Consider the following 115343-nt stretch of genomic DNA (forward strand, 5'->3'; position numbering starts at 1 on the left):
ATGGCACAGATGGCCCGGCCGGGCGGGACTTTTGCCACATTTACCGCCGCAGGCTTTGTCCGCCGAGGCTTACAGCAGGCTGGATTTAACGTCGCTAAAGTCAAAGGTTTTGGTCAAAAACGCGAAATGCTGACCGGCACCTTACCCACAGATAATCCTGTGTCACCGCGTGTCACCGCACAGTCTGCGCCTTGGTATCACCGCCCATCAGCAAGCCGCTGCGATGATATCGCCATTGTCGGCGGTGGTATTGTCAGTGCGTTGACAGCACTGGCATTGCAGCGTCGTGGTGCTCAAATCACGCTCTACTGCGCCGACACACTGCCAGCACAGGGAGCATCAGGTAATCGTCAGGGCGCGCTCTACCCGCTGCTGAACGGCAAGAATGATGCATTGGAGATTTTTTTCACCCACGCCTTTACCTTTGCTCGCCGCCAGTATGACTATCTGCTCGCGCAGGATATCGCCTTTGACCATCAATGGTGTGGTGTCAGCCAATTAGCCTTTGATGAAAAAAGCCGCAATAAGATTGCCAAAATGCTGCAAATCCAATGGCCGGAACAACTTGCTCAAGCAATGAGCCGTGAGCAACTTAGTGCGCTGGCCGGGCTAGATTGCGCCCACGATGGCATCCATTATCCGGCAGGTGGCTGGCTCTGCCCTTCAGACCTCACCACGGCATTGATAGCACTGGCGCAACGCAATGGCATGATTTGCCATTATCAGCATGAACTGCATCAGCTAGACCGGGTTAACGAGCGGTGGCAGCTCTGTTTCCAGCAGCCCGTGGGGGACAAACACCATGCTACGGTCATACTTGCCACCGGTCATCGTTTGCCTGAATGGGAACAAACTCAGCATCTGCCGCTGTCAGCGGTGCGCGGGCAAGTCTCACATATTCCTACCACGCCACAACTTAGCCCGTTACGGCAAGTGCTGTGTTATGACGGTTATCTAACACCGGTGAACCCCGCCAATCAACATCACTGCATCGGTGCCAGCTATCAACGTGGCGATACCGCTACTGATTTCCGAGCCGCCGAACAGCAGGAGAACAAACAGCGGCTACTACGCTGCCTGCCACAGGTCAGTTGGCCGCAACAAGTGGATATCAGCGATAACCAGGCCCGTTGTGGGGTGCGCTGTGCGATCCGCGATCATTTGCCGATGGTCGGTGCGGTGCCAGATTATGCTAAGACGCTGACGCAATATCAGGATTTACCCGGTAAAATTCAGCGTAGTGATGAAATAATGCCAGCTCCGGTGTGGCCGGAATTGTTTATGGTTGGAGCATTAGGATCACGAGGCTTGTGCAGTGCGCCGTTAGTCGCAGAGATTTTGGCGGCGCAAATGTTTGGCGAACCGCTACCATTGGATGCAAAAACGCTGGCTGCATTGAACCCAAACCGATTTTGGGTTAGAAAATTACTGAAAGGCAGGCCGGTGCAACAGCGCTCCGGTATATCCTTATCCGGAGACTAACGGAGCGACTGCGCACTATTTTTTCTGCGGCTCAATGACGAAGTCAATGCCCAAAGTCGTTGGAGCCGCAGCGAGTATCTCTGTGGCTTCAAGGACAAAGGGGATTTTGGGCTTGCTCAAGTAAACGATCCCACAACCCCAAAACCAAAATCTGATCCGGAGGGGAAAGCTCACCGGCTTTGATGGCTTTATCCAGGCTGGTCTGCACTCTGGCATGTAGCTGCTCGGCGGTGTGTTCACCAAACTCTTCAGACTCAGCAACCGCCAGAGTCAGATGCCCGCGCAGGTAGCCACCGGCAAACAAATCATCATCACTGGCGTGCTCTACCATGTCGTCTATCTGCGCTAAAATATGCGTTTCGAACTCTGCGATCATCATTTCCTCAATATATTCATTTTCTATCCGAAGTCATTGGCGTTGCAGGTAGGCTGCAAGAACCCCCTGCGGCTTCAAGTACCAAGGATAGTTTTAAAGCAGGTCTTCCGGGTAAGGGAAAAGCGCGGGTGCCAACGGTGGCGTATTGTAAAACGATTGCAGTGCCTGAATAAAGCCTGCGGGTCGTGGGGATATGCCATTTTCCAGATACCAAAGCACCTGTTCGCGTACTTTCCGCTGGAATGTTATGCGGTCTGGCTCGCAATCGCCTTCAAGGTTGTCACAACTGACATTGAAGGGAAAACCGGCAGCGACACAAAACATCCACTCCAATGCTTGTGGCTTGATTTCTACCGCTTCAAATTGGCTCTGGGTTAAAGCATCACGCCCGTCCGGGCAATACCAGTAGCCAAAATCCACCAACTTGCGCCGTTCTTCACCGGCAATACACCAATGGGATATTTCATGCATTCCACTGGCATAGTAGCCATGAGCAAAAATCACGCGATGATAAGGAAATTCAGCATCGGCGGGGAGATAGATGGGTTCATCGTCGCCTTTCACCAATTGCGTATTATATTTATCGCTGAAACAGGTATTAAAAATATCGATTAATTGCTGATAGTCGTGAGTCATGCTCTGATCCGTAAGAGGTGGCATCAGCAGTGGTACTCAAACGTACCGCTATAGCTGATGCCTTAAGTTATGCGAAAACGTGTAGTCCCAGCCAGGAGGAGATCTCGCTACCGTGGCTGTCGTATAACAGCTTGCAGCTCATTACAAATGAAACCACGACGATCATTGGGCGGATCAATTTTTGCCCCTTGGTCAATACCATATGTGCGCCAAGGCGTGCGCCCAGCACCTGACCAACCAGCATCACCAGCCCGATACTCCACACCACTTTGCCGCCAACAATAAAAAATATCAGGCTACCGACATTGGAGGTAAAATTGAGCACTTTGGCATGAGCGGTGGATTTCGCCAGATTAAAACCGCACAAGGTAACAAATGCCAGCGCGTAGAAGGAACCGGCTCCGGGGCCAAAAAAGCCATCATAAAACCCGACGCCACCACCGGCAATTAAGGCGAAGGGTAATGCAGATAAACGGCGCTGTTGGTCAGCTTCACCCAACTTTGGCGTAACCAGAAAATAGACACCAATCCCTATCACCAGCAGCGGCAATATTTGCCGCAGAATATCAGCCCGCATATGCTGAACTAAAATCGCGCCCAACATTGAGCCAACCACGGTCAGCGCTATAGTCAGCTTTTGCTCTTTTAAATTAACCGCTCCACGGCGAATAAAATAGAGGCTGGCAGAGAAAGACCCGCCGACGGATTGTAATTTGTTGGTCGCCAATACCTGAGCAGGCGGTAACCCTATCGCCAGCAATGCCGGGACGGTAAGCAAGCCGCCGCCACCCGCAATTGAATCAATAAACCCGGCCAATATAGCGACTAAAAATAATATTCCCAGAACTGCCGGGCCCAGCGCAAACCAATCCATGATTTATTCCGCAGCGAAATGGTTATCCAACAAAGCCTGACATGAAGGCGGCAATGGAGGGGGTAAGGTTTTACCCGGTTTAGCACTTGATTGATGTGGCTGGAACCAGCTTTCTAGTTCCGCACCGCAACCATCACCCGGTGGTGGGGTGTCTTGATCCAGGCACTCCAGGCTATCTGCCGGGCAGCGTAATCTTACATGCATATGAGCACGATGACCGAACCAAGGCCGCACTTTGTGTAACCAATTGCGATCAGTTCCAGCATCCAGACACAACTGTTTTTTAATCGCCGGATTGACAAAAATCCGTGTCACTTCATTATCTTTAGCCGCCAGCTTAATCAGACTCTCAACTTGCGGTTGCCATAGCGCAGGCACGACTCGTTTACCGTCGCTGGCAACCAAATCAATCGGTTGAGGTTTCAGCAATTGTTGCTGACTCCAGCGTTGTTGTGGCAGTTGCAGCCAGATATCAACATCCAGACCAGACTGATGGCTGGCATGACCACTGCTAAAACGCCCACCAGCGGGCATTGCCATATCACCAATCAGCACAGTACCCAACTGATGTTTATCCGCTTGCGCACTCAAACGATGGATAAAATTCAGTAAATCGGGATGGCCGAAATAGCGACGTTGATCTGGCCGCATGACCTGATAATCTGCCGACTCAAGCGGTAACGGCAATGCACCTATTACACATCCATTGGCAAAACCACCAATCGACTGCGCAGCACCTGCCACCGGGTGCGTAATCTGTTGCCAGGGCGTCGCTGCTATTGCCGTGCCAGTAAGCACAACGGCACCTACCAGCGCCAACCACGGCACTGCAATCCATTTTTTCATTGCGCCTACCAGCGAGGAACGTCTGAAATCACATCACCGCATTGCGCACGCTGGCGTAGCAGATGATCCATTAACACGATAGCCATCATCGCCTCAGCGATAGGCACGGCACGGATGCCAACACAAGGATCATGGCGACCACGGGTGACCATCTCGACGGCTTCACCCTGCCGGTTAATGGTTTGCCCCGGCACCATAATACTGGATGTCGGCTTCAACGCGATGTGAGCAACGACCGGTTGCCCGCTGCTGATCCCGCCTAAAATCCCCCCCGCATGGTTACTCTGGAAGCCTTGCGGCGTAATTTCATCACGGTTTTCACTGCCACGTTTGGTCACCACAGCAAAACCATCACCAATTTCAACGCCTTTCACCGCATTGATACTCATCAGCGCATGAGCCAAGTCCGCATCCAGACGATCGAACACCGGCTCACCCAAACCAACTGGCACGTTTTCCGCAACCACCGTAATCTTGGCTCCGATAGAGTCACCGGCCTTTTTCAGCTCGCGCATTAAGGCATCGAGCGGCTCCAGCTTGCTCTGATCCGGGCAGAAGAATGGGTTCTGTTCGACCAAATCCCAGTCAAGTAAATCACAGCTAATATCGCCGATTTGTGCCAGATAACCGCGTACCTGCACGCCAAACTTCTGTGCCAGATACTTTTTAGCAATTGCCCCCGCCGCGACGCGCATCGCCGTTTCACGGGCGGAAGAACGGCCACCACCACGGTAATCGCGCATACCGTATTTTTGCTCATAGGTATAATCAGCGTGGCCCGGACGGAACACATCTTTAATGGCGCTGTAATCTTGCGAACGTTGATCCGTATTTTCAATCATCAAGCCGATACTGGTACCGGTGGTAACTCCGTCAAACACACCGGATAGAATACGCACCTGATCCGGTTCGCGGCGTTGCGTGGTATAGCGTGATGTGCCCGGACGACGTCGATCGAGATCCAACTGGATATCGGCTTCAGTGATCGGAATACCCGGTGGTACACCATCAATAATACACCCCAAGGCGATGCCGTGAGATTCACCAAAAGTGGTGACGCGGAAAAACTGCCCAATACTGTTCCCAGCCATCACAGCTCCTTTAAGTCAAAAATTGTGGTTAATATACCCCAACGACGTCGAGCGAGGGCAGCCTCTCCTGCGCCTTGAAGACGATGGGGGTATTAACACATTCAGTTAGTCGCGATACATAGTGAAATGTGGCGCACAATCAATTAGTTGCTGTTTAGTTAGCATAAATACGCCATCACCGCCATTGTCAAACTCCAGCCAGGTGAACGGCACATCTGGATATTGATCCATCAAATGCACCATGCTGTTGCCCACTTCACAAATCAGCACGCCATCATCTTGCAAAAAGTCCGGCGCACAAGCCAGAATACGACGCGCCAGTTTTAAGCCGTCGCTGCCCGCCGCCAGCCCGAGTTCAGGTTCGAAACGGAACTCTTGCGGTAAATCGGCCATATCTTCAGCATCGACGTACGGGGGGTTGGTGACAATCAAATCATATTTAATCGGCGGTAAATCGCGGAACAAGTCAGAGCGAATCGGCGTGACTTGATGCTCCATCGCGTGCTGCTGGATGTTGTGTTCGGTTACTGCCAACACGTCATTGGAGATATCCACGGCATCCACTTCCGCGTCAGGGAAAGCATAGGCGCAAGCAATGGCAATGCATCCGCTGCCGGTGCACATATCCAGAATATGTTTAGGTTGATGGCGAATCAGCCCATCAAAGCGGTTATTGATCAGTTCACTGATCGGTGAGCGCGGCACCAGAACGCGCTCATCAACATAATATTCCATGCCACAGAACCAGGCTTTGTTAGTCAGGTAAGCTACCGGAATGCGCTCGTTGACTCGGCGAATAACTCGCTCAACAATGCGGTGACGCTCACTGGAGGTCAGGCGCGCACTGCGTATTTCCTCTGGAATATCTATCGGCAAAAACAGACTTGGGAAAACCAGTTGTACGGCTTCGTCCCACGGATTATCCGTGCCGTGACCATAGAAAATGTTGGCGGCATTAAAACGACTCACTGTCCAGCGCAGCATATCCTGAATGGTGTGCAGCTCATTGACTGCTTCATCGACGAAAATTTTGTCCAAGGTATTCTCCAGCTACTGTATGTAACATCATTACGAGCGTAAATTCACTATTTATGCCCTAGTTTGCCATGAAGCCCGCGACAAATCAGCAGCAATAGATCAGTTGAATGATAACCGAATAATAAAATACGCCTTGAAGCCGCCAACTCTATATCCACATTTATTTAGACAGATGACTCTCAACAGGTAAACTGAGGTAATTGCATAAGTACAATGAATCGATAATGAAAAATAAATATCACCTGACGACTGATGAGTTACAGCTATTTAAAGAATCAATAGCCGGGACAAAAAAGCTCAAACAAGACACCATTCTGCACCGGGAGCCCCCCAAATTAGGGAAGAGAATTGCCCCTGAACGATTGCTGCAAGAACAGGTTGATGCCAGCTATTATTTTTCTGATGAATTTCAACCGCAACTCGATAACGAAGGCCCGACGCGCTATGTACGACCTGGCGTTGACCATTTTGAAGTAAAAAAATTACGCCGTGGCGACTACCCACCTGATATGTTTTTGGATTTACACGGATTAACACAAAAACAGGCCAAGCAAGAGCTGGGCGCATTAATTGCGGCATGCAAACGTGAACATGTGCATTGTGCCTGCGTCATGCATGGTCATGGCAAGCATGTTCTGAAACAGCAAACACCGCTGTGGCTGGCGCAACATCCCGATGTACTGGCATTCCATCAGGCGCCTAAAGAGTGGGGTGGAACGGCGGCACTCTTGGTATTAATTGAGTTGGCGCAGTAGTCAATATCAGCAGGTTACACAAAATAGCGTTTGGCGGAAAACCAAAAGCGCGACAGAGATGCCGCGCCATTTGAACATTGATTAATACCATGTTAGCCGTGACATGCCTTGGCCATCAATTGTGACGGGCTGACTTGCCAATCGAACGTACCTCTTCCGGTATCACCATTCAGGTCAACACAGGCGATAGCCGAGGTAGCAAACATCGGCGGACACTGATCTGGGCAAAGTTCTGAAACCAGATACCCAACCAGCGGCAAGTGCGAGATTATCAACACTGAAGCGCAATCTTCTTTTGCCAACACCTGCAAATAGGAACAAATAAAAGCCGCATCCCCACCCGGCGTTAACTCTGGCATGACTTCCTGCTCTTGTGGCAGAACCATCACTTCACGCACCACATCCAATGTCTGCCCTGCGCGCAAATAAGGGCTGACCAGAATCTGTTCTACATCCACAGACTGATCGTTTAGCCAGCAGGCTATCTGACGTGATTCATCCTGACCACACAGAGTTAGAGGCCGTTGAGCGTCACTTGCTGCATCAAGGGCCGCGTCACCGTGACGCATAATGAAAACTTGCATATTGCACCGTTTTTGTTAACAAAATAACGCTATACAGAAACGCTTCGCGTGCTGTATCGCCGAAACCTTTGCCCAAGAGCAAAGAAACTTCATAACGATATCGCGCCGTCTCTCTATGGCGGCCGGGCATTTTGCCTGAAACTTAACGTAAAGAAAATGGCTGTTTTTTACTCCGGTAAACCAGCAGCCAACCCTAACTGGTTACATAATAACCTTGTCAACAGCTTAATCTAAACTCTATAACCTTAACAATAAATGGCTTTTAATTCATTTTCACACAAATGGTTACTTCGCGTTATTCAGGCTAAGGTAGCGCGGGTTGCCCCGTGTGTACAGCCACCTTAGCGCTAAGAATTACAGGTGGTGATCCTGCTCACACTCTTAATTATAGACGTTCGGCCACTTAACGTTAGTCATCAAATTACTCAATAAGTGACCTAAATTGTCTATTCTGCTGGTGCCGTTTCCTGTGGATAAAATAGCTGCTGCTGCTGCGCCATTGTCACCAACCGCTGGCAAGGCTCAAAACGCTCGCCATACTGCTGCGTCAATAACTGAAGCGTTTTTACCACCTTCTCCGCCCCCAGGCTATCCAGATAACGGAAAGGGCCGCCGAGGAACGGCGGGAAGCCAATACCGAACACCGCGCCGATATCCCCATCTCGCGGGTTACGAATAATAGACTCATCCAGACAGCGCACAGCTTCGTTCAACATCATCATGGTACAACGCTGTGCAATCACCGTGGCTTCGAGATGAGCCTTCGGGGTGATGCCCAGAAGAGTGTAAACACTTACATCCACCTGTTTTGGCGGGCGTCTCTTCCACGTAAAGCCTTTGGTTTGCGTAGTTGGATATACCGCTTTTGGATATAAATAAAAACCACGGCCATTTTTCCGCCCTTTGCGCCCATCCTTCAAGATCACCTCAAAAGAGGGCGGAGCTGCAAAACGTGGCCCTAATTGCTCAACCAAGATAGGCATAATTTTGGTCCCGACATCAATTCCCACTTCATCAAGCAGCGTAAGCGGGCCAACCGGGAAACCAAAGTCCACCAACGCTTTATCGATGGAATCGATAGGCTCGCCGTCTAGCAAACAGCGCGCGGCTTCATTGATATAAGGAGCCAAAATACGGTTTACATAGAACCCGGCACGATCAGCTACCACAATGGCTGTTTTACCCTGTTTTCGAGCCAAAGCGACTGTAGTAGCAATAGTTTCTTCACTGGTTTTCTCATGAGGAATAACCTCTACCAGTGGCATCTTATCTACCGGGCTAAAGTAGTGCAGACCAATGACCTGCTCTGGCCGCTGCGCTTGTGCGGCTATCTGGCTGATGGGTAACGAGGACGTATTGGAGGCAAAAATAGTGTGTGGTGCACCGACACGCTCGATATCGGCAACCATTTGCTGCTTCAATGCTAAATCTTCAAATACCGCTTCAACAACAATATCCACATTATCAAAACCACAATAATCGGTAGTACCGGAAATCAGCATCATCTGGCGCTGCCGCTCTGCCGGGCGCATTCTCTTACTGCGCACCCGTTTACCCAGCGCATCCCAGGTATATTTCAACGCCAGATTGATCCCCTGTGGGTTGATATCTTTAATTCGCACCGGCAAACCCGCACGGGTAGCGGTTACATTGGCAATACCGCCACCCATCAGACCGCCGCCTAAGACGCCAACACGATGGATAACACGAGGTTGTGCCGCCCCCCCCGTCTCTTTTTTCAGCGAGGTGGTGGCAAAGAACAAACTGCGCAATGCGGCAGATTGAGGGGACATCGCCAAATCACCAAATGCTCTGGCCTCAGCTTCATAACCGCTCGGGCCGCCATGATCCAGGCCTTTGCGTATCACATCAATAATGTATTCAGTTGCAGGATAATGACCTTTGGTCTTCGCCCGTGTCTTCTTACGCACCACGTTAAATAATATTGCCTTACCCAGCGGGCCACTGAGCAAACGCTCTTGCCACGGCAGTGTTGGGCGGTCAAGCCAGCCAGCCTTGGCGCGTGCGATAGCGACATCCAATAAGATATCCAGTGGCACGATATCATCCACCAGCCCCATTTTAAGTGCCTGACGCGCGCGAACCTGCCTGCCGGTCAGTATCATATCCAGCGCCTTGCTGACGCCAATCAAACGTGGCAAACGTTGCGTTCCCCCCGAACCGGGAAGTAAGCCAAGCTGCACTTCCGGCAATCCAAGCACCGTTTTATCATCCAGAGAACAAATTCGGCTATGACAAGCCAGAGCCAATTCCAGCCCCCCGCCCAAACAAGCACCGTGGATAGCAGCAACCACCGGCACCGGAAAGGCCGCGATTTGTGCCAGCGTTGCTTGCCCTTTTTGTGCCAATACCCGAGCATCCTGTGCCGTATGGCAAGCGGCGATCATGGCGATATCCGCACCAGCAACAAATGAGTCTGGTTTGCCGGATATAATTACCAGCCCCTGCAATCCGGATAAAGCCTGCGCTTGTTGCAATATCTCGGTGATTTGTTCAGCAAATTCAGCCTTTAAGGTATTTACCTTTTCGCCCACAACATCAATGGTGATAATACCAATATTGTCTGGCCGCACACTGAGGGTAAATACTGACGTCGCTGGCGCTATCGCCTTTGGCATAAGCACATCATCACTGTTATGGATAATATCTTCCTGGCTCATTACTCCACCTCCAGAATCATCGCTGCACCTAAGCCACCGGCAGCGCAGGCGGTGGTTAGCCCTAATCCACCACCACGACGGCGCAATTCATTTAATGTTTGGGTAATCATCCGCGCCCCCGTTGCGGCGAAAGGATGCCCATAAGCGATTGAGCCACCCAAGACGTTGAATTTACTCATATCAACTTCACCAATCGCATGATTGCGGCCCAATTTTTCACGGGCAAAAGTATCACTGGCAAACATTTTCAAGTTTGCCAGTGTTTGTGCCGCGAATGCTTCATGCATATCAATCAGGGTCAAGTCCGCCAGCGTAATACCGGCACGATCCAGCGCCAACGGCGTGGCATAAGATGGCCCTAACAGCATATCCTGCCAGACATCAATGGCGGAAAACGCAAAACTGCGCAGATATCCCAGCGGCTGTAGCCCCAACGCTTTGGCTTTCGACTCACTCATCATCATGACCGCAGCGGCCCCATCCGTCAGCGGGGTGCTGTTCGCCGCAGTGACACTGCCGTGTTGGCGATCAAACGCTGGGCGCAATTTGGCGTATTGCGCCAATGTAGAATCGTTGCGGATATTATTATCTTCAGAAATAGCATCTCGGTACGGCGGAATGTAGGCGGTCATCACTTCATCATGTAATAACCCTTGCTGCCAAGCTTGTGCCGCCATTTGGTGGGAGCGCAGAGCTAAAGCATCTTGATCTTCACGGCTTATCCCATAGGTTTTTGCCATCTGCTCGGCGGTGTCTCCCATCCGTAAACCGGTGGAATATTCTGCTACTGCTGGAGCGACCGGCAGCAGATCACGCAGCTTCAGCCGGCTGAATAATGTCAGCCGTTGGGATAAAGTTCGGGCTTTATTTACATCGACCAAGGTTCGCGCCAGCGCTTTACTCACGCCGATAGGCAACACCGATGAAGAATCTGCGCCACCGGCTATCGCGACGGTCACTGAACCGGCAATAATACTTTCAGCTACATTGGCTACCGCCTGAAAGCTGGTCGCACAGGCACGCGAGACGCTGTATGCGTCAGTGTGAACACTCATACCGGTACCTAACACAATTTCGCGGGCAATATTAGGCGCTTCAGGCATTTGTACCACCTGGCCAAACACCAGTTGATCGATTAACTCAGGAGCAACCCCACTTCTGGCCATCAATTCGCTTACGACCATTTTGCCTAAGTCTACAGCCGGTACGCCATGATAAGCAGTTGCCTGTTTGGCAAAAGGAGTGCGCAGGCCGCTGACTATTGCAATGCGATCGCCCTGGCGCGTCACTAGCGGTAATGGCTTACTCATAAACGCTCCTGATAAATAAAAGTGGCTTTCACTAAAGAGTAATAAATAACAGGTCTGACCTGATCCCATCATTGTTAACCAAACATTTACATTTGGCAAACCGACAGAACAGGAAAGTGGGAGCAGGAGCAACTTTTCAGAACAAAAAAACCGGCGGGGAATTCTGTGAGGCAAAATAACATCACGTTAAGATGATAAAGCTAGCTAAATAAATTCACGCGAGGAATGATTAAAAAAAACGCAAAGCAATTAGCTTCGCGCTTGGTATTATTTGTCTCACTTTTTTGCTTAAAGTGGTTGCTTAGACCTTAACGCAGCCCAAGCTGGAAAATCATCGTTTCTGCCTGGCAAGCAAAAGTGAAATCAATGGTTAAACGAACACCGCCGTCCGTCTCTTCCAACGTATGCTCAATCAGACAAGGATCGGATTCAACCGCACGCGCTTTTTCGCTCAACGATTTCAGCATGGTTTCAGCTTCAGCACGGTTATCAAACACGCAACTGTAAGCGGCAGTGCAGTCAGTATTGTCCATTATCGTGCCGACATCGACGCAGCAGCAAGCGGCAGTTTCTTCAGCGCTACAGCGATTGTTTGTTGATCGAATACTTGCATCTGACATCTTCAATTCTCCTCAACGGACATTTCAAAATAAGTCCTATTGCCGATTAACTCGCACAAAACAGACATGGCGCAAAAAATATTTTCTCTTTCTCTATTTTACTACTGCAATGCCTAAGGCACTAGGACTTACTGTTTATAAGCCTATTAAGTGACGGAAATCACACTAAAATTGTTTGTTCGCTCATCAATAATGTAATAATTGCTGCTAAATTGTGAGATTTTTGTTAACTACGTCTATTTTTTGCAATTGAAATTGAACAAATCACAAAACATACTTGCAACACGCACACAGGTCAGACCTATACTTCAGCCACTGGTCTGCTTTGTCTGACCGAAAACGGACCCTACAATCCCGCATTCTCTTGTTACGGTATGTAACATTAATTAAAATAATGAGGTTTTGGTCATGAACCAGAAAAACCTGTTTACCCGATCAGCTCTGGCAGCTGCAGTGGCAATCATCTCTTCGAACGTTTCTGCGGCCGGCTTTCAGTTGAATGAATATTCAGCCGCTGCCTTGGGGCGCTCTTTCTCTGGTGAAGGCGCTGTTGCCGACAACGCATCTGTTGGTAGCCGCAACCCCGCCGCAATGACTTTGTTCGATCGCCCTTCTTTCTCTGGCGGCTTCGTTTATGTTGATCCAAGCGTTGACATCAGCGGGACGTCACCAAGCGGCAGAAGCACTAATGCCAACAATATCGCACCATCAGAGTGGATACCGAATATCCACTTTATTATGCCATTAAATGAACAATGGGCGATTGGTGCGTCCGGTACCTCAAACTACGGCCTGGCGACCAAATTCAATGATGACTATGTCGCCGGCTCATTGGGTGGCGAGACTGACCTGAAAACCGCCAACCTGAATCTAAGCGCGGCTTACCGTCTGAATGAAAACTTCAGCTTCGGTTTAGGCTTTGATGCGGTTTATGCCGATGCCAAGATTGTGCGTCATCTCGGTGAAGCCGGTGGCGGTCGTTTACCGTACAGTACTGAAGTCACCCGTATGGAAGGGACAAAATGGGGCTATGGTTGGAATGCGGGGGTTCTGTATGAAGTTGATAAAGAAAACCGTTATAGCTTCACCTATCGTTCCAAAGTGAAAATTGATTTTGATGGCGATTACAGTAACCAATTACCTCGCCAAGCCGGTGGATTGGGCGGTCAAACAGTCCCTGGCGCTCTAACCCTGAATCTACCTGAAGTCTGGGAAGTGTCCGGCTATAACAAAGTAGCACCACAATGGGCGATTCACTACAGCATGGCGTACACCAGTTGGAGCCAGTTCCAAGAACTGAAAGCAACCGGCACGAATGGCCAGACACTGTTTGAAAAGCATGAAGGCTTTAGAGACGCCTACCGTATTGCGCTGGGTACCACCTATTATTACGATGACAGTTGGACCTTCCGTACCGGTATCGCCTTTGATGATAGCCCGGTTCCCGCAGATAACCGTACCATCTCGATTCCAGACCAAGATCGTTTCTGGATCAGTGCCGGTACGACCTACGCTTTCAACAAAGATGCCTCTGTTGACGTGGGTATTTCCTATATGCACGGCCAGAACGTGCACATCAAGGAAAAAACCCCTACAGCATTGGGCGCAACAACCTATGAGTTTGACTCTAAAGGTACTGCACTGCTGTACGGCGTGAACTTTAACTACACATTCTAATAACCGATTATTTCTCGGATTATGTCGATAAAAAAGCGCCGCAAGGCGCTTTTTTATCGACTAGTGTCAGAAGCGATATCAGTTGGCTGAATCGATACTGTCCAGATCGTTCTGAATAGCTTGAGCATTCGAGTTAACTTCTACTTTCAATTGGCCACCGCTCGCCAGGAAGTCATTACGTTGGAAGTAAGCTTCGCGCATCATCAAATAAGGGTCTGATGAGTTACGCAGCAAACCATCCGAATCCAACAACTGCGCCCGGGTTTCAATGCCTTCAACCATCCATTTGCCCGCCGACATCCAGAACGTCAGATAACTCAGCACCGGATAGACGTAATCAACCGCGTTACCGCCATCCTCACGGATCGTAAAGCTACCATAACCCGGTAGTACCACGTAAGGGCCGTAACCGACATTATAATGACCTAACGTACTCCCAAAGCGATGAGGAACTTGTTTAGCCAGTTTTGGGTTAGCCATACTGGCAACATCGATAAGCCCCCCCATCCCCAGTATGGTATTTAGGAAGAAGCGGTTGAAGTGCTTCATGGCGTTATACGGATCACCGACCAGGAAGCTATTCACCATACTGGCTGGTTCTTCCAGATTGCTGAGGAAGTTACTCGTGCCATTACGTGCTGGCTGTGGCACGTAATCCCGCCAAACAACCGCCACCGGGCGGACAATATAAGGATCAAGAACCTCATAGTTAAAATTGAACATTGCCCGGTTAAAACCTTCGAGTGGATCCGAGCGCCCCTGCTCCATGTGATCCGGCGAGCTACTGGCGCACCCTACTAATAGCACGGTTGCAAAAGCCAGCCCAGTCAGGCGGTAGTTCATATTCTTCTCCATGAAATCTTGCTAGCCCCTTTCACTTAAGGGGTTTGTCTGTTTATCTGAACACTAATAGGTTGAATACCTACTTTTTGATTGCCTGACTGCCCCGCCCCATTAAAGTCCTGCACCATACTCTCACCGAACCAGTCGCCAGATTGCGGATTGGCAGTGCCATCCAGTGAGATACGTGCACGCACTTTCACCTGATGCAAGGATGAGAGCAAACGCTCAGGCATCATTGCATTGCTATCATCCAGCGTAATTGATAGCGGGAAACGGTTCAGCGGCAGTCGCTTTACAGCAACCGGTATCGGATTTGTACCGTCGGTTACCGATATAATCAGTGTTCCCCGTCGAGGTAAATTTTGGGCGGCATCTGAAGATAATGATACCTCTATTCCCAGTGTAGCTGTTTCCTGCCCTGCCTGCGATTTGGCTTGCGCAATACTGCGTTTTATCACTTCGACGCGAGAATCACCAGCAGGCAACAATTTTAGCATAACTTCCCACGCACCAATGGCTTGTTTGAAATCACCCTGTTCAAAAGCATTAAAAGCCAATAAGCTCATCGCACGCAGATTGGTATGATTTTGCCCAACCATTGTGCGCAACATCTGGGTAGCTAACTGATTATCCTGCGGATCATTGGAGCGAGTCAGCACTTCGGCATAGCCGAGTCTGACCTCTTCATTATCGGGTGCTAACTGATAGGCTTTCGCAAAAGCTTGCGTTGCGGTTGTCGCATTGTTGAGCGCCATCCCCACGCGCCCCAGCATCATCCAGTCGTTGACGTTACCTGTATCCTGCTGCAATGAGGTGCGCAGCCCCAGCCCTAAACGTGCCACCTCTTCCATTGTCAAAGGTTCAGCCCGTTCGTTAGCGACTCTGGCTCGCAACTCAGGCATTTGCGCCTCAACCTGATGCCATGCCAGCACCTGAGCCAACCCACCGGTTTTCAGATATAACCCCACAGCAACAACCACCATAACCACCACACCGGGTAATAATGCCCAACGGTTGATTGGGCCTATTTCGCCAGCCGATGGCAGTTGAGTGATGCTGCTTTGAGCACCCTCTGGTTGTGGGATGTCGGTCAGCAAGTTTTGTTGCAGCTCTTTAATCAGCTCAGGCCGTTGTGCTACCACGCCCTGCGCTTCATCTTCTGCCAGTTCAGATAACCGGTCCTGATAAATCGCCTTATTTAGCTCATCACGGGTGGTTACTGGGGCATTCGCATTTTGTCGCATGGCCGGAATGACGAATAAGGCACCCGCGACCGCCAGCAAAATGATCACTATTAGCCAAAATGCCATTATGGTTGTTTCCTGTCAGTGGGGTTTTGTCGGACCGGCCCATTTTTTCCAGCCTGTACGTTTTTTTCAGACAACAAATCTTGTAGCCGCTGCTGCTCTTGCGCTGAAAGTGGGGCTTCTTTTTCCACCCGACGCCGAGCGCGCAATATCACTATCGTCGTCCCCATCAACACAAACAGTATCGGGCCGACCCAGAGAATCAAGGTCGCGGCAGTCACGGGGGGTTCATAAGTTACGAAATTACCGTAGCGGGCCACCATATAATCAATAACTTGCTGTTTGGAATTTCCCTGCTGCTGCAGTTCATACACTTTGGCGCGCATATCCGCAGCAATAATGGCATTAGAATCAGCAATGCTATTGTTCTGACACTTAGGGCAGCGCAACTGCTCGGTCAGTTCACGATACTGCTGCTCCTGCGCCTCTGATTTGAAAGTATACGTATCGATCGCTGCGAACACACTGCAACTCAGCATCAAGCCAAACATCAGGCTAAGTAACCTCATGCGCCCCCCTGATACTTGTTATACAGCGGCAAAATTTCCTGCAACCAAACGCGATCGTTGAGATCACCGGCATGGCGATAACGGATAATACCCTGACCGTCGATCAAGAAAGTCTCCGGTGCGCCATAGACACCAAGATCTAATCCCAACATGCCATCACCATCATACAAACTCAGCGCATATGGGTTACCGAGCGAATTGAGCCACTGCACCGCTTTGCCGCGATCATCTTTATAATTCAGCCCAACCACGCGGATGCCCTGCGCGGCCAGTTTATTCAGATATTGATGCTCCGCCCGGCAAGTTGGGCACCAGGTCGCCCAGACGTTGAGCAACATCGGCTTGCCGTCATGCAATACCGCTTGATCAAAGATTTTACCCGGTTTATCAAGGGATTCCAGTTTAAACGCGGGCACGGGTTTACCAATCAGTGCAGACTCCAGCATCGTCGGATCATCACCATTGGCATTACGGGTCAGTTGCACTAAAAACGCCACCACCAGCAGCAAAAACAGCACCAGCGGAATAAACATCAGCTTATTAAATGAAGTCGGTGATTTCATTATTTTGCCTCCGATGCGGCCGCGCGTTTTAGCTTTTTACTCATCCGATAACGTGGATCGAACATACAGAAGAGGCCGCCGAGGGCCATAAATACCCCGCCAAACCATATCCAGCGCACAAATGGCTTGTAATACAAGCGTACCGCCCATGAGCCATCATCCAGCTCTTCATCTAGCGCGGCGTAAAGGTCACGGGTAAAACCGCCGTCAATGGCAGCTTCTGTCATCATTGAACGGGAGACACTGTAATAGCGTTTTTCCGCATGTAAGGTGGCTTCCACCTTGCCATGACGGGTGACATCAATAATACCAACACCACCGGTATAGTTCGGCCCTTTAATATCGTGAACATCGCGGAAAACGAAGTGATAATCATGGATATCAATGCTATCACCGGCCTTCATGCGCACATCTCGCTCAACACTGTAGTTCTGGCTAAAAGCAATGCCTATCACCGTGACGGCAACCCCAAGATGGCCCAGCACCATTCCCCAGTGGCTGCGGGAAAGGTGAGTCAGGCCACGCCAGAAGCTATATCGATGTGTTGCTCGCTCATGCAGTTCCATCAATGTCAGGATAATGACCCAAATAGCCATCATCAGCCCGACCACCGTCATACCGGCAATGGTGTCCTGCATCAGCCACGGTACCAATATCGATAACAACAGCGTGACAACCAGCGCCACGCCCAAACGCGTCCATAACTTACTGGGTTCGTCTCTGCGCCAGCGCACCAATGGCCCAATCCCCATCAGCAGCGCCATCGGTGCCATCAACCAGGTGAACATGGTATTAAAAAACGGCTCTCCGATTGAAATACTGCCCAGCCCAAGCTGCTTGTGAACCAGCGGCAACAAGGTACCCAGTAACACCACCAGCATCGCGGCAATTAGCAACACATTGTTACTGAGCAGGAAAGTCTCACGCGAGAACACCTCATGTTGTGTACGGCTGCGTACTTGTGCGCCTTTTACCGCATACAACAGAAGCGAACCACCGATGACAATCACCAGATAGGCGAGGATAAACATGCCGCGCGCCGGATCAGAGGCAAAGGAGTGTACTGAAACCAGCACGCCGGAACGCACCAGGAAGGTGCCCATTAAGCACAATGAGAATGCGGTAATCGCCAGCAATACCGTCCACGCTTTGAAGGTGCCACGCTTCTCGGTAACTGCCAGTGAGTGAATCAGCGCAGTACCGGCCAACCACGGCATAAAGGAGGCATTTTCCACCGGATCCCAGAACCACCAGCCACCCCAGCCTAATTCATAGTAAGCCCACGCCGATCCCAGTACGATCCCCATGGTCAGGAACACCCATGCCGCTTGTGTCCAGGGCCGCGACCAGCGCGCCCAGGCACTGTCCAAGCGGCCGGCCATTAATGAGGCAATGGCAAAAGCGAAAGCGACCGAGAAACCGACATATCCCATATAAAGGAGAGGAGGATGGAAGATCAACCCAACATCCTGCAACAGTGGGTTCAAATCGCCACCATCAATCGGGAACCCCGGCAAGGTGCGGCTAAACGGATTTGAGGTCAGAATAATGAACAGTAAGAAACCGCCGGTAATCATCCCCAGCACTGACAACACGCGAGCCACCGCATCTTCAGGCATCGAACGGCTAAACAGCGCAACGGCCAGTGACCAGCAACTCAGCAGTAATACCCACAGCAATAGCGAGCCTTCATGTGCTCCCCAGGTGGCAGCAATACGGTAATAGACCGGTAATTGCGAGTTTGAGTTCGCCGCCACATAGGAGACGGTAAAATCATTCACTACAAATGCATATACCAGACATATAAATGACAGAGTGATGGTGGCAAACATGCCGTAGGTGAGCGGCCGGCCCACGGCCATCATGCGAGCATCCTGGCGCGCGGCTCCCCACTGCGGATACAAACTCAGCAATAGCGAAATTGCCAGCGCCAAACATAATAAGAAACTGCCAATTTCAGGCATCATGAGGCATTGCCCTCACCATAGGCCGCAGCCGGGCGGGTATGATTCTCTTTCATCGCTTCTTCAACCTCTGGCGGCGTATACTTTTCATCATGCTTGGCTAAGACTTCTTTAGCATTGATAGTGTTACCTTCAGCGAATACCCCTTGTGCTACCACCCCCTGCCCCTCACGGAACAAGTCCGGTAAAATGCCGGTATAAGTGACGGTGACCGCACCACGGGCATCATAGACCTTAAAACTCACCTCCAACGTCTTGGCATCACGTTTCACCGTACCAGGCATCACCATGCCGCCAATCCGCAGGCGCTGGCCAATCTCTGGCTTCTCATGGCGTTCACCTTTCCCTTGCAGAATTTCGCCTGGCGTATAAAACAGGTCAATATTTGAACGCAACGCATACAGCACCAAAGTGACGGTCAGACCGACACCGATCAGCACCACAATGGCCAAATAGAGTCGGCTTTTCCTACGTGGATTCACGGTTGTTTCTCCTGCAAACTGATGTCGCTGTTTGTCTGGTTTAATTGTGCCTGACGAATACGTTGTTCTCTGGCCTGGCGGCGCTGAATATCGGCTAATAGCTGTTTATGCTGCCAGCAAGTGTGTACCCACAAACCGAGCAGAGATAAGACGGTGACCGCTACTGCCAGCCAGACATAAAAGGCATAACCGCCCATCATAAAAAAAGCCATCCACGAGTCAAAGGCTGGGGTCATATACGTGGCTCCTTACGTAACAGGGCGGCAACCCAAGGACGATGGCGCTCTTGCTGCAAAATCAGATTGCGCAAACGCATTAATGTCAGCGTGGCAAAAAACAGCAAATAACCGAAAATCGCCCAACGCAACGGTGAGCGCATACTGGGATCAATGCTTTGCTGCATATTGGTTGAACCTTGGTGTAGGGTGTTCCACCACACCACGGAGAAATGAATGATAGGTATATTGACCACGCCCACCAGCACCAGAATGCCGGCAGCCCGCCCCGCCAGCTTGCGGTCTTCGAAGGCGTTATACAGCGCAATTACGCCAAGATAGAGAAATAACAGCACCAACTCTGAGGTCAAGCGGGCATCCCAAATCCACCAGGTTCCCCACATCGGTTTGCCCCACGCAGAGCCAGTGACCAGCGCAATAAAGGTGAATACCGCTCCGACCGGAGCCATCGCCGCAACAACGTTATCAGACATTTTCATTTGCCACACCAATCCGACAAACGCAGCGATTGCCATCGACATATATATGCCCATCGACCATATCGCCGCCGGAACATGCAAATAAATGATGCGGAAACTGTTACCTTGCTGATAATCCGAAGGGGCGAAACCGAATCCCCACACCCAGCCGACGATCAGGCAAACACATGCCCCAATGCCAAGCCACGGAATAAACCGGCCACATAGCTGATAAAGTCGCTCGGGTTTAGCGAATTGATGAAACCATTTCCACATTTTTCATTGCTCACTGTAAAAATTGGACTGACATTGCCGCAGCGGTAATACCGATGCAAGGTACGGCGCACAATCTGCTCTGACTGCGTTGGCTACCGCATTTAACCTTTTGAAAAAACTTATTTTTTACGACTTCTTTTTATGACATCAAATATAAATAGTTAGTGCACACTGACTCTCAACGCCGCCGCTGTAGCAAAAGGCGCAAGCGTTGCACTCCCTGCCAGCATCGCCCCCAGAATGGCCAGATAACCATCAATCGGCATCGACATCGACGCTGCATCAATGGCAGCGGTAGCAAATATCAACACCGGGATATACAGCGGCAGAACTAATAAACTCAACAACACACCACCTTTGCGTAACCCAACCGTCAGAGCTACTCCAATAGCCCCGATAAAACTCAATGTTGGCGTGCCCAGCAGTAGCGTCAGCGCCATTGCGATGGCGGTATTGCTATCCAGAGAAAGGAGCAATGCCACCAGCGGCGATAAAATAAGTAACGGCAGCCCAGTCACCACCCAGTGAGCACACACTTTGCCTAATACCGTGAGTGGCAGCGGCGAGGGCAACAGCAGCAGTTGTTCAAGCGAGCCGTCGTAAAAATCATCACGAAACAGCCGCTCTAGCGAGAGCAGCGACGCTAACAACGCAGCCACCCAGACAATCCCCGGCGCAATACGCGCCAGTAATTGCGGCTCAGGGCCAATCCCCAGCGGGAATAACGTGATGACGATCAGGAAAAACCAGAGCGGGTTAACAATTTCCGCGCCTTTTCTGAACGCTATCTTTAATTCACGGCGCAACACGCTGATAAACATTAGTTCTCCTGCGCGTTGGTTAAACGGATCTTACGCACATTCTGGCTAACGCCATGTAAATCCTGATGGGTAGTCAGCAACACCATGCCCCCGTTAGCAGCATGAAGCACAAACAGATCCAGTAATGTGCTAACACCTTGTTTATCAATCGCCGTCAGCGGTTCATCCAAGATCCACAGCGGTGCCTGACTCAGCCATAAACGGGCCAATGCGACCCGACGTTGCTGCCCAGCGGAGAGTTGCGACACAGGCAGGTCTTCGTAACCCACTAGCCCAACTTGCGACAACGCCTGCCAAATAGCGGCGCTGTCCACTGGCTGAAATACCGACTGATAAAATGCCAAATTCTCAAACGGGGTCAGTACCGATTTAATCCCCGGCTGATGGCCCAAAAACAATAAATCCTGATGGTATTTGGCACGGTCACGGCGGATGTTCGCCCCTTGCCAGTACACCTGCCCTTCATCGGCATCGGCCAACCCGGCTAAAATCCGCAATAAGCTGGTTTTCCCCGCGCCATTCTGCCCTTCAACCTGCACTATCTCTCCCGCCGCCACACAGAAACTTAACTGTTGAAATAAGCTTCGTTCATCTCGGACACAGGTCAGATTTTTAGCTTCCAGCATGAAGGATTTCTTTCCATTCGTCAGGGTTATAATTATGGGAAAACCGAATGATAACATAAGGCCGAATCCTTACGTAGCGTGGGCCTAACACTCCCACTACCCATATAGGGGTAATATTCGGCATAAGATCAATTTTCTGTAGAAAAAAACAACAAAGTTAAAGTTTTGTTACTTTTTATGTTACATCACGTAGATATTTTATCCACTGATTGCCTCCCTGGTTTCCTTCCGTAAACAATAATTAGGACTACGCTTATTACTTTAGTATCTCCTTATTTTATTGTGATTAACCCATATCAATTATTTTCGCTGTCAATTGGGAGAGCCTGATGGATGATGAGAAACCGTCTCAGAATAAGGGTGAACTGAAAGTAGAAAGTGATGAACAAAAACAGGGAAAAGAGATTGAAGTTAATGAAAAGAAGCTGCCCTCCAAAGCGGCAGCAATTCATGAACTCATCCGCCTTGATGGTGAAAAAGAATTAGAACGTGATAGCTTTGCGCTGCTGTGGTCAGCCATCGCTGCCGGGCTTTCGATGGGGGCTTCCCTGATAGCAAAAGGTATTTTCCATGCCAGGTTACCAGACAATCCAGCCAGTTTTTTACTGGAAAATGTCGGTTATACCTTCGGTTTTATCATTGTTATCATGGCGCGTCAGCAGCTATTTACTGAGAATACTGTCACCCCTGTGCTGCCCATCATGCAAAAACCCAGTTTAAGAAATTTTATTCTATTATTCCGACTATGGGGGTTGGTGTTATTAGGCAACCTGATAGGTACTGGGCTGGCGGCCTACTCCTTTATTCATATGCCGGTATTCGACGAGGACACTCGCGCCGCGTTTGTTACACTCGCACAAGGGGTCATGGAAAACTCACCGACAGAGATGTTCGCCAATGGGATATTCTCTGGCTGGATAATTGCCACGATGGTATGGATGATGCCCTCGGCTGGGGGAGCCAAGATTTGGTTGATCTTCCTGATGACCTATTTAGTTGCATTATGCGACCTGACACATATCGTTGTCGGTTCGGTAGAAATCTTCTATCTGGTGTTTAACGGTTCTTTGCCGTGGCAACAATTTGTTTATCCATTCGCTCTGCCAACACTGGCGGGTAACATCATTGGTGGCACTTTTATTTTTGCGTTGATAAGCCACGCGCAGATCCGAAGCGACATGACACATCAGCCTAAAAAGGTGACGAAATAGCCAAAAAGCCATCATCGTCACAGGAATAACCGCAGGTAAACGTGATAAAAAGTCTAAAATATGTGATCATAGCTATAGTAGTTTACTATTTATCACTTTTTAATATTTATTCAATTTAATTTCAAGAGGTTACCGTGCAGGATTTACCAAACTGTCCAAAATGTAGTTCTGAATTTACATGGCAAGAAGGGGAACAACTGAATTGCCCGGAGTGTGGTCATGAGTGGTCGGAAAGCATCCCGTCTGCAACGTCGCAAGACGACCTGGTGGTACGCGATGCCAATGGTAATTTGTTGGCTGATGGTGACTCAGTGACAGTGGTTAAGGATCTGAAAGTAAAAGGCAGCTCTTCAACGCTGAAAATCGGTACTAAAGTGAAAGGCATCCGTTTGGTTGAAGGGGATCATAATATCGATTGTAAAATTGATGGGTTTGGCCCAATGAAGTTAAAATCAGAGTTTGTTAAGAAAAGCTGATGCCGTAACCTGCCATTTGCTCCGAAGCCATACTATTTTTATCTTTTTTCAATCTGTTATGGCCTCGGGGCAGTTCAGCCCTTCCTTTCCCAAACACCCAACAGAACGTAAGATATCGTCATAAATTATTGTCTTTTTGTAGTAACCACTACTTTTTCACCCTAAGTTGGTGACAGAGTAACCAAACAGGCAGTCGACTGCTTATTATCTGGCTCAAAATGCGTATAATACCCCGGCAGCACACTTCACCGGCAACCACTCAGCCGATGACCGGGTCCCCGTAGTTAAACGGATATAACAAGCCCCTCCTAAGGGCTAGTTACTGGTTCGATTCCAGTCGGGGACACCATTAGCATTTCTCAAGATGTTCAATAAAGTCTAAAAAACCTTTAAAAACAATTGCATTATAAAAAACCACGTCCAAAGAAATCCCAAAAATACCCGTAACAGCTACACAAAACTTGTATAGAATGTTGTATAACGCTAGGTTCGATCTTATGGTTATACAAAAATGCTGCTAAATGACTTCAAAATCCGCTCCGCCAAGCCGACAGACAAGGCTTATACACTCAATGATGGCAAAGGCTTATCACTCATCATTTCCCCTAATGGAGTGAAAGGTTGGCGTTTCCGTTATCAATTTGGCGGCAAGGCTCATATGATTTCATTTGGTGTCTATGGCCCCGTATCACTGGCTGATGCTCGCCGCCAACGTGAGGAAGCAAAATCAGCTTTAGCCAATGGCACCAATCCCAGTGATGCCCGTAAAGCGGAAAAGATTGCCTTAAAGTATCCAGCTAAAAATACCTTTGAAGATATTGCCCGCGAATGGCACACCTCCAAACTTGCGACATGGACACCAGAATATGCGGATACGGTTATGCGTGGCTTCGATAACAACGTATTTCCTTATATCGGCAAGCGCCAAATTGACCAAATAGCGCCGTTGGAACTGTTAGCCGTTCTGCAAAGAATCGAAAAACGTGGCGCACTGGAACTCACCGGGAAAATCAGGCGGCGCTGTGGTGAAGTCTTCCGCTATGCCGTAGTGACCGGGCGGGCCACTTATAACCCAGCCCCGGATCTGGCCAGCGCACTAAACCGCCCTAAGAATGGCCATTACCCTTTCCTGAATGAAAGTGAATTACCCGAATTTATTCAGGCATTGGATAACTATAAAGGTAGCAAACTGACCAAATACGCCACCCAGTTGTTAATGCTCACTGGGGTAAGAACTATCGAGCTACGGGCCGCTGAATGGTCTGAATTTGATCTGGATAATGCCTTGTGGGAGGTTCCCAAAGAAAGGATGAAGAAGCGCCGCCCTCACCTTGTGCCGCTATCCACACAAGCCTTAGCGATACTTGAAAAGCTCAAGGTGCTGACAGGGAATTATAAATTGGTGTTCCCCGGCCGCAATGATGCCGGTAAGCCAATTGTAAGTATCCCCTCAAAACGGCCCATTCACTTTTAGAGATCTTCCGACATACTGATTATGTCACCTGAGGAGATCGCTATGCGTAAGATCCGATTCACAGAGCACCAGATCATCGCCGTACTGAAATCAGTCGAAGCGGGCAGGACCGTCAAAGATGTGTGCCGTGAGGCTGCTATTTCCGAAGCCAGCTATTACAACTGGAAGGCGAAATATGGCGGGATGGAAGCCGCTGACATCAAAAAAATCAAAGATCTTGAGGACGAGAATCGTCGTCTGAAGCAGATGTTTGCCGATCTGAGTCTGGAATGCCGGGCACTGAAAGACGTCATCGAAAAAAAGCTTTAAAACCAGCGATAAAGCGTGAGCTCGTCAACTATCTGACCACGCAGTTTACGATGAGCATACGCCAGACATGCAGGACGTTATCGCTGAGCAGGACGGTGTTTCGTTATCAACCGGATACACGACGTGATGAACCGGTGATCCAAATGCTGACAGAGGTGGCCGAGCGCTATCCCCGCTACGGCTTTAAGAAGCTTTTTCAGGTACTTCGCAGGCAGGGACACGTCTGGAACCACAAGCGCGTACACCGGATTTACTGTCTGCTGAAACTGAATTTTCGTCGTAAGGGTAAACAACGTCTGCCGATACGCAATCCGGCTCCGCTGGCAACGCCGGAAGCCCTGAACCAAAGTTGGTCGATTGATTTTATGCACGACGCGCTGACATGTGGCCGACGTTTTCGGACTTTCAATGTTGTCGATGATTTTAACCGTGAAGCTCTGGCTATCGAAATTGACCTAAATATCCCGGCGCAACGGGTCGTGCGGGTGCTAGACAGAATAGTAGCAAACCGTGGATATCCGCTGAAGATGCGGATGGATAATGGGCCGGAACTGATATCACTGGCTCTGGCGCAATGGGCCGAAGAGCATGGCGTGATGCTGGAATTTATCAAGCCGGGCAAACCGACGCAAAACGCATTTATCGAACGGTTTAACAGGACGTACCGGACAGAAATACTGGATTTTTACCTGTTTAGAACGTTGAACGAAGCACGGGAAATTACGGAACGTTGGCTGAATGAATATAACAGTGAGCGGCCCCATGAATCCCTGAATAACCTGACACCGGAAGAATACCGGCTGATGGCTGAAAACCCGGAAATCTCAAAAAGTGCGTGGAACTAAAGCTGGGATACTTACAAGTTGTTGGCCAGACGTCGGCTGGAGTTCAAAACAGAGCGATGGTTGCGACAGGGAATGGGGCTATGAACAGTCTACTCCCGTGGCCAATTTTAGTTGACCACTACAGTTTGGCTATGGCTCTCTGAGAGAGCCCCTGTTTAAGAGAAAGCCTTCTGACTTTAAGTATGGTTTCCATGCACAGCATCCAAGGAAATCTCCGTAAAAACGGAGAGTTTATCAATAATCAGGGTGGTGCACTTTTACACCATAATTCCCCGAACCCTTGGTCTACTTTTGTACAATATTTAACAGCCAGTGCTCAAAGAAGTTGTATTCGTAGGTAAAGCGATCGCCGATATCAAAACTAAAATCATCAATCACGGTCCGGAACGGATTATCCGGAAAGCCAATGCCACCGTCGTAAGATATACCGTAATCTTTGCCGTGAATATGAAACTGATGGAGGTAGTCATCGCCCCAGCCCTGCACGACCTGGAAAATGAAGTGAAGTACGGCCAGCGACGTATCAGCAGCGATTATTAGCCGGCGCCAGACCATGGGACTTACGCCACGAACAGCGATTTTGATGACGTAGATCTTCATAGCCAGGTAACAGGTATTGTTATGAAATGATGTTGGTTATTCTAGCCGCAGCAGGCGATACATTCGGTGACTGCCCCACGGTTTTTCATGCTCTCATGTAAATTGGCCAGTCAATTATTGGCTATTTAAAATGACCGCTTAACCGTGTTTCCGGTTCCGTTACTCCCTAAGCCCCACTTCAAACTGACGTCAGAGAAAAGCTTTAATGCTGTCAGTTTAGGATTGGATTTTGAATTTATAGACACTTGTAATTGTATATCTTTGAAGCTAACCTGACATGGTTGCTTAAAAAACGAGCGCATAGTACGGTTGGGCTTCAAAAGCCTAGTATAATACTGGCAATTTTCCAGTATTATACGATAATCATTATCCATACAGCGTTGATGGTTGGTGGATAAAAAATAAATGTATAATTATTTACTTCGTGAAGTTTTTCAAAAAACAAAATGTCAGGCATTATCGATAAATAGTACGGCAACACGAAAAATAAGAGTGGTTACCTGGGTCACTATCCTTATTCAATTATTATTTCCTTTAAGTTTATCATTTACTCCGGTAATTGCTGCTACTGGTTTATTACCCGAAAAATCCACGGTAATTCACGTCGATACAGAACCGTACCGGCTGGGTACCCATGAAACTGTTGAGTCAGTGGCAAAGAAATACGCTATATCCGTTGATGAACTTAAACGAATTAATATTTACCGCACGTTCGCCAAACCCTTCACGGCATTAACTGTTGGTGATGAAATTGACGTGCCGCGTAAAAAATCTCCGTTCACGGTGGATAATAACGCCAGTGTTCCGGTAGAGAACTCGTTGGCAAGTAATGCCGCAACGGGTGCTGCCCTCTTGTCCCACGGTGATACAGCCAAATCGGCAGAAAATATGGCTCGATCTGCCGTCAACAATGAAATCAGCAGTTCAGCACAACAATGGCTGGGCCAGTTTGGTACCGCCCGCGTGCAGTTCAACACCAATGATGACTTTGAATTTGACAGCAGTGCCATTGATGTACTGATCCCTCTTTATGATAACCAAAAGTCTTTACTTTTTACTCAATTGGGGGGGCGGAATAAAGATAGCCGCAATACAATTAATATCGGCGCCGGGGTTCGCGCTTTTTTGAATGACTGGATGTACGGCGCCAATACCTTTTTTGATAATGATATTACCGGTAATAACCGACGGGTCGGTATTGGTGCGGAAGCCTGGACTGATTACCTGAAGTTATCTGCAAACGGTTATTTTGGCACGACCGACTGGCATCAGTCTCGCGATTTTGCGGATTATAATGAACGCCCTGCTAATGGTTATGATCTGCGTGCCGAGGCTTATTTACCGGTTTACCCGCAATTAGGCGGTAAGCTAATGTATGAGCAGTATCATGGTGATGAAGTGGCATTATTCGGCAAGGATAAACGCCAGAAAGATCCACATGCCATCACTGCAGGGATCAGTTATACCCCAGTCTCTTTGGTTACGGTTGGAATAGATCACCGCGCGGGTAAAAGCAGTAAATCCGACAGCAGTATTAATATCCAGTTCAATTACCGCCTGAGCAATTCCTGGCAGTCGCATATCGACCCCTCTGCGGTGGCAGCCACCCGCACCCTGGCGGGGAGCCGTCATGATCTGGTTGAGCGTAACAACAATATTGTGCTGGATTATCAGAAACAGGAACTGATCCGGCTGGCGCTGACGCCAGCGCAGGTGACTGCTGAAGCGAGTTCAACCGTGGTGGTCAGTGCGCAGGTCACCAGCAAATATGCCTTTGAACGAATCGAATGGGACAGCGCCGCGCTGATAGCCGCAGGCGGGACTCTCACGCAGATCTCACCCCAATCGGCAGAGGTAAAATTACCTCCTTATCAGCTAACGCGCAGCAGCAGTAATATTCATCTGTTGAGTGCGGTGGCGTATGATAATCAGGGTAATGCTTCTAATCGCGATACTGTGCAAGTGACGGTCATACCCAGTGCGGCAACCATTACGTCAGAAAACCTGACAGTCACGACTGACGGTGCGATAGCCAACGGCAGCGCCACCAATGCGGTGCAGGCGCTGGTCACCGATGTGGACAATAATCCGGTATCAGAGCAGGTGGTGACGTTTAGTGCCGATAACGGTGCGACCGTGACCACGGTAATTGGCACCACGGGGGCGGACGGGATTGCCACGGCGACCCTGACCAACACCACGGCGGGTGTCAGTAACGTCACAGCGACGGTCAATGGCAGCGGCCAGACAAAGCCAACTACCTTTATTGCGGATGACGCTACGGCTCAAATCATGGCGGGCAACCTGACGTTGACGGTTGACGATGCGATAGCCAACGGCAGCGCCACCAATGCAGTACAGGCAATTGTTACTGATGCAAACAGTAACCCGTTGTCAGTACAGGTGGTGACGTTCAGTGCCGGTAACGGTGCGACCGTGACCACGGTGATTGGCACCACGGGGGCGGACGGGATTGCCACGGCATCACTGACCAATACCGCGGCGGGTATCAGTGCGGTGACAGCCACCCTGAGTAACAATGCGAACCAGACGGTGGACACCACCTTTGTTTCGGACGGTGGCACGGCGGTGATTAACGATGCGGACTTTACGGTGGGCACCGGTGCGTTGGCGGATAATACGGCCACCAATGCCCTGAGTGCGACAGTGAAAGATGCGGGCGGGAACCCGCTGGAAGGGCAAACCGTGACCTTTGCGGTGACTGTGGGCAGTGCAACACTGAGCTCAGCCACGGCCACCACGGATGTAAACGGTGTGGCGACAGCCACCCTGAAAAGTACGGTTGCAGAAACCAATCAGGTGACGGCGTCGGTGCGTGGCACTGCCACCGCCGCGAAGCCGAGTGCGTTTGTGGCGAATGGCAGCACGGCGGTGATTAACGATGCGGACTTTACGGTGGACACCGGTGCGTTGGCGGATAATACGGCCACCAATGCCCTGAGTGCGACAGTGAAAGATGCGGGCGGGAACCCGCTGGAAGGGCAAACCGTGACCTTTGCGGTGACTGTGGGCAGTGCAACACTGAGCTCAGCCACGGCCACCACGGATGTAAACGGTGTGGCGACAGCCACCCTGAAAAGTACGGTTGCAGAAACCAATCAGGTGACGGCGTCGGTGCGTGGCACTGCCACCGCCGCGAAGCCGAGTGCGTTTGTGGCGAATGGCAGCACGGCGGTGATTAACGATGCGGACTTTACGGTGGACACCGGTGCGTTGGCGGATAATACGGCCACCAATGCCCTGAGTGCGACAGTGAAAGATGCGGGCGGGAACCCGCTGGAAGGGCAAACCGTGACCTTTGCGGTGACTGTGGGCAGTGCAACACTGAGCTCAGCCACGGCCACCACGGATGTAAACGGTGTGGCGACAGCCACCCTGAAAAGTACGGTTGCAGAAACCAATCAGGTGACGGCGTCGGTGCGTGGCACTGCCACCGCCGCGAAGCCGAGTGCGTTTGTGGCGAATGGCAGCACGGCGGTGATTAACGATGCGGACTTTACGGTGGACACCGGTGCGTTGGCGGATAATACGGCCACCAATGCCCTGAGTGCGATAGTGAAGGACGTTAATGGCAATGTGGTACCGAATGTGGTGGTGACCTTTGCGGTGACTGTGGGCAGTGCAACACTGAGCTCAGCCACGGCCACCACGGATGTAAACGGTGTGGCGACAGCCACCCTGAAAAGTACGGTTGCAGAAACCAATCAGGTGACGGCGTCGGTGCGTGGCACTGCCACCGCCGCGAAGCCGAGTGCGTTTGTGGCGAATGGCAGCACGGCGGTGATTAACGATGCGGACTTTACGGTGGACACCGGTGCGTTGGCGGATAATACGGCCACCAATGCCCTGAGTGCGATAGTGAAGGACGTTAATGGCAATGTGGTACCGAATGTGGTGGTGACCTTTGCGGTGACTGTGGGCAGTGCAACACTGAGCTCAGCCACGGCCACCACGGATGTAAACGGTGTGGCGACAGCCACCCTGAAAAGTACGGTTGCAGAAACCAATCAGGTGACGGCGTCGGTGCGTGGCACTGCCACCGCCGCGAAGCCGAGTGCGTTTGTGGCGAATGGCAGCACGGCGGTGATTAACGATGCGGACTTTACGGTGGACACCGGTGCGTTGGCGGATAATACGGCCACCAATGCCCTGAGTGCGATAGTGAAGGACGTTAATGGCAATGTGGTACCGAATGTGGTGGTGACCTTTGCGGTGACTGTGGGCAGTGCAACACTGAGCTCAGCCACGGCCACCACGGATGTAAACGGTGTGGCGACAGCCACCCTGAAAAGTACGGTTGCAGAAACCAATCAGGTGACGGCGTCGGTGCGTGGCACTGCCACCGCCGCGAAGCCGAGTGCGTTTGTGGCGAATGGCAGCACGGCGGTGATTAACGATGCGGACTTTACGGTGGACACCGGTGCGTTGGCGGATAATACGGCCACCAATGCCCTGAGTGCGATAGTGAAGGACGTTAATGGCAATGTGGTACCGAATGTGGTGGTGACCTTTGCGGTGACTGTGGGCAGTGCAACACTGAGCTCAGCCACGGCCACCACGGATGTAAACGGTGTGGCGACAGCCACCCTGAAAAGTACGGTTGCAGAAACCAATCAGGTGACGGCGTCGGTGCGTGGCACTGCCACCGCCGCGAAGCCGAGTGCGTTTGTGGCGAATGGCAGCACGGCGGTGATTAACGATGCGGACTTTACGGTGGGCACCGGTGCGTTGGCGGATAATACGGCCACCAATGCCCTGAGTGCGATAGTGAAGGACGTTAATGGCAATGTGGTACCGAATGTGGTGGTGACCTTTGCGGTGACTGTGGGCAGTGCAACACTGAGCTCAGCCACGGCCACCACGGATGTAAACGGTGTGGCGACAGCCACCCTGAAAAGTACGGTTGCAGAAACCAATCAGGTGACGGCGTCGGTGCGTGGCACTGCCACCGCCGCGAAGCCGAGTGCGTTTGTGGCGAATGGCAGCACGGCGGTGATTAACGATGCGGACTTTACGGTGGACACCGGTGCGTTGGCGGATAATACGGCCACCAATGCCCTGAGTGCGATAGTGAAGGACGTTAATGGCAATGTGGTACCGAATGTGGTGGTGACCTTTGCGGTGACTGTGGGCAGTGCAACACTGAGCTCAGCCACGGCCACCACGGATGTAAACGGTGTGGCGACAGCCACCCTGAAAAGTACGGTTGCAGAAACCAATCAGGTGACGGCGTCGGTGCGTGGCACTGCCACCGCCGCGAAGCCGAGTGCGTTTGTGGCGAATGGCAGCACGGCGGTGATTAACGATGCGGACTTTACGGTGGACACCGGTGCGTTGGCGGATAATACGGCCACCAATGCCCTGAGTGCGATAGTGAAGGACGTTAATGGCAATGTGGTACCGAATGTGGTGGTGACCTTTGCGGTGACTGTGGGCAGTGCAACACTGAGCTCAGCCACGGCCACCACGGATGTAAACGGTGTGGCGACAGCCACCCTGAAAAGTACGGTTGCAGAAACCAATCAGGTGACGGCGTCGGTGCGTGGCACTGCCACCGCCGCGAAGCCGAGTGCGTTTGTGGCGAATGGCAGCACGGCGGTGATTAACGATGCGGACTTTACGGTGGACACCGGTGCGTTGGCGGATAATACGGCCACCAATGCCCTGAGTGCGATAGTGAAGGACGTTAATGGCAATGTGGTACCGAATGTGGTGGTGACCTTTGCGGTGACTGTGGGCAGTGCAACACTGAGCTCAGCCACGGCCACCACGGATGTAAACGGTGTGGCGACAGCCACCCTGAAAAGTACGGTTGCAGAAACCAATCAGGTGACGGCGTCGGTGCGTGGCACTGCCACCGCCGCGAAGCCGAGTGCGTTTGTGGCGAATGGCAGCACGGCGGTGATTAACGATGCGGACTTTACGGTGGACACCGGTGCGTTGGCGGATAATACGGCCACCAATGCCCTGAGTGCGATAGTGAAGGACGTTAATGGCAATGTGGTACCGAATGTGGTGGTGACCTTTGCGGTGACTGTGGGCAGTGCAACACTGAGCTCAGCCACGGCCACCACGGATGTAAACGGTGTGGCGACAGCCACCCTGAAAAGTACGGTTGCAGAAACCAATCAGGTGACGGCGTCGGTGCGTGGCACTGCCACCGCCGCGAAGCCGAGTGCGTTTGTGGCGAATGGCAGCACGGCGGTGATTAACGATGCGGACTTTACGGTGGACACCGGTGCGTTGGCGGATAATACGGCCACCAATGCCCTGAGTGCGATAGTGAAGGACGTTAATGGCAATGTGGTACCGAATGTGGTGGTGACCTTTGCGGTGACTGTGGGCAGTGCAACACTGAGCTCAGCCACGGCCACCACGGATGTAAACGGTGTGGCGACAGCCACCCTGAAAAGTACGGTTGCAGAAACCAATCAGGTGACGGCGTCGGTGCGTGGCACTGCCACCGCCGCGAAGCCGAGTGCGTTTGTGGCGCCTCCAGCGTTTACGGGTATAACCGTCAATGGACATGATTTCGCTATAACTGACGGATTCCCGACTACCGGATTTATCGGGGCAGAATTTACCCTGAATGTGACCGGTTCGCCGACTGACTATAACTGGACTAGCAGCGACACTTCATGGGTTAGTGTGGATAGTAACGGCAAAGTGAGCTTTACAGCCGAAGGAAATTCAACACCTGTCACCATCACAGCCACCCCGAATGGGGGGGAGGTAGCACAAACTTACACCTTCGCGCCGTCGCTTTGGTTTAGTTATGCTTCTGGCCCGGTGAGCTGGCCAAGTGCAGCATCAATATGCACCGGTTCGTTACGTGTACCATCGATAGCGGATTTGAAGTCTGATGCACCCCGCATGGTCGGGGGGCTATGGACCGAGTGGGGAGATCTACAACAATTCTCAACCGCAAGTTTTACCCCTGGTATACAGTACTGGATGAAAGAAGAAGTTAGGCCGGGTGTAAACTACTTCTTCAACGTGATCAATGGATTTAGTGGTAGCACCGAGCCCGTCTCACCAAAATATGTGTTTTGTGCAAAGTCTGTTTAGGCATTAGTTTTTAACCTTTAGTTCCTTTGTTTTGCCCTTCCCCCGCGTTTTAGTGCGGGGGATTTTAACGGTGTTAGGGTAGATACAGAAAAGAAACCAGAGTTAAGTGCCCCATTCCCAGTCGAAATGCAACAAAACGGTAGGGCATTATGCCGCCTGTAAGTGCGTTAAAAATACCTCATTCGGAGAGCGATAGCCCAGACATTTTCTCCCTCGCGTATTGAGCCGGTGTTCGAGTGCTGCGACCTTGTGATGGGTGACCTGATTGAAGTCTGTTCCCTTGGGGTAAAACCGTCGTATCAGCCCATTGGTGTGCTCATTCAATCCGCGCTCCCAGGAATGATAAGGGCGGGCAAAGTAGACCGGTGCTCCCGTTATTTTCGTTATTTCCTCTTGCTGGGAAAACTCAGGGCCGTTATCGGCGGTCAGGGTTTTAAACTCGCAGAAAGTATTGGCGACAATGTCCCTGAAGGGCTTGTTGCAAAAAATGGAGTTGTCATGAAAACTGAGGCTATTCATCCCTTCTTCAATGAACCCACATGACCCCTAGCGATTTCAAATGGAAACATTTTGCACCCGAGATCATCCTGTGGTGCTTACGTTGGTACGGTTCAACCCCGATGAGTTATGCCAATGTCAGCGATATGCTGGCAGAGCGTGGGATTTCCGTTCATCGCTCTACCATTTACCGTTGGTTTATTGAATATGCACCCATACTTCGTCAGAAATTGAAACGATATCAATTTACGCATGCCGACTCCTCATGGCAACTCGATGAAACCTATATCAAAGTCAACGGAAAATGGTTTTATCTCTATCGCGCCATCAATAAGCACGGTACTACATTAGATTTTTACTTTTCGGCTAAACGAAATAAAAATGCGGCCTATCAATTCCTTAAACGGGTGTTAAAACCCTATCCGGTTGAAAGACAGCCGAAAATACTCAATACCGATAAACATTCGTCATACGGTTACGCTATTACTCGTTTGATGAAAGAAGGAAAGCTACGGGATGATGCGAAGCAGCGGCAAGTCAAATACCTGAATAATCGTATCGAGTCTGACCATGCACCCATCAAAAAATTGGTAAAAGCGGCCGGGGGGTTCAAACGGCCAAATCGAGCGTGGTCAACGCTTCAGGGATTTGAAACATTGCGACGACTGAATAAAGGTCAATTTGATATTTGGCTACGCCGTGACGAACCTGAATGTCGCGTGCGGGAAAGATCCGCCTTTATGAATCGGCTCTTTAACATTGAGACGGTTTTAGCCTAATTATTTCCCCCATCAATGAGTAAAATCACCGACTCTCATTATTTGCAACAAGCCCGTTTACCTCGTGACGCGTTCTACGTAGATTCACTTATGTTCACCGTGCTGACTACCTTGCACTTACCCGACTGTGGTTGTCAGGAAGACACGCCTCTCACGATTTGTATCCCACGCATCAGAGTGCGTTTTGTTACGTTGTCAGATCCGCTACTTTATTCAGGATCCTAGGCTCACCTGGTGATACAGGCGGTTCTCTCGAATCGGAGAACAACGATTTATACAGCCTCATGTCGCACTGGGGTTTGAGGACCAATGGAGCGAAAGCGTACGATAGTGACGTAACCACATGATATATTGAAATAATATAAATAGAAAAACGTCATCAGTCGGAATAGCCCTGAGAAAAGAAAAAACAATATATAAACATTAAGCTATCGATCTTGTATTTTCCTTTCGTCTTCGACCATCAACCTACATCACCGCTGACAGATCAGCGGCTTCGCTAAAAACCCGCTTAGCAGGGCGGAGGGGGGTATAGTGCCCTATAACAGTCCTGTGCCGCTTTCAGCGGCGCTACGGCGAGAATTAGTACCAACGTTCCATGTAACAATCTTTCTCGCCTTTACATGCGCTACGCGCACTAAATAACAGGATAGAAGTATTTGATAACGTTTTAATGCGAATTAACTAATCTTCAAAGAATCCCATAACCGGAATAATCTCTTGATTAACTCGCCCAGTTCTAACTAAAAAGTTACGCCATAATCCATATGGTATCGGTTGTTCTCCATGCCTGAAGGCTCTGATTCGACGATTAGATTCTGAACCGGTTAAACCAAGTAAAATGGCTATTTTTTCGTCTGTTTTATATTCAGGAAATGTTTGCTTAAATTGTGTAAACCATGCGTTCACTAGATCTGGGTGGGGAGGCTTCCAACCATCTTTATACAATTTTAAGTGTTCTATTCCGTATTTGCTGGAATCGAAATTATTTACCTTGGGGTAATACGGTGCGTTCAAATTATCAAGTAATAGTTGATAACTTTCTTTTAACTGATTTTCATAAATGACCATTTTTTGGTCTTTCAGGCTGGGAATATTTATTTCCATGTTATTACCTCAATAATTAAACCTGCCCAGGAACAGACAGGTTCATATTTTATTTATACTGCGTAACCATGAGCTCTTTCTAATGCTCGTAATAATACGTTTAGTTTTTGCCCTGTCATTGCTGGTATGCGTACTTTACAGCGTTTTTTTGGCTCTGTCGCATTAGTGATATGAAGTTGGCAAAAGTTGCGTTGTCGGTTATTTAGGTGGCCAACAGATAAAATTGTTCCGCCGGTGACAATCTGTCACCAGTTGGATGTTGAAGCTGTTCTTTGCGTATCATGTGCACTAACTCAATGCCCGCCAATATCGTCTGCGCACGTCTAAATGATTTGAAGCCCAGCATCGATCGTATCCGCCGTTTGATATTTCGGTGATCCTGCTCCACAAGGTTATTCAGGTACTTATTCTGCCTGACGGTAATGCTTTCTTCCGCCGGTTTGCTGGCATTGAGTGTAGCCAGAGCCGCTGTATTGGCACCACTTTTATCAATGGTGACCACCTCAGGTTCGCCGTGTTGGCGAATAGCCTTGCGGAAAAAACGCAGTGCCGCCCCAGCGTCCCGTTTGGCGGTGAGCAGGAAGTCGATGGTCTGGTCTGCAGTATCGACCGCCCGGTACAGATATTTCCACTGACCTTTGACTTTGATGTAGGTCTCGTCCATTCGCCACCGCCGACCTACGGTACGTTTATGCCGACGAAACGCCTTATCCAGCAAGGGCACCAAGCGGATAACCCAACGATGTAACGTGGAATGGTCAACGGCAATACCGCGTTCAGCCATCATCTCTTCCAAATTGCGCAGGCTCAGGGTATAAGCCAGATACCAGCGAACACATTGTACGATGATATCAACGGGATAATGCCGGCGTTTAAAGGCGTTTCGGATCAGAGACATGGTTAGGCAACATCTTAAAAAAAAACAGCATGTTACCTGACGATGTCTTAATGCGACAGAACCTTGGCTTTACCCCAATAGGGCCAAACATATAATCAGACGCGCAGTGCTTTCTTTAAATGTGAGACATCTTCAGTAGACGAACGCTTAGCGTAGGTTTTCGCCCCATTGGCCCTCAAACTCTAACGATTAAAACTCCATCGCATCATCACCCTTATTTTTCGATGTTATTAAATGCTGAGAAAATTTTATAGGGTAAGTTTTCTTCTTATAAACAACGCCTTCGACTATATGTATTTCCAAACTCTTCTCATCGAGTCGTATTACACCATGATGTTGACGGTTATAATTAACTAAGCTTTTTGAATTGAATTCATTAACTGATAGTGTAATTCTTGGGGAGAATATATTGAATGGTCCATGGTCATCATCCCACTCACAATCATATAATTCAACTTCGTATTGCTTTTGTTTAAAATTATTATTAGCAAAAGCCACTTTTGCAGATTTACTGAATAAAACGATATTCAGTTCGTTTTTATCGTTTTGCTTACTGCTCACTTGAGTTGACTCAAATGATATACCGTCTAACTTACAGTTTTGCAATAAGCCTAGGTATTCAGAGACGGCTTGTGTAATAAGATATTCGTGCCCCTTCGCTTGCCCTAATACAGGGATGGTTAATTTATTGGATAAGGTTCTTAGAAAAAGAATTTTATCCCGTTCAACTAAGCCCTCGGGATCAAAGCGGCTTGCCCCTGAATGGCTCAGCGATTTGAATGCTGAAAGGTCGAGTATTCGCAGTTCGCGCAGGGGGTAAAATGTCGCCACGATAACAGAACTGCCGACGGCGGGTCTTACCTCTGCGATGGCGATATCCGGTGATGTCGATCCGTAGAACACAGGCACGCCATGTGCATTCATCCTGCCTGGTGTTGCCAGAATTGATGGCGGTGGCCCTAACTCAGCCTCTGGATGCGTGAGTGCTTTTTCGAGGGCTTGATCATCATTAAAAACGCGCGCTCTGAATAAAGGGTCATTGATATTTAATTTTTTAATGACGGTATCGCTGTGAACATTTATATCTGCAAACAATTCATCCAAAAATACTTTCGCCCCGCTGTTGAAGAATCGCGCTTCTGTTAACAGGGAGTTGGATATATCTTCCCATTTTTGGTTAAAAGTGCTTTTATGCCAATTTATTGGACTGTAGGTATATTCCTCACTGTATTGACTCTCCTCGTTATAATCATTAAATTGGTCATAAAGTGACTCAATGATATCGTTTGCGACGTCCTCATCAACCTCAAGTTCTTCCTGAATAATATTATTGAGGTCATCCCCTGTAGGTTCTCCCTCATAATTACATTCCGCTATCTCATAGTGATTATCTAGCATTATATGCACTTTTTTCGTCAGTTCTTCTATGCTGGTAGTTTCTGTTCTCTCTTCACAATAGCTGCATTCGTTATCTTTATTACCGGTTTTTTTTATGTCGTTTTGAATATAGACTTCATTGACGCAGTGGTGACAAATATATTTTTCTTCCCACATTCATTCATTCCTTATGAATACACGGTACGCTGAGTTAGCGATTGACTCTATATTAGCGTAATCGTTATCCAGGCAGTATCTAAAGATAGCGAGATGTCGCCAGGGCATGCCAAAGGGGCCATATCGCTTCTTTGGCGGGCCACTTGGCTTTACACCAGGAGTGCCAACTTTACGCTTCCCGCCGTGAATATCTGCTATAATCCGTTATGTCTCAAAGGCTTGCATACCGTTTGAGGCAGGCTTTCGGGGTGTGTCGGGCGCGTTATGCCCCGAAAGCCACCCTGCATTAATTGGCTTTACCCCTTCCCTGCCGGAAACTCCCCAAAAATCACCCTTTTCGAAAATGACCGATCACCGATTTAACCAAGCGCAAATTCAGCGAGTAAAGAATTTAGCAGACCGGAAATTAACTTCAAAAGTGTCAATGATGTTCTGAAGCTGGCCTGCTTACCCTAACCACGTGAATATTACGGCTAGTATAGCTGTTAGTGAATGAAGCATTATAGGGAGCATTAGGCCGCCGCTTCGTATTCGCGCCCAAGCAAATATAATAGAAATAGATATAATCTCTACGAATGTACTTATATTCTGGTATTGATGATGGATGGAAGTAAATAGCACTGAGATGAGCACAATACCAACCCATAGAGTCCAGGTACGAGAAGAACGAAATACATTTAAAATCACTCCACGGAACACTATTTCTTCACTGATAGGTGCGAGGACAAAAATTGTCAAAAATACCGCTGAGAGCTGTGAAAACGGCTGATTAAGTAATTCTACAACCCATTTTTCTGGTGTCCCACCGGTCAAGTTACCGTAGATGTATTCCACAAGATAAATCGTCACCACGGCCACTGCTGGTAGAATAGATGAGCGTTGCCACACCTTGCCAAATCCCAGGGGGGCCAGCCAGCGATGATAGGGCAGAGCTATAATAAGAAGAAATGCCATGCCAGTGAGATGCGATGCCGCCAAATAGTAATTTCTGTACCCGTTTAGCAGTGCCCAATCGCTTGCATGATCTAAGACAGTGAACCATCCTTTAGTAATAACAATAGCGGCAATTATTACAATGACGGTTCGGAATATTGAGATTTTATTATTAATCACTACTTTTATTCTCCATTTTAGAAATATCCTTTGTTGGGATAGTGACCGGGTAGCTGCGATAACTGCCAACTTTTCTTCCTTCTACCTTCACGCACGCACGAACGAAAGTTTATGCTACGCGGCTAAGGCCCCAAAAGTCGATTTTTAGACCAGGCGGAATTTTCGGCGGTTCCGGCGTAGAGCCCCTAAATGACCGATCACCGATTTAATTTAGTTGTTTTCAGCCTCTACTTTTGCATTCTTGACTATACGTATGACTGTACGGTCAGAAACCCCGCATAACCTCGCCGTCTCACGGATACTCAGCCCGTTCTTGACACGTAGTGCGATGATCCGTTCATGCAGTTCTCGGTCTGCCTGCCGTCCCTTAAATTTCCCTGCTGCTTTTGCTTTGGTTATCCCTTCTTGCTGGCGCCGGCGTCGGTCGCTGTAATCTTTACGCGCAATAGCGACCAACATATCCAACATCATGCTATTGATCGCTTTCAGCATTGCTTGGGTGAACTCATCACTGGCGTTCGAGGTCAGTGCCATGTGACTTGTCGGCAGATCCAGACTGACAACAACAAGACTTTTTTCTTGAATAAGGTGCTTTAGCTTTTGCCAGCCGTCTTCATCCAGTCGGGAGAGTCGGTCTACCTGTTCGATAAGAATAATGTCACCAGGTGCCGCATCATCGAGCAGCCGTAACAGTTCTGGCCGCTGGAGTGACGCCCCGGACACATTTTCGGTGTACCAACTGGCCATCCGAAAACCTTTCTCTTCAATAAAGGCTTTCATGCGATTTTTTGCCCGTAGCGCATCTTGTTCTTTCGTCGAGGCGCGGAGATAGCCGTGAATGTACATTTTTTACCCATAAGTGACGTTTAGGTGATGATCATAATGTACATGACAGATAAGTGATGATCCAATGGGGAAATGACCATAATTTTAACTATGACATTAGGGTATACGTAATTGTCATGGGCTTCGAGCAGGATGAAATTTGTATATATCTTTGTATTGCTATTTTGAGTGAAAAACTAACTGGCACATCAAAATGGATAGACTTATAATGAGTGTAAGATTATGTCTTACATGAGGTGTTTATGGCCAGGACAATGACAGTAGATGTTGGCGAGGAACTTCGCGACTTCATCGATTCGCTGGTTAGCGCAGGTGATTATAGAACTCAAAGCGAAGTGCTCCGTGATGCTTTGCGTTTATTGCGTGAAAAGCAGGCTGAGTCCCATTTGCAATCATTACGGGACTTGTTGGCTGAAGGGGTGAGTAGCGGCACTCCAGAAACATGGAGTAAAGATGTATTCATACAGCGAATAAAGGAAAGGGTTAATCTGAATGAAAGAGATTAATCTGACACCGAAAGCAATTGATGATTTGGAAAATATTTGGCTTTATGGTCAGGTACAATTTGGTGTAGTCAAGGCGGATGAATATGTCGCTCGCTTTTCTGAAATATTTGATATTTTGGCCAGACATGAAATTGGTACACAACGACCTGAGTTAGGTGAAAATATTTATTCACTCCCTATTGAGAAGCATGTAATTTTTTTCGTTCCTTCAGAGTCTTCTATCACTGTAATTCGTATTCTTAATCAATCACAAGATGTAAATCGTCACATTTCTTGGCGATAGAACTCCAGCCTAGGTACAAGGGCAGGACTATGCCCTGCCTTCTTATGGTCAAAAACCAAGTCAACTAATACCGCCAGCTACAGAAACCTTATATCAAGCCCGTTCTAGGCAACATCTACATTGAAATGTAGTGGCCTTAGCTCTGAAAAATCTCTCAGATTTCACGTAGCGTGATCGATATTCATGCGCATGCTCTTATTCTGATATGGAGATCTGCAACTAAAAATAAAATTCAGTTTATTTTAGAGTAAAAAATTTACATTACCGCCTATGTGTAGCATTATTGTGTATATTCTTAAATGCTACATGTTGAGGTGTTTTGTGTCGGTAAATACTAAACAAATCTATAGAGTGGCTGAGCGATCTGAACACATGCTCACTCTTCTGACCAAACAGATTAAAGAACAAAAGGAAGAGCTGGAAGAAACGACTTATTTCCAGACTTATGCCAAGGCTGCTGTTGCCAAATTACCTAAATTGACTCGCGCAAGTGTTGACTATGCTGTCACCGAAATGGAAGAGCAAGGTTACACATTTTTGAAGAAACCGGCAGGTACATCTATAAAATATGCAATGTCACTGCAAAATATTATAGATATTTATCACCATCGTGGTGTTCCTAAATACCGTGATCGCCACGGTGAAGCCTTCACGATTTTTGTTGGTAATTTGAAAGGTGGCGTATCGAAAACAGTTAGTTCGGTTTCACTTGCTCATGGATTACGTGCCCACCCTCACCTACTTTATGAAGATTTAAGAATTCTGGTTATCGACCTTGATCCTCAATCTTCAGCTACAATGTTTCTAAATCACTCTCGTTCTATTGGGGCTGTAGATACAACCTCTGCTCAGGCAATGCTACAGAATGTATCCCGCGAAGAACTTTTGTCTGAATTTGTCATTTCTTCTATTGTGCCGGGTGTTGATGTTATCCCTGCTTCTATTGAAGATGCATTTATTGCATCGCAATGGAAAGAGCTATGTTCCGAACATTTACCTGGACAGAATATCTATACCGTTCTTAAAGAGAATATTATTGATAAACTCAAGAAGGATTATGACTTTATCTTTATCGATAGTGGCCCACATCTCGATGCTTTCCTGAGTAATGCTATTGCTGCATCGAACTTGCTTATGACGCCGATCCCCCCTGCCCAAGTCGATTTCCACTCCACCTTAAAGTATCTCACTCGCCTTCCTGAACTTATTGAGATGATAGAAAAATCAGGGGCTAAGTATCCCCTTCAGGGCAATATAGGATTTATGTCTAAATTGCAGAATAAGTCTGACCACAAACTTTGTCATAGCCTGGCCAAAGAGATATTTGGAGGGGATATGTTGGATGTGGCCCTACCACGCCTTGATGGTTTTGAACGATGTGGCGAATCTTTTGATACGGTTATTTCCGCCAACCCCTCGACCTATGTTGGCAGCAGTGAAGCATTAAAAAATGCTCGTGCTGCGGCGGAAGATTTTGCTAAAGCTGTATTCGATCGCATCGAATTTATTCGGATGAACTGAGGTATTCCATGACAAAAAAACGCCTAACCATCGGCCGGACATTTAGTGGTTCCCCTTTGTCCAATGTATCAACTGATAATTATCGCCAGATTTTTACTCTTGCCTCAGGGAAAAAAGCTGTCTTCATGTTTGAAACTATTCCAGCAGAAGATATTGCTGAACGCTCATTTGTATCTCTAGCCACAAATGGTAGAGATCAAGCCGGTGTTACAGAGGAGTCACTTCAGGACATTATCAGGACCATTCGTTTTCAACAATTTTTCCCGGCAATTGGACGTATAATTGACGGAAAAATTGAAATACTCGACGGGTCACGTCGCAGAGCTGCCGCATTGATTTGCCATGTCGATCTCAATGTGCTGGTTACTCAGGACGATATTGATATGGATGATGCGAGAAAACTCGCCGCTGATATTCAAACTGCAAAAGAACATAATTTACGTGAGATTGGATTAAGGCTTTTACTTCTCCGCGATTCGGGCATGAACCAAAAGGAGATAGCCCAATCGGAACGCCTATCTTCTGCGAAAGTTACTCGAGCTATTCAGGCCGCATCGGTACCTGAGATGATGTTAGAACTTTTCCCTGTTCAATATGAACTAACCTATCCAGATTATAAATTCTTGCTTGATATTGATGAACAATTACGGCTGCGTAGTCTCAAACTAGAAACATTCGTTGATTCGGTTAGGAAGCAAATAGAAAAAATCCCTAATGCTAATGAGCTGGTCTCTGATGAACTGAAAAATGAAATAATAAAGTCGTTTCGACATGTTTTAGACGGGATTTTAGCTAAACCTGAAAAACAGGCTGCTGTTGTTGAAAAATTATGGGACTTTGAAGAAAAAGATAAATACGCTCGAAAACGTATAAAGGGACGCGCTTTTAGCTATGAGTTTAGCCGTTTGCCAAAAGAGTTGCAGGTAGAACTTGACCGACTTATTTTGCACACAATGAAGAAACATTTATCACAGTAATTCTATCAATGAAGTGGCGATTTCAGCCTGAAATCGCCACTGAAATCAGTACTGTAACCTGCTTGATTTTATATCCACTCATGAAAATTCGCCATCAAATAAAATTCATTAATCAATTGTTTTATATTGATATTTTGTTTTTATTTCAGGGTAAAATCGCCAGTAACTCAATGAGGTTAATCTATTGAAAGTAGGCGCGTTAGCTATGGCGAACTTTTATTGTTATGGCTCGAAATATTATGCGTCTTCTCTCCTTTCATCAAATTTGGTTAAATAAAGAAAATTAGCCACTGCAGATTTTGACAACAGATGTTTGGCGTATCTTTTTTTACTGCATATTAAGCACTATTACACTTTTCCTGATGCACTTGAATGACTTTATGCGTTGAATGTTTGGACCTAAGTGAAAACGAAATTTGCTCATACTCGATGAGTTTTGGTCGTTAGTTTCATAGTTGTACTTTTGGTAAATCTCCCCAGCGGGTTGTATAAGCAGGGGAGAGCATTTCTCGCCTCATTTTCCATCCTTTATCTATCCCTTGACCCGCAAACCAAATCTTGCCCAGACCCGTTTGGTTAATATGGTCGATAGCTTTCATCAACTGCTCACTGTTGGCTTTGGGCTGTGAATCGTCAAACATGTCTATTTGCCCAGGGCGACTACAAAAATCGTTCAATATAATTCCGGCCTTTTGATATCGATACCCCCCTTTCCATATAGTGTCTAAACCGCGCATGGCGGCGGCAACGATATCGCGAGTGTCTTGTGTAGCCAACAGCAGAGTTTGATTAGCATTATTCCCGTAATACGGTTCAGGAGAGTAGGGGCTGCAACGTATAAAAACACTAATTTGCCTACAATATTGGTGTTCCTGGTGTAAGTATCCCCTCAAAACGGCCCATTCACTTTTAGAGATCTTCCGACATACTGATTATGTCACCTGAGGAGATCGCTATGCGTAAGATCCGATTCACAGAGCACCAGATCATCGCCGTACTGAAATCAGTCGAAGCGGGCAGGACCGTCAAAGATGTGTGCCGTGAGGCTGCTATTTCCGAAGCCAGCTATTACAACTGGAAGGCGAAATATGGCGGGATGGAAGCCGCTGACATCAAAAAAATCAAAGATCTTGAGGACGAGAATCGTCGTCTGAAGCAGATGTTTGCCGATCTGAGTCTGGAATGCCGGGCACTGAAAGACGTCATCGAAAAAAAGCTTTAAAACCAGCGATAAAGCGTGAGCTCGTCAACTATCTGACCACGCAGTTTACGATGAGCATACGCCAGACATGCAGGACGTTATCGCTGAGCAGGACGGTGTTTCGTTATCAACCGGATACACGACGTGATGAACCGGTGATCCAAATGCTGACAGAGGTGGCCGAGCGCTATCCCCGCTACGGCTTTAAGAAGCTTTTTCAGGTACTTCGCAGGCAGGGACACGTCTGGAACCACAAGCGCGTACACCGGATTTACTGTCTGCTGAAACTGAATTTTCGTCGTAAGGGTAAACAACGTCTGCCGATACGCAATCCGGCTCCGCTGGCAACGCCGGAAGCCCTGAACCAAAGTTGGTCGATTGATTTTATGCACGACGCGCTGACATGTGGCCGACGTTTTCGGACTTTCAATGTTGTCGATGATTTTAACCGTGAAGCTCTGGCTATCGAAATTGACCTAAATATCCCGGCGCAACGGGTCGTGCGGGTGCTAGACAGAATAGTAGCAAACCGTGGATATCCGCTGAAGATGCGGATGGATAATGGGCCGGAACTGATATCACTGGCTCTGGCGCAATGGGCCGAAGAGCATGGCGTGATGCTGGAATTTATCAAGCCGGGCAAACCGACGCAAAACGCATTTATCGAACGGTTTAACAGGACGTACCGGACAGAAATACTGGATTTTTACCTGTTTAGAACGTTGAACGAAGCACGGGAAATTACGGAACGTTGGCTGAATGAATATAACAGTGAGCGGCCCCATGAATCCCTGAATAACCTGACACCGGAAGAATACCGGCTGATGGCTGAAAACCCGGAAATCTCAAAAAGTGCGTGGAACTAAAGCTGGGATACTTACAGTACTAAAAACCGGAGGGACTACAGTAAGACCCCGTTCATTTTGGCAATACTGGACACTGGTATATCCCCCCCCTTGAACGCTATAGAACACCACTGACCCTATTTGGCCCCAGTTTATTTACCGCTAACATTAACGCGCAGATAGCCAAGACGCTATCTGGTTTATCTGAGAGGCCCAACTGGCTATTTTCTTGAACATAAGCCCATGACGATAGCCAGATATAACCATCCTTTTGCGGGGCAAAGGTAATACCCCCCAGCTTTGTTTGATAGGGGGATTACCACCGGCCTTATTGAGCTATTACAGACGTTTAAATTTATTCTCTGACATATTCAACGTGTATTATTTATGGCCTTTAATCCACACTGTATTCTAAGACATTAAAATATAGAAAATAATTTTAATGATATACAAAAATATAGAGATCCACTTAAAGATACAGAATTTCTATGGTCGCAGTAGCAGAAAATGGTCCGACTTTGATTTCACCTAATGGAACCAACTCCGCGCTGTACTGAATTTCATCCTGAGTATCAAGTGCAGTAAAATCAGTAATGAAAAAAGACTTTGCAATGGGTATTTGGGCATTCGTCCTTAACTCTGTAATTTTAATGCCAAAACCACTGTCCAGTTCAGGGAGTATATAGTCCCCACGACTTTTCGGTGTAGTCAGAAAGCCATTTATTTTAATGGGTGTCTCACAACCCTTTTTATCTAAAATAAGCGAGAAAAGCTGTTTAGGTACCGCAGGATTAAGACCTGTTGAGTTTTTCTGTATAGTGCCAAAATCGATGACACCAGGTGAAGGCGTCACCGTCACATCGATGGTACAATCCGTTGCGGTAATCAGATTTAGATCCGTAATAACATAATTGAAATTTTCACGAGCACCATTTAGTCCATATTTCCCATCAAGTTGATATAAGGGATAACTGTTATCTGGGGTCTGAGAAAAGGGGTTTAGTCCCCTTTTACGTATAATTGGCTGGAAACTGACATAAAAATTAGCATCAGGGCATAATGCTAGATTAATTTCCAGATTACACTCTGGAATAATGGCCCCCGTATCAATACCTGCCTGAGCACCACCGCCTTGCGGCCATTGGTCGATACCATTGACACGCATACCAAACTCAATCCCCCACGCAAGTGAATTGATCTTTAGTGGATTAACATAAAATGAAATATGCTCAACTTCGCGAATGTTGTTATCGCGATAGCAACGCGCTGAAATTCTACGCTCGGGGCCGCGCCATATAACAGTATAATCTGGCACCGCCGACGAAACCTTAACGGTAGAACCAATACTTTCACTTAGTTGCAGCCCGCTTCCATCTGTACGGACACAGGCTAACGCCCAAGCCGATTGGGGGGGGAAATACAATAAGAGGATCAAGGATGCCAAAAGATAGAATCGGTTCATTATGATCTCTGCTTATCATTACTTACGCAGACCGAGCCAGTACAGTCATATAATGTTTCTTGCTGACCACCATAATCATTCACATGCGATAAAATAATCTTCCCACGGATTGGGTGATCGGTAGAGACATCAATACTTTCGCCTGGCTCTAACATTTTAGGTTCAAATTTTAAGGGTAATTTACTTTCCCACACCGAGATTCCCACGAGAGTAACATACAGCGGTGTTGTATTTTTTATACTCAGTCGATTACTTTGAGAAGTAATCAGTAATTTAGAAGCCACATTTTCGCCGCGAGGAGGAATGACTGCCGCTGGACGATAAAACAACTTGATTTTAGAGTGAAGTGCAATTTGCAATGCATTCTTTTTATCCGTTTTAGGGGGGATCTCCCTAATATTTAGATAGAAAACAGATTCACGATCTGAAGACAGCTTGTTATTAGGTAATAAAGTAACTCTTACAACATTCTTATCATTCGCCTCGACACGCTGTAAAGGCGGTAATACAATAAATGGCGAAGAAACTTTCTGTCCTGTACTGTCTTCAATCCATGATTGGGCAATATAAGGCAATGTACTTTTATTCGTCAGGGTGACACTAACAGACTGAGCATTATCCTTATAAATAATTCGGGTTCGATCTAATACCAGCGCAGCCTGAGAACTGTTGACCCAAAGAAAGCATAACAACATAATTATTGATAATGGTAAATACTGCAATTTCACATTCATTTCTATAGTCTCATACTCGTTTATTAAGTTGCCTTACGGCATATTATAGATTGCGGGGAAAAGGTGTTTTCTGATAAGGCCAGTGGTAATACGATCAAGCAGCTTTGATCAGCCCAACGCACCACTAATTGGCTATCCGGGTTAACGCCAATTAAATAAGTAAGTCCTTGTTCACCCACGATGGCATTACTCTTTCCTGTCTGTTCATTTGTCACCTCTGCACCAAATGGTAATGGAGTACCATCAACGCCTTTCAGGAGAACTAATATTTTACTGCCTTTGTTCATTTCAAAAGGCACATACCCAATAGCCCCTTCCGTTAATACAACACTCCTGATAGGCGCATTCGACTCTGCGTTTTTGGGTAAATTATTGACATCAACGCGTGCTTCAAAGTTTTCATAAGCAGATGCCCCATCAATAACTGCATAGCCATATTTATTAGTATGACTTTTCCCATTATTAAAAGTCACATCTGATACGCCATGAGTATCAACCAGTAGTCGAGTATTTCCACCACTCCCTGAAGAATGTAACGCAGATCCTTTCGGAGTAGTGATCACAGAGCCACTAAAGTTAACGGTCGCTGAATTGTAACTTTGCGAAACATTACTGCCGCTTACACCAAGTTGATAAGCATCAGTTTTGTGCTGATAATAGCCACTCACCATCGGGTCATTATGCGTACTGCCCGCCGTTAACTGATAATAATCATTTTTACCGTGATTCTTGCGCAATGAGACCGTCGGATTGAAGCGACCATCGCCGGTTTGCTGGTTATAGCTAATACGTGTTTGGCCTTCCAGAGGAATACTAATACCTAAATAACTAATGACATCATCGCGTTCATGATCTTTATTATAGGAAAGAGATATGTCGAGTGATATATTCTTGAATTGGGCGACATCAATCCGTGTACTGAGCGATACACCAAAACGTTTAGCGGATTCCGCATTCCAATACGTATCATTTGTGTATGATAGGTAGGTTGAGTACCCGCCAAATTGCTTCGCTGTTACGATAGAGTAGCTTTCTTTATTATCTCTTTGAATCACGCTATTGACTGTATTGGTGAATTCATTAAGTGATACAAACTTCTTGTCTGAGAAGCGATAACCAAAAAAACGAATATCCGCATCGAGACTATCGAATCGTTTAGCATAATTTAATCGGTACGAATGGCCCACTAACTGCTTATCTTCAATGGTGGCATGGGCCTGCGTAACATCAAAAGACATAGCACCAAATTGGTAAAGATCTTTGCCAATACCGAACGCTAACGAATAGTAATCTTCGGCTAAAATAGACCCACCGTATGCCGACCAGGTGTTCGTTATCCCGTAGGACAGTTCCCCCATACCAAAAACAGGTTTTTGAGCATGGCTATCAACATTCGTCGGTTTACCTACCGAAGTGTTATAACGAAATTGCCCTTGTCGAGTGAGAAAAGGTACCGATGATGTATTGACTGAAAATTGCTCACTTGACCCATCTTCTTCTTGTATAGTGACCTGTAATTCCCCCTGAACCGCACTACTCATATCCTGGATACTAAATGGGCCAGGAGGAACCGTGGTCATGTAAATTGTTCGCCCTAGCTGGCTAACAGTAATTCTCGCGTTCGTTTTGGCGATACCCCTAATTCGTGGGGCATATCCACGCAAACTTGGCGGTAACATACGTTCATCACTGGCCAGTTTAAGTCCACGGAAACTTACCGTGTCAAAAATATCAGAAGAAAGGAAAGTTTCTCCCATGGTTAATAAGGACTTAATCGATGGCAGAGGCCGAAACATATGGATATTGTTAAAGCCTAAAGATTGATTGCCATTATTATCACTATAGTTGGAGAACTGATAATCCCCACGCAAACGCCAGCCACCCAAATTCGCCCCTGCGGTACCATAAGATGATAATGAATTTATCCGCTCTTCATGCTTATCTTGACGTGTATTTCCAATAAAACGGTAGTCAAGCATCAAACCAGCAACGCCATTATCCCATCGTTCTGGTGGTGTATAGTTTTTATCGTAATACTCGAGTAATGACTGCGGAACTGTAATTTTTAACTGTCCATTACTTTTATGATAATTAATCGTTATTCCGGGCAGTTTATTTGGAGTCAAGCAAGATTGCTCAGGTAGAGTCAAGACATAATCAGATTTCAATCCAAAAGTCTCAACCAGTGTTTTAGGTAGACAAGGTTGTGACTTAGAATTAGAAGCATTCTCCAAGAAATTAACCTGTTGTTGTGTAACATAATTATTATTTACAATAATATCAACAAGATAATTTCCAGGAGCTAATTTTTCGCCTGAGCTAAACTGTGATAAATCAACTTGGCCTTGATCGCCAATTTTTAAAAACTCCGTATTGAATTCCACACCTATTACTTCAAAGGAAAATAAAGGTAAATAGAATAACCACCTATATGAATTATAATTTTTCATATTTTTTCCCGATTAATAGAGGGGGGCCCCCCTCTATTAGCAACAGACAGTATTATTAAAGATAATTAACAGTAAACTGAGCTGTTGCATCTGCATCACCAGCAGTTACATTTGCAGCAGTTGATTCATACATTGCGGAGAATTTCAGGTGGTTATCACCATTACTCAGCAGAGTTGGTTTTGAAACAGTACCCAAATCTAAGTATTCATTGCTGCCACCTTGCAAACGAATACCTACATGCGTGGCTGCACCGGTTACACCCAAGATAGCGCTCTTCTCTGCATGGCCAGTACCCGTAAAGGTTACAGTTGCATTTTTAGAGGTCGTCGTGTCACACTCAGTCAGTACAATTTCGAATGGTACTGCGGTAGAACGATCACCAATGGCTTTGAACATATGGCTAGGAACTTGTCCCAAGTTAACAGTCTGATCCAGTGAGTCAGCATCAATACCACATGCACCTGTAACAATTTCACCTTCAAAACGGATAGTACCTGGTGTAGCTGCATATACTGACGCAGAGAAAGAAGCGGCCACCAGAGCAGCTAATATTAACTTTTTCATTCTTAATTCCTTGATATAAAAATAAAGCCACTGTAAGCGGCGGATTATAAAAACAAAGGATAATATAAAGAAGCCATGAACTCACAGATGTGATTTTTACTGGAAGTCATTATTTCCCGACTAACATACTAGATGTATTAATATGTATAAAGAATACATTCATAAAAATTCAAAATAAAATATAAAAACCCACAAAGAAAACAAGAATAAGCAGCAAACACCAATAAAAAACAAAAAATACAGATTTTAACGCTGGATTAACTCAATAAATAAGTTACAAATAAAAACTTATAATCAATCGCGTAAAATACCAAGAAATAAACCTAAGAAATAAGGAGGTTTTTGTAGGAACACTCATCTAAAATAAGTACATGCCGTACAAAAGCAGTGATTTAAAATAAAAACACACATCAATCCAGTAAATTTATGCTTTATGTTTTTATAGGATGTAAATGTAATGCTCGCGTGATGAGTTACACTTTCATATTGAAAATTAGGTTTAACAGGGGAAATATATGTTAAATTAAGACTAAAACGTATAGAATAGTTTCACTGAGGATTTAATTACACTAAAATTATTTTATAAAAAGAAATGTGTGAATATCAAAATGTTAATAAACACCCACATTAATAACCTAATGGAATCAGTCTTTAATTACGGAATTAATATATTGACGAAATGGAATTAGGGGGGGTATAAGTATGATAGCTAAATATATTAGGAGTGATTATTTAATATGGATTAAAACAACCATGATTTTTTATAAATTTTATCCATGGTAGTATCCGTAATAAGAGTAGACTAATACCCCATCTAAAATCACTCATAGTCATCATTCTACATTTTATGATAAGTAAAATAGTGATCATATACATCACCGAGCCAAAAGATTATAAGATAACACTTAAAAAACAAAGATGTTAACAATACAGACCCGCCGGCACCACTCCATATAATAATGTTAAACATCAGTTAGTTAGTTTATAACAAAGATTAACTAAACTTGTCGCGTTATACTTCTTGAAAATATTAATTTTGTGCGCACTTAGTGTCTTCACACTAACCCCCAATTCCATTGCGATACTTTTACTCGGCATACCTGATAATAAATATGGCAAAACCTCTTTCTCCCTTCTGGTTAATTTTAGAAAATGACTCTTAGTCTTTATGTTGGTGTTAGTTGCGAAAGTCATATCTAAAAAAACATCAGTGGAAAATAAACAATGATGTGTCACCAGCTCTATTTTTACAATGGATTCTGTTTTGCAAACAAAAATTAAATTTATTTTTTTTGAAAAAATACCAATCACCGGAAGTTCATTTTCTTTAGAGAAAAATACAACACTCCCTTTATTTACCTTTCTTCCAATAAATTTACAAACTTGATACTTTTCTGAAATAGATACGTTGTCAATATCAAAAAAAACTATCGGGTTAATTGATGATAATATCGCACATTCGAATTCAGCTAGTGAAGAACACACTTTAATAGAAAAATCAGTTCTATCTGACTTCCCTGCAAGGACATTGTCGACTATTTTTTCCAAAGAAAAACGAATCAAGTCACAATTGCTAAAGATGATAACATCATGCATAGATTATCTCACTCATTTAGAATTACAGATAATTATTTAAATACAATGCAGCGTTTCCTCACTCATAGGCAAACAGCAACACTATTTATTCACGAACATAAACATCGTCTTTATTCCCAACAAAGCGAACCATATAAAAACCAAAGTGGGCTATACACAAAAGTAAAAAATACGGACTAAATGCACTCCAAAATATTGAACTGTATACCCACAGAATGTTATAGGTGTGCCATTCATTGTTTTCATCAGAATACCGCCACCATTGATTCCAGCCTATACAGAGTAAATAAACGCCCATCATGACAGATGCTGAAGTTTACGACGTTTCAACACACAAAGACTATATTGGCAGGTATTGCGCCAGTCCCCACAGGTAGCCCCATGAGTTGGTTACCTATATTGCATTACCTCACAGCTAAGGAAAATGACTTTTGCGCAGTAAGAATCGGTCCTTTTCAGCCTTTCTCCGCGATATTCACCTAACTGAGTTCCTAAACCGTGAATTGGCAGCCCCCTCCTTTCTATTCTTTTTTTCTGGTCAAATAGCCTAATGCCGAGATCTATTTTTCAATCATCGCTATCAGAATTTTTCTATCAAGGAATAGAGTCCGGTGATCCCCTACTCAGACAGTGACATAACTATGACGTTTTTTTTAAAAAGAAAATATCAGATAAGGATGTATGTTTTGAAAGGCAGGGATGTAATTGATGACAGGGAAAGACTACAATGTAAGGCATTGATAAAATTAGTAGTTAATGCTATGTCTGTAGCATTATAGGTCATCGGTAGTCCATTTTACATGACTTGCTCATTGGACTGTTAACAGTTTTTCAACCGCATTCCACCCTCCCGCGAACACCGCGGCGTTGGGAATGTCATGCAAGCACACACTATTTTGTACAGAGCGGAGGTGGCACATGCCATAATCTCAGCAAGTTAGTAAAAACTGCTTAGCTCCGCTAACACAATTTTACTCAATCATATGACAGATCCTACAATATTATTGTGATATACCAAAAATGATGAGTTTTTATGATTGGAAAAAGCCATGTTAGATGGTTACAGGTGATTATATGAATAATGTATTGATTGTAGATGATCATCCGGTGGCCAGACTGGCTGTCAGAATGCTGCTTGAAAAAGACAATATGAGTATCGTCGGGGAGGCTGATGATGGGTTGAAAGCCCTTTCATTGGCTAAAGAACTCTGCCCTGACTTTATTGTTGTAGATATTGACATACCCTCTCTAAATGGGATTGACTTGGTGAAGTGTCTGCGCAGCAGGGGCTATGAGGGCGGTATTTTGGTGCTTAGCGGCAAGGATGATGAGCATTATGTAAAACGCTGTGCCAGCGCCGGTGCCGATGGGTTTATCAGTAAACGCAACAACTTGTTGGGATTTACTGATGCTATGCGTGCTATCAAAGGGGGTTACGGTTACTACCCTCGAGATCAATCACGTAAGGTCGCAATGTTGGGATCCATTGAGGAGAATGGACAAAGTAAAATCTCGACGTTATCCGATAAAGAACTTCAGGTGTTACGTTTTTTGGTTAAAGGGATAAAAGTGGTCGATATTAGTGTGAAAATGCAAATTAGCGACAAAACTGTGAGCACCTATAAACGACGTCTGATGCTAAAGTTAGAGTTGAAAAATATGGTGGAATTGTATGATTTCTCCCAACGTAACAACATCGATTGATACCCCGCTATGCGCAATGTGCTGATTCTGTTTTTCCTGACCTTATGTTGGCCTGTGGTAGTCCTGCCCGCCAGTGTTGAACCAACGCCGATGGTGCTATTCAGTCGGGAAACATCAGCGCCTGTTAACTTCAAACTCAGTGATAGCGACTGGCGTTGGTTAGGAACCAAGCGGGATGTGAATATTGCTATCTATGGGCCTGGGAATCCACCGTTCAATATCATTCAGTCACCGAACACCGTTGAAGGCATATCTGTCGATTATAGTCTGCTGGTTTTTTATTCTTTGGGGTTGAGGCCCAATATACTGCATTACCCTGACAGCAATGCGGCGTTAGCAGCATTGAATAAAGGCGAAGTCGATATGCTGATAGATGACTCCAACGAGCAATTGACAAAACACCTTAGCAGTACTCCCTTTATGCCTGACCTTACGGCACTGGTTTCCCGTGAAGCCTCATACTTTCCGCAGGCAAAGACGAGCACGAGTACACGTATTGCTTTATTGCAAGGGTCCTTGGGGGACGAGTGGCTACTCTCTTATTACCCTGACGCAAAAATTACACACTATGAATCATCAGCTATGGCACTGTTTTCTGTCGCTATCGGTGAAAATGATTACTTTATTGGCAGCCAGACCGTGGCCAATTTCCTGATCCAGCGTAACTACGCCAATATGATGTCAGTCGCTGATATCTTTCCTGCACAGAAAAGTGGCCCCCGTTTTGTATTTAGGCCTGACGGGCAAACGTTGCAGCGTGTTGTGAACACGGTACTAAAGGCTATTCCCTCCGCAGAGCATAAGGCGATTCTGCGGCAGTGGAGTCAAGAGTCGATAAGCGCACCTCTCGCTTTGACCGAGAAAGAGAAACGCTGGTTGACCCAGCACGGCGACTTACGCGCAGTGATTGACCCACTCTATGCGCCTTTTACCGTATTCGATCCAAATGAGAAACTCCACGGTGTCGCTGCTGATATCATCCGTCTTATTCACCTGCGTACCGGACTGAGTTTTAAAACAGTACAATCTGCCTCCATCATCGATACAATCAAAATGTTGAACGACGGTAAAGGCGATTTTATTGCTGCCCTTACTTACAGTGACGCACGTGATAAACTATTACTATTTATTCACCCATATGTGTCCACTCCCTTTGTCTTGGTAGTTAAAAACACCGCCTCGGCACCCACGTCGGTCAACGGAATAATGCGGCTATCTATTACGCCCAACAGCCAGTTTCAAGAACAGTTAAAAGAACAGCATCCTGGCATCTCATTCCTGGAAGCTAAAAATACCAGTGCAGCCCTACAGTTGGTAATTGATGGGAAGGCTGATGGGGCTATAAGTAATTTGATTAGCGCCAACTATATGATTGACCATTATTTTCGGGGTGATTTGAAAGTGGTGTCTCGCCTGGGTAAGGATGATGCGCTGATCTCTTTTGCGGTACGGCGAGACCAACCCGAGCTTTACAGTATTTTAAATAAGGCGTTGGCCGCTATCCCACCCAGTGAAATCTCGATGATAATCAATAAGTGGCAGGGCGCGCCCAAAATCAAGCTGGATACCTGGACAATTTATAGTGCCCAGTTCTATTGGCTGACCGGTATTTTCTTCGTATTGGTCAGTACGTCGCTGGTCTGGAATTACTATCTGCGCAAAGAGGTTCGGACGCGGCACAGTATCCAGCTAAAACTGCAAGAACAATCCACCTTGAGGGAAACGCTTTTCAACGGCACGCCCATGCCGACCTATGTGGTCGATTTAGAGGGAAACATCCTCAGCCATAATCAGGCGTGGGATGAGTTCTTTATACAGGAAACAAAAAACCTGGCGGCTATGCCCCTAACATCCCGGGAACACCCTCTTTTTGTTATTAATTTTGCGTTAACGCAGGTGCGAACCTTGCCAGTGAAGAGTGCCCCTCAGCGCTATCGCCTCAGTAATGGTGTAGAAGAGCGAGTGATTTTGCATCAGTCTACGCCATTTAAAAGGAGTGATGGAGAGTTACTCGGATTGATTTGCAGTTGGCAAGACATGACAGAATACGAATTTTTAATAAAAGAACTTTCTGCTGCACGGGAAAATGCTGAACAGGCTAACCGTACCAAAAGTACGTTCCTCGCCACGATGAGTCATGAAATACGCACACCTCTCAGCGCTATTATTGGGTTGTTGGAATTGGCGGTAACCAATAAAGGACATCCTGAAACAGAAGAATCTATCCAAGTGGCGTATGAATCTGCCCATACGCTAATGGGATTGGTGGGCGATATACTTGACATAGCCAAAATTGAGTCGGGTAAACTGGAGTTAACTCTGGAATGGATGAAATTTAATGAACTATTCTCACCGGTAATTCCGGTATTTATGGGACTGGCACGACAAAAACACTTAGAGCTGACATGTGATATTGATGTATTGCATCCGGAGGAGATTTATGTCGACCCAATACGATTGCATCAGATCATGTTCAATCTGGTCAGTAATGCCATCAAATTCACCGAGCAAGGTTCTGTCGATATACAGGTGAAATGTTTATCCGGCAGTGACCAACAGGTAATGCTTGAATTGGTGGTCAATGATACTGGCGTAGGTATCCCGCAAGATGATCAGCCGCAAATATTTAGTCCCTATAAACAATCCGATGCTGGGAAGAAGCAGGTGGGCACAGGCCTGGGCTTATCGATTTGCGCCCAACTGGTGTCCATGATGGGAGGAACTATTGAGCTGTTCAGCCAACCAGGTCGTGGAACGCGTATTACGGTAGAAATATCGGTAGAACATCGTCAGTACGCCATTGAACCCATTGAAATGGCGAGCGTACCGGTAGACGATGCTCAACCACTGTCCATACTGGTAGTCGATGACCATTCAGCTAACCGACTATTGCTCAAACGTCAGCTTTCTTTTTTGGGGCATCATGTGATTGAAGCAATAAACGGCGTTCAAGCACTACAACTATGGCGAAAGAGTCATGTTGAACTGATTATCACCGATTGCAGTATGCCTGTAATGGATGGTTTGGAACTGACAAAATGCCTGCGTAAAGAGCAACAAGTACCGCTAATTATTCTGGGGTTAACTGCCAATGCTCAGCCTGAAGAGCGGGCACGCTGTCTGGCCGCAGGGATGGATGATTGTTTGTTTAAACCGTTACAGTTATCGCAGTTAGAAATACAACTGAATAAAATACCTCGTCAGCCTCAACAGAGACAAGAACCAGGCGCAGTACTGGAAGACCTCATCGACTTAACCGCCCTTCAGCAACTGGCGCAACAAGATACTGGACTGTTACGTGATTTATTGCGTACTACCCATGATGAGAACATTCGTGACATTCAGCAATTACATATATTGATCGAAAGCAAAGCTTGGGCAAGCCTACCCCATACCCTTCACCGCCTGGCCGGTGCAGCGCAGATAATTGGTGCGGCCAAAGCTGAAAGATACTGTCGCGAGTTGGAGAAATACTGTGAAAATGCACTCGATGTCGATGAAGTGATTAAGCGGGTTAAGCAGGTTCTGGCGTCTGTTGCTGAACTTAACAACGCTATTAATGTATTTATAACGTCCCGTCAGTCACACTGAGCGTTCAATGGGGTATGATTAGGCACTAATGATCACGCTATTTTTATTAGGTTCTGTCGCATTAAGGCGTCGTCAGGTAACATGCTGTTTTTTTTAAGATGTTACCTACCCATGCCTCTAATCCGAAAAGCCTTCCGTCGATATTATTGCCCAGAGTGTTCGCTGGTATCTCGCTTATGCCCTCAGCCTGCGTAATCTCGAGGAGATGATGGCAGAGCGTGGCGTTGTCGTTGACTATTCCACCCTGTATCGCTGGGTTATCAGGCTGACACCTTTGCTGGAAACCAGAAGAAGAAACCATTACTGTCAGGCAGAACAAGTATCTGAATAATCTGGTTGAATAAGATCACCGAAACATCAAACGTCGGATACGCCTGATGCTGGGATTCAAATCGTTCCGGCGTGCACAGACGCTCCTGGCTGGCACCGAATTGATCCACATGATACGTAAAGGGCAATATCAATATCCGCAAAGTGAGAGATTGTCACCTGCGGAACAGTTTTATCTGTTGGCTGCCTAAATAACCGGCAGCTCCACTTTTGCTAACTTCACTACGCTAATGCGACAGAGCCACCTAAAATCTATTCACTTATTCACCTATAGGACCATCTCGCGAATAGCGTCTACGCGATTAACGAATCCGTTCAATTTATTATATAAGTCTTCAGCATGGTCATTGCAGGTAGGATTTAATATATACAATATCGCATTTGCTGATTCATCAAGACATAACCCTCCGCCTCCATATTCCTGCTCACTTATGTTCACTGAAAGAATTTTTTTATAACTTCCGTTTGAGTCCATGACATCACTGGCATAGCAAATCATTGCATGAAACTGCCACACGCCATCAACCAAACGAATAGAAATAGGATGAACACCATCAATAAGTAATATAGCTTGCTGTTTATCATCCAGAAATACATCAATTCCTAACTGCTTAGACAAAAATAACATTTGCTGTTTTATATACTGACTCATAGTCATACCTCACAATTAATCATTCCATGAGCTATCATTTTTATTTTCATTATCTTCACTTTCACTTTCACTTTCACTGCCACTGTCAGAAATCGCCGGCCTTCTAGCTTCAATTTGATTCAGCATAGCACTGAACAAATTAACTCCTGACTTATTCTGTTCAACTTTATTATTTTCCACATTTATTTCCGTATTAGGGTTCTGTGAAACTATAGCTTGTTCATTCGCCTTCGGAATCTTTTTTAATCCTCCTGCCTGACGCGCTTTTAGCTCCGACATAAAATCTAAGCCTTCCGGCTTTTCTGGCGTTTTTGTTTGATTGTTTATTGCTGTTTTTAACTTATGAGGTTTAACTTCAGTATTTAATGCTTCAAATAGTGGTGGTGGCATATCAGGAGGTCGTGGTATCTGAGGTGGTAGCGTCAGCGAAGAAAACTCCGACGGCGATTGCTGCGCTAGTAGTGATGATGGTGATGGTGGAAGCGGTGGTGACTGCATCGATGATGGTGATGGCTGCGACGACGCCATTGATCTTTCTATATCGGGTCTAAGGAGAGTTGGCGACACAGAAGGCGGTTTCCTACTTGCAGTGTCTACGTTCTCCCTGACCCCCTCATTAAAACGAGCGGCGTAGACTTGATGGCGGCACGCATCTTGAACTCCCGAAAGCAACAATTCTTCTTTCAGAAGCCCGGTCCCTTTAAGAAGAGTATTCATATTTTCGGCTGTAATATAAAATCCTGTTCTCTTATTTAAATTAATCTCATTAATATGATAATCTGGAATAACCACATCGTTTTTTATATTAGAGACGAGCGACATAAATGTGTCTGACGATGCTGGCATTGAGGTAATAAAATCCATCAGTACCATTCTCAAATAATGCATACTCTCTGGATTAAAACGGTTACGGCCTCCAATGTTAGAGATTAACCCATCGACTTTATTCGATAACGAATCAAACAAATCAGAATCACATTTATTTACATGAGAAATATCAAAATCCGCGAATGATAATTTTATTTTACCTTCTATTTCCCTATCACCATTATCACACTCTCTGTAAGAGGACTTCGCTTTTGTCACTTTATCAATAATTATAGAGATATCGGATAGCTCAATTTTCCCTTTTCCATTCAAATGAGTATTTACGATATCATTAACACCTTCGCCATAGATATTCACTAATGCAGCACTAAAGCACTCGATAGCTTTCGCTTCTCGATGCTCTAACGCCGCATACAAACCTTTAATAAAACTGAGCGATCCTAAGCATGTGCTATTTAAAACAATAATAAACCGTTCTGCTAGCGAGCGTCCCGCGGTAAGGCAGTTTTCCTTTCCATTATTTCTTACTGTAAGTACACCATTTTGGCCACTCATTTTTTCAATTTCATTATAATGTGAAATACCTAAGGTGCCACCTGTCGTTATTATAGAAACCATAATAAATACCCTCCATTTTAATGCGCACATGATTAAAACAACAAAAAAATAATATTGTTTTTTTTAAAATCACACTATGAGGTAATTACCTGACAATACATCATTTGGCGGATGTTGATATTGTCCTTTACGTATCATGTGGTTCAATTCGATGCCAGCCAGGAGCGTCTGTGAGCGCCGAAACGTGTTGAATCCCAGCATCAGCCATATCCGACGTTTGATGTTCCGATGGTCTTGCTCAATCCGGTTGTTCAGGTATTTACTCTGCCTAACATTGCTCGCTCCCTCATCAGCTTTGTCGGCGTTGAGCGTGAACAAAGCCGCTGTATTGGCCCCACTTTTATCGATAGTGACCACCTCCGGCTGACCCTGATGGCGAATGGCCTTGCGAAAGAAGCGCAATGCGGCTGCAGCATCCCGTTTGGCGGTCAGCAGGAAGTCGATGGTGTGACCAGCAGTATCCACCGCGCGGCACAGATATTTCCACTGGCCTTTGATTTTGATGTAGATTTCGTCCATGCGCCACCGACGGCCCGCTGAACGTTGGTGTCGGCGGAAGGCTTTATCCAGCAAAGGTGTCAGCCTGAGAACCCAGCGATACAGGGTGGAATAGTCAACGACAACGCCACGCTCAGCCATCATCTCTTCGAGGTTGCGTAGGCTCAGTGAATAGGTGAGATACCAGTGAACGCTCAGGGCAATAATATCGACGGGATAATGCAAACGCTTAAAGGCTTTTCGGATAAGAGACAGGGGTAGGCAACATCACAAAAAACAGCATGTTACCGGACTACACCTTAATGCGACAGAACCTTTATATTTATAATTCAATAAGATGATGATCTTTGTAAAAATCAAAAGACTGGTTTTATTATACTCCTACTTAATATGGGAATGAATAAGGCAGAATGACGACTATAGTTATAGTCTCGAGTAGACTTTCTTCTAAAAATCAATGGATGGTGCATATAGTGCGTAGATTAAACTTATTTTCATCATTTTTATTAAGTTTGCTTATCTCTTTGCCTGTGCGAAGTGATGGAGACCTTAATGAGCTTTTGGTTAAAAGTCTCGCCCCAGCCCCCTCTGAAGCAGCGTCAGAGATCGTCCTATACCCGGCAAAACGGGTTATCACGATGAATAACAAACAGAAAGAAGCCAATGCTGTTGCTGTAAACGGAAAAAGAATATTAATGGTCGGTTCATTAGAAAAACTGAAAAATCAGCTAGGAACCAGAACCTATCGTATTGACCCTATTTTTGATAACAAGATTGTTATGCCCGGATTTATTGATCAACATCTGCACCCAGTACTTGGTGCATTGACTCTAGCTACCGAGATAATTGCGCCGGAAGACTGGGTACTTCCCGACCGTACAGTCAAAGCGGCCCTCTCAGGGTCTGAATATCAACAACGTCTTAAACAAGCGGAACAAGAGCTTACAGACCCCCAAGGATGGCTAATTAGCTGGGGATATCATGCGCTGTGGCATGGAAAACTTGATCGTGCGGTTCTTGATAAAATCAGCTTAACTCGACCAATAATGATTTGGCAGCGTTCATGTCATGAGTTTATCCTCAATACTGCTGCTCTCAACGCATTAAATATTACAGAGAAAGATGTCATAGATAAAGGCGATGCAAGTCGACAGGTAAACTACGCAGAAGGCCATTTCTGGGAGCAAGGGCTTAATTTGGTCGGCAGTAAAATACTTAAACAGATAGCAACACCGGAAAGACTGACGTTTGGACTCAAGCAAATGGTCGCTTATGAGCAGGCGCATGGGGTCACCGCATTTAATGAGCCAGGTGCTATCGTAAGCCCAGAAATGTGGGCACTTTACGAACAAATCCTGGGGGCTGAAGAAACACCTATGTACTCAACATTTATTGCTGACGGACGTGCGATAGTAGATCGCGTGGGGATAGACAACGCTTTAGATGCTGTTGAAAAAACTATTGCTATAGCACCCCAGAAAATAGGGAAAAAATTAATGTTTTTCCCTAATCAGATAAAACTTTTTGCTGATGGTGCAATTATTTCTCAACTAATGCAGATGAAGCAGCCTTATACGGATGGCCATCAAGGTGAATGGATAACCCCACCAAAAGAGTTAGATAAACGTATAAAATTATTTTGGGATGCCGGTTATCAAATACACGTTCATGTTAATGGCGATCAAGGATTAGATGTTGTACTCAATAGCTTACAAAATAGAGAAAAGGAACATCCAAGAGCTGACCATAGATTTGTCATTGTTCACTTTGCAAATTCAGATGAAGAGCAGATAAAAAAATTGGCTCAGTTAGGTGCTATCGTAAGTACCAATCCTTATTACACTACTGCATTCTCAGATAAATATGCGATTGGCCTGGGCAAGTATAGAGCAGACCATATGGTTAGATCCGCTTCTGTATTAAAAGCCACACCTCATTTGTCATTTCATTCTGACTTACCCATGGCACCGAGTGATCCGTTATATTTGGTGTGGGCTGGAGTTAACCGGATGACAACAAGTGGTCGAATAGCCGCACCAGAACAAAGAATATCTGTTGATGCCGCATTACGCGCGATTACTATCGAAGCCGCGTATTCTTGGCGTAAAGAAGATATGATCGGAAGTATTGAACCAGGGAAAATCGCCAATTTCACAGTATTAGAAGAAGATCCCTATCAAGTCAATAAATTGAAAATAAAAGATATTCCTGTTTGGGGAACAATGTTTGAAGGTAAAGTATTTCCTGTTCCTCAAAAAATTAGAGCCAGGATGGCTAACAATATTCAAACAAGCCAAATTTCACCGTCAATTTCAAATTTTTCAGAAGTAACTAAAGTATCGACAGATAAGCAGGGTTTAAACCACGATTTTGATAACTGTCAGTTAGCAGAATTATCCCATATGGCAATGATCGCTTACAGTAAGAATAGTTTGAAAAAATGAGTGGTATTTGAGTTGGGGATTTTCTGGGTCCACCAGACGGTTCTGAAAAACCGTTCGGTTGCAATACGATGGGATTGTTGCGAATTACCACATAGCTCGAGTTGTTACGGTAACTATATCGGGTGATATTGTAAGCACACCCGTTTTAGTTCCACGTACTTTTGAGCTATCTGTGTTTTTAGTCATCAACCGGTACTCTTCCAGAGTCAAATTATTCAGGGATTTATGAGGTATGAAAGTCTGGACTCACGATACTCCTTCAGAACTTCATTAATCCCCTAACCCGGCCCCGCTGCCGGGTTATTCGTGCCTGTAATCTGACAATCTCACCACCCTACCCGCGTTGCCCCTTTCTAGCAGCCTTCATAGTACCATCCTATTTTCAGAATTTTGCTCACTCTAATTGTTTGGAGTAATCATCCAAATCCAATATTCTTGGTCGGGAATTAATGTGGTAATAACAAGGAAACGTTATGGAGACATCAAGATTTATTAAAGCTATGGCTGAGGGAATCAAGTCAATCCCTATGGATTTATATTTAGGGGTCGAGCGAACTTTTCAAGATTTGAATCTTTCAGATGGCGGACGATATTATCAGCAGCGCAATATGTCTGATGATAAGCGTTTTCTAAATGCCTTCAGTAATCTAGTTCGTGATCGATTTATTATAGCTAAAATAGCAGATATCATCATTAATGATACCCTCAGCCGTTTGCCGGATGAAACCATTCAACAGTTACACCAAGAACTTATCTATGGTGCAACGGGTAAAATCACTCGTATGGCTGCGCAAACAATGATATCAGGTTACATCAGTGGGAGAGTCGTTAGTGGCTTAGCGGCCAGTTCAGTGGTAACACTTAGTTTTAGACTTGGCACCACAGCTATGGTTTCCATAGTAATGCTACAAGGGATTGCTTCTCGAGCAAGTGAAGCATCGCGAACATTAGCCCGAGCAAATCCATCACTTTTTAATAAACTAAAATCAGATGACTACGATATGTTGTTCTTTCTTTTTGAAAAACCATTCGAGCGTTTTATTCAACTTAGTAAAATAGCAAAAAATAACCCTATGGCTTTAAGGAATTTTGCAGATGAAATCAAAAGTTATTAATGGTTTTTTGCGTCTTATCTTCGATATGATTGGCGTTATCATGACGTTCTTAATGGCTATAGGGCTTATGATTGCTTATGCCTTCTATGAAGGGATAACTGCCTGGCTAGTCGCTATCGGATCCATCATCGGTGGCGCTATACTCTTTTGGGCTGTACAAAAATGCAGTGATAAATTTACAGTAACGAAGCAGAAATAAAAGATTGGTAATTGCAAATAGTGATATCTGATATTTCTAACCAACTTTAAATAACCGGGCCATTAAACCCGACTTTGTATTTTAGAATTCCGCTGGCCAGACAGGGACACGATAACCCTGATTGACCGCCTCCACTAACAACCATTGCGGCAGTTCGGGCAATTCAATCAACGGCCAGTTTTCCACTGTCGGCCATGCACGGTAGGCGGCGCGGGTGGTGGTTAACTCGGTGCGCTGCACCTTGGTTAGCGGGGTATCACCGATGCAGTAGTCACTGACCATCATTGGATCGGTGGCAGTAATAAAAGCATCACGATAACTGCGCGCCGTGGCGGCCAGTTCATTGGCGGTGAGTAGTGGCGGTGAGATATCCGCCCATGCAGGCATCCCAACAACAACAACCCTGCACTTACCCAGCGGAAATACGGTGTACTCATGAAAGAGACTATCAGGGATTTCAGTCACATCTGATAAATCCCAGCCCGCCGACACATATCGCTCAAGCTGGTCTGTATCAAAAAATGAATTGTTTTTAGCACTCCACCATTTCATATTAATATCCTATCGCCATATAATAAAATGAAGTACCCGTGGTCGTATTGGGCGCTGTACTGAATCTAAACCCATAGCGAGTGCCCCCTCCGACACCTGCGTAAAAAGAACTTAAATCACTCGCTGAGGCATGACACATCAGCACTGCACATAACGCAGTAGGGAACGGGGTTGGGAGTGTTAAGTCTCCGCCTTTCCCCGTTGAATTAACCTGCCCCCACTTGACAATTATCCCGCCCGGCAAATAAAACGACCCGTTTTCACCTTTTATTGTGCTAAATGCGCTCATATCCGGTATTTGATTAACGCCCGTTCCCACATCCCGCTTGGCCGCTTCTTTTAAACCAAGATTTACGAGAGTGGCCGCGACCGCCGTCGCCCCCGCACTTTTAATCTCAGACAGGTTGTTACCCGACTGCAAAAATAGCTTTTTCAGCGCAGCCAGTACCTGGGCGCGATTCATTTTATCCAGGGTGATGCTGGCAGCCTCAGCAATGCCCGCCAACTCTTCCTGCACAGCATCAAAGTAATCATCATCTAAAGCCGTGGCTGGCACGCCGGTTTGTGGGTTGCCGCGGGTAAAACCGTTCTTGCCCGCGCCAAATTTATCAATTTGAGCGGAGGGGGTATCAATGCGATGCATAAAGGGTTACTCCGGATAACCGGTAATCACCCGGTCAGTGCCGATCAGCACGGTCACTGAATCGCCCTTTTTTACTCGCGGTTGAAGATGTCCGGCCTCTTCACTGCCGGGCCATTGGCGGGTATAATGTGGTCAACCGTGGTACCTGACACCACCAGACCTTCACGCAAGCACTGTTGGCACAGCCCTTTGTCTCTGGCCTTTATCAGTGGCTTCAACTTATCCCAGCTAGCACCATAGCCACGCTCATGTCTGGTCTTACCCTGCTGGTGGTTCTCCCATCCGGTATTATGATGTTCAGGACAATAACCAGAACTGTGAATCGTGGTGTTGCGGCACCCATGTTTACGGCAGGCTCGCGGTATTCTGGGTGGCATGGGGTTACTCCAAAAGAAAAGCCACCGGCTTATAGGGCCAATAACCTAGATATAAAAACCGCCCGTAGGCTGCTTGATAATAATATTTAACACATAAAATGTGACGCCCAATATAGGGAATTGTCGTACTATCTAATTATTAGTGCATCCGCCGTTAGCTTAACGGTGTCCATGTTTAGGAGTGTCAACATCTGACCCCCGTTGCGGAATTACTACAATTAGCCGAGACCTTAACCTGAAAAAAATATAGTTCTCAATGCGAAAAAAGATAGCCAATTAGTAAGTCATCATTGGTTTAATTATTGTTTAATCACTTATTGTAAAATAAAGACTAACTAAACATGTAAAGGAACCTTTTCATTTGAAAATTTCAATCATTGCAGCAACCGTTATATTCAGTGCCATTTTAAGTGGATGTTCAGTACAAAATGACAAAACACAGCTTCACGGCATAGGCTTGACATATCAATCAGATATCAAAAAGCTAGATAACGGCGACTACTTCACAGAAGTTGAGGCTGCCCCTGCAGCAGGTCGAACTAAAGGTGCTATTGGCACAGCCAGCAAAAAAGCGTCAGATTTTTGTAGGACACAAAATAAAGCCATGAAAGAAGTGAAAACTGAGATAGATACTCATCTACTCGTTAATGGCGTTGCTCGTCTGACCTTCCAGTGCGTATAAATATCCGTAAGGGTTATTAATTTTATCAAGAGAGCCGTGTGAAAGTGGCTCTCAATTTTTAACTAATTGATTTGTATGCAAAGCGTAATTTTGCGCCGGTCATGTCGCCTGATGATTCAACTGCCACGATGCCCACAGTCCCGCTATCCCTATCAGGTTGATTCGATTCGCTTGATTCTGTCATACAACAAAACGACTAATTCCGAGTAAAACTGATATGACTGAATAGCCATAAAATGAACTCAGTAACCCTCCGACTAACAATTTCGAAGATACAGCCAAGTACAATAAACGTAACGAAGCCAGGTAAGTCATGCATTACGTTTTCCTCCCCGCGCTCTGTCGCCACCCAATAATGTTCAGTCGAAGGCGAATACTGCTCGCCTTTTATTCACCTACAGAGTAAAATTAAACACCTAACGCATTGTTAAATAATATTATTTTCCTCTTTCAATTCTCCATATACCCCCAAGAATACCCCCAAATTATTTTGTGTCTCTCAGCGCAGCTAAAGAAACATGCAAATCACGGGAACCTCCGGCCATTCTTATCATGTACTCAACCATCAAAATCATCATTTCCAGACAACTATTTTACCCATGAATCAAAGGTAGATAACGTGCTGACACCATGAGATATCAGTAGAAGCTGGTGGACGTCAGGCCTCTTTGCGCTTAAACTATAACCACTTAATTCTCACTGTTTGGGGCCTGAATATGATCACACATTCGCCACATACTATTGCTAACAGAACCGAGCGTATTGGGTATTTTACCGTACCTGGTGTTTTGGGTGGCTTTGAAGTGAGAAGCATGAAGAATCGTAAAGAACGTCCCCTATTAATGGTCGTTCGTACCGGCTGGGAAAAAGCCGCTGCCTATGAACAAATACGCCCAGTATCTGAAATCGTTATTGAGAAAAACGGTAAGTCTCGTCCAGTTAACCAAGCTTTTTTCTGGAATGATTTGCAGGATACCTCTATCGATTTCTCACAAAAAGCGGTTGATTTGTTCTTCAGTAGGAAAGGAACTCTATCTGCATGTCACCCAATTTAATTGCTGAACACGATAAAATATTAAAATGGCCGGAAGTTAATCATTTAGCTCCCGGCCATTTTTTATGGCTCCCTGAATTTAAAACCCCGAATGGTGACCTCTTTCAAGCATTACTTGAAGATGATGGTAGTAATATGGCCCATCTTCATATCAAAGAGATACTTTCAGGTGAGCATATAGCAAGCTATGTTTTGACTTTCGACCTCACCCCACCAGTGGATTTAGGCCAACGTTTACCCCACGTTGAATCAGCTTATGTCTCACAAGAATATCAAGGTGGGGGCGTGTCTACTGCCACCTATAAAGCCATTATTGACCACTACGGTGCTGTAATAAGTGATACTTATCAGACTGAGGGCGGGATGGTGCTTTGGCTGTTTGGTCTGTCTAAAGATGACAGCATCCAGTTAACCATTCTAAATGTGGATGGTCATACATTGGATTATAAAATTAACGAGCACGGCGAAAGGATCAGTTTTCAGGGTGATAGAAAATCTTTGCTGGAAATTGCTGATACTATTTGGGGAAACCCAGATAATGTCGAACTGAGCAATCTGGAGACATTGGGCTTTACACCATCATGGCGTAATCACAATAATCACGTTTTGGCCGCAACCAAATCTATTATCTAAATCCCCCGATTTAATAGGGAGTGTTAGAAATTCTGTGTCATTCCAGTAATATGCAATCAAAAAGGAATGACACATGTCCCAACCCTTCGATTTCGACAAAGCGCTTAAGGCACTCCAGCCCGGTCAGGCATTAACCGGGAAAAATGGCATCTTAACGCCATTAATCAAACAGTTAACCGAAGCTGCATTAGCTGCTGAACTCGATTCGCATCTGGCTCAGGACGTTGAAGCCAACCGTAAAAACGGCTCAGGCAAAAAGACCGTTAAAACACCCACTGGCAGCTTTGAACTGGCCACGCCCCGCGATCGCAATGGTACTTTTGAACCTCAGTTGGTGAAGAAGCACCAGACCACACTTTCCGATGAGATCGAGCGCAAGATCATCCGTATGTTCGCACTTGGCATGAGCTACAAAGATATCAGCCAGGAAATTGAGGATTTATATGCTTTCAGCGTGTCCAGTGCCACCATCAGCGCGGTCACCGATAAAGTTATTCCTGAGCTGAAACAGTGGCAACAACGCCCGCTGGAAGCGGTATACCCCTTCGTCTGGTTGGATGCTATCCACTATAAAATCCGCGAAGACGGGCGTTATCAGAGCAAAGCGGTCTACACTGTTCTCGCCCTGAATCTGGAAGGCAAAAAGAGATACTGGGCCTGTATCTGTCTGAAAGTGAAGGCGCTAATTTCTGGCTGTCGGTACTGACCGACCTACAAAATCGTGGTGTGAACGATATTCTGATTGCCTGTGTGGATGGTCTGACAGGGTTCCCGGAAGCGATAAACAGCATTTACCCCGATACAGAAGTTCAGTTGTGCGTCATTCACCAGATCCGTAACTCGATAAAATATGTCGCATCGAAGCATCACAAGGCGTTTATGGCTGATTTAAAGCCAGTTTATCGTGCGGTATCAAAAGAGGCAGCGGAAATCGCACTGGACGAACTGGAAGAAAAATGGGGCCAACAATATCCAGTGGTACTTCAGTCGTGGCGGAGAAAATGGGCCAATCTGTCGTGTTACTTCCGATATCCGGCAACGATCCGCAAGGTCATTTACACGACAAACGCCATTGAATCGGTGCATCGCCAGTTCAGAAAACTAACAAAAACGAAAGGCGCGTTCCCGAATGAAAACAGTCTGTTGAAATTACTGTATCTGGGATTAATGAATGCGCAGGAAAAATGGACAATGCCGATCCAGAGCTGGAATTTGACATTGTCCCAGTTGGCGATTTATTTTGAAGGCCGCCTCGATAAAGTGATTACGTTGTAATGATTTTTTAACGTGACACAGAATTATGAACGCTCTCATTTAATACGCCTGATTACGCTAACTCGGGCGTTTCTATTACTCAAATGCTCGTTTATTATTGCTTGATAAAAACTCTGGGTATATATTTTTGTTAACCCTATAAATCCCAATTCACATCCTAAATCAGCACCATCCCCCTACTACTTTCACTTTGAACCATTATGTTCGGTATCATTCAAAGCAGGGCCAACCAGAGATAACAGGAGTAATCTCATGATAAACCCAGCGGAAAAGCTCAAGGCAAAGCAGCAGGAATTTATCAGTATCAGGGAGTTGATTGAGCGGATTTCACAGCGATACCCCACGATGAGTCAGGCGCAGATACCGAAGATGTGTTGATCGCAGTGCGCGGCAATGGCCTTGAGCAGCTCAATGCAAGCATCAAGCAAGTTGTTTACTCACCGCTTGGCGAGCATAGCGAAAAACCGTGGGAAGTGCGCCACCGGCTGGAATTACTGTATGGCGATGTGAGTCGCATTGAATTGTTTTCGAGGAAAGGTCTGGATGGGTGGGATACGTGGGGAAATGAGTGTGTCCAGTCAGTTCAACTGATACCAAGGAGTGTCAAAGCAGCGACTGGTTCCCGTTGATGAGGCGGTGCTGAAATGGAAGCCACAGTAGAGAACGCCATCAGGTCAGTAGCAAAAGATGCGCTTGCTGAAATAATAGAAGTTAAAGAAAAATACCCAATTCAAGAGCACGATAAGCACTTCACCGAAATTCTTAATCGCCACGCAAAAAAATCATCGCCCTACCTATTGAACTACAACCAAAAACTTTCCCGGCGAAGCGCTGGTTGAGTTATTACGTTCGTCAGATTGATAAAGAGATAAGAGGCCAAAATGGATAAATAGAGTCTCACATTCGATGAGGCTTGCGAATTCCTCGGAGTGTCGCGTTCAACAGCAAAGAAATGGATTTCATCAGGCCGCCTGGCCACCACCCGGAAAGACCCAAGCAAACAACAATCACCCTACCTACTAACAAGAAAGGCCTGTATTGCTGCATTAAGCGATCCGGTACACACTGTGTCCGTGATCGGCGGCGGGGCGACTAAGGAGATACAATGTCAATCTTCCGCAGGGGTTCCGTTTGGTATGCCGACTTCACGGCACCGGACGGAAAGCGTATTAAACAATCTCTTGGCACAGAGGACAAGCGCAGGAGTTGCACGACAGATTAAAGGCTGAGCAATGGCGAATAGAGCGCCTGGGGGATTTCCCTGACGTGACATTTGATGATGCTTGCTTGCGATGGCTTGAAGAGAAGGCGCATAAAAAATCACTGGATGCAGATAAGGGCCGGATCGGATTCTGGCTCATCCACTTTCAAGGTGCTTTGCTGAAGAGCATTTCCGAGGCGAAGATTTATGCCGCTGTCAGTAAAATGACGAACAGAAAGCATAGGGATAACTGGGAGTCGAAAGCTATCTCGCTAAGAAAACGCGGTGAGGTCGTAGAGCCATTTGTGGAAATACCGGTTAGCATATCAACAAAGGCAAAGCACCTGGCATTAATGAAAGCTATTATGCGCGCCGCAGAACGCGACTGGAAATGGATTGAGCGCGGGCCGGTAATAAAGGTGCCGCAAGAGAGAGGTAAAAGGGTTAGGTGGCTTGAACCTCATGAAGCTGTACGCTTAATGAGCGAATGCTCTGAACCACTAAAATCTATCGTGGTGTTTGCGTTGGCAACCGGATTGCGCAGATCAAACATAGTAGATTTGCAATGGCAAGACGTAGACCTTCAACGCAAGGTTACATGGATACACCCAGAGGAAAGCAAATCAGGCCAAGCAATTGGTGTCGCGCTCAATGACACAGCATGCCGGTTACTTCGCGATCAGATTGGCAATCACAAGAAATGGGTGTTTGTTCATCGGAAGGAAAGCACGTTGCCAAGCCGGGAAAAGTCAGCCGCGGTAAGGAAAATGCGTGTCGATGGTAATACCGCTTGGAGGCTTGCATTGAAGAGGGCCGGAATAGATAACTTCCGCTTTCATGACCTTCGCCATACCTGGGCAAGCTGGTTAGTACAGGCAGGTGTTCCACTGACAGTTTTGCAGGAAATGGGCGGGTGGGAATCAATGAGAGCGTTCATAATTCTGTGTCACGTTAAAAAATCATTACAACGTAATCACTTTATCGAGGCGGCCTTTAAAATAAATCGCCAACTGGGACAATGTCAAATTCCAGCTCTGGATCGGCATTGTCCATTTTTCCTGCGCATTCATTAATCCCAGATACAGTAATTTCAACAGACTGTTTTCATTCGGGAACGCGCCTTTCGTTTTTGTTAGTTTTCTGAACTGCCGATGCACCGATTCAATGGCGTTTGTCGTGTAAATGACCTTGCGGATCGTTGCCGGATATCGGAAGTAACACGACAGATTGGCCCATTTTCTCCGCCACGACTGAAGTACCACTGGATATTGTTGGCCCCATTTTTCTTCCAGTTCGTCCAGTGCGATTTCCGCTGCCTCTTTTGATACCGCACGATAAACTGGTTTTAAATCAGCCATAAACACCTTGTGATGCTTCGATGCGACATATTTTATCGAGTTACGGATCTGGTGGATGACGCACAACTGAACTTCTGTATCGGGGTAAATGCTGTTTATCGCTTCCGGGAACCCTGTCAGACCATCCACACAGGCAATCAGAATATCGTTCACACCACGATTTTGTAGATCGGTCAGTACCGACAGCCAGAAATTAGCGCCTTCACTTTCAGACAGATACAGGCCCAGTATCTCTTTTTTGCCTTCCAGATTCAGGGCGAGAACAGTGTAGACCGCTTTGCTCTGATAACGCCCGTCTTCGCGGATTTTATAGTGGATAGCATCCAACCAGACGAAGGGGTATACCGCTTCCAGCGGGCGTTGTTGCCACTGTTTCAGCTCAGGAATAACTTTATCGGTGACCGCGCTGATGGTGGCACTGGACACGCTGAAAGCATATAAATCCTCAATTTCCTGGCTGATATCTTTGTAGCTCATGCCAAGTGCGAACATACGGATGATCTTGCGCTCGATCTCATCGGAAAGTGTGGTCTGGTGCTTCTTCACCAACTGAGGTTCAAAAGTACCATTGCGATCGCGGGGCGTGGCCAGTTCAAAGCTGCCAGTGGGTGTTTTAACGGTCTTTCTGCCTGAGCCGTTTTTACGGTTGGCTTCAACGTCCTGAGCCAGATGCGAATCGAGTTCAGCAGCTAATGCAGCTTCGGTTAACTGTTTGATTAATGGCGTTAAGATACCATCTTTCCCGGTTAATGCCTGACCGGACTGGAGTGCCTTAAGCGCTTTGTCGAAATCGAAGGGTTGGGACATGTGTCATTCCTTTTTGATTGCATATTACTGGAATGACACAGAATTTCTAACACTCCCGAATCAATAGAAATGGTACAGAGGTATGCACACCTAGCACCACGTCATTTGAGCGCTCACGCCAAGCAAATTGATAGTATTTTTGGAGGTCACGTCCCAAATTCGTCCCATTCGGATAATTTGGAATTACTGAAGGTGGTGTAAGGCGTTGATTTTACATGGTACGCCCTACAGGATTCGAACCTGTGACCTACGGCTTAGAAGAACGTCGTAGTATATATAACTCATTGTAAATACTGGCCTAATCTGCATTCACAAGCGTCATTATGGCTAGCAGTGACATACCTGTGACACTTCTTCGGCACTATAGATGCGTCACTAATATGTCACCCAACCTCGATAGGCATCCCTTCCCCATGCTCTGACGCTAATTTAATTTGTTAATCGTTAGTTTGGATAGCAATCCTGAAAAATCTGCACTAAGGAATATTGCCCCTTCCCTTGTTAAATGTGCAGGATCAAAGAAAACCGGCTTAAGCTCTTTAGTAAGAACATGGCAAGAGTCTTTTTCTGGACAGATTATGTTCATCATATCAACGAACGTCGCACCTTTAATTAATGATATTTGTTTATTAATATCATCGGAAGATGGATTTCTAAATTCAGATGCATATTTATCTACGCCATTTACTCTACCAAGTGCATTAACAAGATCAATGCTGCTTTTGCTCAGTGTTTTATTTCCGAAAATATAAATCTTTGCAGAGGTCAAAGAAGATATTTTATTTATAGCCTCTTGTATTTTTGAAGTAGAATAAGACTCCCACTTCATTGAAATAAATATTTTATCCGCTTGAGAAAGAAGGTTGGCATCAATTGCCGAATCCATTTGTTTCTCACAAGAAGGAATTAACTGTGGTGAATTAATTATTGCTTTATTTTCATAACCCCAATATTTACCCCTTTTTTCTTTGCTAACATATGGAGCACCGCATTCATATGATACTGTTCTAGCAACAATATCATATTTATCAATCATTCTGGACTCATTCAATATATTTACTATATCAGCAGATTGAGAATCTCCAATTATTAGAAGTTTTTCTTTACCATTGTTACTAAATTGTTTTTCCGATGCTAGTTTTACTTGTTTATCCCAAACGTAATTTTCAAGCGCTTTTAAGTCAAAATTATTAATTTGCCGCACCTGTTCTGGAAGCCTCCAAACCCAACCTCTATTAGCCCAACTGCTTGATGCTGGCAGCATTATAGACATTGCTATGCATGCGCATGCCAATGAAAATGCAGGTCCGGTCATTGGATATATTTTTGTATCCCTAAAAGGCTTTTCTATAAACCTATGCATCAGAATTGCTGAAGCAAATGTTACCATTACCAATGCACTCCTTTCAAAATCACTCAAATCTCTTATCATTATATATTGAGCGAAGACAAATAAAGGCCAGTGTATCAGATACAGAGAATAGCTTATTTCCCCAACATAGCTAACAGGTCGGATAGATAATATTTTTGAAAGCTTAGATTTATCCCCTGATAGAATCATAAGCGCTGCACCAACTACAGGAATTAATGCGTTACTTCCAGGGAAGTGAGTGTGTGAAGTAAATGAGAAAATTGAATAAAAAACCATAGCACTACCAACAATAAAAAATAAGCTTGGCATGTAATACTTCATACTTACTAACTTTGAGCGCCCAACCAAAAATACAATTCCGCCTATAGAAAACTCATGAAATCTATATTGAGTAAGATAAAAAGCACCCGTAGCATCGTGCTTTAAGGCGTATATAGAAGAAATAAGACCCGCGCAAGTTACTAATATAACTCCTAATCCAGTTATCTTCTTCCCATACTTAATTATAAATAATAATATAGCAGGCCATACAAGATAAAACTGGAGTTCAACACTTAGTGACCATGTATGTAATAACGGTTTTACAATGGATGCTGAGTCAAAATAATCTGACTCCATCCAGAAAAAAATATTTGATAATCCAGTCAATGCAAATACTGTTGAACCAGACATATTTGCAAAGTCTACCGGTGAAAATAAAAAGAATGCTGCAATATAAGTTAATAAAATAGTAAATAGCAGTGCAGGGAAAAGACGCCTAGCCCTTCGAACGTAGAATTCGGGGAAGTTAAACTTGCCAGCTTCTGCCTGCTTAACTATCCCACTGGTTATTAAGTAACCACTTATAACAAAAAATATGTCTACACCGACGAAACCGCCAGTAAATGGTCCAATAATGAAGTGATATAACATCACTGAAACCACAGCAATAGCACGAAGTCCATCAATATCATCTCGATAAAATACTGGCGACTTTTTCTGTACGGAGTTTAGGGATGTCTGCATTACATAATCCATTGAAATAATAAGCAATTACTAAAAATTGCTCTTGTATGCGATGTGTAAGATTATATACATATAACCGTACACATCCACACAATGAATGGATAATCAGTTAAATAGCCGACAGAATGAAACAGACTAGCTCATCATATCTAATGCCAGATCTTGTACCATCCTCCCTCGCCTCAGCAACCATAACCCCATCAGCATCAAATACAGCCTCACAGGATTTCCATTGGTCGAAACAGAATATTCCATACTCTTCAGCGACAAGCCCCTCACTTTCGAAGGCAAGCTTTACATCTTCAGCTATGATGCCGAAGTGAATTCTGGCACCTGGACCCTTTTCCATAACTGAGTCTTTGAATCTGAACTTACGAAGAAGCTCCTTGCACTTTATAGCTACTTTTTTCTCTATTTCCGTTATTTCTTCCTCTTCGGTTTTGGACTCCCTTGATGATGTGCTTATCGTACCTACTGACGAATATATTTGCCCGCACCTGTGCGATGGGTCTCCAACCAACTGAACACCATCTTGCACTGGCCTAAACGTTCCATCTGCAGTCATAATCCATCGGTCTACCCACGTACCAGCATTGTATGCGGTAAATGCATAGTTTGAAGATTCTGACCCTATTGTGGCATTCAATAAGCGCGGTCCTATTCTCCATAAACCATGCAAACTATTATCGTTAAGTCTTGCCCCTTGCTCGAAGAAGTGTCCTGTATCAACAGCTACTGGTCGTTTATCATGAAAAATACTTTGCGTTGCAAAGGTCTTTTCCGCAACAGTACTATTGGGATTGGTAGGTGAAAAATTAAACTTTCCGCGGGATACGACTTTTTCGGCAGATGATGTCATAGATACTGGAGTTGTCACACCATCAAAATAAGGGTTTAAAATCCCTCCTGATATTGTTCCATCAGTGTAGGCTATACCTGTACCGCCCATAAAAGTATCACAATCAGAGAAATAACTCCCAGACGAAACATAAACACCAAAAGACACTCCGTTAATTATGCAATGATTTGTTTTAATGTCTGGGTTTGTCCCGCCAATATTTATTGCTATTCCTGTGTTATTAGAATTAATAATAACGTTGTTCATACGAGAAAAACGGCATGATCCCTGGAATGAAATTCCTGTGGTCCCAACGGCATCTGCTCCACCACCTGTCATTGTAATATTCCAAACATCCTCGAATAGAAACCCGGTGTTATAACCGTAATTAAAACAGCAATCAAGCAGTGTGAAATCAGCAACTTTTTTTAGATTTAACCCTACCCCAGATCTATTGTTCTTAGATGCAGATATTCCTGAAACGTGAGCTGTTAGATAAGGCCATCCATGAATACCTCTTAGTCTATCAATATCTGTTGCATATTCTATATATGGGCCATTGGTGCAGTCATATTTGAAGTTTTCAATTATGCGCCTCCCCGTATCTGTTGCTGTTGGATTTACATATAAAGGATATGTGAAACCAATAACTAATATATCTCTAAGTTGAAAGTCAGCCTCTATAGAGATAAAAGCTTTACCAGCAAAAGATGCTATTGCAGCATCAGCAGTAGCATCGCTTGTTACTGGCATCTTACTCAATAGGGCTTGCGGTATTACAGAAACGCGAGATACAGAGCTAGATCTCTTCATATCAATAGAAGAACCAGGGGTCAGAATAAACTGGCTGCCAAATGACGCGTATGTCTGTCCAAGCGAGTTAATAACTTCGCCTGGTGCGGCAGATGAACCAACTATGGACACGTTTTGCGGTATAGAAATACTATCAATAATAAATCTATCACCGTTCCCAATATAAACAACGCCGCCCTTTACTCCAAGACTGTTTAGTACAGACTGAATGCCTGCCGTACTATTTGAAATACCTGTTGGGTCAACCCCATCAGCGTCACGAAGATTAATAATATCAGCGTTTTTACTATGCTGAGTTCTTGTTGCAGATCCGGTAAATGGCTGCTTAACTGCAACTAATGCATCACCTTTCCCATCAACGCTGCTTGCTAAATCTAATAATACATCGGCTGCTGATCCACTTTCTGGTAATACCATTACTGGCTGACCATCATTATTGAAAGCAAGGAGATGATTGGCTCGTCCAGAAATCTGGGGCAGGATATTAACAGAAGTCTCCGGCACCCTTAATGAGCGTTGAAATTCATTTAGCCCACCATTAAATGGATAGGTAGACCTGAACTCAAGCGCTGAATATCCAATCTGTACCGGATCTGCAGCTTCAAGCTGCCAACAGTCACCATAAATACTAAAGACTAACGTACCATTTACTGCGTCACGAGCGCCATCAAAATCAGGCGCTCTATGCCATGTGGCTGGGCTTGCTATCCATATCCCATTATCAATAGGGCTACTTTGCCCCATGACAAGAACGCGCATGCCAGTAGTGGTAGTTACTGTCCTCTCACCGGTAAATGTTGATGATGTTATTGTTTGCTCACCAAACAGCGTGATGTTGTAGTCAGCCGAAATTGCCACTGCTGGTTTTACTGCAACACTCGTTGTTAAACCATAGAGCCGATCTTCTTGCGTAGCTGGCATTTATTTTCTCCAGGCGTGAGGAATTCCCACAGAGCAAATCTGAGGTGGTTTGTGAGACAATAAAAAACCCGCAGGAGCGGGTCATTAGTTAATTAGTACTGGAACGCTTAATTAATTCTTTTATGTGCCTAGGTAACATTGCCGTTAATATCAATCCAGCAATGAATACAATAGATACGAAAAAAACATCATCTCCAGATAAATAGCTATCGTTGAAAAATAAAATATTAGATGATGGGTAAAGCAGGCATGTTGAAAGAAATATATGGGCAATAATACCTTTCATTTATTAACTCCTTATCACCTTCCAAGCATAAACTGAGATGGAGGGATTAAGAAATCGTTTCCTTGATTCTTCCTCACATTTTGCTCAAATCTATGCAATGAGCCCGGAGATAATGACTCTTGTATTTGGTTTAAGATCAGGTAATTCATAATTGGCCTTGCCCAGAACACGTTAATAAATGGGGTATGATCAACTACAAAGCGGAAAGCATCTCCAGCCTTGGCATCGCCAGACCGTGTTTTTTGGAATAGAGTAATTATATCATCTAGGTTGCCCGCAACTGGCCCCGCCATTGATGTGATTGGTCCACTCCCAAACCGGTTAACCTCACCGAATAAGAAATCACCAAACAGACCCAGCCCGCCACCTTGCGCAGCCGCTGCCAGAAATGTTTTACTGTCTGCTGGCCGTGGAGTTTGACCTTTAATCATCAGCTTGGTCTGCATAGACAGGTAGCCGAACGCGGTCATCCATAAAAACATCTGCGCCAGCCCAAGCATTTCACCTTTCCCGCTTTTGAATAGAGCGCTTTGCAGATTACCCCACCGACTTTCTCCCAGCGGAACTGGCGTATAGCCACGTCCAAATACTTCCCGCCCTAGCGCTTGCTGCATGAAAGAAGCGGTAAATGATTTGTATTGACCGATGAATCGTAGTAGCTCCCCTTCAACTGTCCCCGGCTGTGTCCCTTGCTTCATCATGGCTCGTGTTCTGGCTCCTGGTTCAGTCATTGCAACCATTACGCGATCGAGTATATAACCACGTAGTTTGCCAGCCAACTCTTCCCGCCCAGTCTCAATGCTTCGCTCATTTACCTTGATGTTTTTTTCAGAAACATACTTGGCGATCATCTCGTCAGGTATTGAATCAATCCCATCAGGCGTCATGAACTTTCGCCCTTCCGAGCCTTTCAAATCCATTGAACGATAGATTGACCACTCAGCATCACCTATGCCATGCAGATCTAATGCACGTTTAAGGTTGCCATTAAGTGCTCCATGCTGAGTGGAAGAGTTATCAGCCAGCCAGTGAGATATCATCGTTGCTGTTGTGTTACGTGATGCGTCAGTCCACCAACTCAGCCCGTTAATTTTAAAGAATTGGCGCTGCAAGTTGGCAACCTTCCCTGGCAACGTAACATCACCGGAAAACCGCTGAAGTATTTCATCACGCATACTGTCAGCGTACACGCCAAGAGAGCTTAAAATCTGCTTCTGCTCGTCAGTTTTAAATCGCTTTAACCGGCCAGAAAGTGATTCACTCAGCGCAGACATGAAGTTTTTACCCTGGTAGCGAAGCTCCAGCGCATTACTTGCAAGGTCGTTGAATGACGAGATCATAGCCCCGCCTAGCTTTATAGTAGAGTCGATAGCGCGGGTAGTCGAGCCGAACCTGGGAGTGTTAGAAATTCTGTGTCATTCCAGTAATATGCAATCAAAAAGGAATGACACATGTCCCAACCCTTCGATTTCGACAAAGCGCTTAAGGCACTCCAGTCCGGTCAGGCATTAACCGGGAAAGATGGCATCTTAACGCCATTAATCAAACAGTTAACCGAAGCTGCATTAGCTGCTGAACTCGATTCACATCTGGCTCAGGACGTTGAAGCCAACCGTAAAAACGGCTCAGGCAAAAAGACCGTTAAAACACCCACTGGCAGCTTTGAACTGGCCACGCCCCGCGATCGCAATGGTACTTTTGAACCTCAGTTGGTGAAGAAGCACCAGACCACACTTTCCGATGAGATCGAGCGCAAGATCATCCGTATGTTCGCACTTGGCATGAGCTACAAAGATATCAGCCAGGAAATTGAGGATTTATATGCTTTCAGCGTGTCCAGTGCCACCATCAGCGCGGTGACCGATAAAATTATTCCTGAGCTGAAACAGTGGCAACAACGCCCGCTGGAAGCGGTATACCCCTTCGTCTGGTTGGATGCTATCCACTATAAAATCCGCGAAGACGGGCGTTATCAGAGCAAAGCGGTCTACACTGTTCTCGCCCTGAATCTGGAAGGCAAAAAAGAGATACTGGGCCTGTATCTGTCTGAAAGTGAAGGCGCTAATTTCTGGCTGTCGGTACTGACCGACCTACAAAATCGTGGTGTGAACGATATTCTGATTGCCTGTGTGGATGGTCTGACAGGGTTCCCGGAAGCGATAAACAGCATTTACCCCGATACAGAAGTTCAGTTGTGCGTCATCCACCAGATCCGTAACTCGATAAAATATGTCGCATCGAAGCATCACAAGGTGTTTATGGCTGATTTAAAACCAGTTTATCGTGCGGTATCAAAAGAGGCAGCGGAAATCGCACTGGACGAACTGGAAGAAAAATGGGGCCAACAATATCCAGTGGTACTTCAGTCGTGGCGGAGAAAATGGGCCAATCTGTCGTGTTACTTCCGATATCCGGCAACGATCCGCAAGGTCATTTACACGACAAACGCCATTGAATCGGTGCATCGGCAGTTCAGAAAACTAACAAAAACGAAAGGCGCGTTCCCGAATGAAAACAGTCTGTTGAAATTACTGTATCTGGGATTAATGAATGCGCAGGAAAAATGGACAATGCCGATCCAGAGCTGGAATTTGACATTGTCCCAGTTGGCGATTTATTTTGAAGGCCGCCTCGATAAAGTGATGACGTTGTAATGATTTTTTAACGTGACACAGAATTATGAACGCTCTCCCGAACCTTGCTAAAGTGGTTGAACCAGGAATGTTTGTCTGACCGGTAACCTCTTTCATTTCATTCTTGATGTTACTCCGACGCCTATCAGTGAACGCCCTCAGCGCCTTCTCATCACCTTTTAAATCCGCAGAGATGGTATCAGCAAGGTAATTAAGCATGTTCTCTGGGTTTGTTCCAAGCACTCGCATGAGCCCTGTATTTCGTGCAGAACTTTCAAGTCCACCATAAATGGCCTCACGCAAGCTACCTACGCCGAATTGTTTGTTGTAATCAGACCATGCCACGCCATCAGCAAAATGAAGCACGCGCTCTTGGCTGGCTTTTTTAGCGACGTTCTGACTCCCCTTGAATCCCTTCATCCAATCTGGCTTTTCAGATGAGAGGTGGACGCCAGAGGCTAAACCGTCGTAAACGTTTTGCAGAAAAGCATTCTGGTCTGTAACACCATCAAAAGTAGATTTATCAAGCTTTGGCAGGATCGCATTCCTCCACACATCAAAGCCAGCGGCGCGGATCTTCATCATGTCGTGGCCTTGTCGAGCGATATACCCAGGCATTTTACGAACCCATGCGCCAGCACGGTTAGCATCAATGCGTGCCGACTCCTGCCACTTCGTGATTATTTGAGCAATTTTCACTGATTCATTAGTCATCCCAGCAGTAGATTCATTTTTCCCAATACGCCACATGGCATCAGCAATTTCAGTGTCATTGCTGCCGCTAGCGAGGAATTTAATTAACCCATCCTTATCCAGATCATGATTTAAACCAGAGAGATATTTAGATCTGAGCTGAAATTGTTCACTGGAGGCAGATGACCGGCTACCAGTTCTTGCCTCATTGCGCCCAACCAGAATGGCTGACAGTCCGATGTCAGGACGGTCTGGAAAGCTATCACGGATAAAGGTTAGCCGCTGGGCGGCAATACGAGTATTGATAGCCTTATTTCTGGCTTCAATGACGCGCGCCAGTTTTTCTTCGTTGCCTAACTCATTGGCTGCCCGTAGTGCTGCTTCTTCCAGTGAGATGCCTTCATTCTCAGCACGAATACGCTTAACAGTCGTTTCCATATTGTTAATCAACGATTCCATTTCACCTTCCGAAAGCTCTCGCCCAGCGGCCTTATTCACTACTTGCTCACACGCGGTTAGAAATTGGTTAGCCATTACATTCTCCTGAGCATGCAAGTAGCATAGGCCTGAAGGCCTTTGAATATACTTTCGTCATTTACTTCGCGGGTTACCGCTTCAATGGCCCCTCTTAACTCAGGTGAGTCAATATCGTTAACCATGTTAGTTGCCAATTCCATTTCAGCGTTGAAATCCTCCTGGGCATTAACCAAGTCAGCGTTATCTCTATTCGATCTGGCAAGGTGCATGTCGGCATCATGACTGGCATTAACTGTCGAAACATCAACATCTGCTCTTGGACCCTGCTGAATCTGAGCGATTGATGCATCCCTTAATTGAGGGTCACCCAGGTTAAATACCGGCTCTAAATCTGGCGTTTTCCCTTGCATCATATGAGATAACCCAGCACGGAAAGCATTTTCTCTTACCGTCCAATGGGATTCATCAATGCGTTGCGAGGCGTTTTTAATCCCTTGGGTAATGTTGTTAATTTGCAGTGATTTCCTAATTTCATCAGCACGATTACTTATTGCAGCTTTCAAACCGTCTGGTATTTCACCGCGGCGGACAGCAGCGATTTCGCCTCTGGCCACTTCTGATTTAGCGTTAGATGATAGTGATTCTTCAGCTTCACCACGCCTTGATAATAGAGCCTCTTTTTCTGTAGCAATATCATTCAGAGCTTGATTACGAGCATCCTTAAACTTCATTCGCTGTTGTTGATATTCTGCGGTACGTTCAGGTAATGACTGAGCAATAACATCAATAGCCCGATTGGTATCAACAATCTCCTTTTTCAAGTCAGCAATATTATCGACACGAAATGCAGCCGTAGCCTCTTGCTGGGATAAGTAATCAGGAACGACATCATCATATGCCTTGCTATGTGCGTAGCTTTCCATGTCCCTAGATATGGCTTCCCTCAGGATTGGCGTAGTACCGCTCTCATTAAATTGGCGCGCAACTGTGCTTGATGCTTCAGGTGCAACAAATGATTCGGCATTCATCACTGGGCGTTCTGCTGCATCAATCGTAGGGGGTACCGCCGGAGTCTTACGCCCCCTTACTATGTCAGCAATAATCCCGCCGCCAGCATGCATAATCCCGCCGCCGACAGTACCCATGAAGATATTCTCCATAGCGTTAGCCATGGAGTAATCTTCTCCTTCTGCTGCCGCTGCTTGAGCAGTAAATGGGATAGTTACTGCTGTTTGAATTCCCCCCATTGCAGCCCCTTGGATAAATCTTTCACCTGCTCGCCCAATCATTGTCGCGGCCTTTGCCTGTCCAGCAAATGGAACCAGACCAATAGCAAGGTTTGCCGGATCAGCCATTGATCCAGCAAGCCCAGCCATAAAGTTAAGTGGGGTATTAATAAATCCAGATGGTGCTGATTGGGCTATTTGTTGCTTCGCTAATGACTCTTTTCGTGATTCACTAACATGGTCAAGGTAGGATTTTGTTATGCCTGAGTCGGGAATATTAATGCTTTTAACACCTAATTCTCGTAGTTTTGCATCAGCTTCAGCCTTGCTTACAATCACTGAGTTTGGATCGTTAGCTAGGTTATCAGCTTCAGCATAGCGAATAGCTGAAACCAGAGGCCCTTCCCTGAACCCAGAATCAAACGAAGCCTCTAGTGCATCACCAAGACTGGAAGGGGTATTACTGATTGGCTGGTTGATCCCCTGCCCCGGTTCGCTGGTATAGATTGGCATTTGTATTCCTCATACCTTCAGCCATAGATGGCAATTCTGATGTGCCTTGCTGCCCAAGTTGCCGTGCAGTTTCCTCATTGCGAGACTGAGATTCTTTTGCGGCCTGCCCTGGAATATATGACCTAGGTTTATTTACTTCTTTTGATAGCTGATTGAAGTATCCTCGATTGGTTGAGCCCAACTGAGCCAAATCAGAAAAGCTTGCCGTAACCGGGTTTCCATCGGAACCACTAACAACCAACCCATTTAAAGTGAGAATCAAACCGGTTTCGTCTGCATTGGTTACCCATTCCGCGCTATCTTTAATGCGATCTAAGCTTTGTTGTTGGTTAACCTCATTACTTAGGCGAGGGTCACCGATCAGCGGAGTAATGTCTGCTGGCTTAAGTTTGCTCATGAATGCATCCACACCATCCGATACATCATTCATATCAGCATTAGCAGCCATTGGTAGCCGCCAAGTCCCATTGGTCTGGTATTGGCTGCCTAAAATATCCTGATAAGCTTGCGAAGCTGCATCAGAGGCTCCCATGCCTTTCTGCATATTGAGATAGGTAAGCCTGCGGCCTTGGTCATTAAAGTTATTCCAAACAGGAACTCCACCAGGCTGACCAACCATGGTTGCTGAAAAGTCTTTGGATTGAGATGCCCACTCAGAATCAGCGCTTTCTGCAGCTCCACTGGACGCCGAATTGATAGACCCACGCAAGTCTGCCGTCTTCACATCACGATTCTGCCAAAGAGCATTGGCGGCTCGAGGGTTATTAGTCGCCATTACAACCTGAAGTACTGGCCCTGATTTCTTCTGAACTTGCTGCATGACTTGCTGTGAATATGGCCCGAACTGCTGCCCAAGAGACTGGATTGCAGCAACATCCTGTTCTTTGTTGTTGTCAATCTGTTGAAGAATGCCATTCACCAACGAGTCAGGAAGCACATCTTTGTTTTTAATACCCAGACGCTGCTTCTCCATTAGAACCTGGTGAGCCAACTGAGCACCTGTTGATGGGTCACTTTGGTAATTCTGGTAAGCCTCACTAACGGTTGGGATGTTTTGCACCATCCAGCCGCCTGGGTCTTTCTCCCTTGCCGCCATAACTTGCTGATATTTTTGCGCAACTGCGATATATCGTTGCTGCTTGAAAGCAAAGTCAGCATCGCCAGTAGTAGGCATCAATCCATTAACTGTTTCCATGCCGACATTGGCTGGACTTGAGATAACAGTCTGATATGCCGGTTGTAGGGCCAGTGTCTGCTGATATTGGTTGAATTGTTGATATGATTGCGCTCGGTCAGCAGGGGTGGAGTTAAGTTGTTGAGCTGAGGTGAAGTCAGAAATAGTTACCGGGGTATCCACTGGTTGACCCGCATTTACTCTAGCAATATCATCTTGCATCCTCTGTTGAATGCTGAATCGCTGTGCAGAGGTGGCTGTATCGATAACATTATAAGTCTGCTCAACTGCCAGAGCCTTTTGCGCGCCATCAAGGTTGCCGAATTCTGGCGAGTCAACAACCGACTTAGCAGCACTGAGTTTTACAGCATTGCTCAATACGGAAGAGACATAATTCTGAGTTTCTGCATATGGAATTGAATTAGCAAATGCCTCGTTAGTGATCTGACCTTTTCGTGGGTCACCAAACTTACCGATCCACTCGTCAACTTTCCCTGGCCCGGCATTATAAGCCGCTAATGCCAACACAGGATTTCCACCATAGGTATTTAGCTGCTTATTCAGATACGCTTTACCTAGCAATGCATTATAGCTAGCGTCGTTCTGATGCCTTGCTGGATCCCATGGCAACCCAGCCAATGCAGCAGCTTCCGGGCCTGTGGCTGGCATTACTTGGGCAATGCCAACTGCGCCTTTAATTGACGTCATTGGTTTACCGTCCGAACCAAATTGACGACTGCCGCTCTCTTGTCCTACTACCGCAGAGAATAAATCATCTGAATTAAGTGCTGTGCCAACTTTAAATCCAGATATAACATCTGGGTTCATTAGTGAAAGTTTGACAGTGCCGATTCGTTCATTAATTGAATCTAATGACGCCGAATCAATCATTTTTTTTCTTGTATCTAACGGAATCAATGCTGCAAGACCACTACCAGATTTTAACGTATTAATTTGCTCTTGCGGTGGCAGAACAGAGATAGATGATGTTGCATAATCTACCGCTGAAGCTTCTCTTATTTTTTGTGATTGATCTGCTGAGATGTAGCCACGGTTATATGCCCCGGAAATTGCGTCATTCGTAGCATTAATGAGACCCATTCTGGTCGCCTCATCCTTGGCCCCTATAGCTGCATCTCGGTTAGACGTGATTGTTTGACTTAATGTAGCCCGACCAAAATCAACCTCTTTATTTCTAGCTAGTCCGCGAACCTGCTCAGACCCTCTGGCGATATCGTTGTTCGACTCGATTTCAAACAAGCGTTTATCGGAGTTATTTTTCAATAGCCCAGCGGACTCTTCACGCGCTTTACTGATCTGAGCATTGTAACGCTCACCAAAAGTAGAATAATCATTGTCGCCATCAAAACTAGACATGATTTCAATTTTCTTCTTTAGGAAGCTAGATTGAGCTTCGGCATAATTAAACTGATCTTCTTTTTGTTGTATTTGCCCGCCAAGCTGCTCTATTGATTGCCCTAAACCCTGTAATGCTCTTGATGGAGCTGTTAAGTCAGCGCTTGCAATTCCTCTGGCAACCTCAGGGATCCTGCGACCGATATCATTAGCATTAGGTATACGTGCCATTAGTTATCCACCGAACATTGAATATAAAGATTTCCCTGCACTAAGGACTGATGACAAAGCCCCAATGCCACCCGCTTTCTTGGCTGAACTAGCCTCCATTCGCTTAGCATTAGCCATACTCTTCATTACATTGGCTTGCTGGTTACCGCTCCACAGAGAGGTCAATGCATTTAGCTCTCCTTGTGATTCCATATCGCTAATGTTATTAACAAACGATGTTGAGTTTGCGTTTGCTCCAGATGCCGCAGCGATGGCCTGTGCCCGTGATTCCGCTAGTCGGGCCTGCTTCCTGTCCTCTCTAGCTTGAATTTGTGATTGTGCCTGCGTCGTTGTTGCCTGGCTATCAAGTTGTGCAGCCTCTTGACGCGACATGGATGAACTAGCATTTCCACTACTAACAGATCCAAATGCATTTAATAATGAGCCGCCAGCGTTTAGTGCATTGCCAAAATTTCCACTGCTAAATAGCGATGACATAATTCCTCCCGAACCTGAAGACGCGACACCACCTCCCGCTCCAGTAGCTGGAGTCCCCAATGCTGCGGAAATTGGCGCAGCACTTGATGCACTTGCACCACTTCCCCCCGCCATCAATGCAGACCCACCGAATAGGCTGGCAACAACCCCAGCAGCGGTTTCGCCTGGGTGATCGCCAACCCAACCACGCACACCGAGAGAATTTAACGTCTTTGAGTTAGCTCTTTCTTGGTTGCCAGGAATGTGTTTCAGGTCTTTCCACGCCTGACTGAAGTCGCCTTTAACTGCGCTCTTAACTACTTTTACTGGTGAAAGAATTGAATCAGCCGCGCCAGACCATACTGATTTAATGACGTTTGACATAATCTCTCCTTAGTCTTCAGATGATGCGACTGCCTTATTGTGTTTTCTGTAGTTGTTGGGGTAATAAATAACAATCCCATCACGGCCTTCAACGGGAAGAAATCCTATTCTTTTTAGAAAGCGTGGAGCTGACTCTAATTCATCATCGACGACGGCAAATATTGGCTGAGTGTAATGGCTAAAAACATCACGAATAGCGGTCTTCGTGGTTTTCATTATTGAAAGACCTAGATTCTTAGCCTCAGGTCTCATATCCATAAAAGCCATGTAGTGATCTGGGCGATGCATGACGCCACAAATCATTACCGCTTCGTCATTAGCCTCTAATATAACTGCCCGCATTGTTCCAGGAATATTCCCATACCAATTTCTAATATCCGCTTCCGTTGCAAAACGAAAATTGACATCACTTGTCATGAGTAGTTAACCCTACAATTGCAGCTAATAGTGTTGCTGGACGAGGCGCAGATGCTTGTATGCAAATACGGGAATCCGTATCCCATTCACCAGGGAACTCTATGGCATCATTGTCGTATGCGTCCCAAATTTTCCCATCAGCAACAAATTCCCCACGCTCCTCTCGTGGCATGTCATCAAGATAGTTAAAGTCAGGCCCATACTGAATTCCTTGGGCATGTGTATCAGCAAGGATAAGCCCAACTCGCTCAACCCGTTTGCGTTGCGTTAATGCAGTACCCATTCCTGCTGAGTAAGCTAATTTTGTGCTTTTGAATTTAGCTTTATAACCGAGCCCGGCGGTAATGTTGCTTTTCCCAGATGCTAAAGAAATTTTCCCTGACGTTACTGTCAGTTCTCCAATATCAAAGCCATCAGCCCAAACTACAACAGCTCGCCCCTCTAGGTGATTAAGCCCTGAAAGTTCAGTGATCGGAGTTCCTGAGTAGGATATGAATGAGTCGGCAAGTTTAGATAGCTGTCCACCTCGACACTCAGCCTCTTGCGCCCACTTTTCTAAACAGCGAATACCATTGCGGTTAACCACGTAATATACCTGGTCCTCAATTTTACCTGGCAATGTGACGACTTCTTCAACAAGCCCATCAGTGTCAACTAACACCCAACACTTCACATTTTCGTTTCTGTCAAATACTTGCACCGCGACGGCACCATCAGAGCGAACGCAGTGAATTCTTGTATCTGGCTGGCGCTGTGCGTCAATTGCGATAATTGAAGGCAACCCCATCTCTGGGCATAGGCTCATCATGTCTGCGCTAGCATAGTCATAAATGCTTGAGTCGTAATTTAGCTCAAATACCCTTGCACCACTGCGCTGGACAAATATTGCTCCGCTGTCTATTTTTAGTGCAGCAACAGAATCACTTCCCTGAGTTGATGGGTATTTAATGCCGAAGTTAGTCGGAGTTAATGGCTCGTCAAATGATGATGACCGTAGAGATGCCTCCGCCCCCTCGGTTCCAACAATCAGGCGAAGCAATGGAACAAGCCAGTTAATTGTGTCAACCGGTCCAGAACCAATAGTTCCAGATATAGGGCCAGAGTCGCCTTCTGTTTCATCATCAAATGATGAGAATGCATCCGATACACTGCCCCAGAATTTATCCCCCCCAGCCCACCATAACCGTCCTTCATACAGTGCCACTGCGCTGGGCCACCCTTTTTTATCTGACCAGTCACCCTCGAACCAGATATCGGTAGACCCTGTCCCGCCAAGCTGACTAAGCACAACAGCGCTAACATTAGTATCAGAGTTGAATCCAATAACTTTAACTATCCCCGTCCGACTCCCGCCTGCAAATTGAAGGGAAACATTGATGTTACCGCTTGTCCAGTTACCAGTTTTAAAGCCAAGACGATAATAAATAATCTGATTATTCAGGTTATCATTATAAGTGATCATACCATTCGTCATATCATATGTGGTGACATCAACCCATGCGCCAGGCTCGCTGACTGATCGCTGAAGGGTTAACGTTCCATTCCAAGGGCCAGTGCCTGACTGAGTTTTAACAATGGTTACATTGCGCGAGGCATCAATCCCTGTAACTTTGATGTAATCGGTAAATTGTCCTTCTCCACCCAACAATGAATTTACTGTTTGCCCACTAGATTCCAGGCGAAATAAAGATCCAATATGAGCTGCCCTAAATATTGGAGCTGATGCGGACAGAGTTATTACCCCTGAAATTCCGCTTGGGGTTAATCTAACACCAGACACATTCTCTATCCCAAATGGCCCATCTGTTGACTCATAGATCACCACGGACCAAGAACCATTGGCCCGCCGCTCAATTCTTCGTTGTTGTTTACCTTTGCAAGCAATAAAGATTACATCACCACTTTGGTCATAGCGGATCATTCCTAGGTCAGACTCTATCCATGGAGTAGGCAATTCAAGAACCCCAGATGCCTCAATATCGATAGAGCGAGCAATTACCGGATAATCTGTTCTATTCGATATTTGAATATAGAAATTACCTGTGGGGGTGAAGGTTAGTGAGTTAATACCTGTGCCAAGATTTGTTTCAGTTACGTAGTTATCACTGCCAGCAGATGAACCAACCCTTATCGTTACTGGACCTCGTGCGATATTTACCCTAATAGCGTGCTGTTTATTTGCATCTAAACCAGAGACGGTAACTAATTGACGAATGATGGCAGAGTTAAACCCAGTCCCTTGTAATTGCGCGCCAGCGGCTGTCCATTGCGATATCGCTCCAGTTTCATCAGCATCAGTCCATCCAGCTAAGTCAGATGTGAAACTAGAATTGACTACCGCAGTAGATACTGAGGTCCTTGTCACCAATACGTCATTGACCCAGATGCGCATAACGGAATCAGTAAGCTCAAGCAGCGCGCTATCATCAGTGGCGAAGATAAACTTAAGATATTTGGCCTTTTTGTTGCCTTTAGTTTGTCCAATATAACCCGTACCAGGGCGCAACATCATTGAACCAAGTATTCTCGGCATCCAATTAGTTTGAACTTCGGCAGATAAAGCAATTCGATCAATATCGGTACGCGCTAATGCTAGTCTGGATACAACGCCTCGATTGAAAGCCAGAAGCGGTATGTTATTGCTCGGCATTTATACTGCCCTCATCTACGTGAATCTCTTAGTGACCCTCCGTGGCGTGAGCGAACCCAGCGGCCAGTAGGGAATATTTTGGTCGGCTCTTGAATCGCATCTTTCGTTAGCGCGTCAGTCTTCGCCATTTTGTACTCGCGAGCTAACCACTCCCTATCTGATCCATTCTTAAGGCGCGGGGCTATTTGTGTGGCAAGATAGGCAGCCACGAAGTTACCAAATGTTTCAGGCCATTGAGATGAATCAAGACCAAATGACTGGTCATTTGAGACATAGCGAATATATATTTCATCTAAGTCGCAGAACCAAAAACCAGCCTCGTCGGTGTATTGAACTATCGGACTGTTGAAAAATGGATCTGATGCAAAGGCCACCGTCCTAACGTAATCATCTGGCTTGTTGAATGCCCGACGATATCCAAAAGGAGGCTCTACTGAAGGTGAGTAATTTGCCCGCACGGATCGAATAGCAAAGTTCCACTGCCCTTGCTCTAGGCAATATTTCAATGCCCCATCCCATACCGCATCAAGCAATCTGCGCGGCTCTCTATTTTCAGTGAGAGATACAAGTTGCCGCTCGCCTACCAGCCGCAACGCATCATTGTAAACATTGAGCTGGTTCGACATATCACTCTCCTGATTCGTTCAGTTTGTCGACTTTAGCTTGAGCATCCTCTTTCGTTTCAATACCAATTTCGACTATCTCTTTATCAGAGGTGCGAATCACGCGCCACTTGTGCTTACCTGCAAACTCACAGGTATAGGCTTGTTCTTTTTCAATTGGCTTATCAGATGTTTTGCTTAGCTCGACATGGATAAAAAAGTGGATGTGTGCTGATACTTTGGTGACTTTTGTAACAATACCTTCAGCAAAGAAAGACCCATCTTCCGCAGTGATTTCTACTCGATCGAATTTACGCAACGTATTTGCCACGTGAGCCCATGAATCAGGCTCTTTAAAGTCATTAAATTCCTGCCCATGCTTAGCAGTAACACTAAAAACTGTGCGTACATATTCAGATGGCTTAATAAGAGTTGGTAAAATTTTCATAGGAACCTTTTGATTAAGGGGCATTTCTGCCCCAGTAATAGTTAAGCTAATGCGGTAATGGTTACTGCTCCGGTCGAAGCATTGACAGCGGTAACTGATGCGACAGTTAAAACACCAGTAGTATCAACTACTGCATTGACGACATCGCCAAGTTTCATGCCTAGTTTTTTACCGTTAGTAAAGTAACCAGCCCCAACAACTGTGGCTCGCACATCTGCTGAGATATAAGACCACACAGCGCCGCCGCCCATGATACGGTCTTGCAGTAAAGCGGGTGGGTTAGTGGTTGAATAAGCCATGTTTATCTCCTGTTATGCGAATGCAGAACCATCATGAATGATTTTGACAACACCTTTGTTTTGCAAAAGTTTGCCGCCCATGTACGCAGTCGCACGCGCCCATGAATAATCCTGCTCTTCGTCGTAACCGACTGGAGTTTGCAGTCCTTTAATATCCATGCCGTGACCAATGGCATTGCGGTGATACAGGAAGCAGGTCTCGGCGTTAGTGCCTTTTCCTGGCAGGTTTGGATGTACTATCCAGTTAACACCAGCCCAAGTGAACGACTTCAGTGAACTATCAGAAACAGTGAACGGCTTGTTGTTCACGTAATCAACGGAGCCAAACTCTTTGGTCTGCATCAGATACGCCTCAGCAGCTGGGGTGATCAGTGCAAATAACTGGTTGTCGGCTGGCACCTCGTTATTGCCAAGAATAACTTTGGCTTTCATAGCTAAAGCCAGTGACATTACGGCAGTTGCACCGGTGGTTTGCGTTGCTGCTGTCAATTCACCAATGATGTCTTGGTCAATCTTGCGGTTAAGCACTGCCATGGTGGTGCCTTGCATAATTGCACGCTGGTCACCCTGGCTTGCAAAGACGTTATAGTTTGTCTTGCGAACCAAGTCATGCCATTCGACCAAGGTTGCAATCGGTTGATTCAGGTTATCTCCACGAGCAGGGATCATGCCGTTGACGCCACGAGTAACAGCCTCAGCGCCACCAGAGTCAGCAACCAAGAACACAATCTGATTGCCCTTAACAACACCTTCAGTCGTTACTGTTTGTCGAACCAATGATTGACTCTGTTCAAAACCAGCAATGAATTCATTGCGGTACATCGTTTGGAAAGCGGTATTCGCCATTTTAATTTCCTCATCGGGTTATATATCGCTCCGACGGGGTGTCCTTTCTTCAGGCAATAGTGGGGTATCCCAAGTGAATGGGGGCCGATTGCTTGGTTAACGGGGCCGTTTTATGCGTTGGTGTAAAAGATTGGGTATTAGGAGTTGAAGCGGTCTTTTGCTTCCAGGAGCTGCATGTAGCGGTCCTGCATTTTTGCATCTTTATTGTAAGCGGGTCGGTTATCTTTCATTACTTTTTCAATCTGCTCAATTTCTGAATCTACTGCGCTGATATTTGTCGCCCCAGTCACTACAGTGCCAACAGGATTGACCTTGCGTGCCATATCAACCATCCAGCGCATAATGTCGGGGTTATTGAATAGCGCTGTACCATCTAGTGCCTTTGCCCCAGCAAACACGTCACGCGCAGCTTCTGGCAATGTAGCAATTACGCCATTCACCAGATTGATATTCCGTTTAAACTCTGGACCCCACTCTGCACGTAGAGCCTCTTCGGTTTGTTCTTGCAGATCTGAGTTACGGTCATAAACCTCTTGCCGTTCTGCCTCAATTTTATTCTGATTCCACTCTATTGCAGCCTGAACTACGTCTTTGGAGACGTTCTTACCGTGCATGGTTTCAATAAAGGAATTAACCCGCGCCTTATCCTCATCACCAATGATGATCCCAGAAGGTAAATCATTCATATAGTCAGCGGGTTTTTCTGGAACGTTATTATCTTTGCGCCAAGCGGTAAGCTCTTCAGCAGTAGGGTTTTCTGGAAGCTTAGCTGCTTTAAGTAATTCACCTGAGCTGACTTTGCTCTGTAGCTCTTTGTGTGCTTTGGCTAATGCCTGTGGGGAGGCGTATCGTTCTAACTGCTTCCGATATTTCTGGTCATCACCCGCCAACTTATCACGCCAGTCTTCAGGGAATTCTGCTACTACTGCCGGCGCAGCTTTATCTGGAGCATTTAATGTGCTTGGTTGGGTTGTGTGTTCAGCGGGCAGAACTGGGGCCGCAGTATCGGTTGTAGCTTCAGGAGCATTGCCACCACTACCGTCACCGCCATCAGTGTTTAATTCATTACAGTAGCCGCGAAATGGGGATAGATTCATAAAGAGATTCATGTATAAGCCTCAATAAAAAACCCGCCGAAGCAGGTCATTTTTTGGTTTTTCTCTGCTTTGATTGTTCAATCACGGCAGCAGGTAAGTTGATTATCTTCACGACGGATGCGCCAATGTGCCGCTTACCTTCCGCAAACGCCGTATCTCTGTCACTATTGGGTCGATAACTTAGGTCGTAATACCCAGTCAGCGTCATTAACTCTTTGGTAATTAGCCTCTGCTGATCAGCGTTAGCATTTCCTTCATGTAGCGCTTTTAGGGCATAAACAAATGGAAGGTTATCAGCCCATGGATAAGGTTCATATGGAGGTGGTATTGTCATCCAATAGCCTCCGCAGCTTGAGTTGCAGCCGCAACATTTTGCATTACACTAGCGCCCTGTTGTACATCATCAATGGCCTCTTGTGCTTGTTGCTGTTGCGATTGTTGCTGTATCAGTTGATTGGCGTCATCCTCGCTACGCATCCATTTAGCTGGGACCCCAAATCCATCCATTGCATCACGGAATGCAACACGAATATCTACGTCAGCAACAACAGTTGGATCAATCTGTGCAGCAACCCCTAGCATCTGGGCTGCATTCTGTAGTAGCCCTTGTTTCTCTTTACCGATGGCATCTTGCAATGGACTCTGGAAAGTAAACTTAACCTCTTGCCCACGGAGTGATTCAGGGATATCCATCGGAGAACCGAACGCACCGCCACGCATTAGAATGTCGAATGACATTTCGCACAAGTCGCCACTGTATTCGTATTCTATTGGGGCAAATATTGGCAATGCCTGCCTGATGTACTCCTGCACTCGCTGGCTAACTTCATATGCCGTCATTTCGCGAACAGATGGCAAGGTTAGCTTATCCAAATAGAAGGCCTGAGAAATCATCTCACGCACGTCATCTCGGATGTTTATGCCTGCTGGCAATGATGTGTTTTTACCAAATTCAGCAATAACATTGCGAATGTCGGTATCCATCTCAATATCAGCCCAAGTTATGCCTCCAGCCATCAAGTTAAAATCATCACGGAACACTTCACGGTTAGCTACCATTGGCGGGTCAACGGCTTTCTCTCCAGCTTCTAGCAATACCCGGCTGATTGACTGGATTAACCGAGCGTCAGGCAAGGCAACTATGGTGGCAGGTGAGTATGCGTATTGAGATCCGGCAACAGTTTGCCAGCGAGGAATTACGTACACCCGATGAAAGATTGGTATTTCTTCCATCACATGTTGATTTTCTACATCGATGTAGACAGAAACGTATGGTGTAGCATACTTACCACCATATTCATCAGAAGGCACTACAACGTGACGACACTCAAACTCGCGATAAGGATCTTTCTCAAGGGAATCATTAATCTTAGAATGCACCTTAACACCAAAGGTGGCCTTAAGATCTCTTGCCGTTGGCTTCCACTTTCGATGAATTGTATCAATGATGCCTTCTGAGTTTTCAGCCCATGCCAAATCACGCAGATGCCAGCAACGATAAAGTAGGCCATCGGCATTTTTATTTAATTCAACACTGATTGCGCACTGACCAAATGCAGCATAGTCGTGATCTGCCTCTTTGGTTGCCCTAACAAACTGGGTTCGGCGGTCATACATTGCTTTAAATTGTATATCCCTAGCCCTTTCAAGCCAGACTTTGGCTGAGTGATCGCTTGAATCATCATCGCCAGTGCTTAAATTGAACCACTTATCACGTCGGAGCATGGATGCAAATGAGTTACCCAGGTCACGACGAGCCATAACTGGGTAGGATGTCATTAGATGATCTGCAAATTCAGTACCGAGCGAACGGCAAACGGTGAAGTCGGCGCGCTCTGGGTAGAACTGTTCTGCTATTTCCTGCCACAAATTGAGGATAGGTGACTTTTTGCCGAACAGGTGATCACCCTGTTTAATTAACTGCTGAGCGCGAGCTTCCATTTAACCACCTAACTTATCACTGCCGCCGCTTAATATAGTGCTCGAACGACCGCTTCTAGCCTGTTGCTCTGCTGTCTTGCGTCGCCTAGCTCTGGTTACTGCTTCAGTATCTTCAGTTGGAAACTCTTCCACTGCTGGTGTCTGGATAACAGTTGCATCCCCTTCACCGCCACCAAGAATTCCACTAATTGGTTTTAAAACTGAACTTAACGCGCTGGAGAAAAACTTTCCAATCCCGCCCATTATCGTTTCCTCTTTGTAGATGAATGCCCCAAATTTACCTTTGGTACGGTTCCAGCCCTAACTTTGTAGCCACCTCTAACGTTTTCTTGTTTCTCACCATCAGACCAAGACATCACGACTGCATCACCATCATCAGGTGATCGGCCAAGCCTCTTAATAAGCTTGTCTTTTGCTTCGAGGTGAATAACTCCGCCTCCAGGTCCACGTTTAACTTCATACGTTGGCGCAGTCAGGTCAGATAGAAGTTTAGGGTCGTCAGGCAGGGCGATATCAGATCCGCCTGGCTGGTCAGGATTTAATGCCTCCCTAAATTGCCAGTAGGTCTGAGTACGAATATTTGCGAATGAAAGTAATTTATCTGAGGTTCGCTTATGTGATGCTTTAATCCCCATATATGAAGAAGCATCAACACCGTTTTCACGCAAATGAGCGTAAGCATCACCACCCCACCCGCCGCCAATATCAACAATCACTTTTGCATTATTGCGCCGCTTAGATATTACGAGCCCAGCAACATCAGAACCTCTAGGAGTTTCTTTACCAGGCACTGATTGAGTCTTATCGAACCATGAACCATACCGAGCAGCCAACACAGTGTTATCACTGCCACCTTGAGCAACGTCAACGCCGATAGCACTCATATTTACACCTACTGGCGGTTGAGGCTTCCAGCGAGCCATTGCAGCTTTAACCCATGCTGTAGGAATGCACTGGAATGCTTCGTCTTGCAGTGATGCAGCAAAATGTCCATCGCGATAAGCATCCCGCAACTCTTTAGGAAGCGAGTTCAATATTCGCGAATACTCACCATCTTCCGCTAAATCAGGGTTATCACTTAGCTTTGCAGGTATGAATGTTCGTGATTTAGCAAATACAGGAGAGCCATCAGGAGCGCTGCCATGTGGGCCTCTCCCGTCAACTTCAACTTCTTCATCAGCCTCATTGCGAATATACCAACGCAACTCGCCTGGCTTGGCCGGGCTATGGTGAGAGGGATCAAGCCATGCCCCCCACCGCTTAATCACCCACAATCCAGATGCAGAAGTCGGGGGGTTGCCAGTGCAAACAACTCGACATCGCTGCCCTTTTGTTGTTGACCGGTTCCAAATGGTGATAAATTCATATTGAGATTCGAGAAAGTCTGTAATCTCATCAAAGCAAATAAGATCGTGCGGGTCGCCTTTGTAGCGCTGCTTATCTGTTTCAAGTTCGCAGCCACCAAACTGAACTAACTGCCTATCTTTACGCCAGATAAGGTCTGACCCATTCCAGCCATCACGACTGCCATCAAATAGCTTCCCGATTAATTCCGCTTCAGCCAACTTCTTGGCATCTTCTCGGATTCGTCGAAGTATTAGCGTTCGCTCGTGCTGAGTAACCGCCAACCCATTAACAAGCGCTGATTTACCTCCGCCAGCTTGTCCACCATAAAATAGCTCGTCAGCCTCGCAGTAATAAGCATCAGTCTGAGGGCCGGGGTTAGGTATCCATATTTGATCCCCTGTCGCGCTCATTACCTCTTTGGCTACCTGCTCTAAAGATTCAGGCGATAGACCAGTAAGTCGATTGAGTACGTCGTCGAATGAGATTGCAGACATGGTTACCTCAAAGGGAGTTAAGCAACGACTCCAGCCGCCTTATCAGACGCAAGAAGAACGTTAGAGCGTGCGGCAAGGGTTGCTACATCATTTCGAATTGCCGTCAATGCAGCGTTGGTAGATGTTAATGATGCGGCTGTGGCATCGGTAGTTGCGGCGGTGACAACCGGTATCACAGGAACGGTATTCCCGCCTGATGTACCACCAGATGAATCAGTTAGTGCTGTAATGGTTGCTTGTTGCAATACGCCGCCGCGAACTAATGCAGTTGGTGCAGGAATGGTTAGTGTGACACCAACACCAGCAACAATCACACCATCAAGAACTAAAGAACATTTACCAGTAGCGTCAGGGCCAGTAATGCCCAATCGGTTACCATGTAGTGAAACTAAAATATCAGGCATTTTGTTGCTCCCGCATTGATTGCGTTAATATGAATGCAAGACGGCGCGCAATGTCCGTCGTGTTGAGGTCTTTCTTGAGTGGGTCATCAGGGTCTTTTGCTACTTCGTCAAGGTTGTACGCTTGACGCTCAAGACTGATTAGGTTTTTCAATGCATCGCTAAGCGCTTTAACCGACTTTACGCGCTCCGGCATGCTGATTATTTTCTGATAGATTTCATTCAATCTATCCTGTCCTTTTTCATCAGGTTCAAACATCAGCTCACCGAGCTTTTCCAAAGCAGGGACATCAGCGCACTCAGTACCTAATTCATCAAGCAGAGCGTTGGTCAGTTTCCGAGCTTTTCGAATATCACCACGATGCTCCATACGGACATTCGCAATTACCTCTGCGTTAGCCTCGATTAGTTGCCGTTCTGAAATTACCTTTTCGGTGGAAACCTGCTTGGAAACCTCACGTTTGGAAACTATCGCATCAGCCTTCGCTTTTATCTTTGCGTTTAAATCTCTTTCCCATCCTTCAGCCTTTGCACGCTTATTTATCGCTGTATGAGAGATCCCTTGCTGTGTTGCAATCTCACGAACAGAGAACAGACCAGCGCGGTACTCAGCTTCTATCTTTTCCCAGTCCGGCTTTCGCATAATCATTTACTCTTTGTTTTGTCCTGAATATATGGCAGGAAGTGGCTAACCATCCTGTCTAGGAGATAACAGTACGTTTCATTTGCTGCGTTAGTATCGATGGTTACGCCGACATCTCGGCAGGTGTAAAACGCTACGTGGGCGCACTCATGAACTAGCGTTGATAATTCGCCATCGAAAATACCAATCAAATAAATATTCTCGTTAGTTTCATTATTTGAGTAAGTTTGCGCGGCTCCAGACAGCGTATCTATTTCCCCAGCATCAACAGCCAGGTGTTTGCATGCCAACTTCCATTCTTCTACTGAACGACACAGATAGATATTCGCAGAATGAAATAGCGGAATAAAATAACGCGGCAGATTCGGCCATTTTGTTTTTGCCATGTATATCCCACTTAACCCATTGGTTGGCATTATCACAGGCACTCGTAAATGCCTGCTGTAATGTCATTTATTATTTGTTCGCGGCTTTGCGACTCCTCTCGGCGTTGCTACACCACTTCTCGTCTTTCCGAGCCGCCAAGATAGGCCCAGTGAAACAGGCTGAATCACCTCCATCGAGAGAAGCTATCTATTCCTTGTCGGGGGAATTTATTTAATCAGGGAGTAACCAGATTCAAACGCATCAGCAGGACTGTATGACTCATAACCGCCTTTATACTGCACGTAATACCCACCAACCTGAGGACAGTGCTTGTTGATGTAGTCAGATTCCACATCGAAATCACCAAACCCTTTTTCCTCTGGGGTGATTACGCCAGTGCCATCTGTCATCACCTTGATAGCTTTAATCTTCAGCGCCCACACTTGCTTGTGACACTGGTAGCGCGGCATTTCTGCGCCATCGCATGCTTCACTCATAATTTTGACCTCTGGTTGGTTATTTCAGACACACGTTAGTGATGTAGTCCTGTAAGCCGTTTATTTGGCTGGTTGCGATTCCGATGCGCTCTCTGAGACTGATATAATCCCGTTGAGCGGACTCAGTAAGTCTGGCGCTGGCATCATCAGGGATGCTGGAGGGGCCGGTGGTTTTGGGCACTGACTTTGGACATGTGGCGTTGAGCTGCAACCGCTTAGTGCCATTAGTGATATCAGCACGAAGGCGCTCGTTTTCAGATTTGGCATCTGCCAACTCCTTGGTGTATTTGATATCAATAGCGGCTACGGCTTGGCGCTGGACTTCAATGAGTTGAAGGTCTTTCTTCTGCTGATTGGCCACTGCAGTTATCTCTGCCACATCACGCTGAAGGGTGGTTACTCTCCCCTGATAATATGTCACGCCAAATAGCAGCGCCACAGCTACAGCAATGAGTATTGCCGTTACACGATTCATGCGGGATATTCTTTATGTGGTAGTTGGAAGTGAGGCCCGTCTTTCAGTGTCTTCCAGTCGCCGCCCCACTCGATAGGAACGCCAATATCTTTGGCTGCCTGCTTGAATGCGGTAGATATCTGCTCGTAGTATTTCCATTCCCATGACCCGCTTGCTGTGGGGTAAGCGAATACGTCGATAGCGTGGCCAGTAATATGCCGGCTGTTCATGGTCTGACTTTTACCGGCAGCCACAAGCTCTTTTTGCCGGGCGACAGTTCGAAGCCCTTCAGTTACGCCAAAATCAACCACTGACAACTCCAAAGCCCGGCGAACCACTTTCACCAAGTTAGCGTTAACGCCTTTCAGGTTATTCTCACTGCGCTGGCTAAATATAAAATTAGTCGTCATTTAATGATCCTCTCAGATGCCAGCAGTATTCGCTGACGAACGTAATCTTCATTCTCTGGCTTCTCAGTAAAGCCAACAGCAATAAGCCCTATCATTGAACCGTGTTGTGGGGGGACGGCAGCAGAGCAAACGTATGTGGCACCCGCCGCCGATGCCGCCCGGCCAATCGCCGTAGACTGCACAAGGTCGTAGCACACCGTCTTTTTATCCAGGAGGTCGATAACTGCCATTGATAGTTTTGAGTGAGGCCGGAAAATTAAATCTCCCACCCCTTCAAGATTCGATAATCGTTGCTCTCTAATGCGAACGTATAAAGCGATGCGCTGATTACGCTGTAGGTTCAAGCTCCAGACGGAAACTGTTACGCCACCGGTATCGCTCATCATGCTGCGCACTTCAGCATCGATTTTTGTCTGGTCAATGCGTGGGGTGCCGTAATGAGCCAGCGCCCAATAGGTAATCTCCCGCCGGTAGTCATAGGCCAAATAACTCGCAATGCTAAACAATGTCAGCACAATCAAAATCGCCAGCTTCTTCCAGCTATCTACCCATCGAATTAACCACGCAGCACTCTCAAGTTTTCCCTGTGGGTTATTTTGGTTTTCCATATTGCTATCCAGTTGTGCGCATACCGGCGCGACCGGATGGCTGAAATGAAAAAAGCCCACCGAAGTGAGCCTTGAAATTATGCTTTGAACGCTCTTCGTCCAATTATTTGCTTAATACTCAGTTCCTGAAACAAAATCTCAATCTCAAGCTTTTCAGCTAGTGCGTATTCTGCTCTAGCCCCTGCACTTGATTGCCACCCGTCCAGCATATAAATAGCATCAGCACGTTGCAGCATTGCCATGCAAATACACATGTAATCAGGTTGAGATAATCCGTCAGGGAGAATTGCTGGATTTAGCGGGACGTGGCCAGATGCAGCTATCTCTTTGGCTGCCGCATTGAATGCCTGTCGATTGAATTCAGGCAAGCCAGTCATGGGGCCAGCGATATAAGTTTTCATTGCTCTGGCTCCGAAAATGAAAAAGGCCACGCAATTAGCGCAGCCCTAAAATAGAAAAACCCAGCTCGATGGCTGGGCTTACTTGGTGGTTAACCACTTCAACGGATGCAATTACCACCGTTAGAGATGAATCTAGTCCATTTCCGCCAAATAGTCAACACTTTGCTTTTAAAATGTCGCCATCCGTGGCAATCGTGCTTCTATCGTGTCACCGCATGCAATTGTGCGTCAGCGAAACCCTCTTCTGCATGGCATTTGCTTATCAGAGCTTCATACATGGGTTTAAAGTTACGACGCCATGTGGTTTCTGGTATCTCACCGACGAACTCCTCAAGGGCCGCGCAAGCCTCAGATGATGGCAGTCGAGAATAACCACGACCTGAGCATTTCCCGCAGGTTTTATAAACTGGAATTCCCTGCTGCTCTGATTTCTCCTTGTCTACTACGGTGCCTTTCCCGTTGCATCGACATGAGTTGGAAACCGCGCCTTTCCCGTTGCACGGCTTACACAACAGTCGGACTGTCTCTTCAACTTTTCGCTTCACTTCGAAGTCGCTCGGACTTTGACCAAAGTCTTTGGCAAACTGTGGTAACTGCATCGTGTAGTGGCTTTTCATTGTGAAAACATCAGCCTCGATAAAGCCCTCACCCTTGCAACATTCACATTCACGAACACTGGCAGCACTGCGCGCATAATCTGCAAACGCATATCTTGCGAGTGTTTGCACGACGCTTTGTTTAATATCCTCATCGAGCTTAGAGATTGCTTTGTACTTAACGGATTCTTTCAGCGCATATTGAGTGAGACTTTCCACGGCGCGATGCGGATTACTGATCCCCTGCTTTGCCAAAAACAATTCCAGCCCGAAGCCGCTTTTAAGGTCTGCCAACCCTAAAGCTGCCATGATATCGGTGCCGGTAAGTGAATCAGAAGCCGTTGCCCGTGGAGAGTCGCTAATCATTGTGGATTTAGCGAAGAAGTGTTTCGTTATTGATTCCAGTCTCATTTCTCAATCCTCTTCCTGCCAGTTGTCCCAACCATCAGCCGACCATTAACAATGGCGTGCCGCTCTCCCTTCACGTCATTGGCGTACTTCTTTACCGTTGAGCGCTGAGTATTTAGCTGTGCCGCCACGGTTGATTGGTTGCCATAGGCGGCGATAAGTAACTCGGGGATGGTTTTGATATCTGCGTTCACGCTGCCTCCTGAAGTTTTTTAAGCTCACGTAATTTCGCTCTGTACAGCGCTCTGATGCTGTCGAGTTCTTCGCGGGTGTATCGGTGGGGAGTGTTGTTGTTTTCGAGCGCCTCAACGCGCTGAGTGCCGATTTTTAGTATTAGTGCTGCTCGGTACGGGATGGCGTTACTTGATAGCTCGGCATTGCACCGGTGACATTGTTTGGAAATATTATCCTCGTTGTAGCGGAGGTGTGATGCCGCACCCCTCGACCGGTAGTGGCCCGCTTCCCACTGAACGGTTTCCCATGTCCCGCAGCTAATACATGGCTCGTCCCTGTCCCGCTCTCGTATGTAGTCATTCACCGCGCGCTGCGTCATGTCCTCCCAGTGCTTGAGCGGCTTCAACTTAGCCTTGCGCTCTCGCCATGCCTTTCTTTCTTCCAATGCCTTATCAGCCGCTTTCTTTTCAGATTGCCTCTTTTGGTAGAGGTAAGCACAGTTGCCGCAGCAGACTAATTGGAGGGAGTTTCGAGGGGTGAACTTGGTGGGGCAGACTTTGCACTTCTTTTGCTTGGGTGGTTTATTCTTTGGCTTGCCGGTTATCATCGGCTTCCTCCTCTGGTTCGCTGTAATGGCCCTCAATTGCTAGTGCCATTCTCTTTAGCCAGTCTGCAAGCTTTAGCGCGGCAGCCTTCTCGGTTTCCATGTGAGGGAATTCAGTAATTACCGCTTCAGCCGTGTAGCCATGAACATTGCCGTGAATAACCATTTCTTGCTCTAAAATGGTTTTTGCTGCGTGCTTAACGAAATACCGGCTTTCTGATGTCTGGCTGTCCCTGTCTTTTTTGAAAGCAATCAGATCAACCGTAGTGCGGGAGTCATCCTGTAATTTCTTAACTAAATCTCGAAAGCTACTCATCATCTTCCTCCAGCATTTCTATTGATGCGTTTTCACGTTCGCACTTATCACACGAATAAACCTCGTCGGGCTTTAGGGTGGCCCGGCAGAACGCGCAGACGGAGCGCTGTAGTTCAAGCATTCTTTCTACTCCTGAGTCTTAGCCAGCGTTTAGCTAATAACGGATAGATGGCGTCATATGTGGGTATTTCGCTGGCGGGGATTGGGGGATTAGGCTTGGTTCGAGAGGTCTTGCGGAATATCAGGTTATCTAGTGCTATCTGGGTTGGGCTTATCTGCCTCATCAGCCTTTTCCTCAATCACCATGCAGTGATAGGTTTTCTTGCCAACGTAGAACTTACCTAGCCGTTGACACTCCATTGCTACAGTCTGGTGTGCTGATTCCCAACCAAGGCGATAGGAGGCCCAGATCAATACGCAGACTGCAACGCCTAAAATAATGCCGTTAATCATGCTGCTCTCCCGAAATAATCATTGGTGTAGCGAACCTCGCGCAGCTTCACGCCACTTCCTACCGCCCACGCCGTGCTGTATTCAATTAGGCTGGTCATGCGCTTAATGCCCATCTTGGCGGTTGATTCTCTGATGTTGCAGAATTCACCTTCAAGGCCCGGCACTACTTCCGCTCCCATTCCAGTTGCCATTGCGTGTCCTGACACGAATAACGTTTTCCACTGAACCAGATTTCGCTCTTTCTCCATCCACAACGCCTGCTTAGCCACGTCACCACACAATGCATGGAACATGCTGTTTTGCAGTAGGGAGCGGTCAAAGTCGGTGATGCGGATTGTTATGGGGTGGTGGTCATCGAGTGGGAGTTGGTTTATTGCTGCTATCAGGTTTCGTCTTACTTGTTCGTTTCGTAGAAAGAATATTTGTTTATCCATGGTCTTCACCATTAAAGACTGTCCACTGACCTACGCCGTGCCATACGAAGTGTCTATTGCGGATTGAGTCATATGTCTGCCCAACGATTAGATGCCCTGTGTATTCAATCCACCATTGCCTAAGCGTCCGAGAAAACTTGCGCTCATGTCCATATTTAATCTGAACGGCAGTGAAGCAACGAACCAGACTGGTAGCAATGAAAGCAGGCCAGATAAACCAGCGCCAAAAAGTAATGACAAACGTGAGTGCTACCAGAGCATTTAAAACGATTCCTGAATATAAAAAATAGGCTTCACTGGTCATAGTGGCTTCTCCGGCGCGGCGGCTAGCATGGCTTTAAAGATACCAGTGACACATTCAGCGCTTTCTCTGCAACTGTAGGGCCAGCCTTGGCGCTTTAATACTGCTGATGAAAGTGCATCCCATGCCCCAGACTCAAAGCCAGCTATGACCATATCCTCTGTAGGCCAACCATCCGGTATCTCCGGAGAGTTCAACTGTGGGGTGGTGGTGAAATTTGGTTCAGCATCTTGCACCAGAAGAATTACGCCGTTCTTTTTTGTTTCTAGCTCACTGACTTCAGTGATGGTTCCGTAATATCGGTTCAATGCATCAGCTTCACAGGTGCTGACATCAACGCCAATATCCATCCCAATAAACAAATCACCAGACTTCGCAGCTAACGCGATTCGAGCTAGTGAAAGCAGCAATCGAGGACTTACAGGAAACTCATCGCTGGTTGGCGTGTTGTGAATCTCCTGCTGGCAGGAACTTATAATTTCTTCAATCTCTTCTACAGTGAAACTATTTAATTCTTTCATTGTTTTAGCTCCAGTTCTTTTGCAATTATCTCTTTCACCACCCGCAGTGAATTACCCTCTTCGTAAATAATCGCGCCAGTTTTAAGAGTGATTCTTGCGCCAACATACTTCGATTGATATCCATGTCTGTGAACCTCGACGGCTGCAATTTGTTCTATGTCAACAAGGCAGTTACCGATGCTGATTAATCTGCTCATTCACTCTCTCCCTTGATTCGAATGCCGGCAGTGCGGAGGATTTTTTTGCAGTCGCCAATGGCGTTGTATGCCGATATCGGGTCGTCGTATTCGTCTTGCGTTGGCAACTCCACCACAATGCCTTCGCGGCTAGCTTGCCACCACTTCCAAGCATCGCGAGCATCCAGCGAGTAGTAATCAATTTCAGGCTCTTCATCAGTGCCGTGGTTATACATTTCAAGAAGCATTTCAATGTGTGGCTGGCCCGCGTGTTGTTTGCGGAATTCAGCTTCAAACTCTTCCCGCGATTTAGTTATGTCCATCAGATTCTCCTCACTGTCATTTCGCCACAATGAACACATTTCAGCGTATATATTGTGTATATTCTGGTCGGCAATTTATCTCTTTCTTTCGCAAATTCACTATGTACACGGTGAGAGTGCTCTAGCCATTGATGCATACCGATGAAGCACCGCCAATTGCGTGTGTCATTACTTTTTTCCATCATAATTTCCTCGTCATGTTCAGCTTGGCGCGCAGTTCGGCAATGTGATCCAGTGCCTTCTCGTTACTAACCGGTATGTGAAGTTTGGGGATTTGCACTACCGGCGCGGGGATCGGCTCACCAGATTCAATGCGCTTCGACATGTCAGCCAACTCTTTGCCGCAACGTTTCCGTAAGTCCTGCTCAGATAGCCCCTGCACTCGCTGCTGTGAATAAAGCTTTGTGACCATCCAGTAAGCCGGATTGCTGGGCCAAGGGAATGCTTCGGCACTGCTGAACATGTCACGACGCTTGGCATAGTCCATCACCATGTCGTAAAGCTCATCAGCATCAGGCAGTCCAGCGGCGCGGGTGGCACCCTGCTTACACCATGCAATGAATTGACCGGGCGACGGGAGGAACGGCGTAGCCTGTTGGCGGGCGATCTTCATTCCAGCGTTAACTTGGTCGATACTGGTAATCCCGTTTTCGATGAATGCCAAAACCCACTGGCGACGTAGCTCATTCAGGTCGCTTTGGTCTTTGATGCTGGTCATCAGCGCTGGAAATGCAGCCTTCAACTGGCGAAATAGCTCGTTGAATATCTGCGCGGCCTGCTCTGGCACCTGCTGCTTTGGCTTGTCAGCGGCGTACATTTGCTGCAATGATTGACCATCACGGTTCTGGATGGCTGTGACGACATTTCTCATACCGATACCCCGTTTATCCAGTCAGTGTTATCGAAGTCCAAAACAGGCTTGCCAGTGGCAGTGCCTGATTGCTGTTTCTTGCGTTTGATGTCCAGCTTGTCCCACTTCTCGCGTAGCGTTGACGGGCAAAGCACGTTGCCACACCAGAAACTATCCTGCATGGCCCACTTGAAAAGCACACACATGTCTCGGTGATTCCTGCCATCCCGTTCACGCATCAACCGGATGCTATTGGCCCAGCCAGCAAAAGACGGCTTTTTAGCGTCAGGGGCAATCATCAGCACGGCGCTGAACATCCACTCAGCTGCTCGAAGGTCTTCAGCAGTTCCCCAATTTTTACCGCTTTGGATTGCAGCATCAGGACGAACTAAAGGAAGCTTCTTAGGTGGGGTGTCAGGGGATTCGTTAGAATTCTCTGACGTAAAGGGTTTTATATTATTGTTATTACCTTCTTGTTCATGATGTGCGGGGTTAAGTGCGGCGTTATGTGCGGCACCACCCTCTAAAGCCGCACCGTTACTGACTTCACTATGTGCGGGGTTAAGTGCGGCATTATGTGCGGGTAAATTGTCTATTTTTTCGGCATATTCAGCGTAATTTAGGATGGTGATTACCGTCCCTTTTCGCTTCTCTCCACCCGTTGCAATCATCCCTTCTTTGACGAAAAAGGAGAGCATCCTGCCCACCGCATCACGGCTTGTTGGCTTACCTTCTCTATCGCACAGAGATAGCCCTAAATCAGCCGCTGTCGTGACCAGTTGACCGGATTGAAGATTCCATTGGTGACCTTTGAAATTAACCGTACGGGGCTTTCTTTGAGCACCCAATAACAGGTCCTCCCAGAGAGTCCGCAGGAAAACATCTTTGTGCCAAGGTTTCTTCTTGATGCTTCGGTACAGCGGGACATAACCAAGCTTCTGGTTCTCCATCCTGTTGCTCCTGCGCTCACGTTCGGCGCTGATATCAAATAGCTTGGCTGTACTCATGCGGCAATATCCTTGATTTGATGAGCAGCCAGTAATCCGGCGATCCATTGGATGCCTTTAGGGGTGAACTTGTTTTGGATAAAGGCGTGACCGTTTGTTAGGTTCTCGCCTGTTTTAACAGTGAAACGACCTGCATCAATGTGTTGAGCGTAAGGCGTTAGCTTCCCAGCCAGCAGATACATGATCTCGCTATCGAGCAGGAACTTACGGAAGGCTGGCTCTTTGATGTGAAGAAGTTTGCACGTTTCGCGAAAACCAAGAGATCCGGTGGCAGTGACGTAGCTGTCAACGAACTGAGCTTTCGGAGCTGCAATAGCAAGTTGATTTTCCAGTTTCTGTTTTTCTTCTGCGAGGTCTGCCGCCAGTCGCAAGGCATCTGGCAAGTTTTGAGGAATGCGCGCCTGATTTTCCAGCTCCTGCCAGCGGTCAACTAATCGAGCCGTGAACTCAGGGGAAAGCTGAGCAACGACGATGTAGCTGTCTCGCTTTCCAACTTGGTACACAGCTACCGATTGCCCAAGGTGATTTTTAACTTCCCCCAATGGGGGGAGTTGAATTGTTCCACGAAGTGCCAGTCTTTCGATTGATTGCTTAACTTTGTCATGACGAGACTCAACGAGATCAGCTATTTCCTGACTGGTCATGGTCGGGTTTACTACCGTAGATAAACTCATGTATAATTACCTCTGTAATTGGCTTGCATACCTGATTACCGACGCCCTAACAGTTCGTGCTGTTGGGGCGTTTTCTTTAGAACAATGCTGATTGCTGAGACGCCCTAGCTTCACGATGCTTAACTCGCACTTCGTCAGCCCTGTCAGATGCCGTTGTGTTCTTCTTGGCCCATTCTTTTGCCAACCGTAAGCAGTCGTCATATATCCTTCCCTTGGTGCTGGCTTGTGATGATCGCTTGTAGTAATCCTCACCGAATGCAGCCCCCCCCCTTAGCGATTGCTGGCGGGTACTTCAATTTGAGAAGCTCTTTCTCAATGTGGTCGTAAACAAACTGGCTCCAGCCCATAAACACCCCTACGCTCTGATGTGCTCCAACATTGAAAGAAGCTTTCTGGCCTCTTCGCCTGTAATGACGATGTTTTGCTCGCAGCCCTCGACAGCAACGCTACCTTTGGGTAGTCCAAGCTGATGAACCATTTGGCTGGCCAGCTTAGCTATACGAGCCTTATCTCGGCTCAATGCCGTTGGGTGAATCCCCATAAGCTTGGCCAGTGAGTTATTGCCAAATTCCAGTACCGTTTTCAGCCAGTAGCCTTCGAGCACTTCCGGTTTACATGTGATTGATGTGTTGCAAGCAATTGCACGTTCCATGCGTAATACTTTCCTTGTTGAATGTTGTTACGTGACAAAGCTGTGAGCTTGTCACTTTGGTAGTGGTGCCCTCGAGTCAGGGCGGTCAGTGGTGTTAAAGAACGGTGGTGCTTAACTTGCTTTCAGAAATTCAGCTAGGTCAGTTAGGTCTTGTCCCAGCTCATGCGGTTTAACTTTCCCGCCTGTCGCTTTGACGATTGCTTTTACATAACGAAAGTCGATGCCACCACCGTGTAGCCAGCGCCATACAGTTGGCTGTTTAACTCCGCAAAGATCTGCGAGTTTCTGCTGGCTCCCTGCGATTTTGACCGCTCGCTCAATAGCCTTATTGGTCATGATTATTCCTTTTAGTATTGTGTACATGGTGATAATAGCAATGCGTATAAGTTTATGCAATAGCGAAGCGGATTTGACGAGCAATACGCTCGGCTATAGATTCACGAGTATGAAAACTACTCTTGCAGAACGTCTAAATATCGCGATGCAGTTGCGCGGAAATATGACTCAAGGTGCCTTAGCTAAGGCATCAGGAATTTCTCAGCCAACAATCTGGAGGCTAATCAGAGGAGAGGCCAAAGGAACTAAGAAATTAGTAGATATTGCTAACGCTTTAAACGTGAACGCGGAGTGGCTGGCGAATGGTGTTGGTGATATGGAAGGTAATAATCCCACGCCAAGAGTTGATAGGATTGATAACAATAGCTACGTCCCTGTTTGGACGGTTGCGGGACAGACTAATGATTCCGTAGTGGCTCCTGATGGGAAGGTAACTCCATCTTGGAGGGCTTATATCCTAGATAGAAATAGCGGATGTGGCGAGGCCCCTGCTGGCTCTATTGTTATCGTAGACACATCATTAAAGCCTGGTACCAATGATCTAGTTGTAGCCATAAATGGCGGGTCAGCATCTGTTTACCGGTTCCTTGACGGTGGTAGCAATGGATACCTATCGGTGGATGACTCACGCATCCCACTAATTGATCTATCTCTGTCAGCTGAGCTGGTAGGTGTAGCAATTTTCATACTTCGTGACCTCAGAAGATAGTCATCAACGCCCTGATCGTTCAGGGTGTACCCCTCATACTCCCCTGTATTAACCCTTCGTAATATGTAAACCATTATGCCCTCCATCGTATAACCCGAGGAGGCAACCATTTGTCACACCCCTAATCACTGTTTATGCATCCAGTGTTTTTTATACTTTAGCCCAGTCACAAAAAAATCAACAATATCCGTATTGTTAATTTCCATTCTTAGATACCACCGATATTTCGCCTAGCTATAGATTTTTTCTAAATAAATACCATTTCAAAACATTAAGTTATAGCTAATGCTATTGAATTATTCTTAATACGTATTGCTATTAATAATACGCATTGCTATAGTCATTCCATCGAAACGAAACATCGATGCGGCAAACGGAACTACACGCCGCGCCAGTCAGGACGACAGGCTGCTTATTTAACAATTAGATTGCCCTGATACGAGGGCACCAAAGAGAAGTTGGCTTTGGACTGGATGATTCAAAAACAACCTCGCGGGAAGAATGATGTGGTGCCGCGCATCCAGTACCAAAGCCAATCACCGGAGACATACCATGAATTCGAGAGAGCGACGCACGGCTCGTTACAGAGCTAAATGTGCAGCAGAGGGTCGATTAGAAAAGAACATAGCTATAGCTCTTACAGGCTGCACATCGAGGGTATACAAAGCAACGATGCCGGTTCCAATTCGCAGCAGTGAGAAGCCAAGCGCGGACAATATCTGTTTGCCAGAAGTGGCTAAGTTTGCAGCAGGCTTCCGTAAGTCAGAATCATTAACCGCCCGTTAGGGCTCCACCGAGGATTTAATAATGGGATGCGACATTCATTTATACCGTGAGAAAAAAGTCTCAGGGGATTGGGTTACAGCTGATGTATGGGAAGAGCAAGACGACGGCGATGACGGTGTTTACTTTGAAGTCCCATGGCGAAATAGATTCACTGACCGCAACTACAAATTGTTTGGGCTTTTAAGTAAGGGCGTTCGCTGTGAAATACCATTCGCATTCAAAGAGCGCGGAATACCTTTTAATGCCTGCCAAGAGGTTGCAGACAATAGCGCTCGCTGGGAAGGTGATGGTCACTCTCACAGCTATTTGTATCTGCATGAACTCAAGGATATGAGTGAATTTATCCAGAGGGCGAGCATCAATGTCACCGGCATGATGGAAAGAGATCAACTTAAAAAGCTTCAAGATAGCATCCGATCTGGCAGCCCAGACTGGAACCTTCTTTACCCATACTGCCGCATGGGTGGCAGTAGCAGTTATGTTGATTTCGATATCGACGTACCAGCGGCTTTTATCATGGCGAATTGTCTTGATTCAATTATTTCATCATTTAATGGTGTTGACGGCGACAACCACCGAATCGTTTTCTGGTTCGACAATTAATCATCAACATCGGCAAAAGCATACCGCTTATTTAGAAGCCCACCACATAGTTAAGGGGTAAGAGATGAAAGAGTTACGTTTTTATGGTGCAAGTGATGACCTGTTTGAATGCGAAGGAGACATCCGTGAAGAAATAGGTTGCTTCGACGACGTTGGCAAATATCACCTGAAATCCTCCGAGGGCGAGGTGTTGGTTATTGGTCAATATCTGGACAGTGGACTTTGGAGCGTGGGTATTGCTCAAGTAGGCGAAGGCGTGGCGATACCTGATTGGCCTGTTAGCTACTCAGTTTACGAACATGGGTATAGCACGCTACTCACCATTCAGGTACCGGACGATATAGAAATCGTAACCATAGAAGAAGATTAACGAGGTCGCATAACGCGGCCTTTTTTATTGGCGGGTAAATGAGGAATGAATGATGGTGGAAAAGTTAATAATTGGGTTTTATGTGCTGATATTTCTGGCAGTGGGTGGATACATAGCAAACATCTACAAAATGGTCACCTACGGATTTGTCGTTGCTGAATGGGGTGGTATGCAGGTAGCTCGCATTATCGGTATTTTCGTAGCCCCACTAGGCGCTCTGCTTGGATTCTTTTGACTTAGTGCCCTTACCCCTGCCACTTAACCGGTGGCAGCAATAAGACCACTAGATGAGGTGATGTATGGAAATCGAGATTACTGTAACGCAGCGTGAGCTTGATAATTATTTTGACGGAGAAGTTAACGACCTTAAGCAGCGTGTTGTTGATGATTTAGATGAGGCCCGAGATTACCCCGGCTTCAATGTCACTGTTAATTTAATTCCTGAAGCAATGATTGAGGCGAGAGGGTGAGATATGGGATATAGCATAACAATTGGAGAGTTAAGCATAGACGCTGCTCCAGAAGACAGTGTTGAGTGCTCTTGCATTAACTTCTCAGCAAAAGGTGTAGCCATTGAAGGTTCTCCAGCATATGGGGAGCCAACAGACGGGACTAATCAGCGATGGCCGTCATACAGTTCGTGGTCAAATCACCTTGAAAGTGCGGGGCTATACGATGTGTTTTTCTCCGGCGGTCACTTAATTGGTGGTCACCCAGGAGTGAGGCTGGTAACAAAAGAATTACTGGAAAGAATATCTAAGTCAAAGGCTGATTTGGAAAGCGAACATCCAAATATCGAAGCAACTATGCAGCCTTATACAGACATTAACGGCACTTACTGCCGAGTTATTTGGCTTGAATACTGGTGTAAATGGGCGATTGATAACTGCACTGTTCCGGTAATCGCTAACTCTTAGCCCTCCCCACCCCCACCAACCCCCAGAGTAAGCCTGACAACTGTCGGTGTTTTGCTGTGGGCTAAACACAAGGAAATGAGCATGAGCATTTTATTTACCAACACAGACACAAACCCATCCGTTGATAGTGGAAAGTCAAAAGCAGTGAAAATTGGCGATTTCACAATATCAAATTATGCAGATGGAACAATTTGGATTGAATCCGATTCGGCTGGTGATGCTGGGTCATTTGATTTCAAAAAGTTCGAAGCTGCTGTTAAGGCATTTTACGAAGCAAGCCTCTAAGGAGGTTACATGGCAGACGAAAACACCGGCTTGGTGGTAATCGACATTAAGCCTGAATCCTACCCGACACTGTACGTCACGAACGGCCTTGATAAATACCTCAACCAGATTCGTCAGGCAGTTAATGAAGTTCCAGATGTAACGACTGCAAAGGGCCGAGCACGGATAGCATCACTTGCAGCCAGTGCATCACGCAGCAAGACAGCAATCGAAAAGCCGGGCCGTGAGTACCTTCGCCACCTGAAAGAGCAACCGAAAATTATTGAGGCCGAACTTCGCCGCTTTGCCATTGAATGCGATGAAATACGCGACGAAACGCGCCGACCGCTCACTGAATGGGAAGCCGAACAAGAACGGATAAAGCAGGAAGCTGAAGCCAAGAAGAAAGCTGAGCAGTTAGCGGCAGAAATTGAAGTGGCCCATGAGATGGCCCTGCTGATGAATGACGCTTTCGACCGTGACGCCAAAGCAAAAGCTGATGAAGTTGAACGCCTGCGGAAAGCCCATGAAGAATTCATTGCTCAACAGGCAGCAGAGAAAGCCAAGCGGGAAACTGAAGAAAAAGCCAAACGTGATATTGAAGCCGCCGAACAACGTGAACGTGATGCAAAACTAGCTCAGGAACGAGCAGAACAGGCCGCCAAGGATGCCGCAGCCAAAGCCGAGCGTGATGCCAAGGAGCAGTCTGACCGTGCCGAGCGCGAGAAGCAGGAAGCTATCGCAGCCGAGCAACTTAAAGCACAGCAGCAAGCTGAACGAGTTCAACGTGAAGCCAAGCAGAAAGAAGATGCCCGGCTGGCTGAAGAGAAACGTGTTGCTGATGAAGCAGCCAAGCGCGCGGCTGACGTAGAACACCGTCGCACCATCAACCGCCAAGCGGTGGCCGACTTAATTGCAAATGGATTGCCAGAAGATTGCGCACAGAAATGTGTAGCAGCTATCGCTAAGAACCTCATCGCCTCAGTTCGCATCACTTACTAATCAAACTTAAATTTCAGGAGCCACTCATGTACCAATTCGTACTAACTGGCGATGCCGTCATGGGTCGCTATTTCCAACACCAGCCAAAAGTCAAAAACGCAAATCCGTGGATCCGCTGGTTTCTCAGCATATTTCAACAGAAAGGTAATCCGCTATGACACCCACAGACATTACCGAAGCAAGGAAGCTTTATAGCTCATTGAACGAGCAAGATTTAGAGCAAGCTGGGCTAGTCGCAGAGAGGCAGGAAAAGGCCCTTAGGGTTCATAAGCTAATTAAAACCTTTGAACACCTCCCTGAATTCGACCGTGAAGCTTTCAATATCTTAGTTGATGAGTATGACTTCGAGGGACTCGACACCGCACTCTACAACGTCCTATTTGAGAATGCCAAATGGCAACAGGCGCTGGAAATACAGCGGCGATTGGCTGAACACGATGAGGCGGCGTGATGGAACCAGGCCACTATCAAGATATATCAAACGAGGATTATCACTCGGGGCCGGGGGTAAGTAAGTCGCAACTGGATGATGTGGCTATTAACCCCGCAATACTCACATGGAAGAAAACAGCGCCAGTAGACACGGAAAAGCTCAAGGCGCTGGATATGGGAACGGCACTCCACTGCCTGTTACTTGAGCCTGATGAGTTCGATAAGCGATTTATAAAAGCGCCAGAATTCAACCGGCGCACAACTGACGGTAAGGCAGCAGAAAAGGATTTTCTGAAAGAGTGCGAAGAGTCAGGGAAGACCGTAATGGACTTTGAACAGCACCGGAAGCTGGAACTGATGCAAGGTAGTGCAATGGCCCACCCTGCGGCCAGATACTTTTTAGAAGCAGAAGGATACTGCGAATCTTCAATCTATTGGACGGATGAAGAAACATCAGAACTATGCCGGATCCGACCGGACAAGTTTCTAACCAACCAGCCAATCATAGTGGATGTGAAAAAAGTGGCTGACATGGATCGTTTCTCGCGACACATCGAAGAATTCCGGTATCACGTGCAGGA

Annotated in this window: 116 protein-coding genes, 1 tRNA gene and 7 pseudogenes (2 of these 124 running past the window's edge); 42 read left to right on the forward strand and 82 right to left on the reverse strand. The window is 46.4% G+C overall.

Going from position 1 to position 115343, the window contains the following annotated elements; all coding sequences use genetic code 11:
- Positions 1 to 1482: the 3' portion of a bifunctional tRNA (5-methylaminomethyl-2-thiouridine)(34)-methyltransferase MnmD/FAD-dependent 5-carboxymethylaminomethyl-2-thiouridine(34) oxidoreductase MnmC gene (mnmC, locus tag AT01_RS06070; protein WP_042546484.1), read on the forward strand. The gene continues 588 nt to the left of window position 1, outside the view; only the last 1482 of its 2070 coding nucleotides appear in the window; the start codon falls outside the window, past its left edge; the stop codon is at positions 1480 to 1482.
- Positions 1483 to 1570: 88 nt separating this feature from the next.
- On the opposite strand, the gene AT01_RS06075 is transcribed toward mnmC, so the two are convergent.
- From AT01_RS06075 to prmB, 6 genes are all read right to left on the reverse strand, one after another.
- Positions 1571 to 1858 carry a YfcL family protein gene (locus tag AT01_RS06075; RefSeq protein ID WP_042546485.1) on the reverse strand — a complete coding sequence of 96 codons (288 nt, stop codon included), beginning with the start codon at positions 1856 to 1858 and terminating at the stop codon, positions 1571 to 1573.
- Positions 1859 to 1951: 93 nt separating this feature from the next.
- Positions 1952 to 2494, reverse strand: coding sequence for an elongation factor P hydroxylase (locus AT01_RS06080; protein WP_004702894.1), 543 nt, complete (start codon positions 2492 to 2494; stop codon positions 1952 to 1954).
- Positions 2495 to 2561: 67 nt separating this feature from the next.
- The gene (locus AT01_RS06085; RefSeq protein ID WP_042546486.1) at positions 2562 to 3368 is read right to left on the reverse strand and encodes a sulfite exporter TauE/SafE family protein; all 807 of its coding nucleotides are present in this window, start codon (positions 3366 to 3368) and stop codon (positions 2562 to 2564) included.
- A gap of 3 nt (positions 3369 to 3371) precedes the next feature.
- Positions 3372 to 4214, reverse strand: coding sequence for a penicillin-insensitive murein endopeptidase (gene mepA / locus AT01_RS06090; RefSeq protein ID WP_042546487.1), 843 nt, complete (start codon positions 4212 to 4214; stop codon positions 3372 to 3374).
- 5 nt (positions 4215 to 4219) lie between these two features.
- The gene (aroC, locus tag AT01_RS06095) at positions 4220 to 5305 is read right to left on the reverse strand and encodes a chorismate synthase (protein ID WP_042546488.1); all 1086 of its coding nucleotides are present in this window, start codon (positions 5303 to 5305) and stop codon (positions 4220 to 4222) included.
- 105 nt (positions 5306 to 5410) lie between these two features.
- Positions 5411 to 6343: a 50S ribosomal protein L3 N(5)-glutamine methyltransferase gene (gene prmB, locus AT01_RS06100; protein ID WP_042546489.1), complete on the reverse strand. Its 933-nt coding sequence runs from the start codon at positions 6341 to 6343 to the stop codon at positions 5411 to 5413.
- A gap of 224 nt (positions 6344 to 6567) precedes the next feature.
- Between prmB and smrB the strand changes: the two genes are divergently transcribed.
- Entirely contained in the window at positions 6568 to 7098 is a 531-nt protein-coding gene (gene smrB, locus AT01_RS06105; RefSeq protein ID WP_042546490.1) for an endonuclease SmrB, read from the forward strand.
- 92 nt (positions 7099 to 7190) lie between these two features.
- On the opposite strand, the gene sixA is transcribed toward smrB, so the two are convergent.
- From sixA to AT01_RS06125, 4 genes are all read right to left on the reverse strand, one after another.
- Positions 7191 to 7682, reverse strand: coding sequence for a phosphohistidine phosphatase SixA (sixA, locus tag AT01_RS06110; RefSeq protein ID WP_004702883.1), 492 nt, complete (start codon positions 7680 to 7682; stop codon positions 7191 to 7193).
- Between the two features lie 446 nt (positions 7683 to 8128).
- On the reverse strand, positions 8129 to 10363 hold the full coding sequence (gene fadJ, locus AT01_RS06115) for a fatty acid oxidation complex subunit alpha FadJ (protein ID WP_042546491.1): 2235 nt from the start codon (positions 10361 to 10363) through the stop codon (positions 8129 to 8131).
- Positions 10363 to 11673, reverse strand: coding sequence for an acetyl-CoA C-acyltransferase FadI (gene fadI, locus AT01_RS06120; RefSeq protein WP_042546492.1), 1311 nt, complete (start codon positions 11671 to 11673; stop codon positions 10363 to 10365). The genes fadJ and fadI overlap by 1 nt, the downstream gene beginning before the upstream one ends.
- A gap of 308 nt (positions 11674 to 11981) precedes the next feature.
- A complete protein-coding gene (locus AT01_RS06125) occupies positions 11982 to 12293 on the reverse strand; it encodes a YfcZ/YiiS family protein (protein ID WP_042546493.1) in 312 nt (103 codons plus the stop codon).
- 408 nt (positions 12294 to 12701) lie between these two features.
- Between AT01_RS06125 and fadL the strand changes: the two genes are divergently transcribed.
- Positions 12702 to 13970, forward strand: coding sequence for a long-chain fatty acid transporter FadL (gene fadL / locus AT01_RS06130; protein WP_004702874.1), 1269 nt, complete (start codon positions 12702 to 12704; stop codon positions 13968 to 13970).
- A gap of 78 nt (positions 13971 to 14048) precedes the next feature.
- Here fadL and mlaA read toward each other — a convergent pair whose 3' ends face one another.
- From mlaA to ccmA, 10 genes are all read right to left on the reverse strand, one after another.
- Positions 14049 to 14813, reverse strand: a complete 765-nt coding sequence (gene mlaA / locus AT01_RS06135; RefSeq protein WP_082039554.1) for a phospholipid-binding lipoprotein MlaA — start codon at positions 14811 to 14813, stop codon at positions 14049 to 14051.
- A gap of 35 nt (positions 14814 to 14848) precedes the next feature.
- Positions 14849 to 16123, reverse strand: a complete 1275-nt coding sequence (gene ccmI / locus AT01_RS06140) for a c-type cytochrome biogenesis protein CcmI (protein WP_042546494.1) — start codon at positions 16121 to 16123, stop codon at positions 14849 to 14851.
- Positions 16123 to 16629 carry a cytochrome c-type biogenesis protein gene (locus AT01_RS06145; RefSeq protein WP_042546495.1) on the reverse strand — a complete coding sequence of 169 codons (507 nt, stop codon included), beginning with the start codon at positions 16627 to 16629 and terminating at the stop codon, positions 16123 to 16125. The genes ccmI and AT01_RS06145 overlap by 1 nt, the downstream gene beginning before the upstream one ends.
- Positions 16626 to 17192, reverse strand: a complete 567-nt coding sequence (locus AT01_RS06150) for a DsbE family thiol:disulfide interchange protein (protein ID WP_042546496.1) — start codon at positions 17190 to 17192, stop codon at positions 16626 to 16628. The genes AT01_RS06145 and AT01_RS06150 overlap by 4 nt, the downstream gene beginning before the upstream one ends.
- The gene (locus tag AT01_RS06155; RefSeq protein WP_042546497.1) at positions 17192 to 19159 is read right to left on the reverse strand and encodes a heme lyase CcmF/NrfE family subunit; all 1968 of its coding nucleotides are present in this window, start codon (positions 19157 to 19159) and stop codon (positions 17192 to 17194) included. The genes AT01_RS06150 and AT01_RS06155 overlap by 1 nt, the downstream gene beginning before the upstream one ends.
- Positions 19156 to 19638: a cytochrome c maturation protein CcmE gene (gene ccmE, locus AT01_RS06160; protein ID WP_042546498.1), complete on the reverse strand. Its 483-nt coding sequence runs from the start codon at positions 19636 to 19638 to the stop codon at positions 19156 to 19158. The genes AT01_RS06155 and ccmE overlap by 4 nt, the downstream gene beginning before the upstream one ends.
- The gene (gene ccmD / locus AT01_RS06165; protein ID WP_042546499.1) at positions 19635 to 19874 is read right to left on the reverse strand and encodes a heme exporter protein CcmD; all 240 of its coding nucleotides are present in this window, start codon (positions 19872 to 19874) and stop codon (positions 19635 to 19637) included. The genes ccmE and ccmD overlap by 4 nt, the downstream gene beginning before the upstream one ends.
- The gene (locus AT01_RS06170; RefSeq protein WP_042546500.1) at positions 19871 to 20608 is read right to left on the reverse strand and encodes a heme ABC transporter permease; all 738 of its coding nucleotides are present in this window, start codon (positions 20606 to 20608) and stop codon (positions 19871 to 19873) included. The genes ccmD and AT01_RS06170 overlap by 4 nt, the downstream gene beginning before the upstream one ends.
- 161 nt (positions 20609 to 20769) lie before the next feature.
- Positions 20770 to 21429: a heme exporter protein CcmB gene (gene ccmB / locus AT01_RS06175; protein ID WP_004702864.1), complete on the reverse strand. Its 660-nt coding sequence runs from the start codon at positions 21427 to 21429 to the stop codon at positions 20770 to 20772.
- Complete coding sequence (gene ccmA / locus AT01_RS06180; protein WP_042546501.1) at positions 21429 to 22055, reverse strand: cytochrome c biogenesis heme-transporting ATPase CcmA; 627 nt, start codon at positions 22053 to 22055, stop codon at positions 21429 to 21431. The genes ccmB and ccmA overlap by 1 nt, the downstream gene beginning before the upstream one ends.
- A 329-nt stretch (positions 22056 to 22384) precedes the next feature.
- On the opposite strand from ccmA, the gene AT01_RS06185 reads away from it, so the two are divergent.
- The 5 genes and pseudogenes from AT01_RS06185 (at position 22385) to AT01_RS06210 (ending at position 26370) form a co-directional block, all read left to right on the forward strand.
- The gene (locus AT01_RS06185; protein WP_042546502.1) at positions 22385 to 23266 is read left to right on the forward strand and encodes a formate/nitrite transporter family protein; all 882 of its coding nucleotides are present in this window, start codon (positions 22385 to 22387) and stop codon (positions 23264 to 23266) included.
- Between the two features lie 134 nt (positions 23267 to 23400).
- The gene (locus AT01_RS06190; RefSeq protein WP_042546503.1) at positions 23401 to 23742 is read left to right on the forward strand and encodes a zinc ribbon domain-containing protein YjdM; all 342 of its coding nucleotides are present in this window, start codon (positions 23401 to 23403) and stop codon (positions 23740 to 23742) included.
- A 274-nt stretch (positions 23743 to 24016) separates the two neighbouring features.
- Positions 24017 to 24091, forward strand: a tRNA-Arg gene (locus AT01_RS06195).
- Positions 24092 to 24253: 162 nt separating this feature from the next.
- A pseudogene (locus AT01_RS06200) lies at positions 24254 to 25180 on the forward strand (tyrosine-type recombinase/integrase); the annotation flags it as partial.
- Between the two features lie 78 nt (positions 25181 to 25258).
- A protein-coding gene (locus tag AT01_RS06210; RefSeq protein WP_144404905.1) for an IS3 family transposase occupies positions 25259 to 26370 on the forward strand; the annotation gives its coding sequence in 2 pieces (ribosomal slippage) (positions 25259 to 25520 and positions 25520 to 26370; 1113 coding nt in all).
- A 285-nt stretch (positions 26371 to 26655) separates the two neighbouring features.
- Here the strand turns inward: AT01_RS06210 and AT01_RS06215 are convergent.
- Positions 26656 to 26970, reverse strand: coding sequence for a plasmid pRiA4b ORF-3 family protein (locus AT01_RS06215; protein WP_071841493.1), 315 nt, complete (start codon positions 26968 to 26970; stop codon positions 26656 to 26658).
- A gap of 405 nt (positions 26971 to 27375) precedes the next feature.
- On the opposite strand from AT01_RS06215, the gene yrIlm reads away from it, so the two are divergent.
- Complete coding sequence (gene yrIlm, locus AT01_RS21630) at positions 27376 to 34059, forward strand: YrIlm family inverse autotransporter adhesin (protein WP_052489941.1); 6684 nt, start codon at positions 27376 to 27378, stop codon at positions 34057 to 34059.
- A 147-nt stretch (positions 34060 to 34206) separates the two neighbouring features.
- On the opposite strand, the gene AT01_RS21635 is transcribed toward yrIlm, so the two are convergent.
- On the reverse strand, positions 34207 to 34578 hold the full coding sequence (locus tag AT01_RS21635) for an IS30 family transposase (protein ID WP_144404913.1): 372 nt from the start codon (positions 34576 to 34578) through the stop codon (positions 34207 to 34209).
- A 20-nt stretch (positions 34579 to 34598) separates the two neighbouring features.
- On the opposite strand from AT01_RS21635, the gene AT01_RS06230 reads away from it, so the two are divergent.
- Positions 34599 to 35336, forward strand: coding sequence for an IS6 family transposase (locus AT01_RS06230; RefSeq protein WP_042546505.1), 738 nt, complete (start codon positions 34599 to 34601; stop codon positions 35334 to 35336).
- A 684-nt stretch (positions 35337 to 36020) separates the two neighbouring features.
- Here AT01_RS06230 and AT01_RS06235 read toward each other — a convergent pair.
- From AT01_RS06235 to AT01_RS06255, 5 genes are all read right to left on the reverse strand, one after another.
- Positions 36021 to 36443, reverse strand: a complete 423-nt coding sequence (locus tag AT01_RS06235; protein WP_042546506.1) for a hypothetical protein — start codon at positions 36441 to 36443, stop codon at positions 36021 to 36023.
- A gap of 202 nt (positions 36444 to 36645) precedes the next feature.
- On the reverse strand, positions 36646 to 37341 hold the full coding sequence (locus AT01_RS06240; RefSeq protein ID WP_042546507.1) for an IS6 family transposase: 696 nt from the start codon (positions 37339 to 37341) through the stop codon (positions 36646 to 36648).
- A gap of 189 nt (positions 37342 to 37530) precedes the next feature.
- A complete protein-coding gene (locus AT01_RS06245) occupies positions 37531 to 38895 on the reverse strand; it encodes an RES domain-containing protein (protein WP_052489942.1) in 1365 nt (454 codons plus the stop codon).
- Positions 38896 to 39342: 447 nt separating this feature from the next.
- A complete protein-coding gene (locus AT01_RS06250; RefSeq protein ID WP_042546508.1) occupies positions 39343 to 40077 on the reverse strand; it encodes a CPBP family intramembrane glutamic endopeptidase in 735 nt (244 codons plus the stop codon).
- Positions 40078 to 40218: 141 nt separating this feature from the next.
- A complete protein-coding gene (locus tag AT01_RS06255; protein WP_042546509.1) occupies positions 40219 to 40854 on the reverse strand; it encodes a recombinase family protein in 636 nt (211 codons plus the stop codon).
- Positions 40855 to 41096: 242 nt separating this feature from the next.
- Here AT01_RS06255 and AT01_RS06260 point away from each other — a divergent pair, with 242 nt between their 5' ends.
- The 4 genes from AT01_RS06260 (at position 41097) to AT01_RS06275 (ending at position 44141) form a co-directional block, all read left to right on the forward strand.
- The gene (locus tag AT01_RS06260; protein ID WP_042546510.1) at positions 41097 to 41360 is read left to right on the forward strand and encodes a type II toxin-antitoxin system ParD family antitoxin; all 264 of its coding nucleotides are present in this window, start codon (positions 41097 to 41099) and stop codon (positions 41358 to 41360) included.
- Positions 41347 to 41643 (forward strand): type II toxin-antitoxin system RelE/ParE family toxin, encoded by a 297-nt coding sequence (locus tag AT01_RS06265; protein ID WP_042546511.1) that lies wholly within the window; start codon positions 41347 to 41349, stop codon positions 41641 to 41643. Before AT01_RS06260 ends, AT01_RS06265 begins: the two co-directional genes overlap by 14 nt.
- Positions 41644 to 41949: 306 nt before the next feature.
- Positions 41950 to 43164 (forward strand): AAA family ATPase, encoded by a 1215-nt coding sequence (locus tag AT01_RS06270; protein ID WP_258018878.1) that lies wholly within the window; start codon positions 41950 to 41952, stop codon positions 43162 to 43164.
- Positions 43165 to 43172: 8 nt separating this feature from the next.
- Positions 43173 to 44141 carry a ParB family protein gene (locus tag AT01_RS06275; protein ID WP_042546513.1) on the forward strand — a complete coding sequence of 323 codons (969 nt, stop codon included), beginning with the start codon at positions 43173 to 43175 and terminating at the stop codon, positions 44139 to 44141.
- A gap of 449 nt (positions 44142 to 44590) precedes the next feature.
- On the opposite strand, the pseudogene AT01_RS22635 reads toward AT01_RS06275, so the two are convergent.
- Positions 44591 to 45022, reverse strand: a pseudogene (locus tag AT01_RS22635) (DUF4113 domain-containing protein); the annotation flags it as partial.
- Positions 45023 to 45096: 74 nt separating this feature from the next.
- Here AT01_RS22635 and AT01_RS06295 point away from each other — a divergent pair.
- Positions 45097 to 46208 (forward strand): IS3 family transposase gene (locus tag AT01_RS06295; RefSeq protein WP_144404905.1). Its coding sequence is split into 2 segments (ribosomal slippage): positions 45097 to 45358 and positions 45358 to 46208, totalling 1113 coding nucleotides; the frame shifts between segments, so codons are not numbered across the junction.
- A 448-nt stretch (positions 46209 to 46656) separates the two neighbouring features.
- Here AT01_RS06295 and AT01_RS06300 read toward each other — a convergent pair.
- From AT01_RS06300 to AT01_RS06320, 5 genes are all read right to left on the reverse strand, one after another.
- Positions 46657 to 47649, reverse strand: a complete 993-nt coding sequence (locus AT01_RS06300) for a fimbrial protein (RefSeq protein ID WP_042546516.1) — start codon at positions 47647 to 47649, stop codon at positions 46657 to 46659.
- Positions 47649 to 48383, reverse strand: a complete 735-nt coding sequence (locus tag AT01_RS06305; RefSeq protein WP_042546517.1) for a fimbrial biogenesis chaperone — start codon at positions 48381 to 48383, stop codon at positions 47649 to 47651. Before AT01_RS06305 ends, AT01_RS06300 begins: the two co-directional genes overlap by 1 nt.
- 23 nt (positions 48384 to 48406) lie before the next feature.
- On the reverse strand, positions 48407 to 50833 hold the full coding sequence (locus AT01_RS06310) for a fimbria/pilus outer membrane usher protein (protein WP_071841495.1): 2427 nt from the start codon (positions 50831 to 50833) through the stop codon (positions 48407 to 48409).
- A gap of 55 nt (positions 50834 to 50888) precedes the next feature.
- Positions 50889 to 51398, reverse strand: a complete 510-nt coding sequence (locus tag AT01_RS06315) for a fimbrial protein (RefSeq protein WP_042546518.1) — start codon at positions 51396 to 51398, stop codon at positions 50889 to 50891.
- A 969-nt stretch (positions 51399 to 52367) separates the two neighbouring features.
- Positions 52368 to 52994 (reverse strand): LuxR family transcriptional regulator, encoded by a 627-nt coding sequence (locus AT01_RS06320; protein WP_042546519.1) that lies wholly within the window; start codon positions 52992 to 52994, stop codon positions 52368 to 52370.
- 1074 nt (positions 52995 to 54068) lie between these two features.
- Here AT01_RS06320 and AT01_RS06325 point away from each other — a divergent pair.
- The 3 genes and pseudogenes from AT01_RS06325 to AT01_RS06335 all read left to right on the forward strand — a co-directional run bounded on the left by AT01_RS06325 (position 54069) and on the right by AT01_RS06335 (position 58810).
- Positions 54069 to 54698 carry a response regulator gene (locus tag AT01_RS06325; RefSeq protein ID WP_042546520.1) on the forward strand — a complete coding sequence of 210 codons (630 nt, stop codon included), beginning with the start codon at positions 54069 to 54071 and terminating at the stop codon, positions 54696 to 54698.
- A gap of 9 nt (positions 54699 to 54707) precedes the next feature.
- Entirely contained in the window at positions 54708 to 58289 is a 3582-nt protein-coding gene (locus tag AT01_RS06330) for a transporter substrate-binding domain-containing protein (RefSeq protein ID WP_052489943.1), read from the forward strand.
- 111 nt (positions 58290 to 58400) lie between these two features.
- Positions 58401 to 58810 (forward strand): annotated as a pseudogene (locus AT01_RS06335) (DDE-type integrase/transposase/recombinase).
- Positions 58811 to 58887: 77 nt separating this feature from the next.
- Here AT01_RS06335 and AT01_RS06340 read toward each other — a convergent pair.
- From AT01_RS06340 to AT01_RS06350, 3 genes are all read right to left on the reverse strand, one after another.
- Entirely contained in the window at positions 58888 to 59271 is a 384-nt protein-coding gene (locus tag AT01_RS06340) for a CesT family type III secretion system chaperone (protein WP_042546521.1), read from the reverse strand.
- Positions 59272 to 59286: 15 nt separating this feature from the next.
- Complete coding sequence (locus AT01_RS06345) at positions 59287 to 60717, reverse strand: hypothetical protein (RefSeq protein WP_042546522.1); 1431 nt, start codon at positions 60715 to 60717, stop codon at positions 59287 to 59289.
- A 69-nt stretch (positions 60718 to 60786) separates the two neighbouring features.
- Positions 60787 to 61470 (reverse strand): IS6 family transposase, encoded by a 684-nt coding sequence (locus AT01_RS06350; RefSeq protein WP_042546523.1) that lies wholly within the window; start codon positions 61468 to 61470, stop codon positions 60787 to 60789.
- A 383-nt stretch (positions 61471 to 61853) separates the two neighbouring features.
- Between AT01_RS06350 and AT01_RS06355 the strand changes: the two genes are divergently transcribed.
- From AT01_RS06355 to AT01_RS06365, 3 genes are all read left to right on the forward strand, one after another.
- The gene (locus AT01_RS06355; RefSeq protein ID WP_052489998.1) at positions 61854 to 63659 is read left to right on the forward strand and encodes an amidohydrolase; all 1806 of its coding nucleotides are present in this window, start codon (positions 61854 to 61856) and stop codon (positions 63657 to 63659) included.
- Between the two features lie 473 nt (positions 63660 to 64132).
- Entirely contained in the window at positions 64133 to 64774 is a 642-nt protein-coding gene (locus tag AT01_RS06360) for a hypothetical protein (RefSeq protein WP_042546524.1), read from the forward strand.
- A complete protein-coding gene (locus tag AT01_RS06365) occupies positions 64755 to 64973 on the forward strand; it encodes a hypothetical protein (protein WP_042546525.1) in 219 nt (72 codons plus the stop codon). The genes AT01_RS06360 and AT01_RS06365 overlap by 20 nt, the downstream gene beginning before the upstream one ends.
- An 81-nt stretch (positions 64974 to 65054) precedes the next feature.
- Here the strand turns inward: AT01_RS06365 and AT01_RS06370 are convergent, their stop codons facing one another.
- The 3 genes from AT01_RS06370 to AT01_RS06380 all read right to left on the reverse strand — a co-directional run bounded on the left by AT01_RS06370 (position 65055) and on the right by AT01_RS06380 (position 66545).
- Positions 65055 to 65525: a phage tail protein gene (locus tag AT01_RS06370; RefSeq protein ID WP_042546526.1), complete on the reverse strand. Its 471-nt coding sequence runs from the start codon at positions 65523 to 65525 to the stop codon at positions 65055 to 65057.
- Between the two features lies 1 nt (position 65526).
- Entirely contained in the window at positions 65527 to 66168 is a 642-nt protein-coding gene (locus AT01_RS06375; protein ID WP_042546527.1) for a gp53-like domain-containing protein, read from the reverse strand.
- Positions 66169 to 66239: 71 nt separating this feature from the next.
- Positions 66240 to 66545 carry an HNH endonuclease gene (locus AT01_RS06380; RefSeq protein WP_042546528.1) on the reverse strand — a complete coding sequence of 102 codons (306 nt, stop codon included), beginning with the start codon at positions 66543 to 66545 and terminating at the stop codon, positions 66240 to 66242.
- A gap of 361 nt (positions 66546 to 66906) precedes the next feature.
- Between AT01_RS06380 and AT01_RS06385 the strand changes: the two genes are divergently transcribed.
- The 7 genes and pseudogenes from AT01_RS06385 (at position 66907) to AT01_RS20175 (ending at position 72463) form a co-directional block, all read left to right on the forward strand.
- Positions 66907 to 67227, forward strand: a complete 321-nt coding sequence (locus AT01_RS06385) for a hypothetical protein (protein ID WP_004705633.1) — start codon at positions 66907 to 66909, stop codon at positions 67225 to 67227.
- A 716-nt stretch (positions 67228 to 67943) separates the two neighbouring features.
- Positions 67944 to 68282, forward strand: a complete 339-nt coding sequence (locus AT01_RS06390) for a hypothetical protein (protein ID WP_042546529.1) — start codon at positions 67944 to 67946, stop codon at positions 68280 to 68282.
- A 134-nt stretch (positions 68283 to 68416) separates the two neighbouring features.
- A complete protein-coding gene (locus AT01_RS06395; protein ID WP_235427294.1) occupies positions 68417 to 68914 on the forward strand; it encodes a hypothetical protein in 498 nt (165 codons plus the stop codon).
- Between the two features lie 73 nt (positions 68915 to 68987).
- Positions 68988 to 70189 (forward strand): annotated as a pseudogene (locus AT01_RS06400) (IS256 family transposase).
- A 356-nt stretch (positions 70190 to 70545) separates the two neighbouring features.
- Positions 70546 to 70818, forward strand: a pseudogene (locus tag AT01_RS06405) (MT-A70 family methyltransferase); the annotation flags it as partial.
- 15 nt (positions 70819 to 70833) lie between these two features.
- Positions 70834 to 71028, forward strand: a complete 195-nt coding sequence (locus tag AT01_RS06410) for a hypothetical protein (protein ID WP_042546531.1) — start codon at positions 70834 to 70836, stop codon at positions 71026 to 71028.
- A 266-nt stretch (positions 71029 to 71294) separates the two neighbouring features.
- Positions 71295 to 72463, forward strand: a pseudogene (locus AT01_RS20175) (site-specific integrase).
- Here AT01_RS20175 and AT01_RS06425 read toward each other — a convergent pair.
- Complete coding sequence (locus tag AT01_RS06425) at positions 72353 to 73555, reverse strand: IS256 family transposase (protein WP_042546532.1); 1203 nt, start codon at positions 73553 to 73555, stop codon at positions 72353 to 72355. The pseudogene AT01_RS20175 and the gene AT01_RS06425 overlap by 111 nt on opposite strands.
- 57 nt (positions 73556 to 73612) lie before the next feature.
- On the opposite strand from AT01_RS06425, the pseudogene AT01_RS22230 reads away from it, so the two are divergent.
- Positions 73613 to 73756: pseudogene (locus tag AT01_RS22230) on the forward strand (integrase); the annotation flags it as partial.
- A 223-nt stretch (positions 73757 to 73979) separates the two neighbouring features.
- Here the strand turns inward: AT01_RS22230 and AT01_RS20180 are convergent.
- The 4 genes from AT01_RS20180 to AT01_RS06440 all read right to left on the reverse strand — a co-directional run bounded on the left by AT01_RS20180 (position 73980) and on the right by AT01_RS06440 (position 80130).
- Positions 73980 to 75932, reverse strand: a complete 1953-nt coding sequence (locus tag AT01_RS20180) for an acyltransferase family protein (protein WP_052489945.1) — start codon at positions 75930 to 75932, stop codon at positions 73980 to 73982.
- Between the two features lie 109 nt (positions 75933 to 76041).
- Positions 76042 to 78504: a right-handed parallel beta-helix repeat-containing protein gene (locus tag AT01_RS06435; protein ID WP_042546533.1), complete on the reverse strand. Its 2463-nt coding sequence runs from the start codon at positions 78502 to 78504 to the stop codon at positions 76042 to 76044.
- A gap of 88 nt (positions 78505 to 78592) precedes the next feature.
- On the reverse strand, positions 78593 to 78790 hold the full coding sequence (locus AT01_RS21640) for a hypothetical protein (protein ID WP_144404915.1): 198 nt from the start codon (positions 78788 to 78790) through the stop codon (positions 78593 to 78595).
- 14 nt (positions 78791 to 78804) lie between these two features.
- Positions 78805 to 80130: a hypothetical protein gene (locus AT01_RS06440; protein WP_052489946.1), complete on the reverse strand. Its 1326-nt coding sequence runs from the start codon at positions 80128 to 80130 to the stop codon at positions 78805 to 78807.
- A gap of 111 nt (positions 80131 to 80241) precedes the next feature.
- Here AT01_RS06440 and AT01_RS06445 point away from each other — a divergent pair, with 111 nt between their 5' ends.
- Complete coding sequence (locus AT01_RS06445) at positions 80242 to 81444, forward strand: IS256 family transposase (protein ID WP_042546534.1); 1203 nt, start codon at positions 80242 to 80244, stop codon at positions 81442 to 81444.
- On the opposite strand, the gene AT01_RS06450 is transcribed toward AT01_RS06445, so the two are convergent.
- The 38 genes from AT01_RS06450 to AT01_RS06640 all read right to left on the reverse strand — a co-directional run bounded on the left by AT01_RS06450 (position 81334) and on the right by AT01_RS06640 (position 109679).
- Entirely contained in the window at positions 81334 to 82650 is a 1317-nt protein-coding gene (locus AT01_RS06450) for a hypothetical protein (protein ID WP_052489947.1), read from the reverse strand. The two genes, AT01_RS06445 and AT01_RS06450, sit on opposite strands and share 111 nt — an antisense overlap.
- Complete coding sequence (locus AT01_RS06455; RefSeq protein WP_042546535.1) at positions 82650 to 84332, reverse strand: hypothetical protein; 1683 nt, start codon at positions 84330 to 84332, stop codon at positions 82650 to 82652. The genes AT01_RS06450 and AT01_RS06455 overlap by 1 nt, the downstream gene beginning before the upstream one ends.
- A complete protein-coding gene (locus tag AT01_RS06460; protein ID WP_052489948.1) occupies positions 84280 to 87093 on the reverse strand; it encodes a transglycosylase SLT domain-containing protein in 2814 nt (937 codons plus the stop codon). The genes AT01_RS06455 and AT01_RS06460 overlap by 53 nt, the downstream gene beginning before the upstream one ends.
- A 3-nt stretch (positions 87094 to 87096) precedes the next feature.
- A complete protein-coding gene (locus AT01_RS06465) occupies positions 87097 to 87933 on the reverse strand; it encodes a hypothetical protein (protein ID WP_042546536.1) in 837 nt (278 codons plus the stop codon).
- A 9-nt stretch (positions 87934 to 87942) separates the two neighbouring features.
- The gene (locus tag AT01_RS06470) at positions 87943 to 88350 is read right to left on the reverse strand and encodes a hypothetical protein (RefSeq protein WP_042546537.1); all 408 of its coding nucleotides are present in this window, start codon (positions 88348 to 88350) and stop codon (positions 87943 to 87945) included.
- Positions 88340 to 91000 carry a hypothetical protein gene (locus AT01_RS06475; protein WP_042546538.1) on the reverse strand — a complete coding sequence of 887 codons (2661 nt, stop codon included), beginning with the start codon at positions 90998 to 91000 and terminating at the stop codon, positions 88340 to 88342. Before AT01_RS06475 ends, AT01_RS06470 begins: the two co-directional genes overlap by 11 nt.
- Before the next feature lie 11 nt (positions 91001 to 91011).
- Positions 91012 to 91626, reverse strand: coding sequence for a hypothetical protein (locus AT01_RS06480; RefSeq protein WP_042546539.1), 615 nt, complete (start codon positions 91624 to 91626; stop codon positions 91012 to 91014).
- Position 91627: 1 nt separating this feature from the next.
- Complete coding sequence (locus AT01_RS06485) at positions 91628 to 92050, reverse strand: hypothetical protein (protein WP_042546540.1); 423 nt, start codon at positions 92048 to 92050, stop codon at positions 91628 to 91630.
- Positions 92051 to 92091: 41 nt separating this feature from the next.
- The gene (locus AT01_RS06490) at positions 92092 to 92349 is read right to left on the reverse strand and encodes a hypothetical protein (RefSeq protein ID WP_042546541.1); all 258 of its coding nucleotides are present in this window, start codon (positions 92347 to 92349) and stop codon (positions 92092 to 92094) included.
- A gap of 12 nt (positions 92350 to 92361) precedes the next feature.
- A complete protein-coding gene (locus AT01_RS06495; RefSeq protein WP_042546542.1) occupies positions 92362 to 93195 on the reverse strand; it encodes a phage capsid protein in 834 nt (277 codons plus the stop codon).
- A 137-nt stretch (positions 93196 to 93332) separates the two neighbouring features.
- Positions 93333 to 94292 carry a hypothetical protein gene (locus AT01_RS06500; protein WP_144404916.1) on the reverse strand — a complete coding sequence of 320 codons (960 nt, stop codon included), beginning with the start codon at positions 94290 to 94292 and terminating at the stop codon, positions 93333 to 93335.
- A gap of 46 nt (positions 94293 to 94338) precedes the next feature.
- Positions 94339 to 94626: a hypothetical protein gene (locus tag AT01_RS06505; protein ID WP_042546544.1), complete on the reverse strand. Its 288-nt coding sequence runs from the start codon at positions 94624 to 94626 to the stop codon at positions 94339 to 94341.
- A complete protein-coding gene (locus tag AT01_RS06510) occupies positions 94623 to 96233 on the reverse strand; it encodes a portal protein (protein WP_042546545.1) in 1611 nt (536 codons plus the stop codon). Before AT01_RS06510 ends, AT01_RS06505 begins: the two co-directional genes overlap by 4 nt.
- Entirely contained in the window at positions 96234 to 96476 is a 243-nt protein-coding gene (locus AT01_RS06515; protein ID WP_042546546.1) for a hypothetical protein, read from the reverse strand.
- Positions 96476 to 98074, reverse strand: a complete 1599-nt coding sequence (locus tag AT01_RS06520; RefSeq protein WP_042546547.1) for a terminase family protein — start codon at positions 98072 to 98074, stop codon at positions 96476 to 96478. Before AT01_RS06520 ends, AT01_RS06515 begins: the two co-directional genes overlap by 1 nt.
- A 17-nt stretch (positions 98075 to 98091) precedes the next feature.
- Positions 98092 to 98478 (reverse strand): hypothetical protein, encoded by a 387-nt coding sequence (locus tag AT01_RS06525; RefSeq protein ID WP_042546548.1) that lies wholly within the window; start codon positions 98476 to 98478, stop codon positions 98092 to 98094.
- Entirely contained in the window at positions 98471 to 99118 is a 648-nt protein-coding gene (locus tag AT01_RS06530) for a hypothetical protein (protein ID WP_042548523.1), read from the reverse strand. The genes AT01_RS06525 and AT01_RS06530 overlap by 8 nt, the downstream gene beginning before the upstream one ends.
- A gap of 2 nt (positions 99119 to 99120) precedes the next feature.
- Positions 99121 to 99504: a hypothetical protein gene (locus AT01_RS06535; protein ID WP_042546549.1), complete on the reverse strand. Its 384-nt coding sequence runs from the start codon at positions 99502 to 99504 to the stop codon at positions 99121 to 99123.
- 207 nt (positions 99505 to 99711) lie between these two features.
- Complete coding sequence (locus tag AT01_RS06540) at positions 99712 to 99981, reverse strand: hypothetical protein (RefSeq protein ID WP_042546550.1); 270 nt, start codon at positions 99979 to 99981, stop codon at positions 99712 to 99714.
- A gap of 19 nt (positions 99982 to 100000) precedes the next feature.
- The gene (locus AT01_RS06545) at positions 100001 to 100456 is read right to left on the reverse strand and encodes a lysis protein (RefSeq protein WP_042546551.1); all 456 of its coding nucleotides are present in this window, start codon (positions 100454 to 100456) and stop codon (positions 100001 to 100003) included.
- Positions 100453 to 100845: a M15 family metallopeptidase gene (locus AT01_RS06550; RefSeq protein ID WP_042546552.1), complete on the reverse strand. Its 393-nt coding sequence runs from the start codon at positions 100843 to 100845 to the stop codon at positions 100453 to 100455. The genes AT01_RS06545 and AT01_RS06550 overlap by 4 nt, the downstream gene beginning before the upstream one ends.
- Positions 100842 to 101453 (reverse strand): hypothetical protein, encoded by a 612-nt coding sequence (locus tag AT01_RS06555; RefSeq protein ID WP_144404917.1) that lies wholly within the window; start codon positions 101451 to 101453, stop codon positions 100842 to 100844. Before AT01_RS06555 ends, AT01_RS06550 begins: the two co-directional genes overlap by 4 nt.
- 77 nt (positions 101454 to 101530) lie before the next feature.
- Entirely contained in the window at positions 101531 to 101854 is a 324-nt protein-coding gene (locus AT01_RS06560; protein ID WP_042546554.1) for a DUF4406 domain-containing protein, read from the reverse strand.
- A 200-nt stretch (positions 101855 to 102054) separates the two neighbouring features.
- A complete protein-coding gene (locus tag AT01_RS06565) occupies positions 102055 to 102861 on the reverse strand; it encodes an antitermination protein (RefSeq protein WP_042546555.1) in 807 nt (268 codons plus the stop codon).
- Positions 102858 to 103052, reverse strand: a complete 195-nt coding sequence (locus AT01_RS06570) for a protein ninH (RefSeq protein WP_042546556.1) — start codon at positions 103050 to 103052, stop codon at positions 102858 to 102860. The genes AT01_RS06565 and AT01_RS06570 overlap by 4 nt, the downstream gene beginning before the upstream one ends.
- On the reverse strand, positions 103049 to 103639 hold the full coding sequence (locus AT01_RS06575; RefSeq protein ID WP_042546557.1) for a recombination protein NinG: 591 nt from the start codon (positions 103637 to 103639) through the stop codon (positions 103049 to 103051). The genes AT01_RS06570 and AT01_RS06575 overlap by 4 nt, the downstream gene beginning before the upstream one ends.
- The gene (locus AT01_RS06580) at positions 103614 to 103955 is read right to left on the reverse strand and encodes a hypothetical protein (protein WP_144404918.1); all 342 of its coding nucleotides are present in this window, start codon (positions 103953 to 103955) and stop codon (positions 103614 to 103616) included. Before AT01_RS06580 ends, AT01_RS06575 begins: the two co-directional genes overlap by 26 nt.
- Before the next feature lie 243 nt (positions 103956 to 104198).
- Entirely contained in the window at positions 104199 to 104405 is a 207-nt protein-coding gene (locus AT01_RS06585; protein ID WP_042546559.1) for a hypothetical protein, read from the reverse strand.
- On the reverse strand, positions 104402 to 104839 hold the full coding sequence (locus AT01_RS06590; RefSeq protein WP_042546560.1) for a recombination protein NinB: 438 nt from the start codon (positions 104837 to 104839) through the stop codon (positions 104402 to 104404). Before AT01_RS06590 ends, AT01_RS06585 begins: the two co-directional genes overlap by 4 nt.
- Positions 104832 to 105143 (reverse strand): hypothetical protein, encoded by a 312-nt coding sequence (locus tag AT01_RS06595; RefSeq protein WP_042546561.1) that lies wholly within the window; start codon positions 105141 to 105143, stop codon positions 104832 to 104834. Before AT01_RS06595 ends, AT01_RS06590 begins: the two co-directional genes overlap by 8 nt.
- Positions 105140 to 105661 carry a hypothetical protein gene (locus AT01_RS22235; RefSeq protein ID WP_052489949.1) on the reverse strand — a complete coding sequence of 174 codons (522 nt, stop codon included), beginning with the start codon at positions 105659 to 105661 and terminating at the stop codon, positions 105140 to 105142. Before AT01_RS22235 ends, AT01_RS06595 begins: the two co-directional genes overlap by 4 nt.
- The gene (locus AT01_RS06605; protein WP_042546562.1) at positions 105658 to 105858 is read right to left on the reverse strand and encodes a hypothetical protein; all 201 of its coding nucleotides are present in this window, start codon (positions 105856 to 105858) and stop codon (positions 105658 to 105660) included. Before AT01_RS06605 ends, AT01_RS22235 begins: the two co-directional genes overlap by 4 nt.
- On the reverse strand, positions 105855 to 106160 hold the full coding sequence (locus AT01_RS06610; RefSeq protein ID WP_052489950.1) for a hypothetical protein: 306 nt from the start codon (positions 106158 to 106160) through the stop codon (positions 105855 to 105857). Before AT01_RS06610 ends, AT01_RS06605 begins: the two co-directional genes overlap by 4 nt.
- Positions 106161 to 106341: 181 nt before the next feature.
- On the reverse strand, positions 106342 to 107031 hold the full coding sequence (locus AT01_RS06620) for a replication protein P (protein WP_042546564.1): 690 nt from the start codon (positions 107029 to 107031) through the stop codon (positions 106342 to 106344).
- A complete protein-coding gene (locus AT01_RS06625; RefSeq protein WP_042548526.1) occupies positions 107028 to 107960 on the reverse strand; it encodes a replication protein in 933 nt (310 codons plus the stop codon). Before AT01_RS06625 ends, AT01_RS06620 begins: the two co-directional genes overlap by 4 nt.
- Positions 107961 to 108013: 53 nt before the next feature.
- Positions 108014 to 108691: a phage antirepressor KilAC domain-containing protein gene (locus tag AT01_RS06630; RefSeq protein WP_042546565.1), complete on the reverse strand. Its 678-nt coding sequence runs from the start codon at positions 108689 to 108691 to the stop codon at positions 108014 to 108016.
- A gap of 355 nt (positions 108692 to 109046) precedes the next feature.
- Positions 109047 to 109343 (reverse strand): hypothetical protein, encoded by a 297-nt coding sequence (locus AT01_RS06635; RefSeq protein WP_042546566.1) that lies wholly within the window; start codon positions 109341 to 109343, stop codon positions 109047 to 109049.
- Positions 109344 to 109454: 111 nt separating this feature from the next.
- The gene (locus AT01_RS06640) at positions 109455 to 109679 is read right to left on the reverse strand and encodes a helix-turn-helix domain-containing protein (protein WP_011816499.1); all 225 of its coding nucleotides are present in this window, start codon (positions 109677 to 109679) and stop codon (positions 109455 to 109457) included.
- Positions 109680 to 109788: 109 nt separating this feature from the next.
- Between AT01_RS06640 and AT01_RS06645 the strand changes: the two genes are divergently transcribed.
- From AT01_RS06645 to AT01_RS06685, 12 genes are all read left to right on the forward strand, one after another.
- A complete protein-coding gene (locus AT01_RS06645) occupies positions 109789 to 110388 on the forward strand; it encodes a helix-turn-helix domain-containing protein (protein ID WP_042548527.1) in 600 nt (199 codons plus the stop codon).
- 552 nt (positions 110389 to 110940) lie between these two features.
- Positions 110941 to 111174: a transcriptional antitermination N peptide gene (locus tag AT01_RS22640; RefSeq protein ID WP_071841497.1), complete on the forward strand. Its 234-nt coding sequence runs from the start codon at positions 110941 to 110943 to the stop codon at positions 111172 to 111174.
- A 21-nt stretch (positions 111175 to 111195) separates the two neighbouring features.
- Entirely contained in the window at positions 111196 to 111777 is a 582-nt protein-coding gene (locus AT01_RS06650; protein WP_042546567.1) for a hypothetical protein, read from the forward strand.
- 64 nt (positions 111778 to 111841) lie between these two features.
- Complete coding sequence (locus tag AT01_RS06655; RefSeq protein WP_042546568.1) at positions 111842 to 112147, forward strand: hypothetical protein; 306 nt, start codon at positions 111842 to 111844, stop codon at positions 112145 to 112147.
- 49 nt (positions 112148 to 112196) lie between these two features.
- The gene (locus AT01_RS06660) at positions 112197 to 112382 is read left to right on the forward strand and encodes a hypothetical protein (protein WP_144404920.1); all 186 of its coding nucleotides are present in this window, start codon (positions 112197 to 112199) and stop codon (positions 112380 to 112382) included.
- Between the two features lie 64 nt (positions 112383 to 112446).
- A complete protein-coding gene (locus AT01_RS21955; RefSeq protein ID WP_158503534.1) occupies positions 112447 to 112617 on the forward strand; it encodes a hypothetical protein in 171 nt (56 codons plus the stop codon).
- Positions 112618 to 112620: 3 nt separating this feature from the next.
- Positions 112621 to 113064 (forward strand): hypothetical protein, encoded by a 444-nt coding sequence (locus AT01_RS06665; RefSeq protein WP_042546570.1) that lies wholly within the window; start codon positions 112621 to 112623, stop codon positions 113062 to 113064.
- Positions 113065 to 113145: 81 nt separating this feature from the next.
- Entirely contained in the window at positions 113146 to 113349 is a 204-nt protein-coding gene (locus tag AT01_RS06670) for a hypothetical protein (RefSeq protein ID WP_042546571.1), read from the forward strand.
- Positions 113350 to 113358: 9 nt separating this feature from the next.
- Positions 113359 to 114330, forward strand: coding sequence for a hypothetical protein (locus AT01_RS06675; RefSeq protein ID WP_042546572.1), 972 nt, complete (start codon positions 113359 to 113361; stop codon positions 114328 to 114330).
- 26 nt (positions 114331 to 114356) lie between these two features.
- A complete protein-coding gene (locus AT01_RS22445) occupies positions 114357 to 114488 on the forward strand; it encodes a hypothetical protein (protein WP_268748254.1) in 132 nt (43 codons plus the stop codon).
- On the forward strand, positions 114485 to 114781 hold the full coding sequence (locus AT01_RS06680; RefSeq protein ID WP_042546573.1) for a hypothetical protein: 297 nt from the start codon (positions 114485 to 114487) through the stop codon (positions 114779 to 114781). The genes AT01_RS22445 and AT01_RS06680 overlap by 4 nt, the downstream gene beginning before the upstream one ends.
- Positions 114781 to 115343, forward strand: the 5' portion of a protein-coding gene (locus tag AT01_RS06685) for a PD-(D/E)XK nuclease-like domain-containing protein (protein WP_042546574.1). The gene runs 256 nt beyond the window's last position; only the first 563 of its 819 coding nucleotides appear in the window; it begins with the start codon at positions 114781 to 114783; its stop codon lies off the right edge, out of view. Before AT01_RS06680 ends, AT01_RS06685 begins: the two co-directional genes overlap by 1 nt.

Source organism: Yersinia aldovae 670-83 (assembly GCF_000834395.1).
In the GTDB taxonomy this organism is placed as follows: domain Bacteria; phylum Pseudomonadota; class Gammaproteobacteria; order Enterobacterales; family Enterobacteriaceae; genus Yersinia; species Yersinia aldovae.

Excerpts from the sequence above, each read along its gene's own strand:
- AT01_RS06075 (WP_042546485.1), bottom strand. The coding sequence starts at position 1,858 with ATGATCGCAGAGTTCGAAACGCATATTTTAGCGCAGATAGACGACATG.
- AT01_RS06080 (WP_004702894.1), bottom strand. The coding sequence starts at position 2,494 with ATGACTCACGACTATCAGCAATTAATCGATATTTTTAATACCTGTTTC.
- AT01_RS06085 (WP_042546486.1), bottom strand. The coding sequence starts at position 3,368 with ATGGATTGGTTTGCGCTGGGCCCGGCAGTTCTGGGAATATTATTTTTA.
- mepA (WP_042546487.1), bottom strand. The coding sequence starts at position 4,214 with ATGAAAAAATGGATTGCAGTGCCGTGGTTGGCGCTGGTAGGTGCCGTT.
- aroC (WP_042546488.1), bottom strand. The coding sequence starts at position 5,305 with ATGGCTGGGAACAGTATTGGGCAGTTTTTCCGCGTCACCACTTTTGGT.
- smrB (WP_042546490.1), top strand. The coding sequence starts at position 6,568 with ATGAAAAATAAATATCACCTGACGACTGATGAGTTACAGCTATTTAAA.
- sixA (WP_004702883.1), bottom strand. The coding sequence starts at position 7,682 with ATGCAAGTTTTCATTATGCGTCACGGTGACGCGGCCCTTGATGCAGCA.
- fadJ (WP_042546491.1), bottom strand. The coding sequence starts at position 10,363 with ATGAGCCAGGAAGATATTATCCATAACAGTGATGATGTGCTTATGCCA.
- fadI (WP_042546492.1), bottom strand. The coding sequence starts at position 11,673 with ATGAGTAAGCCATTACCGCTAGTGACGCGCCAGGGCGATCGCATTGCA.
- AT01_RS06125 (WP_042546493.1), bottom strand. The coding sequence starts at position 12,293 with ATGTCAGATGCAAGTATTCGATCAACAAACAATCGCTGTAGCGCTGAA.
- fadL (WP_004702874.1), top strand. The coding sequence starts at position 12,702 with ATGAACCAGAAAAACCTGTTTACCCGATCAGCTCTGGCAGCTGCAGTG.
- mlaA (WP_082039554.1), bottom strand. The coding sequence starts at position 14,813 with ATGAACTACCGCCTGACTGGGCTGGCTTTTGCAACCGTGCTATTAGTA.
- ccmI (WP_042546494.1), bottom strand. The coding sequence starts at position 16,123 with ATGGCATTTTGGCTAATAGTGATCATTTTGCTGGCGGTCGCGGGTGCC.
- AT01_RS06145 (WP_042546495.1), bottom strand. The coding sequence starts at position 16,629 with ATGAGGTTACTTAGCCTGATGTTTGGCTTGATGCTGAGTTGCAGTGTG.
- AT01_RS06150 (WP_042546496.1), bottom strand. The coding sequence starts at position 17,192 with ATGAAATCACCGACTTCATTTAATAAGCTGATGTTTATTCCGCTGGTG.
- AT01_RS06155 (WP_042546497.1), bottom strand. The coding sequence starts at position 19,159 with ATGATGCCTGAAATTGGCAGTTTCTTATTATGTTTGGCGCTGGCAATT.
- ccmD (WP_042546499.1), bottom strand. The coding sequence starts at position 19,874 with ATGACCCCAGCCTTTGACTCGTGGATGGCTTTTTTTATGATGGGCGGT.
- AT01_RS06170 (WP_042546500.1), bottom strand. The coding sequence starts at position 20,608 with ATGTGGAAATGGTTTCATCAATTCGCTAAACCCGAGCGACTTTATCAG.
- ccmB (WP_004702864.1), bottom strand. The coding sequence starts at position 21,429 with ATGTTTATCAGCGTGTTGCGCCGTGAATTAAAGATAGCGTTCAGAAAA.
- ccmA (WP_042546501.1), bottom strand. The coding sequence starts at position 22,055 with ATGCTGGAAGCTAAAAATCTGACCTGTGTCCGAGATGAACGAAGCTTA.
- AT01_RS06185 (WP_042546502.1), top strand. The coding sequence starts at position 22,385 with ATGGATGATGAGAAACCGTCTCAGAATAAGGGTGAACTGAAAGTAGAA.
- AT01_RS06215 (WP_071841493.1), bottom strand. The coding sequence starts at position 26,970 with ATGAAGATCTACGTCATCAAAATCGCTGTTCGTGGCGTAAGTCCCATG.
- yrIlm (WP_052489941.1), top strand. The coding sequence starts at position 27,376 with ATGTATAATTATTTACTTCGTGAAGTTTTTCAAAAAACAAAATGTCAG.
- AT01_RS21635 (WP_144404913.1), bottom strand. The coding sequence starts at position 34,578 with ATGAATAGCCTCAGTTTTCATGACAACTCCATTTTTTGCAACAAGCCC.
- AT01_RS06230 (WP_042546505.1), top strand. The coding sequence starts at position 34,599 with ATGACCCCTAGCGATTTCAAATGGAAACATTTTGCACCCGAGATCATC.
- AT01_RS06235 (WP_042546506.1), bottom strand. The coding sequence starts at position 36,443 with ATGGAAATAAATATTCCCAGCCTGAAAGACCAAAAAATGGTCATTTAT.
- AT01_RS06240 (WP_042546507.1), bottom strand. The coding sequence starts at position 37,341 with ATGTCTCTGATCCGAAACGCCTTTAAACGCCGGCATTATCCCGTTGAT.
- AT01_RS06245 (WP_052489942.1), bottom strand. The coding sequence starts at position 38,895 with ATGTGGGAAGAAAAATATATTTGTCACCACTGCGTCAATGAAGTCTAT.
- AT01_RS06255 (WP_042546509.1), bottom strand. The coding sequence starts at position 40,854 with ATGTACATTCACGGCTATCTCCGCGCCTCGACGAAAGAACAAGATGCG.
- AT01_RS06260 (WP_042546510.1), top strand. The coding sequence starts at position 41,097 with ATGGCCAGGACAATGACAGTAGATGTTGGCGAGGAACTTCGCGACTTC.
- AT01_RS06265 (WP_042546511.1), top strand. The coding sequence starts at position 41,347 with ATGAAAGAGATTAATCTGACACCGAAAGCAATTGATGATTTGGAAAAT.
- AT01_RS06270 (WP_258018878.1), top strand. The coding sequence starts at position 41,950 with ATGTTGAGGTGTTTTGTGTCGGTAAATACTAAACAAATCTATAGAGTG.
- AT01_RS06275 (WP_042546513.1), top strand. The coding sequence starts at position 43,173 with ATGACAAAAAAACGCCTAACCATCGGCCGGACATTTAGTGGTTCCCCT.
- AT01_RS06300 (WP_042546516.1), bottom strand. The coding sequence starts at position 47,649 with ATGAACCGATTCTATCTTTTGGCATCCTTGATCCTCTTATTGTATTTC.
- AT01_RS06305 (WP_042546517.1), bottom strand. The coding sequence starts at position 48,383 with ATGAATGTGAAATTGCAGTATTTACCATTATCAATAATTATGTTGTTA.
- AT01_RS06310 (WP_071841495.1), bottom strand. The coding sequence starts at position 50,833 with ATGAAAAATTATAATTCATATAGGTGGTTATTCTATTTACCTTTATTT.
- AT01_RS06315 (WP_042546518.1), bottom strand. The coding sequence starts at position 51,398 with ATGAAAAAGTTAATATTAGCTGCTCTGGTGGCCGCTTCTTTCTCTGCG.
- AT01_RS06320 (WP_042546519.1), bottom strand. The coding sequence starts at position 52,994 with ATGCATGATGTTATCATCTTTAGCAATTGTGACTTGATTCGTTTTTCT.
- AT01_RS06325 (WP_042546520.1), top strand. The coding sequence starts at position 54,069 with ATGAATAATGTATTGATTGTAGATGATCATCCGGTGGCCAGACTGGCT.
- AT01_RS06330 (WP_052489943.1), top strand. The coding sequence starts at position 54,708 with ATGCGCAATGTGCTGATTCTGTTTTTCCTGACCTTATGTTGGCCTGTG.
- AT01_RS06340 (WP_042546521.1), bottom strand. The coding sequence starts at position 59,271 with ATGAGTCAGTATATAAAACAGCAAATGTTATTTTTGTCTAAGCAGTTA.
- AT01_RS06345 (WP_042546522.1), bottom strand. The coding sequence starts at position 60,717 with ATGGTTTCTATAATAACGACAGGTGGCACCTTAGGTATTTCACATTAT.
- AT01_RS06355 (WP_052489998.1), top strand. The coding sequence starts at position 61,854 with ATGAATAACAAACAGAAAGAAGCCAATGCTGTTGCTGTAAACGGAAAA.
- AT01_RS06360 (WP_042546524.1), top strand. The coding sequence starts at position 64,133 with ATGGAGACATCAAGATTTATTAAAGCTATGGCTGAGGGAATCAAGTCA.
- AT01_RS06365 (WP_042546525.1), top strand. The coding sequence starts at position 64,755 with ATGAAATCAAAAGTTATTAATGGTTTTTTGCGTCTTATCTTCGATATG.
- AT01_RS06370 (WP_042546526.1), bottom strand. The coding sequence starts at position 65,525 with ATGAAATGGTGGAGTGCTAAAAACAATTCATTTTTTGATACAGACCAG.
- AT01_RS06375 (WP_042546527.1), bottom strand. The coding sequence starts at position 66,168 with ATGCATCGCATTGATACCCCCTCCGCTCAAATTGATAAATTTGGCGCG.
- AT01_RS06380 (WP_042546528.1), bottom strand. The coding sequence starts at position 66,545 with ATGCCACCCAGAATACCGCGAGCCTGCCGTAAACATGGGTGCCGCAAC.
- AT01_RS06390 (WP_042546529.1), top strand. The coding sequence starts at position 67,944 with ATGATCACACATTCGCCACATACTATTGCTAACAGAACCGAGCGTATT.
- AT01_RS06395 (WP_235427294.1), top strand. The coding sequence starts at position 68,417 with ATGGCCCATCTTCATATCAAAGAGATACTTTCAGGTGAGCATATAGCA.
- AT01_RS06410 (WP_042546531.1), top strand. The coding sequence starts at position 70,834 with ATGGAAGCCACAGTAGAGAACGCCATCAGGTCAGTAGCAAAAGATGCG.
- AT01_RS06425 (WP_042546532.1), bottom strand. The coding sequence starts at position 73,555 with ATGTCCCAACCCTTCGATTTCGACAAAGCGCTTAAGGCACTCCAGTCC.
- AT01_RS20180 (WP_052489945.1), bottom strand. The coding sequence starts at position 75,932 with ATGCAGACATCCCTAAACTCCGTACAGAAAAAGTCGCCAGTATTTTAT.
- AT01_RS06435 (WP_042546533.1), bottom strand. The coding sequence starts at position 78,504 with ATGCCAGCTACGCAAGAAGATCGGCTCTATGGTTTAACAACGAGTGTT.
- AT01_RS21640 (WP_144404915.1), bottom strand. The coding sequence starts at position 78,790 with ATGAAAGGTATTATTGCCCATATATTTCTTTCAACATGCCTGCTTTAC.
- AT01_RS06440 (WP_052489946.1), bottom strand. The coding sequence starts at position 80,130 with ATGATCTCGTCATTCAACGACCTTGCAAGTAATGCGCTGGAGCTTCGC.
- AT01_RS06445 (WP_042546534.1), top strand. The coding sequence starts at position 80,242 with ATGTCCCAACCCTTCGATTTCGACAAAGCGCTTAAGGCACTCCAGTCC.
- AT01_RS06450 (WP_052489947.1), bottom strand. The coding sequence starts at position 82,650 with ATGGCTAACCAATTTCTAACCGCGTGTGAGCAAGTAGTGAATAAGGCC.
- AT01_RS06455 (WP_042546535.1), bottom strand. The coding sequence starts at position 84,332 with ATGCCAATCTATACCAGCGAACCGGGGCAGGGGATCAACCAGCCAATC.
- AT01_RS06460 (WP_052489948.1), bottom strand. The coding sequence starts at position 87,093 with ATGGCACGTATACCTAATGCTAATGATATCGGTCGCAGGATCCCTGAG.
- AT01_RS06465 (WP_042546536.1), bottom strand. The coding sequence starts at position 87,933 with ATGTCAAACGTCATTAAATCAGTATGGTCTGGCGCGGCTGATTCAATT.
- AT01_RS06470 (WP_042546537.1), bottom strand. The coding sequence starts at position 88,350 with ATGACAAGTGATGTCAATTTTCGTTTTGCAACGGAAGCGGATATTAGA.
- AT01_RS06475 (WP_042546538.1), bottom strand. The coding sequence starts at position 91,000 with ATGCCGAGCAATAACATACCGCTTCTGGCTTTCAATCGAGGCGTTGTA.
- AT01_RS06480 (WP_042546539.1), bottom strand. The coding sequence starts at position 91,626 with ATGTCGAACCAGCTCAATGTTTACAATGATGCGTTGCGGCTGGTAGGC.
- AT01_RS06485 (WP_042546540.1), bottom strand. The coding sequence starts at position 92,050 with ATGAAAATTTTACCAACTCTTATTAAGCCATCTGAATATGTACGCACA.
- AT01_RS06490 (WP_042546541.1), bottom strand. The coding sequence starts at position 92,349 with ATGGCTTATTCAACCACTAACCCACCCGCTTTACTGCAAGACCGTATC.
- AT01_RS06495 (WP_042546542.1), bottom strand. The coding sequence starts at position 93,195 with ATGGCGAATACCGCTTTCCAAACGATGTACCGCAATGAATTCATTGCT.
- AT01_RS06500 (WP_144404916.1), bottom strand. The coding sequence starts at position 94,292 with ATGAATCTATCCCCATTTCGCGGCTACTGTAATGAATTAAACACTGAT.
- AT01_RS06505 (WP_042546544.1), bottom strand. The coding sequence starts at position 94,626 with ATGACAATACCACCTCCATATGAACCTTATCCATGGGCTGATAACCTT.
- AT01_RS06510 (WP_042546545.1), bottom strand. The coding sequence starts at position 96,233 with ATGGAAGCTCGCGCTCAGCAGTTAATTAAACAGGGTGATCACCTGTTC.
- AT01_RS06515 (WP_042546546.1), bottom strand. The coding sequence starts at position 96,476 with ATGGGCGGGATTGGAAAGTTTTTCTCCAGCGCGTTAAGTTCAGTTTTA.
- AT01_RS06520 (WP_042546547.1), bottom strand. The coding sequence starts at position 98,074 with ATGTCTGCAATCTCATTCGACGACGTACTCAATCGACTTACTGGTCTA.
- AT01_RS06525 (WP_042546548.1), bottom strand. The coding sequence starts at position 98,478 with ATGCCTGATATTTTAGTTTCACTACATGGTAACCGATTGGGCATTACT.
- AT01_RS06530 (WP_042548523.1), bottom strand. The coding sequence starts at position 99,118 with ATGCGAAAGCCGGACTGGGAAAAGATAGAAGCTGAGTACCGCGCTGGT.
- AT01_RS06535 (WP_042546549.1), bottom strand. The coding sequence starts at position 99,504 with ATGGCAAAAACAAAATGGCCGAATCTGCCGCGTTATTTTATTCCGCTA.
- AT01_RS06540 (WP_042546550.1), bottom strand. The coding sequence starts at position 99,981 with ATGAGTGAAGCATGCGATGGCGCAGAAATGCCGCGCTACCAGTGTCAC.
- AT01_RS06545 (WP_042546551.1), bottom strand. The coding sequence starts at position 100,456 with ATGAATCGTGTAACGGCAATACTCATTGCTGTAGCTGTGGCGCTGCTA.
- AT01_RS06550 (WP_042546552.1), bottom strand. The coding sequence starts at position 100,845 with ATGACGACTAATTTTATATTTAGCCAGCGCAGTGAGAATAACCTGAAA.
- AT01_RS06555 (WP_144404917.1), bottom strand. The coding sequence starts at position 101,453 with ATGGAAAACCAAAATAACCCACAGGGAAAACTTGAGAGTGCTGCGTGG.
- AT01_RS06560 (WP_042546554.1), bottom strand. The coding sequence starts at position 101,854 with ATGAAAACTTATATCGCTGGCCCCATGACTGGCTTGCCTGAATTCAAT.
- AT01_RS06565 (WP_042546555.1), bottom strand. The coding sequence starts at position 102,861 with ATGAGACTGGAATCAATAACGAAACACTTCTTCGCTAAATCCACAATG.
- AT01_RS06575 (WP_042546557.1), bottom strand. The coding sequence starts at position 103,639 with ATGATAACCGGCAAGCCAAAGAATAAACCACCCAAGCAAAAGAAGTGC.
- AT01_RS06580 (WP_144404918.1), bottom strand. The coding sequence starts at position 103,955 with ATGATGAGTAGCTTTCGAGATTTAGTTAAGAAATTACAGGATGACTCC.
- AT01_RS06585 (WP_042546559.1), bottom strand. The coding sequence starts at position 104,405 with ATGATTAACGGCATTATTTTAGGCGTTGCAGTCTGCGTATTGATCTGG.
- AT01_RS06590 (WP_042546560.1), bottom strand. The coding sequence starts at position 104,839 with ATGGATAAACAAATATTCTTTCTACGAAACGAACAAGTAAGACGAAAC.
- AT01_RS06595 (WP_042546561.1), bottom strand. The coding sequence starts at position 105,143 with ATGACCAGTGAAGCCTATTTTTTATATTCAGGAATCGTTTTAAATGCT.
- AT01_RS22235 (WP_052489949.1), bottom strand. The coding sequence starts at position 105,661 with ATGAAAGAATTAAATAGTTTCACTGTAGAAGAGATTGAAGAAATTATA.
- AT01_RS06605 (WP_042546562.1), bottom strand. The coding sequence starts at position 105,858 with ATGAGCAGATTAATCAGCATCGGTAACTGCCTTGTTGACATAGAACAA.
- AT01_RS06610 (WP_052489950.1), bottom strand. The coding sequence starts at position 106,160 with ATGGACATAACTAAATCGCGGGAAGAGTTTGAAGCTGAATTCCGCAAA.
- AT01_RS06620 (WP_042546564.1), bottom strand. The coding sequence starts at position 107,031 with ATGAGAAATGTCGTCACAGCCATCCAGAACCGTGATGGTCAATCATTG.
- AT01_RS06625 (WP_042548526.1), bottom strand. The coding sequence starts at position 107,960 with ATGGAGAACCAGAAGCTTGGTTATGTCCCGCTGTACCGAAGCATCAAG.
- AT01_RS06630 (WP_042546565.1), bottom strand. The coding sequence starts at position 108,691 with ATGAGTTTATCTACGGTAGTAAACCCGACCATGACCAGTCAGGAAATA.
- AT01_RS06635 (WP_042546566.1), bottom strand. The coding sequence starts at position 109,343 with ATGGAACGTGCAATTGCTTGCAACACATCAATCACATGTAAACCGGAA.
- AT01_RS06640 (WP_011816499.1), bottom strand. The coding sequence starts at position 109,679 with ATGACCAATAAGGCTATTGAGCGAGCGGTCAAAATCGCAGGGAGCCAG.
- AT01_RS06645 (WP_042548527.1), top strand. The coding sequence starts at position 109,789 with ATGAAAACTACTCTTGCAGAACGTCTAAATATCGCGATGCAGTTGCGC.
- AT01_RS22640 (WP_071841497.1), top strand. The coding sequence starts at position 110,941 with ATGAATTCGAGAGAGCGACGCACGGCTCGTTACAGAGCTAAATGTGCA.
- AT01_RS06650 (WP_042546567.1), top strand. The coding sequence starts at position 111,196 with ATGGGATGCGACATTCATTTATACCGTGAGAAAAAAGTCTCAGGGGAT.
- AT01_RS06655 (WP_042546568.1), top strand. The coding sequence starts at position 111,842 with ATGAAAGAGTTACGTTTTTATGGTGCAAGTGATGACCTGTTTGAATGC.
- AT01_RS06660 (WP_144404920.1), top strand. The coding sequence starts at position 112,197 with ATGATGGTGGAAAAGTTAATAATTGGGTTTTATGTGCTGATATTTCTG.
- AT01_RS21955 (WP_158503534.1), top strand. The coding sequence starts at position 112,447 with ATGGAAATCGAGATTACTGTAACGCAGCGTGAGCTTGATAATTATTTT.
- AT01_RS06665 (WP_042546570.1), top strand. The coding sequence starts at position 112,621 with ATGGGATATAGCATAACAATTGGAGAGTTAAGCATAGACGCTGCTCCA.
- AT01_RS06670 (WP_042546571.1), top strand. The coding sequence starts at position 113,146 with ATGAGCATTTTATTTACCAACACAGACACAAACCCATCCGTTGATAGT.
- AT01_RS06675 (WP_042546572.1), top strand. The coding sequence starts at position 113,359 with ATGGCAGACGAAAACACCGGCTTGGTGGTAATCGACATTAAGCCTGAA.
- AT01_RS22445 (WP_268748254.1), top strand. The coding sequence starts at position 114,357 with ATGTACCAATTCGTACTAACTGGCGATGCCGTCATGGGTCGCTATTTC.
- AT01_RS06680 (WP_042546573.1), top strand. The coding sequence starts at position 114,485 with ATGACACCCACAGACATTACCGAAGCAAGGAAGCTTTATAGCTCATTG.